Source organism: Ruegeria sp. SAZA006, from assembly GCF_059613465.1.
In genome coordinates this window covers 1-94491 of record NZ_JBXWSO010000008.1, presented here as the reverse complement: position 1 = coordinate 94491, position 94491 = coordinate 1, and the positions used below count along the sequence as shown (strand labels likewise).

109 protein-coding genes and 2 tRNA genes are annotated in these 94491 nt (G+C 60.0%); 61 read left to right on the top strand and 50 right to left on the bottom strand.

All coding sequences use genetic code 11. The annotated features are described in order from the left end of the window. The first annotated feature begins 60 nt into the window (after positions 1 to 60). The 13 genes from AC2FNZ_RS09050 (at position 61) to AC2FNZ_RS08990 (ending at position 8854) form a co-directional block, all read left to right on the top strand. The gene (locus tag AC2FNZ_RS09050) at positions 61 to 1149 is read left to right on the top strand and encodes an aldo/keto reductase (RefSeq protein WP_496840274.1); all 1089 of its coding nucleotides are present in this window, start codon (positions 61 to 63) and stop codon (positions 1147 to 1149) included. A 222-nt stretch (positions 1150 to 1371) separates the two neighbouring features. Beyond that, positions 1372 to 1686, top strand: coding sequence for a 30S ribosomal protein S10 (gene rpsJ, locus AC2FNZ_RS09045; RefSeq protein WP_008756422.1), 315 nt, complete (start codon positions 1372 to 1374; stop codon positions 1684 to 1686). Between the two features lie 18 nt (positions 1687 to 1704). Beyond that, on the top strand, positions 1705 to 2430 hold the full coding sequence (rplC, locus tag AC2FNZ_RS09040; RefSeq protein WP_170343454.1) for a 50S ribosomal protein L3: 726 nt from the start codon (positions 1705 to 1707) through the stop codon (positions 2428 to 2430). Beyond that, positions 2427 to 3044 (top strand): 50S ribosomal protein L4, encoded by a 618-nt coding sequence (rplD, locus tag AC2FNZ_RS09035; protein ID WP_093965339.1) that lies wholly within the window; start codon positions 2427 to 2429, stop codon positions 3042 to 3044. The genes rplC and rplD overlap by 4 nt, the downstream gene beginning before the upstream one ends. Then, positions 3041 to 3337, top strand: coding sequence for a 50S ribosomal protein L23 (locus AC2FNZ_RS09030; protein WP_093965341.1), 297 nt, complete (start codon positions 3041 to 3043; stop codon positions 3335 to 3337). Before rplD ends, AC2FNZ_RS09030 begins: the two co-directional genes overlap by 4 nt. Positions 3338 to 3480: 143 nt before the next feature. Next, on the top strand, positions 3481 to 4770 hold the full coding sequence (locus AC2FNZ_RS09025; RefSeq protein ID WP_496840273.1) for a hypothetical protein: 1290 nt from the start codon (positions 3481 to 3483) through the stop codon (positions 4768 to 4770). A 216-nt stretch (positions 4771 to 4986) separates the two neighbouring features. Next, complete coding sequence (gene rplB / locus AC2FNZ_RS09020) at positions 4987 to 5829, top strand: 50S ribosomal protein L2 (protein ID WP_093965344.1); 843 nt, start codon at positions 4987 to 4989, stop codon at positions 5827 to 5829. A 3-nt stretch (positions 5830 to 5832) separates the two neighbouring features. Continuing rightward, a complete protein-coding gene (gene rpsS, locus AC2FNZ_RS09015) occupies positions 5833 to 6111 on the top strand; it encodes a 30S ribosomal protein S19 (RefSeq protein ID WP_005980699.1) in 279 nt (92 codons plus the stop codon). Between the two features lie 3 nt (positions 6112 to 6114). Beyond that, on the top strand, positions 6115 to 6495 hold the full coding sequence (gene rplV, locus AC2FNZ_RS09010) for a 50S ribosomal protein L22 (protein ID WP_039538267.1): 381 nt from the start codon (positions 6115 to 6117) through the stop codon (positions 6493 to 6495). Next, the gene (gene rpsC / locus AC2FNZ_RS09005; RefSeq protein ID WP_093965346.1) at positions 6495 to 7205 is read left to right on the top strand and encodes a 30S ribosomal protein S3; all 711 of its coding nucleotides are present in this window, start codon (positions 6495 to 6497) and stop codon (positions 7203 to 7205) included. The genes rplV and rpsC overlap by 1 nt, the downstream gene beginning before the upstream one ends. A 12-nt stretch (positions 7206 to 7217) precedes the next feature. Beyond that, entirely contained in the window at positions 7218 to 7631 is a 414-nt protein-coding gene (gene rplP / locus AC2FNZ_RS09000; RefSeq protein WP_005980704.1) for a 50S ribosomal protein L16, read from the top strand. Positions 7632 to 7756: 125 nt separating this feature from the next. After that, a complete protein-coding gene (locus tag AC2FNZ_RS08995) occupies positions 7757 to 8158 on the top strand; it encodes a YybH family protein (protein ID WP_496840271.1) in 402 nt (133 codons plus the stop codon). Positions 8159 to 8233: 75 nt separating this feature from the next. Next, a complete protein-coding gene (locus AC2FNZ_RS08990; protein WP_170392161.1) occupies positions 8234 to 8854 on the top strand; it encodes a 2OG-Fe(II) oxygenase family protein in 621 nt (206 codons plus the stop codon). Positions 8855 to 8870: 16 nt separating this feature from the next. Here AC2FNZ_RS08990 and AC2FNZ_RS08985 read toward each other — a convergent pair whose 3' ends face one another. Further along, positions 8871 to 9278 (bottom strand): thermonuclease family protein, encoded by a 408-nt coding sequence (locus AC2FNZ_RS08985; RefSeq protein ID WP_496840270.1) that lies wholly within the window; start codon positions 9276 to 9278, stop codon positions 8871 to 8873. Positions 9279 to 9768: 490 nt separating this feature from the next. On the opposite strand from AC2FNZ_RS08985, the gene rpmC reads away from it, so the two are divergent. The 32 genes from rpmC to AC2FNZ_RS08825 all read left to right on the top strand — a co-directional run bounded on the left by rpmC (position 9769) and on the right by AC2FNZ_RS08825 (position 32863). Further along, entirely contained in the window at positions 9769 to 9975 is a 207-nt protein-coding gene (gene rpmC, locus AC2FNZ_RS08980) for a 50S ribosomal protein L29 (protein WP_093965352.1), read from the top strand. A gap of 4 nt (positions 9976 to 9979) precedes the next feature. Further along, positions 9980 to 10210 carry a 30S ribosomal protein S17 gene (gene rpsQ, locus AC2FNZ_RS08975; RefSeq protein WP_170342963.1) on the top strand — a complete coding sequence of 77 codons (231 nt, stop codon included), beginning with the start codon at positions 9980 to 9982 and terminating at the stop codon, positions 10208 to 10210. 76 nt (positions 10211 to 10286) lie between these two features. Then, a complete protein-coding gene (gene rplN, locus AC2FNZ_RS08970; RefSeq protein WP_005621870.1) occupies positions 10287 to 10655 on the top strand; it encodes a 50S ribosomal protein L14 in 369 nt (122 codons plus the stop codon). Between the two features lie 2 nt (positions 10656 to 10657). Next, the gene (gene rplX, locus AC2FNZ_RS08965; RefSeq protein WP_093965356.1) at positions 10658 to 10969 is read left to right on the top strand and encodes a 50S ribosomal protein L24; all 312 of its coding nucleotides are present in this window, start codon (positions 10658 to 10660) and stop codon (positions 10967 to 10969) included. Then, positions 10962 to 11522: a 50S ribosomal protein L5 gene (gene rplE / locus AC2FNZ_RS08960; protein WP_093965358.1), complete on the top strand. Its 561-nt coding sequence runs from the start codon at positions 10962 to 10964 to the stop codon at positions 11520 to 11522. The genes rplX and rplE overlap by 8 nt, the downstream gene beginning before the upstream one ends. 19 nt (positions 11523 to 11541) lie before the next feature. Next, positions 11542 to 11847 carry a 30S ribosomal protein S14 gene (gene rpsN, locus AC2FNZ_RS08955; RefSeq protein WP_093965360.1) on the top strand — a complete coding sequence of 102 codons (306 nt, stop codon included), beginning with the start codon at positions 11542 to 11544 and terminating at the stop codon, positions 11845 to 11847. 13 nt (positions 11848 to 11860) lie between these two features. Beyond that, a complete protein-coding gene (gene rpsH / locus AC2FNZ_RS08950) occupies positions 11861 to 12253 on the top strand; it encodes a 30S ribosomal protein S8 (RefSeq protein WP_093965361.1) in 393 nt (130 codons plus the stop codon). Positions 12254 to 12264: 11 nt separating this feature from the next. Further along, positions 12265 to 12798: a 50S ribosomal protein L6 gene (gene rplF / locus AC2FNZ_RS08945; RefSeq protein WP_093965363.1), complete on the top strand. Its 534-nt coding sequence runs from the start codon at positions 12265 to 12267 to the stop codon at positions 12796 to 12798. An 11-nt stretch (positions 12799 to 12809) separates the two neighbouring features. Next, positions 12810 to 13169, top strand: a complete 360-nt coding sequence (gene rplR, locus AC2FNZ_RS08940) for a 50S ribosomal protein L18 (RefSeq protein WP_010437103.1) — start codon at positions 12810 to 12812, stop codon at positions 13167 to 13169. A 114-nt stretch (positions 13170 to 13283) separates the two neighbouring features. Then, a complete protein-coding gene (rpsE, locus tag AC2FNZ_RS08935; protein ID WP_093965365.1) occupies positions 13284 to 13847 on the top strand; it encodes a 30S ribosomal protein S5 in 564 nt (187 codons plus the stop codon). Positions 13848 to 13859: 12 nt separating this feature from the next. Further along, complete coding sequence (rpmD, locus tag AC2FNZ_RS08930) at positions 13860 to 14048, top strand: 50S ribosomal protein L30 (RefSeq protein WP_093965366.1); 189 nt, start codon at positions 13860 to 13862, stop codon at positions 14046 to 14048. A gap of 235 nt (positions 14049 to 14283) precedes the next feature. Continuing rightward, positions 14284 to 14619, top strand: coding sequence for an ArsR/SmtB family transcription factor (locus tag AC2FNZ_RS08925; RefSeq protein ID WP_170342961.1), 336 nt, complete (start codon positions 14284 to 14286; stop codon positions 14617 to 14619). Further along, positions 14612 to 15067 carry an SRPBCC domain-containing protein gene (locus AC2FNZ_RS08920; protein ID WP_496832951.1) on the top strand — a complete coding sequence of 152 codons (456 nt, stop codon included), beginning with the start codon at positions 14612 to 14614 and terminating at the stop codon, positions 15065 to 15067. The genes AC2FNZ_RS08925 and AC2FNZ_RS08920 overlap by 8 nt, the downstream gene beginning before the upstream one ends. Before the next feature lie 150 nt (positions 15068 to 15217). Next, positions 15218 to 15433, top strand: a complete 216-nt coding sequence (locus AC2FNZ_RS08915) for a DUF1127 domain-containing protein (protein ID WP_170343462.1) — start codon at positions 15218 to 15220, stop codon at positions 15431 to 15433. Positions 15434 to 15617: 184 nt separating this feature from the next. Continuing rightward, on the top strand, positions 15618 to 16448 hold the full coding sequence (locus AC2FNZ_RS08910; RefSeq protein ID WP_254430829.1) for a hypothetical protein: 831 nt from the start codon (positions 15618 to 15620) through the stop codon (positions 16446 to 16448). A 149-nt stretch (positions 16449 to 16597) separates the two neighbouring features. Beyond that, positions 16598 to 17071, top strand: coding sequence for a 50S ribosomal protein L15 (rplO, locus tag AC2FNZ_RS08905; RefSeq protein WP_496840269.1), 474 nt, complete (start codon positions 16598 to 16600; stop codon positions 17069 to 17071). 109 nt (positions 17072 to 17180) lie between these two features. Further along, positions 17181 to 18545 carry a preprotein translocase subunit SecY gene (secY, locus tag AC2FNZ_RS08900; RefSeq protein ID WP_093965375.1) on the top strand — a complete coding sequence of 455 codons (1365 nt, stop codon included), beginning with the start codon at positions 17181 to 17183 and terminating at the stop codon, positions 18543 to 18545. After that, entirely contained in the window at positions 18542 to 19186 is a 645-nt protein-coding gene (locus AC2FNZ_RS08895) for an adenylate kinase (protein ID WP_093965377.1), read from the top strand. Before secY ends, AC2FNZ_RS08895 begins: the two co-directional genes overlap by 4 nt. 199 nt (positions 19187 to 19385) lie before the next feature. After that, complete coding sequence (gene rpsM / locus AC2FNZ_RS08890) at positions 19386 to 19754, top strand: 30S ribosomal protein S13 (RefSeq protein ID WP_093965378.1); 369 nt, start codon at positions 19386 to 19388, stop codon at positions 19752 to 19754. A 15-nt stretch (positions 19755 to 19769) separates the two neighbouring features. Continuing rightward, entirely contained in the window at positions 19770 to 20159 is a 390-nt protein-coding gene (gene rpsK, locus AC2FNZ_RS08885) for a 30S ribosomal protein S11 (protein WP_093965380.1), read from the top strand. A gap of 116 nt (positions 20160 to 20275) precedes the next feature. Next, entirely contained in the window at positions 20276 to 21292 is a 1017-nt protein-coding gene (locus tag AC2FNZ_RS08880; protein ID WP_496840268.1) for a DNA-directed RNA polymerase subunit alpha, read from the top strand. A gap of 118 nt (positions 21293 to 21410) precedes the next feature. Beyond that, complete coding sequence (rplQ, locus tag AC2FNZ_RS08875; RefSeq protein WP_093965383.1) at positions 21411 to 21836, top strand: 50S ribosomal protein L17; 426 nt, start codon at positions 21411 to 21413, stop codon at positions 21834 to 21836. Between the two features lie 171 nt (positions 21837 to 22007). Next, positions 22008 to 23393, top strand: a complete 1386-nt coding sequence (locus AC2FNZ_RS08870) for a trypsin-like peptidase domain-containing protein (protein ID WP_496840267.1) — start codon at positions 22008 to 22010, stop codon at positions 23391 to 23393. Between the two features lie 4 nt (positions 23394 to 23397). Further along, on the top strand, positions 23398 to 24711 hold the full coding sequence (locus AC2FNZ_RS08865; RefSeq protein WP_496840266.1) for a replication-associated recombination protein A: 1314 nt from the start codon (positions 23398 to 23400) through the stop codon (positions 24709 to 24711). 96 nt (positions 24712 to 24807) lie between these two features. Further along, entirely contained in the window at positions 24808 to 25614 is an 807-nt protein-coding gene (locus AC2FNZ_RS08860) for a crotonase/enoyl-CoA hydratase family protein (protein ID WP_496840265.1), read from the top strand. 133 nt (positions 25615 to 25747) lie between these two features. Next, positions 25748 to 26791, top strand: a complete 1044-nt coding sequence (locus AC2FNZ_RS08855) for an RluA family pseudouridine synthase (protein WP_496840264.1) — start codon at positions 25748 to 25750, stop codon at positions 26789 to 26791. Then, positions 26788 to 27459, top strand: a complete 672-nt coding sequence (locus AC2FNZ_RS08850) for an HAD-IA family hydrolase (protein ID WP_496840263.1) — start codon at positions 26788 to 26790, stop codon at positions 27457 to 27459. Before AC2FNZ_RS08855 ends, AC2FNZ_RS08850 begins: the two co-directional genes overlap by 4 nt. A 4-nt stretch (positions 27460 to 27463) precedes the next feature. After that, positions 27464 to 28171: an ATP12 family chaperone protein gene (locus tag AC2FNZ_RS08845; RefSeq protein ID WP_496840262.1), complete on the top strand. Its 708-nt coding sequence runs from the start codon at positions 27464 to 27466 to the stop codon at positions 28169 to 28171. A gap of 210 nt (positions 28172 to 28381) precedes the next feature. Further along, positions 28382 to 29398, top strand: coding sequence for an amino acid ABC transporter substrate-binding protein (locus AC2FNZ_RS08840; protein WP_093965393.1), 1017 nt, complete (start codon positions 28382 to 28384; stop codon positions 29396 to 29398). A gap of 126 nt (positions 29399 to 29524) precedes the next feature. Next, positions 29525 to 30757 carry an amino acid ABC transporter permease gene (locus tag AC2FNZ_RS08835; RefSeq protein ID WP_093965394.1) on the top strand — a complete coding sequence of 411 codons (1233 nt, stop codon included), beginning with the start codon at positions 29525 to 29527 and terminating at the stop codon, positions 30755 to 30757. Positions 30758 to 30760: 3 nt separating this feature from the next. After that, complete coding sequence (locus AC2FNZ_RS08830) at positions 30761 to 32059, top strand: amino acid ABC transporter permease (RefSeq protein ID WP_170342939.1); 1299 nt, start codon at positions 30761 to 30763, stop codon at positions 32057 to 32059. Positions 32060 to 32071: 12 nt separating this feature from the next. Beyond that, positions 32072 to 32863, top strand: a complete 792-nt coding sequence (locus tag AC2FNZ_RS08825) for an amino acid ABC transporter ATP-binding protein (protein ID WP_170342938.1) — start codon at positions 32072 to 32074, stop codon at positions 32861 to 32863. Between the two features lie 49 nt (positions 32864 to 32912). Here the strand turns inward: AC2FNZ_RS08825 and AC2FNZ_RS08820 are convergent, their stop codons facing one another. The 15 genes from AC2FNZ_RS08820 to rpmH form a co-directional block, all read right to left on the bottom strand. Next, positions 32913 to 33410, bottom strand: a complete 498-nt coding sequence (locus AC2FNZ_RS08820) for a SixA phosphatase family protein (RefSeq protein ID WP_093965399.1) — start codon at positions 33408 to 33410, stop codon at positions 32913 to 32915. Beyond that, a complete protein-coding gene (locus AC2FNZ_RS08815; RefSeq protein WP_496840279.1) occupies positions 33407 to 34060 on the bottom strand; it encodes a ferredoxin in 654 nt (217 codons plus the stop codon). Before AC2FNZ_RS08815 ends, AC2FNZ_RS08820 begins: the two co-directional genes overlap by 4 nt. Next, a complete protein-coding gene (locus AC2FNZ_RS08810) occupies positions 34057 to 34851 on the bottom strand; it encodes a sterol desaturase family protein (RefSeq protein ID WP_496840277.1) in 795 nt (264 codons plus the stop codon). Before AC2FNZ_RS08810 ends, AC2FNZ_RS08815 begins: the two co-directional genes overlap by 4 nt. A 52-nt stretch (positions 34852 to 34903) precedes the next feature. Continuing rightward, a complete protein-coding gene (gene argB, locus AC2FNZ_RS08805; RefSeq protein ID WP_496840261.1) occupies positions 34904 to 35767 on the bottom strand; it encodes an acetylglutamate kinase in 864 nt (287 codons plus the stop codon). Between the two features lie 156 nt (positions 35768 to 35923). Next, on the bottom strand, positions 35924 to 37327 hold the full coding sequence (locus AC2FNZ_RS08800; protein ID WP_093965405.1) for a PepSY-associated TM helix domain-containing protein: 1404 nt from the start codon (positions 37325 to 37327) through the stop codon (positions 35924 to 35926). 66 nt (positions 37328 to 37393) lie between these two features. Continuing rightward, positions 37394 to 37750 (bottom strand): DUF2946 family protein, encoded by a 357-nt coding sequence (locus AC2FNZ_RS08795; protein WP_496840260.1) that lies wholly within the window; start codon positions 37748 to 37750, stop codon positions 37394 to 37396. Between the two features lie 8 nt (positions 37751 to 37758). After that, complete coding sequence (gene yihA, locus AC2FNZ_RS08790; RefSeq protein ID WP_093965407.1) at positions 37759 to 38412, bottom strand: ribosome biogenesis GTP-binding protein YihA/YsxC; 654 nt, start codon at positions 38410 to 38412, stop codon at positions 37759 to 37761. Then, positions 38409 to 39146 (bottom strand): MOSC domain-containing protein, encoded by a 738-nt coding sequence (locus tag AC2FNZ_RS08785; protein ID WP_496840259.1) that lies wholly within the window; start codon positions 39144 to 39146, stop codon positions 38409 to 38411. The genes yihA and AC2FNZ_RS08785 overlap by 4 nt, the downstream gene beginning before the upstream one ends. Further along, entirely contained in the window at positions 39143 to 40969 is a 1827-nt protein-coding gene (gene yidC / locus AC2FNZ_RS08780; protein WP_496840258.1) for a membrane protein insertase YidC, read from the bottom strand. The genes AC2FNZ_RS08785 and yidC overlap by 4 nt, the downstream gene beginning before the upstream one ends. Positions 40970 to 41085: 116 nt before the next feature. Then, on the bottom strand, positions 41086 to 42636 hold the full coding sequence (locus AC2FNZ_RS08775) for a putative bifunctional diguanylate cyclase/phosphodiesterase (RefSeq protein WP_496840257.1): 1551 nt from the start codon (positions 42634 to 42636) through the stop codon (positions 41086 to 41088). A gap of 68 nt (positions 42637 to 42704) precedes the next feature. Continuing rightward, on the bottom strand, positions 42705 to 43598 hold the full coding sequence (gene ttcA / locus AC2FNZ_RS08770; protein ID WP_496840256.1) for a tRNA 2-thiocytidine(32) synthetase TtcA: 894 nt from the start codon (positions 43596 to 43598) through the stop codon (positions 42705 to 42707). A 42-nt stretch (positions 43599 to 43640) separates the two neighbouring features. Beyond that, entirely contained in the window at positions 43641 to 45263 is a 1623-nt protein-coding gene (locus AC2FNZ_RS08765) for an acyl-CoA dehydrogenase family protein (protein WP_496840255.1), read from the bottom strand. 78 nt (positions 45264 to 45341) lie between these two features. Next, the gene (gene yidD / locus AC2FNZ_RS08760) at positions 45342 to 45581 is read right to left on the bottom strand and encodes a membrane protein insertion efficiency factor YidD (RefSeq protein ID WP_005980817.1); all 240 of its coding nucleotides are present in this window, start codon (positions 45579 to 45581) and stop codon (positions 45342 to 45344) included. Next, complete coding sequence (gene rnpA / locus AC2FNZ_RS08755) at positions 45578 to 46000, bottom strand: ribonuclease P protein component (RefSeq protein WP_496840254.1); 423 nt, start codon at positions 45998 to 46000, stop codon at positions 45578 to 45580. Before rnpA ends, yidD begins: the two co-directional genes overlap by 4 nt. 26 nt (positions 46001 to 46026) lie before the next feature. Further along, complete coding sequence (rpmH, locus tag AC2FNZ_RS08750) at positions 46027 to 46161, bottom strand: 50S ribosomal protein L34 (RefSeq protein WP_005980833.1); 135 nt, start codon at positions 46159 to 46161, stop codon at positions 46027 to 46029. 295 nt (positions 46162 to 46456) lie between these two features. Between rpmH and AC2FNZ_RS08745 the strand changes: the two genes are divergently transcribed. From AC2FNZ_RS08745 to AC2FNZ_RS08730, 4 genes are all read left to right on the top strand, one after another. Further along, entirely contained in the window at positions 46457 to 47188 is a 732-nt protein-coding gene (locus AC2FNZ_RS08745) for a TVP38/TMEM64 family protein (protein ID WP_093965499.1), read from the top strand. Positions 47189 to 47191: 3 nt separating this feature from the next. Next, positions 47192 to 48610 carry a dihydrolipoyl dehydrogenase family protein gene (locus tag AC2FNZ_RS08740; RefSeq protein WP_496840253.1) on the top strand — a complete coding sequence of 473 codons (1419 nt, stop codon included), beginning with the start codon at positions 47192 to 47194 and terminating at the stop codon, positions 48608 to 48610. Between the two features lie 18 nt (positions 48611 to 48628). Beyond that, complete coding sequence (locus AC2FNZ_RS08735; RefSeq protein ID WP_496840252.1) at positions 48629 to 50011, top strand: sensor histidine kinase; 1383 nt, start codon at positions 48629 to 48631, stop codon at positions 50009 to 50011. Positions 50012 to 50075: 64 nt separating this feature from the next. Further along, positions 50076 to 50152: transfer RNA gene (locus AC2FNZ_RS08730), tRNA-Arg, on the top strand. Between the two features lie 111 nt (positions 50153 to 50263). Here AC2FNZ_RS08730 and AC2FNZ_RS08725 read toward each other — a convergent pair. The 11 genes from AC2FNZ_RS08725 to AC2FNZ_RS08675 all read right to left on the bottom strand — a co-directional run bounded on the left by AC2FNZ_RS08725 (position 50264) and on the right by AC2FNZ_RS08675 (position 61624). Continuing rightward, positions 50264 to 50641 (bottom strand): hypothetical protein, encoded by a 378-nt coding sequence (locus AC2FNZ_RS08725; RefSeq protein ID WP_496840250.1) that lies wholly within the window; start codon positions 50639 to 50641, stop codon positions 50264 to 50266. Between the two features lie 496 nt (positions 50642 to 51137). Further along, entirely contained in the window at positions 51138 to 52292 is a 1155-nt protein-coding gene (locus AC2FNZ_RS08720) for a Gfo/Idh/MocA family protein (RefSeq protein ID WP_093965424.1), read from the bottom strand. Then, positions 52292 to 53347, bottom strand: coding sequence for a sugar phosphate isomerase/epimerase family protein (locus AC2FNZ_RS08715; RefSeq protein WP_093965426.1), 1056 nt, complete (start codon positions 53345 to 53347; stop codon positions 52292 to 52294). Before AC2FNZ_RS08715 ends, AC2FNZ_RS08720 begins: the two co-directional genes overlap by 1 nt. Positions 53348 to 53373: 26 nt before the next feature. Then, positions 53374 to 54432 (bottom strand): LacI family DNA-binding transcriptional regulator, encoded by a 1059-nt coding sequence (locus tag AC2FNZ_RS08710; protein WP_496840249.1) that lies wholly within the window; start codon positions 54430 to 54432, stop codon positions 53374 to 53376. A 7-nt stretch (positions 54433 to 54439) separates the two neighbouring features. Beyond that, positions 54440 to 56062, bottom strand: coding sequence for a dihydroxyacetone kinase subunit DhaK (locus tag AC2FNZ_RS08705; protein ID WP_496840247.1), 1623 nt, complete (start codon positions 56060 to 56062; stop codon positions 54440 to 54442). Between the two features lie 10 nt (positions 56063 to 56072). Then, the gene (locus tag AC2FNZ_RS08700; protein ID WP_170366374.1) at positions 56073 to 57065 is read right to left on the bottom strand and encodes an ABC transporter ATP-binding protein; all 993 of its coding nucleotides are present in this window, start codon (positions 57063 to 57065) and stop codon (positions 56073 to 56075) included. Further along, positions 57058 to 58155 (bottom strand): ABC transporter ATP-binding protein, encoded by a 1098-nt coding sequence (locus AC2FNZ_RS08695; RefSeq protein WP_496840246.1) that lies wholly within the window; start codon positions 58153 to 58155, stop codon positions 57058 to 57060. Before AC2FNZ_RS08695 ends, AC2FNZ_RS08700 begins: the two co-directional genes overlap by 8 nt. Positions 58156 to 58157: 2 nt before the next feature. Continuing rightward, positions 58158 to 58346, bottom strand: a complete 189-nt coding sequence (locus AC2FNZ_RS08690) for a hypothetical protein (protein WP_093965435.1) — start codon at positions 58344 to 58346, stop codon at positions 58158 to 58160. Further along, positions 58343 to 59281 (bottom strand): carbohydrate ABC transporter permease, encoded by a 939-nt coding sequence (locus AC2FNZ_RS08685; protein ID WP_010442361.1) that lies wholly within the window; start codon positions 59279 to 59281, stop codon positions 58343 to 58345. The genes AC2FNZ_RS08690 and AC2FNZ_RS08685 overlap by 4 nt, the downstream gene beginning before the upstream one ends. Next, a complete protein-coding gene (locus AC2FNZ_RS08680; RefSeq protein ID WP_170342909.1) occupies positions 59278 to 60225 on the bottom strand; it encodes a carbohydrate ABC transporter permease in 948 nt (315 codons plus the stop codon). The genes AC2FNZ_RS08685 and AC2FNZ_RS08680 overlap by 4 nt, the downstream gene beginning before the upstream one ends. A 79-nt stretch (positions 60226 to 60304) precedes the next feature. Further along, positions 60305 to 61624 (bottom strand): ABC transporter substrate-binding protein, encoded by a 1320-nt coding sequence (locus AC2FNZ_RS08675; RefSeq protein ID WP_093965439.1) that lies wholly within the window; start codon positions 61622 to 61624, stop codon positions 60305 to 60307. Positions 61625 to 62022: 398 nt separating this feature from the next. Here AC2FNZ_RS08675 and AC2FNZ_RS08670 point away from each other — a divergent pair, with 398 nt between their 5' ends. After that, positions 62023 to 62802 (top strand): MOSC domain-containing protein, encoded by a 780-nt coding sequence (locus AC2FNZ_RS08670; RefSeq protein ID WP_496840245.1) that lies wholly within the window; start codon positions 62023 to 62025, stop codon positions 62800 to 62802. Positions 62803 to 62909: 107 nt separating this feature from the next. Here the strand turns inward: AC2FNZ_RS08670 and AC2FNZ_RS08665 are convergent, their stop codons facing one another. The 7 genes from AC2FNZ_RS08665 to AC2FNZ_RS08635 form a co-directional block, all read right to left on the bottom strand. Continuing rightward, positions 62910 to 63797 carry a sulfotransferase domain-containing protein gene (locus tag AC2FNZ_RS08665; protein ID WP_496840243.1) on the bottom strand — a complete coding sequence of 296 codons (888 nt, stop codon included), beginning with the start codon at positions 63795 to 63797 and terminating at the stop codon, positions 62910 to 62912. 345 nt (positions 63798 to 64142) lie between these two features. Continuing rightward, positions 64143 to 65690 (bottom strand): arylsulfatase, encoded by a 1548-nt coding sequence (locus tag AC2FNZ_RS08660; RefSeq protein ID WP_496840241.1) that lies wholly within the window; start codon positions 65688 to 65690, stop codon positions 64143 to 64145. A 570-nt stretch (positions 65691 to 66260) separates the two neighbouring features. Continuing rightward, positions 66261 to 67109, bottom strand: a complete 849-nt coding sequence (locus AC2FNZ_RS08655; RefSeq protein WP_496840240.1) for an enoyl-CoA hydratase/isomerase family protein — start codon at positions 67107 to 67109, stop codon at positions 66261 to 66263. A gap of 78 nt (positions 67110 to 67187) precedes the next feature. After that, positions 67188 to 67976 (bottom strand): SDR family NAD(P)-dependent oxidoreductase, encoded by a 789-nt coding sequence (locus tag AC2FNZ_RS08650; protein ID WP_496840238.1) that lies wholly within the window; start codon positions 67974 to 67976, stop codon positions 67188 to 67190. Positions 67977 to 67988: 12 nt separating this feature from the next. After that, positions 67989 to 68954 carry an LLM class oxidoreductase gene (locus AC2FNZ_RS08645; RefSeq protein ID WP_496840236.1) on the bottom strand — a complete coding sequence of 322 codons (966 nt, stop codon included), beginning with the start codon at positions 68952 to 68954 and terminating at the stop codon, positions 67989 to 67991. A 13-nt stretch (positions 68955 to 68967) separates the two neighbouring features. Next, positions 68968 to 69744: a CmcJ/NvfI family oxidoreductase gene (locus AC2FNZ_RS08640; RefSeq protein WP_496840235.1), complete on the bottom strand. Its 777-nt coding sequence runs from the start codon at positions 69742 to 69744 to the stop codon at positions 68968 to 68970. 54 nt (positions 69745 to 69798) lie between these two features. Beyond that, positions 69799 to 70494 (bottom strand): NAD(P)H-dependent oxidoreductase, encoded by a 696-nt coding sequence (locus AC2FNZ_RS08635; protein ID WP_496840234.1) that lies wholly within the window; start codon positions 70492 to 70494, stop codon positions 69799 to 69801. A 110-nt stretch (positions 70495 to 70604) separates the two neighbouring features. On the opposite strand from AC2FNZ_RS08635, the gene AC2FNZ_RS08630 reads away from it, so the two are divergent. Beyond that, positions 70605 to 71519, top strand: a complete 915-nt coding sequence (locus AC2FNZ_RS08630; protein ID WP_496840233.1) for a LysR family transcriptional regulator — start codon at positions 70605 to 70607, stop codon at positions 71517 to 71519. A gap of 44 nt (positions 71520 to 71563) precedes the next feature. Here the strand turns inward: AC2FNZ_RS08630 and AC2FNZ_RS08625 are convergent, their stop codons facing one another. The 6 genes from AC2FNZ_RS08625 to AC2FNZ_RS08600 form a co-directional block, all read right to left on the bottom strand. Beyond that, positions 71564 to 72646 (bottom strand): energy transducer TonB family protein, encoded by a 1083-nt coding sequence (locus tag AC2FNZ_RS08625; RefSeq protein WP_496840231.1) that lies wholly within the window; start codon positions 72644 to 72646, stop codon positions 71564 to 71566. Continuing rightward, a complete protein-coding gene (locus tag AC2FNZ_RS08620) occupies positions 72643 to 73020 on the bottom strand; it encodes an ExbD/TolR family protein (RefSeq protein WP_170343511.1) in 378 nt (125 codons plus the stop codon). Before AC2FNZ_RS08620 ends, AC2FNZ_RS08625 begins: the two co-directional genes overlap by 4 nt. A 4-nt stretch (positions 73021 to 73024) precedes the next feature. After that, the gene (locus tag AC2FNZ_RS08615) at positions 73025 to 73351 is read right to left on the bottom strand and encodes an ExbD/TolR family protein (protein WP_496840230.1); all 327 of its coding nucleotides are present in this window, start codon (positions 73349 to 73351) and stop codon (positions 73025 to 73027) included. A gap of 31 nt (positions 73352 to 73382) precedes the next feature. Next, positions 73383 to 74048 carry a MotA/TolQ/ExbB proton channel family protein gene (locus AC2FNZ_RS08610; protein WP_093965455.1) on the bottom strand — a complete coding sequence of 222 codons (666 nt, stop codon included), beginning with the start codon at positions 74046 to 74048 and terminating at the stop codon, positions 73383 to 73385. After that, positions 74045 to 74386, bottom strand: a complete 342-nt coding sequence (locus AC2FNZ_RS08605; protein WP_254445155.1) for a hypothetical protein — start codon at positions 74384 to 74386, stop codon at positions 74045 to 74047. Before AC2FNZ_RS08605 ends, AC2FNZ_RS08610 begins: the two co-directional genes overlap by 4 nt. A gap of 259 nt (positions 74387 to 74645) precedes the next feature. After that, the gene (locus AC2FNZ_RS08600) at positions 74646 to 75770 is read right to left on the bottom strand and encodes an ROK family transcriptional regulator (RefSeq protein WP_496840275.1); all 1125 of its coding nucleotides are present in this window, start codon (positions 75768 to 75770) and stop codon (positions 74646 to 74648) included. A gap of 306 nt (positions 75771 to 76076) precedes the next feature. Here AC2FNZ_RS08600 and AC2FNZ_RS08595 point away from each other — a divergent pair, with 306 nt between their 5' ends. The 4 genes from AC2FNZ_RS08595 (at position 76077) to AC2FNZ_RS08580 (ending at position 79645) form a co-directional block, all read left to right on the top strand. Then, positions 76077 to 77045: a sugar ABC transporter substrate-binding protein gene (locus AC2FNZ_RS08595; RefSeq protein WP_170366448.1), complete on the top strand. Its 969-nt coding sequence runs from the start codon at positions 76077 to 76079 to the stop codon at positions 77043 to 77045. Between the two features lie 115 nt (positions 77046 to 77160). Next, positions 77161 to 78234, top strand: a complete 1074-nt coding sequence (locus tag AC2FNZ_RS08590; RefSeq protein WP_093965462.1) for an ABC transporter permease — start codon at positions 77161 to 77163, stop codon at positions 78232 to 78234. Next, positions 78234 to 79010 carry an ATP-binding cassette domain-containing protein gene (locus AC2FNZ_RS08585; protein ID WP_496833013.1) on the top strand — a complete coding sequence of 259 codons (777 nt, stop codon included), beginning with the start codon at positions 78234 to 78236 and terminating at the stop codon, positions 79008 to 79010. The genes AC2FNZ_RS08590 and AC2FNZ_RS08585 overlap by 1 nt, the downstream gene beginning before the upstream one ends. After that, a complete protein-coding gene (locus AC2FNZ_RS08580) occupies positions 79007 to 79645 on the top strand; it encodes an AAA family ATPase (RefSeq protein WP_496840228.1) in 639 nt (212 codons plus the stop codon). Before AC2FNZ_RS08585 ends, AC2FNZ_RS08580 begins: the two co-directional genes overlap by 4 nt. Here AC2FNZ_RS08580 and AC2FNZ_RS08575 read toward each other — a convergent pair. The 6 genes from AC2FNZ_RS08575 to AC2FNZ_RS08550 all read right to left on the bottom strand — a co-directional run bounded on the left by AC2FNZ_RS08575 (position 79642) and on the right by AC2FNZ_RS08550 (position 83557). Beyond that, positions 79642 to 80160 carry a GNAT family N-acetyltransferase gene (locus AC2FNZ_RS08575; protein ID WP_496840227.1) on the bottom strand — a complete coding sequence of 173 codons (519 nt, stop codon included), beginning with the start codon at positions 80158 to 80160 and terminating at the stop codon, positions 79642 to 79644. The two genes, AC2FNZ_RS08580 and AC2FNZ_RS08575, sit on opposite strands and share 4 nt — an antisense overlap. Beyond that, entirely contained in the window at positions 80157 to 80711 is a 555-nt protein-coding gene (locus tag AC2FNZ_RS08570) for a helix-turn-helix domain-containing protein (protein WP_496840226.1), read from the bottom strand. The genes AC2FNZ_RS08575 and AC2FNZ_RS08570 overlap by 4 nt, the downstream gene beginning before the upstream one ends. Positions 80712 to 80819: 108 nt before the next feature. Beyond that, on the bottom strand, positions 80820 to 81833 hold the full coding sequence (locus tag AC2FNZ_RS08565) for a Fe(3+) ABC transporter substrate-binding protein (protein WP_496840225.1): 1014 nt from the start codon (positions 81831 to 81833) through the stop codon (positions 80820 to 80822). 151 nt (positions 81834 to 81984) lie between these two features. Continuing rightward, positions 81985 to 83148: a WD40/YVTN/BNR-like repeat-containing protein gene (locus AC2FNZ_RS08560; protein WP_496833018.1), complete on the bottom strand. Its 1164-nt coding sequence runs from the start codon at positions 83146 to 83148 to the stop codon at positions 81985 to 81987. Between the two features lie 115 nt (positions 83149 to 83263). Continuing rightward, a complete protein-coding gene (gene ykgO / locus AC2FNZ_RS08555) occupies positions 83264 to 83389 on the bottom strand; it encodes a type B 50S ribosomal protein L36 (RefSeq protein ID WP_005648635.1) in 126 nt (41 codons plus the stop codon). Between the two features lie 93 nt (positions 83390 to 83482). Then, positions 83483 to 83557, bottom strand: a tRNA-Val gene (locus AC2FNZ_RS08550). Between the two features lie 148 nt (positions 83558 to 83705). Here AC2FNZ_RS08550 and AC2FNZ_RS08545 point away from each other — a divergent pair. Beyond that, entirely contained in the window at positions 83706 to 84566 is an 861-nt protein-coding gene (locus AC2FNZ_RS08545) for an N-formylglutamate amidohydrolase (RefSeq protein WP_260063509.1), read from the top strand. 6 nt (positions 84567 to 84572) lie between these two features. Here the strand turns inward: AC2FNZ_RS08545 and AC2FNZ_RS08540 are convergent, their stop codons facing one another. Together AC2FNZ_RS08540 and pyrF are read right to left on the bottom strand one after the other, a co-directional pair. After that, positions 84573 to 85826 carry a DNA polymerase IV gene (locus tag AC2FNZ_RS08540; protein WP_496840224.1) on the bottom strand — a complete coding sequence of 418 codons (1254 nt, stop codon included), beginning with the start codon at positions 85824 to 85826 and terminating at the stop codon, positions 84573 to 84575. 373 nt (positions 85827 to 86199) lie between these two features. Next, positions 86200 to 86916, bottom strand: a complete 717-nt coding sequence (gene pyrF / locus AC2FNZ_RS08535; protein WP_496840223.1) for an orotidine-5'-phosphate decarboxylase — start codon at positions 86914 to 86916, stop codon at positions 86200 to 86202. An 87-nt stretch (positions 86917 to 87003) separates the two neighbouring features. Here pyrF and AC2FNZ_RS08530 point away from each other — a divergent pair, with 87 nt between their 5' ends. The 3 genes from AC2FNZ_RS08530 to clpB all read left to right on the top strand — a co-directional run bounded on the left by AC2FNZ_RS08530 (position 87004) and on the right by clpB (position 91419). Then, complete coding sequence (locus tag AC2FNZ_RS08530; protein WP_496840222.1) at positions 87004 to 88260, top strand: tetratricopeptide repeat protein; 1257 nt, start codon at positions 87004 to 87006, stop codon at positions 88258 to 88260. Positions 88261 to 88360: 100 nt separating this feature from the next. Next, the gene (locus tag AC2FNZ_RS08525) at positions 88361 to 88675 is read left to right on the top strand and encodes a hypothetical protein (protein WP_093965477.1); all 315 of its coding nucleotides are present in this window, start codon (positions 88361 to 88363) and stop codon (positions 88673 to 88675) included. Positions 88676 to 88800: 125 nt separating this feature from the next. Next, complete coding sequence (gene clpB, locus AC2FNZ_RS08520) at positions 88801 to 91419, top strand: ATP-dependent chaperone ClpB (RefSeq protein ID WP_496840220.1); 2619 nt, start codon at positions 88801 to 88803, stop codon at positions 91417 to 91419. A 63-nt stretch (positions 91420 to 91482) separates the two neighbouring features. Here clpB and AC2FNZ_RS08515 read toward each other — a convergent pair whose 3' ends face one another. Beyond that, the gene (locus AC2FNZ_RS08515; RefSeq protein ID WP_496840218.1) at positions 91483 to 92466 is read right to left on the bottom strand and encodes a hypothetical protein; all 984 of its coding nucleotides are present in this window, start codon (positions 92464 to 92466) and stop codon (positions 91483 to 91485) included. A 224-nt stretch (positions 92467 to 92690) separates the two neighbouring features. Between AC2FNZ_RS08515 and msrP the strand changes: the two genes are divergently transcribed. Both msrP and msrQ read left to right on the top strand, forming a co-directional pair. Further along, positions 92691 to 93593, top strand: coding sequence for a protein-methionine-sulfoxide reductase catalytic subunit MsrP (gene msrP / locus AC2FNZ_RS08510; protein ID WP_496840217.1), 903 nt, complete (start codon positions 92691 to 92693; stop codon positions 93591 to 93593). A 4-nt stretch (positions 93594 to 93597) separates the two neighbouring features. Then, positions 93598 to 94212 carry a protein-methionine-sulfoxide reductase heme-binding subunit MsrQ gene (gene msrQ, locus AC2FNZ_RS08505; RefSeq protein ID WP_496840216.1) on the top strand — a complete coding sequence of 205 codons (615 nt, stop codon included), beginning with the start codon at positions 93598 to 93600 and terminating at the stop codon, positions 94210 to 94212. A gap of 55 nt (positions 94213 to 94267) precedes the next feature. Here the strand turns inward: msrQ and AC2FNZ_RS08500 are convergent. Beyond that, positions 94268 to 94491: hypothetical protein (locus AC2FNZ_RS08500; RefSeq protein WP_496840215.1), on the bottom strand; the 224-nt coding region annotated here is incomplete at its 5' end.

Sequence of the window (94491 nt, the reverse complement as noted above, 5' to 3'; positions counted from 1 at the left end):
CGTCGTGTCCAAAATCATCGAGTAAGGCGCATCAGCGCATACTGATGGAAAGGGCGTCCCTTGGGGCGCCCTTTTTCGTTAAGTTCCCAAAACCATGGTTGCGCCGATCTTGGTGTTGCACGCGAATACGCCACGCTTGCGTTGAGCGGCACCCCTCGACACAATTGCAGTCAGAATTGTCCAGTAGGGGAGGATGGTGGGATGACCAAGCATGTTGAAATCGGCCGGACTGGAGTCAGCTTGCCGCAAATAGGGTTCGGTTCAACAGGGCTGGGAAGCATTCCACAGATATATGGATACGAAGTAGACGAAAGCCGTGCACTGGATACCATCAGGGCAATTCTACAGCGTCCGGATGGCTTCATTGATACAGCGCGCGGGTATGCGTTGGGCCGAAGCGAAGAACGTATCGGGCAAGTCATTCGTGAACTGGGCGGGTGGCCCGAGGGCCGGGTTCTGTCCACGAAACTGGACCGGGATTTGGAGAGTAACAGATTTGATGCGACACAAGCGCGAAGGTCGCTTGAAGCAAGCCTTGAAGCCCTTGGCGTTGATCACGTGGATATTCTTCACCTTCATGACCCTGAATACGCAGCAGATCTTTCCGAGGTGATCGGCAAGGGCGGCGCGCTTGATGAGCTGTTTCGGATGAAGGAAGAAGGCCTGGCCAAAGCTGTGGGGCTTGCCGGAGGTCGAATTGACGTCCTGATGCCAATGCTACGCGATCGTGAGTTCGACGTCCTTCTGACGCACAACAGGCATACAGTCGTCAACGTGAATTCCGCTCCGCTGATTGAACTCGCGCGTTCCAAGGGAGTGACCGTTCTGAATGCGGCGCCCTATTCCGGAGGAATATTGGCCAAGGGAAGCTCTGCTCATCATTTCTACGTCTATCAGCCAGCGACCGAAGCGGTTCTGGGCCCGGTTCATGCGGTCGAGAGTATCTGTTCCCGCTACGATGTCCCCTTGGGGGCACTTGCGTTGCAGTTCTCGGTCAAAAACACAGATATCGCTTCGACAATCTGCGGCGCGACATGGCCGCAGCACGTGGACCAGACATTCGAATGGGCCGGCTGGTCTATCCCGGATGCGGTCTGGACAGAGCTGGCGGAATTGGGGCAATCCCAAAACGATCCTGAAGCCGGGTAGGGTGTTCAAGATTCAGCGCGGCGGCCTATCACTCGTCAGACAATCCGCATTTGGGGCTTGGTGGCATTTCCCCCTTGCCAAACAGCGCCAACCCCTCTAAACCGCGCGAGTTCTCGGTGAGAACGTGAAGGCGGGGTGATTCCCGCCTTTTGGGTTCGATGAGGGTTGGCGATGAGCGCCCGTCCTCCTCTCAACTCCAACGCCTGAAAAAAGGCTGTTAATATGCAAAGCCAAAACATCCGTATTCGGCTGAAGGCATTTGACTATCGCGTCCTGGATGCCAGCACGCAAGAGATCGTCAACACTGCAAAGCGGACCGGCGCGAACGTGCGCGGCCCGATCCCGCTGCCGAACAAGATCGAGAAGTTCACGGTTCTCCGTGGTCCTCACGTTGACAAGAAATCCCGCGATCAGTTCGAGATCCGTACGCACAAGCGTCTCTTGGACATCGTAGATCCGACCCCCCAGACCGTGGACGCGCTGATGAAGCTCGACCTGGCCGCTGGTGTGGACGTCGAGATCAAGCTGCAGTCGTAAGATCGGAGGGTATTGATGATGCGCTCTGGTATTATCGCAAAAAAAGTCGGCATGACCCGCCTGTTCATGGAAGACGGCAAGCAGATCCCTGTGACCGTTCTTCACCTGGACAACCTGCAGGTCGTTGCACAGCGTACCGCTGACAAAGACGGCTACACCGCCGTTCAGCTGGGCGCCGGTGCTGCCAAGGCAAAACGCACCTCGAAGGCCATGCGCGGCCATTTCGCCGCCGCCAAGGTCGAGCCCAAGCGCAAGCTGGCCGAGTTCCGCGTGTCGGAAGACGCGCTGATCGAAGTGGGCGCCGAGATTTCGGCAGATCACTTCCTGGCTGGTCAGAAAGTTGACGTTTCGGGCACCTCGATCGGTAAAGGCTTTGCCGGTGCAATGAAGCGCCACAACTTCGGTGGTCTGCGCGCCTCGCACGGTGTTTCGATCAGCCACCGTTCGCACGGTTCGACCGGTCAGTGTCAGGACCCTGGCAAGGTGTTCAAAGGCAAGAAGATGGCCGGTCACATGGGTGCTGCCCGTGTTACCACCCAGAACCTCGAGGTCGTCAAAACCGACGCCGACCGTGGTCTGGTCTTCATCAAAGGCGCCGTTCCCGGACCAAAATCGGGCTGGGTCACCGTCAAGGACGCCGTCAAGAAGAAAGCACCGGAAGGCCTGCCTTTCCCGGCTGCTGTGAAATCGGCTGCAACCGAAGCACCTGCGGAAGAAGCACCCGCGGAAGGTGGTGAAGCATGAAACTTGATGTAATCAAACTGGACGGCAAGAAAGCCGGCAACATCGAGCTGGATGCGGACCTGTTCGGCCTGGAGCCGCGCGCGGACATCCTGCACCGTGTGGTCCGTTGGCAGCGCAACAACGCGCAGGCTGGCACCCACAAGGTGAAGACCCGCTCGGAAACCAGCTACTCGACCAAGAAGATCTATCGCCAGAAGGGCACCGGTGGCGCACGTCACGGTGACCGCAACGCGCCGATCTTCCGCAAGGGTGGCATCTACAAGGGTCCGACACCGCGTTCGCACGGCCACGATCTGCCGAAGAAGTTCCGCAAGCTGGGCCTGCGCCACGCACTGTCGGCCAAGGCCAAAGCCGGTGAGCTGGTCGTGATCGAAAGCGCCGAAGCCGAAGGCAAGACCGCCGCACTGGCCAAGCAGGTTGCAGACCTGGGCTGGAAGCGCGCTCTGGTCATCGACGGCGCCACCGTGAACGAAGGGTTCGCCCGCGCAGCCCGCAACATCGAAGGCCTGGATATCCTGCCGTCGATGGGCGCAAACGTCTATGACATCCTCAAGCGTGACACGCTGGTGCTCACCAAGGCGGGTGTCGAAGCACTGGAGGCTCGACTGAAATGAGCGCGAAGGCAGAACACTACGACGTGATCCGCAAGCCGATCATCACCGAGAAAACGACCATGGCGTCCGAAAACGGCGCGGTTGTCTTTGAAGTGGCGATCGACAGCAACAAGCCGCAGATCAAAGAGGCCGTCGAGGCGCTGTTTGGTGTGAAGGTCAAGGCGGTGAACACCACCGTGACCAAAGGCAAGGTCAAGCGGTTCCGCGGCCAGCTGGGCAAGCGGAAAGACGTCAAAAAGGCCTATGTGACCCTAGAAGAGGGCAACACCATCGACGTGACCACCGGTCTCTGATCGGACCCGTCTTTGGAGAGAGATGAAGGCCCCCGCCGAAAGGCGGGGGTTTTTTGTTTTTTCCTTCAATTTCATACATGCATAGTCCGCGGGTGTGCGTTACATCCATAACGTGTTCTGAATGCAAACGGAGGATCTTTAAGTTGTCTCGCTGGTCAATAGATTTTGAGAAACACCCTTTGCATGAAACGCTGCGTCAGTCCGTTGAGTGGTTGGATGTTGATACCGGAGATATAGATGCAGAATTTGAAGAAGAGCGGCGGCGTCTCAGGAAGATCCTGAGCAATTTGGAAGAAACACTTGCAGGTATCGATCCAGAATTTTTTCCTCTGGCGTTGTTGAACCAACTCAACCAACACTTGAGGCATGGGAATTTTTTCCAGCAGCTTCAGAATTATTCAAACTCGCCACAAACTGCCCCTCTGCGGGCTGCAAACGATCATATTTCGCAGTATTCTCCTCAGATCTATCACTTGGCAGCCATGTCTAGGCTTCCAGAATCTCAGAAAGTCATTCGTCATACTGAGAAAGCCTTTCATTCGCTCGCTGTCGTGATGAACGACTTTAAAAGTAAGACAAAAGAACAAATCGGGGAGAGCGTGGGGAAACTGTCGGAGCTGACCGGCAAAGCGGACGAGTTCCGCCAGCGGCTTGATCTTTTGTCATCAGAAACGGAAGCGAAACTCTCAGAGTGGCAATCAGAGTTTACAGAAAAGCAGACGGAGCGTGCTGAAGAGTTTTCCACGGTGCAAATTGATCGCGAAAAGAAATTTGAGAATCAGCTTTCCGAATGGAGGAAGTCCATTGATCGGCAGCACTCCGAGATAGGCGCAGAGCAGGCAAAAAAACTTGAAGAGCTTTTAGTACACTTCGCAAGTGAAGGCGAAGAAATAATGAAAGACGTGAGAGAAAAGCACCAATCTGTGTTGGAAATTCACAGGCTGGTAGGTCGAGATAGCGTTGCCGGAGGCTACCAAAGTAGCGCGGAGGAAGAAAAAATGCAGGCTGACCTTTGGCGCTGGATTTCTATGGCGTCGCTTGCTGCAGCGGTCTTTTGGTTGGGCTTCAAGTACTGGATGGGCTTTGATCCTACTGTTTCCGGCTCGCTGAATTGGGCGAGCATCGTAACGGCGACATCGCTTACTGCTATTTTGCTTGTCGCCGCTGGATACGCCTCCAAACAGTCGAAGATGCATCGCGACAATGAGAAGCAAATGCTATCGTTTGCGCTTGAAACTAAGGCGCTTGATCCTTTCATGGCCGACCTAGAAGCGACAGAGCAACAAAAGATAAAAGCGGAACTAATCAAGCGCATGTTCGGTCAGCAGCACAACCAAACGGTTGCCTCTTCTGCCAGCGTAGACGAGGGAACTGTAAAATCGGTTGCAGCGATTTTGGCGCAGGCGTTTTCGAAAGCGGTGGACAAGGCTTAAAGGCGGTTCGAGAATAACTACTTGAGAAGGCGTTCTAGCTATTGCCCCCCACCCCCAACCCTGCTACACGCTCCAAATCTTGCGGCCTCGGATTCGTTCCGGGGCCTGTGATATTTGCAACCGGGGACCTTCGGGGCCCTATAACCTGGGCACCTACGGGGGCCTCTCACATAGCGGGGATTGATCCTCGCGCTTGCTAAACGGAAGACAGAAAGCATGGCACTCAAGTCGTACAAACCGACGACGCCGGGCCAGCGCGGGCTGGTGCTGATCGACCGTTCGGAGCTTTGGAAAGGACGTCCGGTCAAGTCTCTCACTGAGGGTTTGACCAAATCGGGCGGCCGGAACAACACCGGACGGATCACTTCACGCCGCCGTGGCGGTGGCGCAAAGCGTCTCTACCGGATCGTTGACTTCAAACGGAACAAACTGGATGTAGCGGCAACCGTCGAGCGGATCGAATATGACCCGAACCGGACCGCGTTCATCGCACTGATCAAATATGACGACGGCGAGCAGGCCTATATCCTGGCGCCGCAGCGTCTGGCGGTTGGCGACAAGGTCATCGCTTCGGCCAAGGCCGACATCAAGCCCGGCAACGCGATGCCGTTCTCGGGCATGCCGATCGGTACCATCGTGCACAACATCGAGATGAAGCCCGGCAAGGGCGGTCAGATCGCACGTGCGGCGGGCACCTACGCCCAGTTCGTCGGCCGCGATGGCGGCTATGCTCAGATCCGTCTGAGCTCGGGCGAGCTGCGCATGGTACGCCAGGAATGCATGGCCACCGTCGGTGCCGTGTCGAACCCCGACAACAGCAACCAGAACCTCGGCAAAGCCGGTCGTATGCGCCACAAGGGCGTGCGTCCGTCGGTCCGTGGTGTTGCCATGAACCCGATCGACCACCCGCACGGTGGTGGTGAAGGCCGGACCTCGGGTGGCCGTACGCCGGTTACGCCTTGGGGTAAAGACACCAAGGGTAAGCGTACCCGCAACAAGAACAAAGCGTCCCAGAAGCTGATCATCCGCTCGCGGCACGCCAAGAAGAAAGGGCGTTAAGACATGTCTCGCTCTGTTTGGAAGGGTCCTTTCGTCGACGCTTACGTGCTGAAAAAAGCCGAAGCTGCGCGCGAGTCGGGCCGCAACGAAGTCATCAAGATCTGGTCGCGTCGTTCCACCATTCTGCCCCAGTTCGTGGGTCTGACCTTTGGTGTGTACAACGGCCAGAAGCATATCCCGGTAAACGTCTCGGAAGACATGATCGGTCAGAAGTTCGGTGAATACTCGCCGACCCGGACCTATTATGGCCATGCTGCAGACAAAAAAGCGAAGCGGAAGTAAGTCATGGGCAAGGAAAAGAACCCCCGCCGCGTGGCTGAAAACGAAGCAATGGCAAAAACCCGTATGCTTCGCACCAGCCCGCAGAAACTGAACCTGGTTGCGCAAATGATCCGCGGCAAGAAAGTCGAGAAGGCTCTGACCGACCTGACTTTCTCGAACAAGCGTGTCGCGCAGGACGTCAAAAAGTGCCTGCAGTCCGCAATCGCGAACGCCGAAAACAACCACAACCTGGACGTGGACGAGCTGATCGTCGCCGAAGCATGGGTTGGCAAGAACCTGGTCATGAAGCGCGGTCGTCCGCGTGCCCGTGGCCGTTTCGGCAAGATCATGAAGCCGTTCTCGGAGATCACCATCAAGGTGCGTCAAGTTGAGGAGCAAGCCTAATGGGACATAAAGTCAATCCGATCGGCATGCGCCTTCAGGTCAACCGCACCTGGGACAGCCGTTGGTACGCAGATACCAAGGACTACGGTGATCTTCTGCTGGAAGACCTCAAGATCCGTGAGTTCATCAAGAAAGAGTGCAAGCAGGCCGGCATCGCCCGTGTGATCATCGAACGTCCGCACAAGAAGTGCCGCGTCACGATCCACACTGCGCGTCCCGGTGTCATCATCGGCAAGAAAGGCGCGGACATCGAAGTTCTGCGCAAGAAGATCGCGCAGATGACCGACAGCGAACTGCACCTGAACATCGTCGAAGTGCGCAAGCCGGAACTCGACGCGCAGCTGGTTGCCGAGTCGATCGCTCAGCAGCTGGAGCGCCGCGTTTCGTTCCGCCGCGCGATGAAGCGGTCGGTTCAGAACGCCATGCGTATGGGCGCCCTGGGTATCCGGGTGAACGTCGCTGGCCGTCTGGGCGGCGCCGAAATCGCACGGACCGAATGGTACCGCGAAGGCCGCGTGCCTCTGCACACCCTGCGTGCCGACATCGATTACGCACATGCCGAAGCGATGACCCCCTACGGGATCATCGGGATCAAGGTCTGGATCTTCAAAGGTGAGATCATGGAGCACGATCCGCAGGCACGTGACCGTAAAGCACAGGAACTCCAGGACGGCCCTGCACCTCGTGGTGCTGGTGGCGGTCGTCGCTAAGGAGGGAAAGATATGCTTCAACCAAAGCGTACAAAATTCCGCAAGATGCACAAAGGCCGGATCAAGGGCGAAGCCAAAGGCGGCTCTGATCTGAACTTTGGCACCTACGGTCTGAAAGCCCTGCAGCCCGAGCGCGTCACCGCACGCCAGATCGAAGCTGCTCGTCGTGCCATGACCCGTCACATGAAACGTCAAGGTCGCGTCTGGATCCGGATCTTCCCGGATACTCCCGTGACCTCGAAGCCGACCGAAGTCCGTATGGGTAAAGGTAAAGGCTCGGTCGACTATTGGGCAGCCAAAGTGAAGCCCGGTCGCGTGATGTTCGAGATTGACGGCGTCAACGATGAAATCGCGCGCGAGGCCCTGCGCCTGGCTGCGATGAAGCTGCCGATCAAGACCCGCGTGGTGGTCCGCGAGGACTGGTAAGCCGGTCTTTCTAACACTTCAGAAAACCCCGCCGTTCCGGCGGGGTTTTTTGTTTTACGGATGGCTTGGGTTAGGCTCAGCTTCAGCTTTTGATATTTCGGAAAAGCCTAAAACAGGGGCCCCAAATGACTTTGAAGTCAGAGATTGAAAAGATTGACGACGGCTTCTTTGCCGCACTGAACGCTATGTTCGAGGGTGACGTTGCACCAATGGAGGCGCTGTGGTCGCACGCAGACGACGTCATCTATATGGGGCCATCACCCGATCTGTTCCACATCGGGTGGAAGGTCACGGATCAGGATTGGGTCGCGCAGGGTCGGGCGCATCTGGGCGGGTCGATCAAAGTGCTGAACCGGCATGTTGTGCTAGGGGATACGCTTGCCACCGTGCATCACGTCGCCGAGGCATCGGGGCAGGGCGATGGGTCCGGTATCCGGATGCGCGGCACGAATGTCTATCGCCATGAAGGTGGAGCGTGGAAGCTGATCGCGCACCACAGCGACCCGTTGCCCTATATTGACTTGTGACAGCTGCAGCGGTTTTCCCGAATCGAAGAAAGTTCCTCTATCGCGCCTTGGCGTCGAATGGGGTAATGGACGCCCATGGCACAGATTGAATCACTCTTCGTTACCCGTCTCTACCGCGCCGCTCTGTCTGAGTTCGATCCAAGGATTGATCCGGAGGAGCTGGAGAACTCGTGTCTTGTCATCGCTGAGGATGACGAGGCCGGGCAGGAGTGGTGCGAAAAGAACGGCTATCCAGGTTACACCAGTTATGCCTCGTTGACTGATCTGCCTTGGCGGTTTCCGATCTTTCAGGATTTGGTGAAGACTTTGGATCAGCACGTGGCTGCATTCGCAAAAGACCTTGAGTTCGATCTCGATGACCGGGAATTGAAGCTGGAGGATCTTTGGATCAACATCCTGCCCGAGGGTGGAATGCATGCCAGCCACATCCATCCGCACAGTGTGATTTCTGGAACGACCTATGTGTCAATGCCGGAAGGCGCCAGCGCGCTTAAGCTTGAAGACCCCCGCTCGGGCCGCATGATGGCCGCGCCGGTGCGCCGCAAGGGCGCCCGACGCGAATTGCAGCCCTTCATTTATATGAAGCCGAAGGTCGGCGACGTTCTGCTGTGGGAAAGCTGGCTGCGCCACGAGGTGCCGATGAACATGGCCGAGGAAGAGCGGATTTCGGTAAGTTTTAACTATAAGTGGGAGTGAACCCCTAGGGGCGTATTCAACTGCCCGCATTGCGCCGGTTTGATCTGCGCCCATAGGCGACGACTGTCGTCGTCCTGCGAACCGAAATTGATGCGTGGCCGAATGCCCCATTCCGCAGCCGTTCTCTGGCGCCGGTCGGTTCGAGATGCCTATACCTTCCCTTTGAAAAGAAAGGCAGGTCCAGCGCAAGCCCCCTTTTGACCAGCTCCGCGCCGATGTCCTGCCCATTGGGTAGGTATCCAATTCCAACTAGCCGGTCGTAAGATGTTTCGCCGTTCAGCTTGACGGTAATCTCCTGACCTTTGCAGATTTCGACCATCGTCCACTTTGCCTTTAGACCCCATGGCATGTCCAGCTCGGGCGCATCAATGCCGGCTAGACGGATCTTTGTTCCACGGACAATGATTGTGTCGCCATCGATCACATAAGCGCGCCCCGTCAGAACGCGGTTGGAGAGAGCAACACTAGGCTGTTGTCGCGGGATTGCTCGTTTCCGTGTGGAGGCTTGCGTAGGTTTTTGAAGGCCTCTATGACGGGCGACAAAGCGTGGCTTTCTTGATATTAAAACAACTAGAAGTGCCGCGAACCCAATTAGGACAACCAGTTCCATTTTTTCCACCGTTCCTAAGTCAGCGGGATAAAGATACTTCAAGGGTTTCACGTGTCTTTTGAGTTTCGGCCAAACCCGTTTCCACAAAAGACAACGCGCAAGTGGTAAGGTTCTGACGTGACCCGTTGGTTGCCCGGTTCTGGCTGCAAAACTTTCCCTTGCCACCCACCCATCAAACCCTTATACGGCGGCATCCTGCGGTCTCCCGGCGTTGTCGGGCGATTCGCATGTCTATCATTCATCCACCAGGTCCAAGGTGACCCGTGTACGGGGCCTTCTGGTGTTTTGAGCAAAGGAAAAGGCGATGAACGCCCAAGAACTGCGTGAAAAGACCCCGGACCAGCTCCGCGAGGAACTGGCCAACCTGAAGAAAGAAAGCTTCAACCTGCGCTTTCAACAGGCCACCGGTCAGCTGGAAAACACTGCTGGTATCAAAGCGGCTCGCCGCAATGCTGCCCGCGTCAAAACCATCCTGAACGAAAAGGCCGCTGCCGCGGCATCCGAGGAGTAATCAGATGCCCAAGCGTATCCTGCAAGGCACCGTGACCAGCGACGCCAACGAACAGACCATCACCGTTCTGGTCGAGCGCCGTTTCAAGCACCCCCTGCTGCAGAAAACCGTTCGTAAGTCCAAGAAATACCGGGCTCACGACGAAAAGAACGCCTTCAAGGTCGGCGACACCGTACGCATCATCGAATGCGCGCCGAAATCGAAGACGAAACGTTGGGAGGTTCTGGAGGCCTAAGCCTCCGGGATTTTTCCATTTGTCGAAACCCTGGGGGATTTAACAAGACCAGCCCCCACAGGTCGGGAGAAACCACATGATCCAGATGCAGACCAATCTGGATGTCGCTGACAACTCCGGCGCCCGCCGAGTTCAGTGCATCAAGGTCCTGGGTGGTTCCAAGCGTAAATACGCCTCCGTCGGCGACATCATTGTCGTCTCGGTGAAGGAAGCCATCCCGCGCGGCCGCGTGAAGAAAGGTGACGTCCGCAAGGCCGTCGTCGTGCGCACCGCCAAAGAAGTCCGTCGCGAAGACGGCACCGCGATCCGCTTCGATCGCAACGCCGCCGTCATCCTGAACAACAACAACGAGCCCGTCGGTACCCGTATCTTCGGCCCCGTTGTTCGTGAACTGCGCGCGAAGAACTTCATGAAGATCATCTCGCTGGCTCCGGAGGTGCTGTAATCATGGCTGCTAAACTCCGCAAAGGCGACAAGGTCGTCGTGCTGGCCGGCAAGGACAAGGGCAAAGAGGGGACTATCACCTCGGTCGACCCCAAAGCCGGCAAAGCTGTCGTTGATGGCGTGAACATCGCCATCCGCCACACCCGCCAGTCGCAAACGTCGCAAGGTGGCCGCCTGCCCAAGGCTCTGCCGATCGACCTGTCGAACCTGGCCCTGCTGGACAAGAACGGCAAGGCAACCCGGGTCGGCTTCCGCATGGAAGGTGACAAGAAGGTTCGTTACGCTAAGACCACGGGGGACGTGATCGATGCTTGATGCTGCAACCTACACCCCGCGTCTGAAAGCTCAGTACGCTGAAACCATCCGTGCCGCTCTGAAAGAAGAGTTTGGCTACAAGAACGATATGCAGATCCCCAAGCTGGAGAAGATCGTTCTGAACATCGGCTGTGGTGCCGAGGCGGTGAAGGACTCGAAGAAGGCGAAAGCCGCGGTCGAAGATCTGACGGCGATTGCCGGTCAGAAGGCCGTTTCGACCAAGGCGAAGAAGTCGATCGCGGGTTTCCGCGTCCGTGAAGACATGCCGCTGGGCGCCAAGGTGACCCTGCGCGGCGACCGGATGTACGAATTCCTGGACCGTCTGATCACAATCGCGATGCCTCGCGTACGTGACTTCCGCGGTGTGAAACCGTCCTTCGATGGCCGTGGCAACTTTGCCATGGGCATGAAAGAGCACATCGTGTTCCCGGAAATCGACTTCGACAAGGTCGACGAGGTCTGGGGCATGGACATCGTAATTGCCACCACAGCGAAAACCGACGCTGAAGCAAAGGCACTGTTGAAAGCTTTCAACATGCCGTTCAACGCGTAAGCGCCGGGAGGATTGAGACATGGCTAAAAAAGCAATGATCGAACGCGAGAAGAAGCGCGCACGCCTGGTGGCACAGTATGCCGAAAAGCGTGCGGCTCTGAAAGAGATCGCGAATGACGAGAGCAAGCCGATGGAAGAGCGTTTCAAAGCGCGTCTGAAACTGGCGAAACTGCCGCGCAACAGCTCGGCTACCCGTCTGCACAACCGTTGTCAGCTGACCGGTCGTCCCCACGCTTACTACCGTAAGCTGAAGGTCAGCCGTATCGCGCTGCGCGAGCTGGGTTCTGCTGGTCAGATCCCCGGCATGGTGAAATCGAGCTGGTAAGGGAGAGACAGATATGAACGATCCTATCGGCGATATGCTCACCCGCATCCGCAACGCGCAAATGCGCGGCAAGTCCACCGTGATCACTCCGGCGTCGAAACTGCGCGCCTGGGTGCTGGACGTGCTGGCGGACGAAGGCTATATCCGCGGCTATGAAAAGACGACCGGTGAAAACGGTCATCCGGCTCTGGAAATCAGCCTGAAATACTACGAAGGCACCCCTGTCATTCGCGAACTGAAGCGGGTCTCGAAGCCCGGCCGTCGCGTATACATGGGCGTCAATGACATCCCGCAGGTTCGTCAGGGCCTGGGCGTGTCGATTGTCAGCACTCCGAAAGGTGTGATGTCGGACGCAAACGCTCGCTCCAACAACGTTGGTGGCGAAGTGCTCTGCACCGTCTTCTAAGGAGGTCTGCAATGTCTCGTATTGGTAAGAAACCGGTCGAGCTGCCCAGCGGCGTTACCGCCTCTGTGTCGGGTCAGACCATCGAAGTCAAAGGTCCGAAAGGCACCCGCAGCTTCACCGCAACCGACGACGTCACCCTGACGGTCGAAGACAACGTGGTCAAAATCGACCCGCGTGGTTCGTCCAAGCGTGCGCGTCAGCAGTGGGGCATGAGCCGCACCATGGTCGCCAACCTGGTGACCGGTGTGACCGAAGGCTTCAAGAAGGAACTGGAAATCCAGGGTGTGGGTTACCGCGCTCAGATGCAGGGCAACACCCTGAAGCTGAACCTGGGCTACAGCCACGATGTTGATTTCGTTGCTCCGGAAGGTGTCACCATCACCGCGCCGAAGCAGACCGAGATCGTTGTGGAAGGCATTGACCAGCAGCTGGTGGGCGAAACCGCGGCGAAAATCCGCGAGTGGCGCCGTCCCGAGCCTTACAAAGGCAAAGGTATCCGCTACAAGGGCGAGTTCATCTTCCGCAAGGAAGGCAAGAAGAAGTAAGGACGAACACAATGGCAAACAGCAAAAGAACCCTGTTTCTGAAGCGCCGCCTGCGCGTTCGGAACAAACTTCGCAAGGTCAACGCGGGTCGTCCGCGTCTGTCCGTACACCGTTCGAACAAGAACATCTCCGTTCAGCTGATCGACGACGTACGTGGCGTGACCCTGGCCTCGGCCTCGACCCTGGAAAAGGATCTGGGTGTTGTTGGCAAGAACAACGTCGAAGCGGCCACCAAAGTGGGCGCAGCCATCGCCGAGCGGGCCAAGAAGGCCGGCGTCGAAGAGGCTTATTTCGATCGTGGTGGCTTCCTGTTCCACGGCAAGGTGAAGGCAGTTGCCGACGCCGCGCGTGAAGGCGGCCTGAAAATCTAAGACCTGTGGGCGGGTTTCGATCCGCCCCGATGATCCGGGGGCCTCGGCGTCAGTCGAGGCTCACTTGGATTGAAGAAAACGGCGCCAAGCGCCACATGAGAAAAGGGATGCCAAATGGCAGAACGTGAAAACCGTCGGGGCCGTGGCCGCGACCGTGAAGAAGCACCGGAATTTGCCGATCGTCTGGTCGCAATCAACCGCGTGTCGAAAACCGTAAAAGGTGGTAAGCGCTTTGGCTTCGCCGCTCTGGTGGTTGTTGGCGATCAGAAAGGCCGCGTGGGCTTTGGCAAAGGTAAAGCGAAAGAAGTACCTGAAGCCATCCGTAAGGCGACCGAGCAAGCCAAGCGTCAGATGATCCGCGTGCAACTGCGCGAAGGTCGGACTCTGCACCACGACATCGAGGGCCGTCACGGCGCTGGTAAAGTGGTCATGCGCACCGCACCGGAAGGTACCGGTATCATCGCCGGTGGTCCGATGCGTGCCGTGTTCGAAATGCTGGGCGTGAAGGATGTTGTGTCCAAATCGCTGGGCTCGCAGAACCCGTACAACATGATCCGCGCCACCATCGACGGCCTTAAGAAAGAACAGAGCCCGCGTTCGGTTGCCGCGCGTCGTGGCAAAAAGGTCGCCGATATCCTGCCCAAGCGGGATGAAGCACCGGCTGAAGCCGAAGCGTAAGGAGAGCGAGCAATGGCAAAAACCATCGTCGTCAAGCAGATCGGTTCCCCGATCCGTCGCCCCGCCGAACAGCGCGCAACCCTGATCGGTCTGGGCCTGAACAAGATGCACAAGACCCGCGAATTGGAAGACACTCCGTCGATCCGCGGCATGGTCAACAAGATCCCGCATCTGGTTGAGATCATCGAAGAGCGCGGCTGAGCGCCAGCTTCGAAAGCCTAATGAACGCCTCCGATCTGATCGGGGGCGTTTTCTTTTTTAGCCGTCGCCTGTGCGGAATGTCGGAAGGCCGCCTTTTGCGGTGAACTAGGCCACGGCCTGGCCAGGAACTCGCAGATAGACACCTTTTTGCCCTCTGTCCTGACCTAAAAATCAAAACATAGCCAAACGGCTAACTTTTTATTGACGTAAGCGTTGCATTGAAATACTTAGCCTTATGGCTAACAAACTCGATACATTTTTTTCTGCGCTGGCCGATCCGACCCGGCGTGCCGTGATCGAACGGCTGATCACTGGCCCAGCGGCCGTGTCAGAGCTGCACGAAGCGCACGACATGGCGCTGCCATCGTTTCTGAAGCATCTCGGCAAGCTGGAATCCGCTGGAATGATCCGTTCGGAGAAGATCGGTCGGGTTCGCATGTTGCATATCGAAGCCGCCCCGATCGCCGAGGCGGAAGGTTGGTTGAAACAACAACGTCACCTCTGGGAAGGCCGGCTGGATCGCCTGTCCGCACTTGCCGAGCAAATAGAAAAGGAATCCGATGATGGCTGATTACGAAACTTTGATCCTGGAACGCGAGATTGCCTGCGCTCCCGACCGGCTGTTTCAGGTGTTGACCGACCGCGAGATGCGCCAGAAATGGGCCGCACCAGACGATGAAAGCGTAGTTTTGATCGATGTTTTCGACTGTCGACCCGGAGGCCGTGAGGAAACGCGATGTGGACCGAAAGAAGCGCCCGAGTTCAATACGACCAGCCTGTTCCACGTAGTCTCGCCGGAGTTTCTTTCATTGACCGAAACGCTGGTCATTCAGGGAGAGTTGGTCTCGGTCTCGCTGTGCGGCCACGAAATCATGCCGAATGGCCGTGGCAGTACGCTGCGCGTCACGTTGCAGATCACAAGCCTGGCCGGGCCAGAACTGTTTCAGGACTACAAAGGTGGCTGGTCTGCTGCTTTGGACAACCTGTCCCGGCTTGCGGCCAGTAGCGGTCACTCCTGATTTGTGCCGCCATGCCAAAAATGCATAGCGGCCAGTCCAAAACCATCGTTGTTAGCGGTAATTGAAGTGCCTATCTCAACCCTGTCCAAGACAGGAACCAAGTAAGTGACATCGGGGAATACGCCCCGACATTCGAAAGGAAATGAGATAATGGCACACACAGCGACCCTGACACATGGCGGCTTCAACCTGACCGCCCGTATCGCAAACCTGATCGAGCGCGTGAAAGAAAACCGCGCCCGGGCCAGCGAGTACACCCGCACGTATACCGAGTTGCAGCGTCTGAGCGACCGCGAGTTGAACGACATCGGCATCCGCCGGTGCGACATCGCCGACATCGCTCGCGAGCATGCCTACTGCTCGTAAAAAACGGGACGACAACAGAAGAAGCAGAGGCGCCCAAGTGGCGCCTCTTTTGTGTTTACGGATCCCACGCAGGCAGGAAAATAGTTGTCACCACAACTGCGACGTTGCGCGGCGCCGGGAATTGGGTCACTCCAATGCAGGCAAGCCGTCAGGGCACGAACACATTGGGCAGAGAGGGCAGAACATGGCACGGGACTTCCAGATTGCAATGCTGTGGGTCGAGGGGCCGCTCAGCTTTTTGGAACTGCTGTGCATCCAGTCTTACTTGGATATGGGCCACAGCGTGCGGCTATATACCTATAGCAATGTGACGAACATCCCTGAGGGTGTCGAGCACCGTGATGCCCGCGAGATTCTGCCGGATTCCGAATTTATCACTCATGAGCGCACCAACAGCCCCGCGCCGCATTCCGACAAGTTCCGGTACCGAATGCTGGCACAGGAGCCCGACCTGATTTGGGCAGACACCGATGCCTATTGCCTGAAACCCTATTCAACGGCGAATGGTCATTACTATGGGTATCTTGAGGGTGAGGTGGCGATCGGGGTTCTGGGTCTGCCGCAGGACAGTGAAACTCTGGCCAAGCTGATCGAGTACACGAATGATCCCTACCGTGTCCCGCCCTGGCTGCCCCCGCGCCACCGCCGGCCGTTGGAAGAGGCGCGCGACGCTGGAAACCCGACCAACGTTCCCGAGGCGTTGTGGGGCGTTTGGGGACCAAAGGCATTCACCTGGGCGCTGAAGGAAACAGGCGAGATAAAATACGCCCTGCCAGAGCATGTTTTTTACCCGATCAACTTTTCGCGGCGTCGGGCCCTTGCCCGGCCGAACGAAAATCTTGACCGGTTTTTCCACGAGGATACCGTCTCGATCCATTTGTACGGGCGCCGGATGCGGGCGATCATGCGAAAGAACCATGGCGGAATACCACATCCTGACAGCCTGGTCGGGCGACTTGTGGCCAAACATGGAATTGTGCCCCAAGATGCGCCCATCGCTGGCCGCGACGACTGAGCCGCTGCTGCAAGGCAATCAAAACTTGCAACTCGGGGCCCGAGGCTGTACTGCGCTCCGGTGGCGTGTTTGCCACGAGAATCAAAACCAAGAAATGCCGTGTTTGACCCATCACGCTTCGGGGTCAATTCCGGCGAAGGAGAAGCGACATGAAACTGCACGAATTGCGCGACAATCCCGGCGCGGTCAAGAAACGGACCCGCGTTGGCCGTGGTCCTGGCTCGGGCAAAGGTAAAATGGGTGGCCGTGGTATCAAAGGCCAGAAATCCCGTTCGGGTGTGGCCATCAATGGCTACGAAGGCGGCCAGATGCCTCTGTATCAGCGCCTGCCCAAGCGCGGCTTCAACAATCCGAACCGCAAGGAATTCGCCGTCATCAACCTGGGCCTGATCCAGAAATTCGTCGATGCCGGCAAGCTGGACGTTAAATCGGCCATCACCGAGGACGCACTGGTTGCCTCGGGTCTGGTGCGCCGCAAGCTGGACGGTATCCGCGTTCTGGCCAAGGGCGAAATCAGCGCCAAGCTGAACCTCGAAGTGACCGGCGCCTCTAAGGCGGCGATCGAAGCCGTGGAAAAAGCGGGCGGTTCACTGAAGGTCACAAAAGCCGCTGCGGCAGAGTAAGCGCTTGTGAGCGGGCGCCGACCCGCTTACATAGACCTCAGAGTTTTCCAAGACGCCGCCCGAGCCGGAAAACGGTTCCGGGCGGCGTTTTCATAAGAGAGACCGATTTATGGTATCAGCAGCAGAACAAATGGCAGCCAACACAAGCTGGGCTGCTCTGGGCAAGGCCACCGATCTGCGCAACCGCATCCTGTTCACGCTGGGTTTGCTGATCGTCTATCGTCTGGGCACCTTTATTCCGGTGCCGGGGATCGACGGTCAGGCGCTGCGCGAGTTCATGGAGCAGGCGGGGCAGGGCATCGGTGGGATGGTTTCGATGTTCACCGGCGGGGCGCTGGGGCGGATGGGTATCTTTGCCCTCGGCATCATGCCCTATATCTCGGCATCGATCATCGTACAGCTGCTGACCTCGATGGTGCCCGCGCTCGAACAACTCAAGAAAGAGGGCGAGCAGGGCCGCAAGAAAATCAACCAGTACACCCGTTTCGGCACCGTGGCGCTGGCCACCGTGCAGGCCTATGGCCTTGCGGTTTCGCTGGAATCGGGCGATTTGGCGACCGATCCGGGCCTGTATTTCCGCCTGTCCACGATGATCACGCTGGTCGGCGGCACCATGTTCCTGATGTGGCTGGGTGAACAGATCACCGCGCGCGGTATCGGCAACGGCATCTCGCTGATCATCTTCGTCGGCATCATCGCCGAGGTTCCGGCCGCACTGGCCCAGTTCCTGGCCTCGGGCCGTTCGGGCGCGATCAGCCCTGCCGTGATCGTCGGCGTGATCGTGATGGTGATCGCCGTTATCACCTTCGTGGTGTTCATGGAGCGCGCGCTCCGCAAGATCCACATCCAGTACCCGCGCCGCAATGTCGGCATGAAGGTCTACGAGGGCGGCTCGAGCCATCTGCCGGTCAAAGTCAACCCGGCCGGCGTTATTCCGGCGATCTTCGCCAGCTCGCTGCTGCTGCTGCCGGTCACGATCTCGACCTTCTCGTCGGGCGCTGCAAACGGACCGATCATGTCGTGGCTGCTGGCCAATTTCGGACCGGGACAGCCGCTGTACCTGCTGTTCTTCGCTTCGATGATCGTGTTCTTTGCCTATTTCTACACGTTCAACGTGTCGTTCAAGCCGGATGACGTGGCGGACAACCTGAAAAAGCAGAACGGCTTTGTGCCTGGCATCCGTCCCGGAAAGAAGACCGCCGAGTATCTGGAATACGTGGTCAACCGCGTACTGGTTCTGGGCTCGGCCTATCTGGCGGCGGTCTGCCTGCTGCCTGAAATTCTGCGCGGCCAGTTCGCCATCCCATTCTATTTCGGCGGTACCTCGGTTCTGATCATCGTCTCTGTGACCATGGACACGATCCAACAGGTTCAGAGCCACCTGCTGGCGCATCAATACGAAGGGCTGATCGAAAAGTCCCAGTTGCGCGGCAAAGGCAAGAAACGCGGCAGGAAGGGACCCGCTCGTCGATGAATATCATTCTTCTGGGCCCCCCGGGGGCAGGCAAGGGTACGCAGGCACGTCACCTGGTTGAAACGCGGGGCATGATCCAGCTCAGCACCGGTGACATGCTGCGCGAGGCCCGCAGCTCGGGAACCGAGATGGGCAAGAAGGTGGCCGCGATCATGGACGCGGGCAAGCTTGTCACCGACGAGATCGTGATTGGCCTGATCGAAGAGAAACTGACCACCGAAAAGGGCGCAGGCTTCATCTTCGACGGCTTTCCACGCACCTTGGCCCAGGCTGACGCCTTGTCGGCCCTTCTGACCAAGCTGGGCCAGTCGCTGCACACCGTGATCGAAATGCGCGTGGATGACGAGGCTCTGGTTGAACGGATCACTGCCCGGTCGACCTGTGGCGGTTGCGGCGAGGTCTACAATGACAAGACCAAACCGATCCCAGCCGATGGCAAATGTACCAATTGCGGCAAGGAAAACGATTTCGTCCGTCGTGCCGACGACAACGAGGAAAGCCTGCGCACCCGGCTTATGGAATATTACAAGAAGACCTCACCGTTGATTGGCTATTACTACGCCAAGGGCGATCTTCGACCGGTGAACGGGCTGGCGGACATCAAGGAAGTCCGGGCCTCGATCGCAGCCATATTGGGTTAAGCTTGCAAAGGGCTTGACGCCAAGCCCAAAAGCCCATATCGACCCCCATCCCTTTGGGGAATCAATCGCGCATGCGGGATTCGTTCCGCATGTATAGACCACCTCGAATAATGCTGAACCCTCTGGCCACACTGCCACGGTTAGGCGTTGTGAAAAAAGGTTCTGGAACTACGGAACCGCAACGAAAGGAAAGTGACACGTGGCACGTATTGCCGGCGTAAACATCCCGACTGCAAAGCGGGTACCAATCGCCCTCACATATATCACCGGTATCGGCAACACCTCGGCCAAAGCGATCTGCGAAGCCGTTGGCATCGACACGACTCGTCGCGTCAATGAATTGTCGGATGCCGAAGTTCTGGCCATCCGCGAATACATCGACGCCAACTTCACCGTCGAAGGTGACCTGCGTCGCGAAGTTCAGATGAACATCAAGCGTCTGATGGACCTGGGCTGCTATCGCGGTCTGCGTCACCGCCGCAACCTGCCGGTTCGCGGTCAGCGTACCCACACCAACGCTCGTACCCGCAAAGGCCCCGCAAAGGCCATCGCTGGTAAGAAGAAATAAGGGAGGGTCTGACTGATGGCACGTGACAAGACTCGCGTTAAGCGCAAAGAGCGTAAGAACATCGCATCGGGCGTCGCCCATGTGAACTCGACCTTCAACAACACCAAGATCCTGATCTCGGACGTGCAGGGCAACGCCATCGCTTGGTCGTCGGCCGGCACCATGGGCTTCAAGGGATCGCGGAAATCGACCCCCTACGCCGCTCAGATGGCTGCAGAAGACGCAGGCAAGAAGGCGCAGGAACATGGCGTCAAGACGCTGGAAGTCGAAGTTCAGGGCCCCGGTTCGGGTCGTGAATCGGCTCTGCGCGCGCTGGCTGCCGTGGGCTTCAATATCACGTCGATCCGCGACGTGACCCCGATTGCCCACAATGGCTGCCGCCCACCGAAGCGCCGCCGCGTCTAACCGATCGAATTACCAGGCTGGGGCCGTGTTTTTACACGGCCCCGGTTCGCCGTTTTGAAACCTCGGGCGTCTGCACCTGATTGGTCATGGGGCGCAGACAGGAATGGAGGGATTACATGATCCACAAGAATTGGGCAGAATTGATCAAGCCGACCCAGCTGGAAGGCAAGCCGGGCAACGATCCCGCGCGGCAGGCAACCCTGGTTGCGGAGCCGCTTGAGCGTGGCTTTGGTCTGACCCTGGGCAACGCGCTGCGCCGTGTTCTGATGAGCTCGCTGCAAGGCGCGGCCATCACCAGCGTCCAGATCGACAACGTCCTGCACGAGTTCAGCTCGGTCGCAGGCGTTCGTGAAGACGTTACTGACATCATCCTGAACCTCAAGCAGGTTGCTCTGCGCATGGAAGTCGAAGGGCCCAAGCGCCTGTCGATCAATGCCAAAGGCCCCGCAGTTGTCACCGCCGGTGATATCAGCGAAAGCGCCGGCATCGAGGTTCTGAACCGTGATCACGTCATCTGCCACCTGGACGATGGCGCCGAGCTGTTCATGGAACTGACCGTCAACACCGGCAAAGGCTATGTCTCGGCCGAGAAGAACAAGCCCGAAGATGCGCCCATCGGCCTGATCCCGATCGACGCGATCTACTCGCCGGTCAAGAAGGTCGCCTATGACGTTCAGCCGACCCGTGAAGGCCAGGTTCTGGACTATGACAAGCTGACCCTGAAGATCGAAACCGACGGCTCGATCACACCCGAGGACGCGCTGGCCTTTGCCGCGCGCATCCTGCAGGATCAGCTGTCGATCTTCGTCAACTTCGACGAACCGGAATCGGCTGGTCGCCAGGACGAGGACGATGGTCTGGAGTTCAACCCGCTGCTGCTGAAGAAAGTGGACGAGCTGGAACTGTCGGTCCGTTCGGCAAACTGCCTGAAGAACGACAACATCGTCTATATCGGCGATCTGATCCAGAAGACCGAAGCCGAGATGCTGCGCACTCCGAACTTCGGCCGAAAGTCGCTGAACGAGATCAAGGAAGTGCTGTCCGGCATGGGTCTGCACCTCGGCATGGATGTCGAGGATTGGCCGCCCGACAACATCGAAGATCTGGCGAAGAAATTCGAAGACGCGTTCTAAGCGCGTCTTCGCCAATGCCCGGGCTGCCGGGGACCGTATGGGCATTTCCGCCCCAAGGAGAGCCGGTGACACGCATCGCCGGCCAGACAAAGCAAAACGCGAAAGAAGGAATTAAAAAATGCGTCACGCACGTGGTTACCGCCGCCTGAACCGTACTCATGAGCACCGCAAGGCCCTGTTCTCGAACATGGCCGGCTCGCTGATCGAGCACGAACAGATCAAGACGACCCTGCCCAAGGCAAAAGAACTGCGCCCGATCGTTGAAAAACTGATCACGCTGGGCAAGCGCGGCGACTTGCACGCCCGCCGTCAGGCCGCAGCTCAGCTGAAGGAAGACAAGGACGTCGCCAAGCTGTTCGAGGTTCTGGGCCCGCGCTACAAGGACCGTCAGGGCGGTTATGTCCGCATCCTGAAAGCCGGCTTCCGCTATGGCGACATGGCTCCGATGGCGATCATCGAATTCGTTGATCGTGACATCGACGCCAAAGGCGCAGCTGACAAGGCCCGCGTTGCCGCTGAAGAAGTGGACGTTGACGAAGAATAAGAACCGGCTACATTGCCGTTTCATGGCCCCTGTCCGGACATCCCGGGCAGGGGCTTTTTCTTATGGATCGCCTCGGTCGCGGCGGACATGGCAGCGGCAAGGTTTCGCGTGCTCTATTGCATTCGCGTGCCGACCTCCGCATATCTTCGGCGGATGATGAACGGAGCTGTCATGATACGCACGATCCTGGCCTTATGCCTGATGACACTGGCCACCCATGCCGGTGCCGAGACGCGGGTTCCTCAGTCACAGGTCGAGATTTCGATGGGTTTTGCCCCGGTGGTCAAAAAGGCGGCCCCGGCGGTGGTGAACATCTATGCCAAGATCGTCCGGCCCGGGCGCAGCAGCCCGATTTTCACGGATCCGTTCTTTCGCGACTTTTTCGGTGGTGGGTTCGGTGCCCCGCGGCCGCGGGTGCAAAACTCGCTGGGGTCGGGCGTCATCCTGACCGAGGACGGCTATGTTGTCTCGAACTATCACGTTGTTGGCACCGCGACCGAGATCCGGGTCGTGACCACGGATCGTCGCGAGTTCCAAGCCGAGGTCGTTCTGGGCGACGAGGAAAGCGACATCGCCATCCTGCGCCTGCAGGACGCGCAGGGACTGCCGTTTCTGCGTCTGCGGGATTCTGACCATGTCGAGGTGGGGGAGTTGGCTCTGGCCATTGGCAACCCGTTCGGCGTCGGGCAGACCGTTTCGTCCGGCATCATTTCGGGGCTGGCGCGGTCTGGCACCGCCACGGGCAATGCGCGGGGCTATTTCATTCAGACCGATGCGCCGATCAACCCGGGCAATTCCGGTGGCGCCCTGATCGACGTGAATGGTGACCTGATCGGCATCAACACCTCGATCCTGACGCGGTCGGGTGGATCCAATGGGATTGGCTTCGCCATTCCGGCCAATCTGGTCGCAGAGTTTCTGCGGCAGGCCCAGGAAGGAAACGACGGTTTCGTCAGCCCTTGGGCGGGTATGGCCGGACAGACCATGAGCGCGGACATTGCCGAATCCCTTGGGCTTTCGCTGCCGCAGGGCGTTGTGATCTCGGATCTCCATCCGCTTAGCCCGTTGGCCGAAGCCGGCTTGCGGGTCGGCGACATCGTCACGCATGTGGACGGCGAAGAGGTGAATTCTCCGGCTGAGATGAAGTTCCGCATGTCTGTGGCGGGTGTTGGCGGGACATCCGTTCTGACCCGGCTCCGCGGCAGCGAGCGTGCTGAGGTCAGCGTCGATCTGGTGCCCGCGCCCGAGACGCCTCCGGCCGAGGAAACCACTCTGGACGATCGCACGGTTCTGCCGGGTATGACGGTTGCGCGCATCAACCCGGCGATGATTGCCAAGATGGGCCTGCTTCTTTCGCAGACCGGTGTGGTCGTGGTCGACCCCGGCCCATATGGTGCTCGGGCCGGCTTGCGGCCCGGCGATGTCATTAATGCCGTGAACGGGCGACATGCTGAACGCCCGCGCGACATCGTTCGGGCGCTGCGCGACCCGGGGCGGCGGGTGCAGATCGATCTGGTGCGCGGTGGCAAGCCTGTGTCGTTGCGGTTCAGGCTCTGACGGCATGAGTGACCTGTTCGACACCGAAGACCAGGGCTCCGAGCCGGCCCCGAACCGCCCGCTGGCCGACCGGCTGCGGCCCCAGGCGTTGTCCGAGGTGATCGGGCAGCAACAGGTTCTGGGCCCCGAGGCGCCGCTGGGGGTGATGCTGGCGTCGGGCAGCCTGTCCAGCCTGATCTTCTGGGGGCCGCCTGGGGTGGGCAAGACCACCATCGCGCGGTTGCTGGCCAAGGAAACCGACCTTCATTTCGAACAGATCAGCGCGATCTTCACCGGCGTTCCCGACCTCAAGAAGGTGTTCGAGGCCGCCAAGTTGCGGCGGCGGAACGGTAAGGGGACACTGTTGTTCGTGGACGAGATCCATCGCTTCAACAAGGCCCAACAGGACGGGTTCCTGCCGCATATGGAGGACGGGACGATCCTTCTGGTGGGCGCGACCACGGAAAACCCTTCGTTCGAGTTGAATGCCGCCGTGCTCAGCCGCGCGCAGGTTCTGGTGCTGGAACGGCTGGACCTGACCGATCTGGAACGCCTGACTCAGCGTGCCGAAAAAGAGCTGGGCAAGGCTCTGCCCCTGGCACCCGCAGCCCGCGATGCGCTGCAGGAAATGGCGGATGGAGACGGTCGGGCGCTGTTGAACCTGATCGAACAGATCGCGGCCTGGTCGGTGGACGCGCCGCTGGACCCCGACGCGTTGGCCAAGCGCCTGATGCGCCGCGCCGCGAAATACGACAAGTCGGGGGACGAGCACTACAACCTGATCTCGGCGCTGCACAAATCGGTGCGCGGGTCCGACCCGGATGCGGCGCTGTACTGGTTCGCCCGGATGCTGACCGGGGGCGAGGATCCGCGCTATCTGGCCCGCCGCATCACCCGAATGGCGGTCGAGGATATCGGTCTGGCCGATCCGCAGGCCCAGTCGATCTGCCTGCATGCCTGGGAAGTGTACGAGCGGCTCGGGTCGCCCGAGGGTGAGTTGGCGCTGGCGCAGGCGGTCGTCTATCTGGCGCTGGCGCCCAAATCCAACGGGGCCTATGTGGGCTACAAGGCCGCGATGCGTCTGGCCAAACAGTCGGGCAGCGAGCCGCCGCCCAAACACATCCTGAATGCGCCGACCGGATTGATGAAGGATCAGGGCTACGGCGCGGGCTATGCCTATGACCATGATGCCGAGGACGGGTTCTCGGGGCAGAACTACTTTCCCGAGACCATGAAGCGGCCGGTTCTGTACCAACCGGTCGAACGCGGATTCGAGCGCGAGTTGAAAAAGCGTCTGGACTACTTTTCGAAACTGCGCAGCCAACGCAACGGGTCGTGACGTAAGGTCAGATCAGACCGTGCCGTCGCGTTCTGCGCGACACCCAAGGCGCGCCCGGGTTTCCCTGGGGTAACATGCCGCCAGGGAGGAGCGCAGATGACCGTTTCCATCGACAAGAGAGACGACGTGTGGACCATCATCCACGACCGGCCCCAGGCCAGAAACGCCGTAGATGCCGAACACGCGGCAGCCCTGGCCGAGGCCTTCATCGCCTTCGAGGACAGCACGGCCAAGGCCGCCGTGTTCTGGGGCAAGGGCGGCAATTTCTGCGCGGGCTGGGACCTAAAGATGGCAGCCACGCTGTCCGACCCGGACCTGCGCGAGCCCTATTTCGACAGGCACGCCTTTCCGATCGGGGCGGCGCCGTCGCTGCTGGGCCCTATGGGCCCATCGCGGCTGGAGCAGTCAAAGCCGGTCATCGGCGCGATCGAAGGTGCCGCTGTTGCCGGCGGCATGGAACTGGCCCTGTGGTGCGACATCCGGGTGATGGCCGAGGACGCCTATATGGGCGTCTATTGCCGCCGCTGGGGGATCACTCTGATGGATGGCGGTTCGGTGCGGCTGCCGCGGCTGGTCGGGCAGGGCAAGGCGCTTGAGATCGCGCTGACAGGGCGCAAGGTCGAAGCTGACGAGTGCGAACGGATCGGGCTGGCCGAGAAAATCGTGCCGCAGGGTGAAGCACGCACGGCGGCCGAAGCGATGGCGCACGAGATTGCCCGGTTCCCGCAGGAGGCCGTCCGCGCCGACCGCCGCTCGATCATCGAAACCAGGGGGATGCCGATGCGCGAGGCTTTGAAGGTCGAGTGGGCCAACGGGCTGGACGCCATCCGCCGCGAGGGCACGTCCGGCGCGGCTCGGTTCCGCGATGGGACCGGGCGGCACGGGGATTTCACCGATATCTGAACGGCCTTGGCCCGCGAACCCGTGAGCCTGCTTGACTCTTGCCTTGCGGCGCGCGACAGACGCGGATGTTTTCTGAGGCACTGACACGGGCGATTTTCCGGGCGCGCAGCATCCGGTCGCAAGGGGTATTGGCATGAGCGGCGTACAGATGATCACGGTCGAGCCGGGCGACGGCGACCAACGGTTGGACCGCTGGTTGCGGCGCCTGTTCCCGCATGTGAGCCAAGGCCGGATCGAAAAGATGTGCCGCAAGGGCGAACTGCGCGTGGACGGCGGGCGGGTCAAGGGCGCGACGCGGTTGCAGGCGGGGCAGGTGGTGCGCGTGCCGCCCCTGCCGGACCCGGATCACAAACCGGCCCCGGCCCGCCCCCGCGTGACCGATGCCGATGCGAAAATGATCCAGTCCTGCGTGATCTATCGCGACGACCATGTCCTGGCACTGAACAAGCCCCACGGCCTGCCCGTTCAGGGCGGCAGCGGTCAGGCCCGGCATGTGGATGGCCTCGCCGAGGCACTGCGCTTTGGCTATGACGAGAGCCCGCGGCTGGTGCACCGGCTCGACAAGGACACCTCGGGCGTGCTGCTGATGGCGCGTACGCGCGAAGCGGCCAAGGGCCTGACCGCGGCCTTCCGGCATCGCAACACGCGCAAGATCTACTGGGCGCTGGTGGCTGGCGTGCCGACCCCGTATCTGGGCGAGATCAAGACCGGGCTGGTCAAGGCCCCCGGTCATGGCAAGCAGGGGGAGGGCGAAAAGATGATCGCCGTCCACCTGAACGAGATCGACAGTACACCGGGTGCCAAACGAGCCCATACACTTTATGCCACGCTGTATCGGGTGGCGGGGCGTGCATCTTGGGTCGCGATGGAGCCCGTCACCGGCCGCACGCACCAGCTGCGCGCGCACATGGCGGCCATCGGGCACCCGATTATCGGCGATGGGAAATATGGCGGCTCGGGTCAGGAAAACCTAGGCGATGGCTGGGGCGCGCAGCTGGGCGGGGTCATCAGCAAAAAGCTGCACCTGCACGCCCGAACCGCGTCGTTCAAGCATCCGATGACCGGCAAGCAGGTCACGATCAACGCTCCGCTGCCGCCTCACATGAAGGACAGCTGGGATACTTTGGGCTGGACCGAAGATCTGGCCGCTGCAGATCCGTTCGAGGAGTTGCAATGACCGCGCCTCTGCGCCTGGTTCTGTTCGATGTCGACGGGACGCTGGTGGACAGCCAGGCCAGCATCGTGTCGGCCATGACCGCCAGTTTCCAGGCTCTGTCCCTTCCGGTGCCGGATCGCGCGGCGATCCTGTCGATCGTGGGGCTGTCCTTGCCGATTGCCATCGCACGCCTCGCGCCGGATCAGTCACAGGCAACTCAAAGCCGGTTGGTCGAAGGCTACAAAGAGGCGTATCACGCTCATCGGCTTGAGATGGGGGCGGCAAGTTCACCGCTCTATCCCGGCGCGCGCGAGATTATCGGATCGTTGCAGGCCGTGCCCGAGATCCTTCTGGGCGTGGCGACGGGTAAATCGCAGCGGGGGTTGGATGCCTTGCTCGAGGCGCACGGGTTGGATTCTGTCTTCGTCACCCGTCAGGTGGCGGACCATCATCCATCCAAGCCGCATCCCTCGATGATCGAAACGGCGCTTTTTGAAACAGGGGTGTCGGCCGGTGATGCGGTGATGATCGGCGACACCAGCTTTGACATGGAAATGGCGCGGGCCGCCGGGGTTGCGGGGATCGGCGTGGGCTGGGGCTATCATGATCGGTCGCAGCTAGGTGCGGCGTCCGCGGTGATCGACCGGTTCGAGCAGCTGCCCGGCGTCCTGACCGCAGTCTGGGGATAACGACATGAGTGAGTGGAAACCGAAACGCTTTTGGACAGGCAGTGCCGTGGTCGCGACCGATGGCGGCTATACTGTCGAATTGGACGGCCGCCGCGTGCGGACACCGGCCAAGGCTGCTCTGGTCCTGCCCACCCGGGCCATGGCCGAGGCGGTGGCCCGCGAATGGGACGCGCAGGAAAAGGAAATCGATCCGGCGACGATGCCCTTCACCCGTTCGGCCAACGCGGCAATCGACAAGGTGCAGCATCAGCACACGGAAGTCGCCGACATGTTGTCGGACTATGGCGATTCGGACCTGCTGTGCTATCGCGCAACGCACCCCGAAGCCCTGATCGAACGTCAGCGCCACGAATGGGATCCCGCGCTGGACTGGGCCGCGGAAACGCTGGGCGCCAGGCTGATCCCAGTTGAAGGCGTACGGCATCAGCCTCAAGCCCCCGAGGCACTGGACAGGCTGCGTCGGCAGGTTCACGGCCTGGACGCGTTCCGTCTGGCGGCGTTTCACGACCTTGTGAGCCTGTCGGGTTCGTTGATTCTGGGTTTTGCCGCTGCCCAAAACTGGCGCAAACCGGACGAGATATGGCGCATTTCTCGGCTGGATGAATCTTGGCAGGCCGAGCAATGGGGGGATGACGACGAGGCGGTCCAAGCCGCCGAACTCAAGAAGATTGCCTTTTTGCATGCGAAAACCTTCTACGATCTATCGGTTTGAGCCTTTCTGGTCCTGATTTGAGAGGCTTGGGCGGCTGCCTTGCCGGGAACATATCGTTTTCACTGATCCGACCCTTGACGTTTGTTTATGAATGCGCCCAAACTCGGGCGCACTAAAGGGGAGACACCTTTGGGGTAACCTATCCGGCTACCTTTGTGTGTCGGACAAGATCCGTCCCGGGATGGGGCGGGAAATCAGGAAGAGGTAAAAATGAAAAAATCCGTAATCTTGGGCGCGGCGACGATTGCCGGTCTTGCTGCCGGCGCGGCCGCGGCAGGAACCATGGACGACGTCAAAGCGCGCGGCAAGCTGAACTGCGGTGTGACCACCGGTCTGGTTGGCTTTGCTGCACCTGACGCGAATGGCGAATGGCAGGGCTTTGACGTTGCTGTATGCCGCGCAGTAGCCGCCGCCGTTCTGGGTGACGCGAACGCTGTTGAATTCGTTCCCACCACCGGCAAAACCCGCTTCACCGCTCTGGCTTCGGGCGAAGTTGACATGCTGGCCCGTAACACCACCTGGACCTTCAGCCGCGACGTCGACCTGAAGTTCGAATTCGTGGGTGTGAACTACTACGACGGTCAGGGCTTCATGGTTCCCAAGGCACTGGGCGTCAGCTCGGCCAAGGAACTGGATGGCGCAACCGTCTGCATCCAGACCGGCACCACTACCGAGCTGAACCTGGCGGACTTCTTCCGCTCGAACAACATCAGCTACGAGCCGGTTCCGATCGAAACCAACGCCGAAGCGCAGCAGCAGTACCTGGCAGGTGCCTGTGACGTTTACACCACCGACGCCTCGGGCCTGGCCGCAACCCGCGCCACGTTCGAAAACCCCGGTGATCACGTTCTGCTGCCCGAAATCATCTCGAAAGAGCCGCTGGGCCCGCTGGTCCGTCACGGCGACAACGAGTGGGGCGACATCGTTCGCTGGACCCTGAACGCGCTGATCTCGGCCGAAGAGCTGGGCATCACCTCGGCGAACATCGACGAGATGGCTGCAGGTACCGAGAACCCGGAAATCAACCGTCTGCTGGGTAGCGAAGGCACCCTGGGCGAGATGCTGGGCCTGGACGCACAGTGGGCCATGCGCGCCGTCAAGGCGGGTGGTAACTACGGCGAAGTGTTTGCCAAGAACATCGGTGAGGAAACCCCGATCGGTCTGGCACGCGGTCTGAACGCACAGTGGACCGATGGTGGCCTGCTGTACTCGCCGCCGTTCCGCTAAAATCCACGGAAAAGGGCGCAGGGCAACCTGCGCCCTTTTTTGCAAAACAGAATGCTACGGGCTGCTCGGGAGCGGGGAAAACCCTGCCGGGAAGGAAGCGTCCGAAAAGCACGGGGATCCCAAAATATGTCGACTATGACTGACCCACCGAAGGCTGACTTTCGGTTGTCGATGCTCATAAACGATACACGCTATCGCTCTCTTACATTTCAGGTGATCGCGGCAATCGTTATTGCGCTCAGCATCTGGTATCTTGGTAACAACCTGATCCAGAACCTTAGGGCCGCAGGGCTCAATATTTCCTATTCTTTCCTGGGCGATCCGTCCGGGTATGACATCAACCAGCGTTTGATCGAATATGACAGTCAGTCCTCGCATGGGCGTGCGGCTGTCGTCGGTATTCTCAACACGCTTTTGGTTGCAGTCCTGGCTTGTATCACTGCGACGGTGTTTGGCGTGATCGCAGGCGTTTTGCGCCTGTCAAACAACTGGCTTGTATCCAAGCTGATGGCGGTCTACGTGGAAATCTTCCGGAATATTCCGGTTCTGATCTGGATCATCATCATCTTCACGATCATGACCGCCGTGCTGCCGGGACCGAGGGAGTTCCGGGGGGATAACCCAACATCCAGCATGCTGTTTGATCTGTTCGCCTTTACCAACCGCGGCGTCTATGTCCCGCGCCCCGAGTTTGCGAATGGGCTGTTCGGTTCGACCTTTCTGAATTGGCTGCTGGTCATCGCGGTTTTGGTCGCTTCGTGGTTTGCGTCTCGTGAAATTGAGAAACGCGCCACGCTCAAACAGGAACAGACGGGCGAGCGTCCAAAGACCGGCCTTGTGAAGCTTGCAGTTTGGCTTGTGCCTTTTGCGCTGCTGATGATTTTGATGGGCCTGACCTGGGATGTCCCTGCTCTGAAAGGTTTTAACTTCAGCGGTGGTATCAAGGTCGGCGGTCCGCTGATCGCATTGTGGTTCGCTTTGTCAATCTATACCGGCGCCTTCATCGCAGAAAACGTACGTGCGGGTATTCAAGCGATTTCAAAAGGCCAGACCGAGGCTGCGGCCGCGTTGGGCCTGCGTCCCGGTCGGATCATGAATCTTGTGATCCTGCCTCAGGCGCTGCGGGTCATCATCCCGCCGTTGATCTCGCAATACCTGAACATCACCAAGAACTCGTCGCTTGCGATTGCAGTCGGCTATGCGGATATCACCGCAACACTGGGTGGCATCACGCTGAACCAAACCGGTCGCGCGATCGAGTGCGTCTTGTTGCTGATGCTGTTCTATCTGACAGCCTCGCTGCTGATTTCGATGGCGATGAACATCTACAACGCATCCGTCAAGTTGAAGGAGCGCTGAGCCATGGCTGATCAAACAACAAATCCGATCGCATTTGTGGCCGACGGAACCATTCCTCCGTCGCCTCCGCCGGCAAACCAGACGGGTATCGTCAAATGGCTGCGTGAGAACCTTTTCTCGGGTGTCACAAACACGATCCTTACTCTTCTGTCGATTCTGCTGATCTATGTGCTTCTCAAGAACACCTTGCCGTGGATTTTGAACGGCGTTTGGAATGCGGACTCGCTCGCGCAATGCCGCGAGATTCTGGACGGCAAGACCGGGGCCTGTTTCGCAGTTCTGACCGAACGCTGGCATCAACTGATCTACGGGTTCAAATATCCAGTAGAAGCGTATTGGCGCCCGAACTTGGCGTTTGTGCTGATGTTGGTGGCTGTGGCACCTGTTCTGTTCTTCGACCTGCCTCGTAAGCTGCTGCTGTTTACGGCGCTCTACCCGTTTATCGCTTTCTGGCTGATTTGGGGTGGAACCATCATGGTGCCCATCGTGGCCCTGCTGGGCTGTGTCGCGGCAGGCGTGGTATTCCAGAAATTTGGCCGCAACAGCTTTGCAGCCGGGTTCTTTGGGGCCATTGTCGTGGCGCTGGTCGTGTGGAATGTCGGCGGGGCGCTAATTCCCGAAGACGCCAACGAAGGTGCGCTGCTGACTGCGGTGCCCAGCCGTGACCTGGGTGGTTTTATGCTGAACCTGATGTTGGGTGTGACCTGTGTGTCACTGTCTTTGCCCCTGGGTATTGCACTGGCTCTGGGTCGTCAGTCCGATATGCCGCTGATCAAGTGGGTTTGCGTCATCTTCATCGAATTCATCCGTGGCGTGCCTTTGATCACGCTGCTGTTCGTGGCTTCGGTGATGCTGGCCTATTTCTTCCCGCCTGACAGCACGGTCGACCTGTTTCTGCGCGTTGTGATCATGATCACCATGTTCTCTGCCGCCTATATCGCCGAGGTGATCCGCGGCGGTCTGGCTGCGCTTCCGCGCGGTCAGTATGAGGCAGCAGACAGTTTGGGTCTGGACTACCCGCAGGCGATGCGTCTGATCATCCTGCCACAGGCCTTGAAGATCTCAATCCCTGGTATCGTAAACGTGGCCGTTGGCCTGTTCAAAGATACCACGCTGGTTTCGGTCATCTCGATGTTCGATCTGGTGGGCATGATCCGGGGTCCCATCCTGGCGTCGACCGAATGGAACGGCGTCTATTGGGAGCTTCTGGGCTTTGCCGCGCTTCTGTTCTTCGTCGTCTGTTACGGCATCTCTCAATATTCCCAGTGGCTCGAGCGTCGCCTTGCCACGGATCATCACTAAGGAGTTCAACACATGTCTGAACTTGCAATCGACCGCGAAATTGACCGCTCTAAAATGCAGGTGAGCGACGAGGTCGCCATCGAAATCACCAACATGAACAAGTGGTACGGGTCCTTCCACGTGCTGCGCGACATCAATCTGACCGTCAATCAGGGCGAGCGGATCGTGATCGCGGGGCCGTCGGGGTCGGGCAAATCCACTCTGATCCGCTGCCTGAACGCGCTGGAAGAACACCAGCAGGGCAAGATCGTGGTGGATGGAACCGAGTTGTCGAACGATCTGAAGAACATCGACAAGATCCGGTCCGAGGTTGGCATGGTGTTCCAGCACTTCAACCTGTTTCCGCATCTGACGATTCTGGAAAACTGCACGCTGGCCCCGATCTGGGTGCGCAAAACGCCCAAGAAAGAGGCCGAAGAAACAGCGATGCACTTTCTCGAAAAGGTCAAGATCCCCGAGCAGGCCAACAAGTATCCCGGCCAATTGTCGGGTGGTCAGCAGCAGCGTGTGGCCATCGCCCGCAGCCTGTGCATGCGTCCGCGCATCATGCTGTTCGACGAGCCGACCTCCGCTCTGGACCCCGAGATGATCAAAGAGGTGCTCGACACGATGATCGAGCTGGCCGAGGAAGGCATGACCATGCTCTGCGTAACGCACGAGATGGGCTTTGCCCGCCAGGTGGCGAACCGGGTGATCTTCATGGATGCCGGTCAGATCGTTGAGCAGAACGAGCCGGAAGAGTTCTTCAACAACCCGCAAAGCGAACGGACCAAGCTGTTCCTCAGCCAGATTCTGGGTCACTGACTCGGGTTGAATACGACGTTGGAAAGGGCGGGGTGATCCCGCCCTTTTTTCATTCCAGCAACGCGCGCGGCGTGACGAATTCGATCACCTGGCCGTCGTGCCAACCGATTCTGGACCAGTCCGCCATATCAAATTGAAGAACCGTGGTCGCACAGGTCGGATAATCGAGGAACCGCGGGTGCTCCGGTGCAGACTGAGCAATACGTTCCGCAAACTCCGCGATCCCCGGATTGTGGCCCAGCAGCAGGACCGTTTGGCCCGTCGCGCTGGACAGCGCCTGCCGGATCTGGTCGGGCGAGGCATGATAGAGTTCGGGGAGGAACCGGATGTTGCGCGCGCTCAGCCCCATCCGAAGCCAGGTCTCGCGCGTGCGCTCGGATGAAGAACTGAGGACCTCGTCGGGCCTATAACCCTTGCGTCGCAGCCAATCGCCGATGGCGGAGGCCGAAGCTCGCCCGCGCTTGTTCAGTGGTCGGTCATGATCGGGCAGGCCGGGATGGTCCCAACTGGATTTTGCGTGGCGGGTCAGGATAAGCGTGCGGGTCATTCCGGGTGAAAGGCTCTCATGTGATGGGCGGATTGCTCGGCCCGACGTCCGGCCCCCGCGCTGAGCGGACAGGCCAGCCGGGCTGCGCATCCCTGTGTCATGCAGGCCTGACCGGGCGGAGTTCTCAGGTAGCCGTGGCAGGCGTCGACGTCATAGAACGTTTTGGCGTTCAAGGCCCCGACCGGGCAGGCCGATGCACAGGGCGCAGGGCAATTGATACATGGCGACGGGTCGTCTGCGACGGGAATGTCGAACTCGTGATCAAAGTGCAGGGCTCCACGCAATGAAATCATCATTCCCACCGTGTCGTGCACCAGCGCGCCCACCGGGCTTTGAAACGCACGTCCCGATTTCAACGCCCAATCTATGAATGGCGCATACGGGGGGCCGCCGAATGGATACCGCGCCTGGGCGCCCAGGTTTTCCGCAAGGGTGCCGACCACTCGGAGCGACCAACGGTCGACCGGGTCTGGCTTGCCGTCCAACCACTCGGCCGAAGCGGTGAGGACCGGCCAAAAGCTGCTGCCTGCCCCGAGCAGAATAAGCGTGCCGCGATCCAACTGTTTGGCGCCACTCACCCGCGGGTGTTGTGCGCCCATGACGATCAGGCCCGCTGCCTCGGATGTGGACACCACTTGATCATAGGTCACTTGCGTCGAAACGGCAGAGCGAGGCTCCACCCCAGCTTCGTCGGTCGATCGTCCTGCCATTCCAGCCCCACCGTCATGTCATCGTGGCCGGCCTCGGGCTGTGCCACATATGTCCCCATCAAACGATCCCAGATGGATAATGCAAAGCCATAATTGCTGTCATGTTCCCTGCGCAGCACCGAATGGTGGACCCGGTGCATGTCCGGTGTGACCAGTATTTGGCGCATGGCGGCATCCACGACGGCGGGCAGACGGATGTTCGAATGGTTGAACAAAGCCGTGCCGTTCAGCAGGATTTCGAACAAGATGACCGCCAGCGCGCTGGGTCCCAGCAGGTAGACGAGACCGATCTTCAGACCCGTCGACAAGGCGATCTCGATCGGATGAAAGCGAACGGCCGTGGTGACATCCATGTCCCGGTCGGCATGGTGCACACGATGAAGACGCCACAGGACCGGCACCTTGTGGGTGATCAGATGTTGCACCCAGATGGCGAAATCCAGCACCAGGACACAAAGGGTGACCTCTACCCATTTGGGCCAGTCCAGAGTGTTAAAAACTCCGACGCCCAACCGGCCGGCATCCAGGGCAGCCCCGACCGCCAGCAAAGGGAACCCGATCGCCATGGCCCGCAGTGTCAGCGTGTTCAGAAGGGTGACCGACAGGTTGGTCAGCCAGCGGCGCGATCGAGGCACGCGTAGCGGGCGGCGCGGGGCAAGCCTTTCGGCCAACGCGAAGGCCAGAAACAGCGTCAGAAAGATGCCCAAGCGGATGATGAGTTCACGCTCCATGCATTCAAATTTAAGCATGTGAATGCGAACTGCAAGGGCGGGTTTGCACGCGTCAGTCGGGGCGGATCAGAGACCCCGCACCATGTTCGGTGAACAGTTCCAGCAGCACGGCATTGGGGGCACGGCCGTCCAGAATGACCACGGCGCGCACGCCGCTGTGCAGCGCGTCCAGCGCGGTTTCGGTTTTGGGGATCATACCGCCTGCAATGGTGCCCTCGCGGGTCATTTCGCGGATCTGGCCGGCCTTCAACTCGGTCACGACCTCTCCGGCGGCGTTCTTGACGCCGGACACGTCCGTCAGCAGCAGCAAGCGATCGGCCTTCAGCGCCGAGGCAATCGCGCCGGCGGCGGTATCGCCATTCACGTTGAACGTCTCGCCATTGCGCCCGGCCCCCAGCGGAGCGATCACCGGGATTACGTCATGCGAAAACAGATCATGCAGGATCTTGGGGTTCATTTCGGCGGGCGTGCCGACATAGCCCAGCGACGCGTCGGTCTGGTCACAGCTCATCAGGTTGGCATCCTTGCCCGACAGGCCGACGGCCGTTCCGCCCTGAGCATTGATGGCCTGCACGATGCGCTTGTTCACCACGCCGGACAGCACCATTTCGACCACTTCCACCGTGGCGGCATCGGTGACGCGCTTGCCGTTAACGAAGTCCGACTGGATGTCGAGCTTGTCTAGCATCGCGTTGATCATCGGCCCGCCGCCATGCACGACAACCGGGTTCACGCCGACCTGACGCATCAGCACCACGTCGCGGGCAAAGCTCTCCATCGCTTCGTCGCTGCCCATGGCGTGCCCGCCCAGCTTGATCACGACGATCGCCCCGTCATAGCGCTGCAGATAGGGCAGGGCGCTGTTGAGCGTGGCGGCGGTGGCTATCCAATCCCGGTTCATATCCTGTTTCTTCATGGCTGTCGTCCCTCTGGCCTTCCCTGTTAGGGCCTTTGGCCGGACCTGCCAAGCCCGGAACGGGCAGGCTGCAGGTTTTGTTGCGTGGCGCGCCAAAAGGGGGACGCTGTCGCGCCACGCAGCCGGACGGCGCCACAGTGGTACCGCCCGAACCGATCAGCTGAATGCGCGCCGAACCGCGGGGATGTTGCTGACCACCAGCAGGTCGACGGTCAGCACCGCAAGCAGCGTCAATCCGACCAGCGGAAAGGCCACGGCCGTGAACAGCCCGATCAGCACCGCGCCCTTCCACAGGGGCATCTCAGCCGGCATCGGCGGCGCCGCCAGACGGCTGGCCCCGGACGGCCGCCGCTTGATCCACATGACCACGCCGGACGCGCAGACAAAGATCACCGACAGGCAGAACACCACGTTCAGGACAAAGTTCCACAGACCCGCCAGACCCATATGCAGCGGGATACCCACCGCCATGGCCTTGCCCATCAGCGAGTAGTCCTGAAACCGCACGTCAGCCAGAATCTTGCCGGTGTACTGGTCGACATGGACGGTGCGGTCCTCGGTGGCGTCGGTCGAATCGCCGCTCATGCTGTCGCGGTTCAGGGTCCACACGCCCGTGTCACCGCTGGGGTAGGCGACGCGGAACCGGTTCTGCATGCCCAGGGACTCACCCAGCGCAACCATCGCATCGATATCGACCGGAACACCCGTCGGCACCCCGGCAATGCCCGCTTCCGAACCCGAGGCCGGCATCGGTGTCTGTTCCAGCGCCCACGGCACGTCGTTCTGGCTGCCGTGGTTCATGCTGGCATGCAGCTCGTCCGACAGTGGGACGTTGTCCCATTTCTCGGCCGGAAAGCTGCTCCAGGCCTGCACGAACTTGCCGCCCCAGATCCCGGTCCACGACATGCCCGAGATTAGGAACCCGACCAGCAGAACCGACATCCAGAACCCGGTGACCGCGTGCAGCGATTTCCACAGGGCCCGGCCCCGCGCCCGCAGGTCAGGCACCAGGGCCGCCACAACGTTTCCGCGCGGCCACCACATGTAAAGGCCGGTGAACACCAGCAGCAGCGCCATCCCGGCCGCGATTTCCAGAATGCGGTCGCCGGTATCGCCCATCAGCAGGGTCGAGTGGATGTTGTCGGCCAGATCGTACCACCCCGCGCGACGGTCCCAGACCTGGATCACCTCGCCGGAATACTGGTCGATCGCCACCATGCGCTGGCCTGTTTCGGCCTTGACGCGGAACACGGTTGCCAGATCCGGCGCCTTGGGGCCGATCCATTCGACCACGCGGCCCGGTACGCGGGCCTGCACCAGATCGGCCAGTTCGGATGCGGGCATCGCCTGGCCCGTGATCTCGACCGCGATCTTTTCTCCGTCGCGGCCATCGGTTTGGGTAATGAACATCATCATCAGGCCGGTCACCGCCAGGATGAGCAGGAAGGGGACAACAAAAAGCCCCGCATAGAAGTGCCACCGCCAGGCGGCCCTATAGAATTTTTGCGCGTGCTCGCGCCGGGCCGCCTGCGCACCCCCGGTTTGGCTGTCTTGTGCCATTTCAGTCTCCAGAAATTCGGAACATCCCCGCCCGGGCGGCCGAGGTTTCAAGTCTTGTTCTCGGTCTCAGGAAAGGTGGGGCGGACCCCGGGCATCGTACCGGGCGTGGAACCCTGCGCTGCGATGGGTGAAATCCACATGCGCCCAACGTGCGGCAATCGGCCAGTTGGCGGGCAGCACCGCGCTGACTTGAGGCAATTGGCCTGCCAGTACCATCCGGCCATAGGGGCAGGCGCTGCGTTCGTCGGTTTCGTCGTGGTCCGGGGCGTCCTCGCCCGGATCGATCCAGCGCTCGACCGGGCCGTCGCCGGTACAGATCACCATCAGAATCGCCCCGTCCGAGTTGCGCGTGGGCATCCAGCCCATCGGGATTGCACCGGCTACCATCACGGCAACCAGCGTCAGCACCGAAATGACGCGCATCAGCAGCATCATTCCAGATTGGCGATGATCGAACGTAGGGTTGGGATGCCGTCGCCTTTTTCGGACGAGGTCAGCACGATCTCCGGATAGGCGGCGGGGTGTTTGGACAGGGCACCGCGCACCTGTTCCAGAACCTTTTCTCGGTCCTTGGCCTTGACCTTGTCGGCCTTGGTCATCACGCATTGAAAGGTTACGGCGCTGGTGTCCAGCAGCTTCATGATCTCGTCATCCACGGGTTTCACGCCGTGGCGGGAATCGATCAGCACGAAGGCCCGGCGCAGGGTCTGCCGCCCGCTCAGGTACTGTTTCAGAAGGCGTTGCCACTTCTCGACCACCTTGACCGGCGCATTGGCATAGCCATAGCCGGGCAGGTCAACCAGATACAGCTCGGGGCCTTGAGTGAAGAAGTTGATCTCTTGCGTGCGACCCGGCGTGTTCGAGGCCCGGGCCAACCCCTTGGTGCCGGTCAGAGCGTTGATCAGGCTGGACTTGCCCACGTTCGAGCGGCCGGCGAAACAGACCTCAAGCCGGTCGGGGGCGGGCAGACCGTTCATTGCCACGACGCCTTTGACGAATTCGGACGGCCCGGCAAACAGCTTGCGGCCGGCCTCTTTTGCATGGTCGTCGGGATCGGCCGCCAGGGGAAATGGCAGAGCTTTCATAGAACCTGCACCTTGTCTCGGGGGCGGATTGTGCCTTGGCGAATGACTTCGGCGTATACTCCGAAATCCTGATGGTCCCAGCTGCGCAGAGCACCTAGCGTATCTGCGTCCCGCACTCCGGTGTCGGGGTTCGCGGTAGTTGCCATGCAGCGCGTAATCCGTTCGCGTACGTGAAATACGGCCTCGCCGATCTGCACATCCTTATCAAGCCAATCAAATTCTTCCCAAAGAGGAAGGCCATCGAACCAGATGTTGCCACGCCAGCGGCAGATCGACAGCTCGCGGCCCAGACGCTGCTCGACCGCCCGATGCGAGGCCATGTTGCATAGGCTGACCGAGGGATAGTCACTGTCGGTCATGCCACGGCCAGGAACCCGGACGATCCGTGCCGATGCCGCGCGGTCGGCGGGCATCAGCGGGCGGACCCACTCCAGAAACAGGTCTTGTTCTGTGTCCGGGTGGAAGGTCAGATCGGGACGATTCGGGTGGCTGAGGGTCACGCGATCCCCGTCCAGAACGGCCGATATCGCCATCAGTTGGGGCGCCTTCGAGCCGCGGCTGAAATTGGCGCAGGGCGCCCACTCAGACCCGTCGGCCTTGGACATTTCATGCGCCACCGCCCAAACGCGATCCCCGGGCATGGTCTGCCCGGGGATAACGGTGACTTCCTGCAGGGGTTCCCTGCCATGGCTTTTGATCGGATGGCGCCAGATCTGCGTGACTTGTCCGGTCATTTCTTGTCCGTCTTGGGGGTTTTCTTGAACCCCGACTTGATGTTGCCAAACACATCCGGCGTATAGCCTTGACTGCGCATGATCAGGTATTGCTGGGTGAACGTGATGGTGTTGTTCGCGATCCAGTAAACGACCAGCCCGCTGGCAAAGCTGCCGAGCATGAACATGAATACCCATGGCATCCAGGCAAAGATCATGGCCTGAGTCGCGTCGGTGGGCGCCGGGTTCAGCTTTTGCTGCAGCCACATCGAGATCCCCAGCAGCAGCGGCAGGATGCCGATGAAAATCGTTGCCATCAGCGTGCCAGGCTCAGGTCCGGCCCACGGCAGCCAGCCGAAGAAGTTGATGATCGACGTCGGATCCGGCGCACTCAGGTCCCGGAAAGGACCGAACCAGGGGGCTTGCCGAAGTTCGATGGTGACGAAGATCACCTTGTAGAGAGAAAAGAAGATCGGGATCTGCATCAGGATCGGCAGACAGCCGGCGGCCGGGTTGACCTTTTCCTTTTTGTACAACTCCATCATGCCCTGCTGCATCTTCTGGCGGTCGTCGCCAGCTGCTTCTTTCAGGGCTTCCATCTGTGGCTGCAGTTCCTTCATCTTCGCCATCGAGACGTAGGATTTGAACGCCAGCGGGAACAGGATTGCCTTGATGATCAGGGTCAGCCCGATGATCGACCAACCCATGTTGCCGATCAGGGCGTTGATGTTGTGCAGCAGCCAGAAAATCGGCTTGGTCAGGAAGAAGAACCAACCCCAGTCAATGCTGTCGATGAATTTCTGAACGCCCTGCGCCTGATATTCGCGGATGGTCTCCCATTCCTTGGCGCCGGCAAACAGTCGGGTGGTAACCTCGGCGGATTCGCCGGGGGCAACCGTCATCGTCGGCAACACCGTTTCCGCCTGGTAGATCTTGCGACGCGCGTCATATTTCGCGGCCGCCTTGAAAGCCGACCCCGGATCGGGGATCAGCGTGGTCATCCAATAGTGGTCGGTAAAGCCGATCCAGCCGTTTTCCTTGACCTGATAGACCTCGGCCTGCGCCCGTTCGTTGGGGTCGATGTCGAAATCGCGGACATCGCCATAATCGACCTCGGACAGGGTCCCGTCGGCCATGCCGATCACACCTTCATGCAGGATGAAGAAGTTCTTCAACCCCGGCAGATCGCCATCCTCGCCTATGCCGTGGCGTGCCAGAATGCCGTACGGGGCCATTCCGACCTCGGCTCCAGTGCCGTTTTCGACGGATTGGGTCACGGTGAACATGTAATCCGCATCCACACCAATCGTGCGGCGGAATGTCAGGCCCGCGCCATTCTCCCATGTCAGGGTTATGGGGCTGTCTACCGACAGGGTCTCGCCCTGTTCCAGCGTCCAGATCGTATTCGGGCCCGGCACGTCCGAGCCAGCCAAACCGGCACCGGGCGCCCACCCGTAGAGGGCGTAGTAGGCCGAGGTGGACCCAACCGGCGACAGCAGTTCGACGATCGGCGCGCCTTCGTCGATCGAGACCTTGTAGTCTTTCAGAAACAGTTCGTCGATACGTCCACCCGAAAGCGACAGGCTGCCCGACAGACGCGGCGTGTCGATTTGGATCCGTGGCGCGGTGGCTTCCGGCAGGGTTTCCTCTGCGGTGGCGGTTGCCTCGCCGACAGTCGTGCTTCCGGCGCTTGGCGTCTGAACCTCGTTCCCCTCCGAGGCGCTGATCTCGGCCTGCTCAGGCGTTGTGGTCGGTTCTGGCGGAGGGAACAGCACAAACCAGACCAGGATCACAAGGAAACTAAGCGCGGTTGCAAGGATGAGATTCTTGTTCTGATCGTCCATCTGGGACAGCCACCTTGAGCAGTGAAAGACACCGCAGGGTTCAACAGAGTGCAGCCCAAAAGGTCAAGCGGAATCGCCCCGGAAATCGTGAGTGTGGGGCAATCCAGTCTCCGAAATCAGGATTTCCGGCCCATTTCGCGGCCAATCCGCGGTGCGCCTCCCAGTTTCGAGCGGCGGTCCTTGATCCAGTCGAGCGTATGCTCGACCGGCATCGGCTTGCCGATCCCAAACCCTTGGACATGGTGACACCCCAATTGCGCCATCAGCGCGTGCTCGCCGGGGGTTTCCACCCCCTCGGCCAGGGTTTCAAGGTTCAACCTCTCGGCCATCATCAGAATGGCGCTGACCATTTGCTGCTGGGACGGATCCCGATCCGCATTGGACACGAAAGACCGGTCGATCTTGATGCGGGCGACATCGAACCGTTTGATCGACGAAAATGATGCGTGACCAGTGCCGAAATCGTCCAGATCGATGCAACAGCCGAGCTTGGACAACTGGGTCACGTTGCGGGTGATGACATCATCGGGTCGGCGCGAAAAAACGGTTTCAAGGATTTCCACGGCCAGCCGGTCCGGCGAAAGGTCGAACTGGTCCAACTCCCATCGCACCCGGTCAACAAGTGAGGGGTCCCGCAATTCGTCCGATGAAAAGTTGATGCCGATCCGAGGAATAACGGCGCCGGCGCAGTCCCAGTCGCGCATCGCGCGAAAGGCGTGGTGGCGGATCGTCTGGCCCAGCTTGTCCATCAGCTTGGCCTGTTCGGCAAAAGGCAGAAACACCTGCGGCCCGACAACTCCCTTGGAAGGGTGCTCCCATCGAGCAAGGGCCTCAAACCCGGTGATGTCGCCGGTGTCCGTTGAAACCTGTGGCTGAAACCAAGGGCGGATCTGACCGGTTTCCAAAGCGGTCTCCAACTCCTTGCGGAAATTGATATGGACGACTGATCTGCGTCGCGTGGCCTCGGAGTAGGCGCGGATCGTGGAAGGCCCGTTCCGCTGTGCTTCGGCAAGCGCGGCCCGAGCGGCCTCGATCCATCCGTCCGGCGCTTCGTCGGCAACGGCAGAGTGCAGGCAAAATCCGGCAGAGCAGGACAGATAGAGGCTGGCATTGTCCAGCGGGATCGGTTCTTCCACCGTGCTTTGTATGCGGCCCGAGGTTTGGATGCAGCTTTCCAAGTCCAGATGCCGTGAGGGGCGCAACCCGATCAGGAACGTGTTTCTCGACAGGCGTGTTGCAATATCCTCGCTCCGGATCACCGCCAGGATGCGGTCGCAGAAGCGCCCTGCCACATAGTCGGCTGCCGCGGTGCCGTGCAGCTCTTCGACATCGTCGAAATCATCTAGAGACACAACGATGCAGGCTGAATCCTCTCCGGTTGCCCGCGATGTGCTGTGCAGATACTCCATCTCGGCGCAGAAAATATCACGTGGCAACAGTCCCTTGGGCCGCATGTGCGTCGCCAAAGCAGGACCGGCGCCCGGTTGCAGCCGTTGGGCGGCCGAAAACAACAAGGGCAGCCCCAGGGCGACAACGACCAACGCCGTGTCGCCGCCCAGCCAGAAAGCAGCCAGGCACAATGCAGGTACGAACGCCAAAACCTGCGGCATTGCCAGAACGGTCAGCAGGGCATTCCGAAAACTCTGGAGTGAGAACCTTTTTAGCATCGATTCCGGCCTTCCAATTGGGAGAACTGAGTCCAATCGGAGGCTAGGAAATCAATCTGAGTCAGACGTTAACGCAGAAGCGGAATTTCTTCCGGATTTTCGCCGTTTTTGTCGGGGTTCAGCGTCAGTCCGGCAAAATCGAACAGCTTCGAATCCAGAAGGTGCGAGGGCCGGGCATTGGTCAGTGCGCGGAACATCACCTGCCGCCGGCCAGGGCTGTTCTTTTCCCATTGGTCCAGAATCTGTTTGACCTGCTGGCGTTGCAGGCCGTCCTGACTGCCGCACAGATCACAGGGGATGATCGGATAGTTCATCGCTTTTGCGAATTTCTCGCAATCAGCCTCGGCCACATGGGCCAGCGGGCGATAGACGAACAGGTCGCTTTCTTCGTTCACCAGTTTCGGAGGCATGGTCGCCAGACGGCCGCCGTGGAACAGGTTCATGAAGAAGGTTTCCAGGATGTCATCGCGGTGATGCCCCAGAACCACGGCCGAGCACCCTTCCTCGCGCGCGATCCGGTACAGGTTACCGCGGCGCAGGCGCGAGCACAGCGCGCAATAGGTGCGGCCCTGCGGCACCTTGTTGACCACGATGGAATAGGTGTCCTGATACTCGATCCGGTGCGGCACGCCCATGCGTTCCAGAAACTCGGGCAGCACGGTGGCCGGAAAGCCCGGCTGCCCCTGATCCAGATTGCAGGCCAGCAGGTCCACGGGCAGCAGGCCGCGCCACTTCAGCTCGTACAGAACGGCCAGCAGGGTATAGCTGTCCTTGCCGCCCGACAGGCAGACCAGCCAGCGCGGCGGCTTGCCGTCCTTGTCGTGGGCCGACGGGTCAACCATGCCGTATTGCTCGATCGCTTCGCGCGTCTGGCGCACGATGCGTTTGCGCAGCTTCTTGAACTCGGTGGTCGAGGGCGCTCCGGCAAACAGCGGATGGATATCGTCGGCTTCGTCGAACATGCGCAGCCCCTACCGCAGATGCGCCGACCGGGCAAGGCCCGCCTAGCCGGACAGCCGGCCCAGCAGGACGTCGGTGTCCAGCCCCGAGACCGATCCGGGTATGCGCCCGCTTTCGCCCAGAACCCGCGTGGCAATATATCCATCGGCCACCGCACCGGGCGCATGGCGCAGCAGCAGCGCGGCGGTCAGCAGATGCGCGGTGGCCTCGGCGAACCAGCGGGCCTCGGCCTCGGGGGGCAGGGTGGGCCAGCGGTCGCGATGCGCCTTCAGGGCGGCGTCATAACGGCGGTCGGCTCCGGTTGCCGCGTCCAGTTCGGCCTGCAAGGTCTGGGCGGCCAGCGGGTCGCGCGCAAGGCTGCGCAGAATGTCCAGGCAGATCACGTTGCCCGACCCCTCCCAAATGCCGTTCAGGGGCGCTTCGCGATAGATCATCGGCATCGGCGTGTCTTCGACATAGCCCATGCCTCCCAGCACCTCCATCGCCTCGACCGCCACGACCGGGCAGCGTTTGTTCGACACGAACTTGGCCAGCGCCACCCCGATCCGGGCAAAGGCGCGGTCTTCGGCGGTGTCCCCGTCAAAGGCGCGGGCCACGCGCAGGCCCAAGGTCAGCGCGCCTTCCCAGTCCAGCACCAGATCGGCCAGAACGGCGCGCATCAACGGCTGGTCAATCAGGCGGCGCTGAAAGGCGCTGCGGTGGCTGACCCAGTGATGCGCTTCGGACAGGGCTGCGCGCATCAGGCCGGCGGGGGCCATCGCGGTGTCGAGCCGGGTGTGATGAACCATCTCGATGATCGTGCGCACGCCGGCCCCCTCGTCGCCCAGCTGATAGGCCAGCGCGTCATGGAACTCGACTTCGGACGAGGCATTGGCGCGGTTGCCCAGCTTGTCCTTGAGGCGCATCAGGTGGATGGCGTTGCGCTCGCCTTCCAGCCAGCGGGGCAGTAGAAAGCAGGTCAGCCCGCCCGGAGCCTGCGCCAGCGTCAGGAACCCGTCGGACATCGGGGCCGAGCAGAACCATTTGTGGCCGCGCAGCCGCCAGGCATCGCCGTCACGGTTGGCGGTGGTGGTATTGGCACGCACGTCCGAGCCGCCCTGTTTCTCGGTCATCGCCATGCCCAAGGTCGCCGAGCGTTTTTCTCTGATCGGGCGGGGGGCTGGGTCATAAGTGTCGGCGGTCAGTTTCGGGCGCCAGATTTCGGCCAGTTCGGGGTTGGCGGCCAGCGCCGGCACGGCGGCATAGGTCATGGTCAACGGACAGCAATGGCCCGGCTCGACCTGGCTGGCCAGATAGACCATCGCGGCATGGGTGGCGTGACCGCCCGGCGCTCCGTCCCAGGCGAGCGCGGCATAGCCTGCCGATTGGCTCAGATCCATCATGTGATGATAGGTCGGGTGGAACCGCACCTCGTCCAGGCGGCGGCCACCCCGGTCGAAGAGGCAGAGTTCGGGCGGGTGCAGGTTGGCGTCGCGCCCGGCCTCGCGCGTTTCGGCCCGGCCCAAAGCGGCCCCGTAGGCGGCCAGCGGGGCCGCCCGTGCCCCGGCGCGCGTGGCGCAATCGCGCAGAACCAGATCAGAGGCCCACAGGTCAACGTCCCCTTGCTCGGGCGGTTGGTTCGTCACCTCATGCGTGGGCAGGGTCTTGCGGGCGTGGGATCTGGACATGGTTGCCTCGGGCGGTTGTTGGTGAAACCGATGTTCAGCGGCGCAGCCCCCTTGGGTCAAGCGTGACGGAGTGTCAGATCAGGGCGCATCGGGCGTGTCGTCGGGCACCGGGTCATAGCCGTCACCCCCCCAGGGGTGGCAGCGCCCGATACGGCGCGCGGCCAGCCAAGCGCCCTTGATCGGACCGTGCTTTTCCAGCGCTTCCAGCGCATAGGCCGAGCAGGTCGGTTGATAGCGGCAATTGAACCCCACCCACGGGCTGAAGATCAGCCGGTAGGCCCGGATTGGCAGCGCGAGGATATGGGCAAGAGGGGTCATTTGCGCGGGCTGTGGATCTTGCGCAGGGCCTGGCGCAGATCATCCAGCAGAGCGTCAAAGGTGCGGGCAGCGGTCACCTCGGCCCGTCCGATCAGGACGTAATCCCATCCGTCCCGGCCGTGGTCCGGCAGAACGGCGCGGGCCGCCTCGCGCAGCCGGCGCTTGGCCCGGTTGCGGGCCACGGCATTGCCGACCTTCTTCGAGCAGGTGAACCCGACACGAATGCCGTCGGCCTCATCCGGTGCGCGCTTGCGGGCTTGCACCATCATAGAAGGCGTGCCCTGTCTGCGCGCCCGAGCGGCCCTGAGGAAATCGCTGCGCTTGCGCAGCACCGACAGGGGAGGTGCGCAAACGGACGCCGCCGGGGGCATATCCCCGGGGTGGTCAGTGCCATCCACAGGGGCCTCCGGCGGCGTCATGTTCAAAACCTGAAAGGTCGCGCGGTTTATGCGCTCAGCGACTTGCGGCCACGGGCACGGCGTGCGTTCAGGATCTTGCGGCCGGCCTTGGTGGCCATGCGCGCGCGGAAACCGTGGCGGCGTTTGCGAACCAGGTTCGAAGGCTGATAGGTGCGTTTCATCGCTCCGTCTCCAATCTTTGGCGGTCGGGTGCGGCGCGGATTCGCCTGCCCGTGGTGTTCGAAGCCCGTCCTCTACTGGCAACCGGCGGGCAAGTCAAACCCCATCGCAACGGTTTTCGTGCCTTTTGCAACAATTCTGTCGGGCGACCGGGCAAAAGTTTCAGAATCAGCCCGTGGATGGCGGATTTCTCACATTGAACCGGTGCGTGTTCAACCCGGCGTGAGGACCCTGTTGCACAGAAGGCCAAGCGCGCATCTTGTGGGGCAGATGAAGCATTCGAACCCGGACGACAAGATGACCGAAACCACCCAGGTGCCGCGCAGCGGGCTGGCGCGACATATTCCTCTGATCGTGATCCTGACGGTTGCCGTCATTGGCTTCTTTGCGCTGGGCGACTACCTGACCTTTGAAACCCTGCGCGACAATCGCGAGGCGCTGTTGGCCTGGCGCGACGCCAACTACTGGTCGTTGGCGGGCGTTTTCATCCTCGTTTATGTCCTGATCGTCACCTTTTCTTTGCCCGGTGCGGCCGTGGCCTCGATGACGGGCGGGTTCCTGTTCGGGCTGTTCGCGGGCACCGTGTTCAACGTCTTCTCTGCAACCGTGGGGGCTTCGGCGATCTTTCTGGCGGCCCGCTGGGGGTTGGGCGAGGCGTTGACGGCGCGGCTGGAGGCCTCGGAAGGCACCGTCAAGCGAATCAAGGACGGGTTGCGCGAGAACGAGATCCCGGTGCTGTTCCTGATGCGGCTGGTGCCGGTGGTGCCGTTCTTCGTCGCCAACCTGGTGCCAGCGCTGGTGGGGGTGAAGTTCCGGAACTTTCTGCTGACCACGGCGCTGGGTATCATTCCGGGCGGCATCGTCTATACCTGGATCGGCGTCGGCCTGGGCGGCGTGTTCGACCGGGGCGAGACGCCGGACTTGTCGCTGCTGACCGAGCCTTTCGTGATCGGCCCGATCCTGGGTCTGTGCGCGCTGGCGGCTCTGCCGATTTTCCTCAAACTCATTCGCGGCCGAAGGGGCCTTTGATCCATGCAAGAACTCAAGACCGACATCCTGGTGATCGGGGCCGGGTCGGGTGGCCTGTCGGTGGCCGCTGGGGCCAGTCAGATGGGCGCCGACGTGATCCTGCTGGAAGGGCACAAGATGGGTGGCGACTGTCTGAATTATGGCTGCGTCCCGTCCAAGGCGCTGCTGGCCAGTGCCAAGCTGGCCCATGCGCAGAGCCATGCCGAGCCGTTCGGCGTTGCCGACCGCGCGCCACAGGTGGACTATGCCGCCGCCAAAAACCATGTGCGGGACGTGATCGCCCAGATTGAGCCCATGGACAGCCAGGAACGGTTCGAAGGGTTCGGCGTGCGCGTCATTCGCGACTGGGGGACCTTTCTGTCGCCCACACAGGTTCAGGCCGGCAATTTCGTCATCACCGCCCGCCGCGTGGTGCTGGCCACGGGCTCGTCCCCGCTGGTGCCGCCGATCCCGGGGCTGGATGAGTTGCCGTTTGAGACCAACGAGACCATTTTCGAGTTGCGCGACAAGCCCGACCACCTGCTGATCATCGGCGGGGGCCCCATCGGCATGGAGATGGCGCAGGCGCATGTGCGACTGGGCTGCAAGGTAACGGTGATCGAAGGCGCGCGGGCGCTGGGCAAAGATGACCCCGAGGCAGCCGCAGTGGTATTGGAGGCCCTGCGCGCCGAAGGGGTCGAAGTTCTGGAACATGCGATGGTGGCCCGGGTGCGCGGGAAGGCCGGCGCGGTCGAGGTCGTCACCGAGGATGGCGCGGTCCATGCGGGCTCGCACCTGCTGCTGGCGGTAGGACGCAAGGCCAACACCGACCGCCTGAACCTGCAGGCTGCCGGGATCGACCGGACGCACACGGGCATCAATGTGGATGACAGCCTGCGCACCACCAACCGGCGGGTCTATGCGGTTGGCGACGTCGCGGGCGGGATGCAGTTCACCCATGTGGCTGGATATCATGCCGGGGTCATCATCCGTTCGGCCCTGTTCGGGCTGCGGTCCAAGGCCAAGACGGCGCATATCCCCTGGGCAACCTATACCGACCCCGAACTGGCCCAGGTCGGCCTGACCGAGGCGCAGGCGCGCGACCGCCATGGCGACAAGGTCGAGATCGCCCGGTTCGACTATGCCCACAACGATCGCGCCGTGGCCGAACGCAAAACGACTGGGTTCATCAAGGTCATGGTCGTAAAGGGGCGTCCGGTGGGGGCCACAATCGTGGGGCATCAGGCCGGCGAACTGATCAACTTGTGGTCTCTGGCGCTGGCCAATAACCTGAAGATGAGCCAGATCGCGGCGATGGTGTCGCCCTATCCCACGATCGGAGAGCTTAACAAACGGGTGGCGGGCGCCTATTTCTCGCCAAGACTGTTTGAGAATCAGATGGTTGAACGAGTGGTCAGGCTGGTCCAGCGCTGGATCCCCTGATCGGGAAAGGAGCGCCACTTGAACTCGCTGTCGGGTCGTTTCCTGATCTTGACGACGGTCTTCGTGATGTTGGCCGAGGTGCTGATCTTCGTGCCGTCGATCGCGCGCTTCCGCGAGGATTTCCTTCTGAACCGGCTGGAACGCGCCCAGATCGCCTCGCTGGCGCTGCTGGCAGACGACATGCTGGCAGACGAGCTGGAGGCCGAGCTTCTGGCCAATGCCGGGGTCTACAACGTGGTGCTACGCCGGGACGAGGTGCGCCAGCTGATGCTGTCTTCCCCTATCCCAGACCAGGTCGCCAAGACCTATGATTTGCGAGGCGCCGGGCCTTGGGTTCTCATTCGGGACGCGATGATCCGTTTCTTCACGCCCGAGAACCAGGTCATTCGCGTCATCGGGCAGCCTGTGCGGGATGCGGGTTTGCTTATCGAGGTTACCATGGACAGCGCGCCGCTGCGTATGGCGATGATCGATTATGGCCTGCGCATCCTCGGCCTGTCCTTTGTTATCTCGATCATCACCGCGTTTTTTCTGTTTCTTGCGGTGCGGGTGGTTCTGGTGCGCCCGATCAAAAGCGTGGTGGGCTACATGCAGCGTTACGCCCGTGCGCCCGAGGATGCGCGCGGCATCATCTCTCCCCAATCCAAGGTGACCGAACTGCGCGAGGCTGAAGAAGCCCTGCAGATGCTGCAGACCGACCTGACCCAGGCCCTGAAACAGCGCGAGAGGCTGGCACAACTGGGTGGCGCGGTGGCCAAGGTCAGCCACGATCTGCGCAACATCCTGGCCTCGGCCCAGCTGTTCACTGACCGGATCGAGGCCAGTGACGACCCGCTGGTCAGACGGATGGCGCCCAAGTTGGTCAACTCGATCACCCGGGCGGTGTCCCTGTGCGAAAGTACGCTGGCGTTCGGGCGGGCCGAAGAGCCCGCGCCCACCCTGACCATGGTGCGGTTGCGCGATATCGCTGCCGACGTAGCATCCAGCGAGGCTCTGGCCGTAGACGGCGGCTGTATTGAATTTGCCAACGACGTTCCCGAAGACCTGGTCGTTCGGGCCGATCCGGAACAGATGTTCCGGGTCATCATGAACCTTGTGCGCAACGCACGCCAAGCACTGATGACATCCGGCCAACCAGGAAAAATCACGATCTCGGCCTGCGAAGATCAGGACGCATGGGTCATCGAGGTTCGGGATACCGGCCCCGGTTTGCCGCCACGAGCGCAGGAGAATCTGTTCACGCCGTTTCAGGGTGGTGTGCGCAAAGGTGGCTCGGGACTGGGTCTGGCGATTTCGCAGGAACTGGTGCGCGGCCACGGGGGAGAATTGGTGCTGACCAGCACCGGCCCCGAGGGCACGGTCTTTGAAATAAGGCTCCCACGGGGGGAGATGGGTTTTTGAATTATTTTTGAAGAATCGGGTTGCACGTCCCGAACGCCGGGTCTAAATACCGCCTCACCAACGCGGACCGATAGCTCAGCTGGATAGAGTACTTGACTACGAATCAAGGGGTCGGGGGTTCGAATCCTCCTCGGTCCGCCACTGGTAACTCCCGAAAAACAGTGGTTTTGGCAGTGTGGCCCATGTAGTGAACCCGAGGTGTTTTGTCTCAAGGCAACTCCGAGGCAACCGCGTTGGGTTAAACAGGGTGTTTCACCCCATTCCATATGGTCCGCCTTCCTGTAGTTCGCCGAATGCCGCCCAAACCTCGTGGCAGGCGCGTTCGAACGCCACATCATCTTTTGGGATGCTGGCCTTGAAATTGGGGTAAGACATGTGGTTGCCCAAGTTCATCAGCACGGTCACGAGGTGGTTGCGCGGTATGAATGCCCGGTAACGGTAATCGCCGCCCGGTGTTTCGATCACCTGACCGTCCATGTCATAGTCGCGCAGCAATTCGGCGTCCTGTGCGCGGCGAAACCGCAGGCAGACGCGGGATCCCATGTGCGGCCCGCTGGTGTTGCCGTCCTCATCCTTGGCAACGGCTGAGAAAAAGCCCGAACCCTCGGGCGTCGAGAATGCTACCCACATCTGCAGGTCCTCCTATTTTTGGGAAAGGGCGCGCTATCTATCAGAAAAAATACAGGGTCGTCAAATCGAGGGGGCTTGCGCGCTCGGTTGTTTGGCCTAGAGGCGTAAACCGAGACCTCAAAATCCGGCAGCGGATACGTGATGGTTGGAGACTATTCGTGCCCATACAGTTTTGCCTTGATCGCCTTCCGTTGCGGCGATCTTTCTGAAAAGCGGTCGCTGATATCTTTGAGCTGCTGTGCTGGATTGACGCTCTTGCCGATGGTTCCTTTGTGGGCCGGTTCGGGCCATTTTTACTTGCCGGCCGCGTTGGCGGCTTCGTCCGCAGAGCGGCCATCGGTGGATGATGCGGCGAAGGGTTGCTTCGCCGGCGGGCCGTGGTTTTGGCGGCCACAGAGTTTCAATACTGCGGCGAACTGGTGGTCGGACGAGCCGAGTGGCAGGGAAGGGTTGTCTGGCTCAGTATCCGGTGCCTACCCTATGCCCACAGCCAGACTTACTCCAACTTGACCCAAGCCGCGTTTCTGGACGAGCTTTGCACACAAGCGGCTACAAATTTAACACCGTCTAGCCCGTCATGCACGGTTGGGTAAACAACGCCCACCTCAAGTGAAATCCCATTTCGGAAAGCCTGGATCGCCTCAGCAGCCTCTCCGTAAATATTGGCGAACCCTTCAAGATATCCCTCGGGATGGCCCGGAGGAACTCTGCTCAAGCGATTGGCAGCGTCACCAGCTCCAGCGCCATTGCGAGTGATCAGACGCTTTGGTTCGTTGTAGGGCGTGAACCAGAGATAGTTCGGGTCTTCCTGAGCCCACTCCAGCCCACCTTTTTCACCGTAGACCCGCAACCGAAGTGCGTTTTCATTGCCAGGAGCCACCTGAGAGGACCACAGCATACCCCGCGCTCCGCCTTCGAAGCGAAGCAAGACATGTGCGTTGTCATCGACTTGGCGCCCAGGCACAAAGGCCTGCAGATCCGCCGCAAGGCTTTCCGCCCTCAGCCCGGTCACAAAACAAGCGAGGTTGTAGGCATGGGTTCCGATGTCACCGGTTGATCCGCCCGCGCCCGAGCGTTCGGGATCGGTTCGCCACTCCGCCTGTTTGAAATCCTGCTGCTCGGTCAGCCAATCCTGCGGGTACTCAACCTGGACGACGCGGATCTTGCCAATATCGCCGTTGGCAACCATTTCACGCGCCTGCCGAACCATCGGATAACCCGTGTAGTTGTGGGTCAAAATGAACAGGGCATTCGCGCTTTCCGCCGCTTTGACCAGTTTTTTTGCATCGGCAAGGGTCGAGGTGAGTGGCTTGTCACAAATGACGTGAATCCCGCGTTTCAGGAATTCACGCGCGGCGGCATAGTGGACGTGATTTGGCGTGACGATTGAGACCGCTTCAATCCCGGATTTGAGCCGGGCTTCCCGGATCGCCATTTGTTTGAAGTCTTCATAGACCCGTTCGAGACCCAATGCCCGGCCGCTTTCAATGGATTTTTCGGGCGTCGAAGACAAAGCGCCGGCAACCAGCTCGAACCTGTCGTCCAATCGCGCTGCTATGCGATGAACGCCGCCTATGAAGGCGTCATTTCCACCGCCGACCATGCCAAGCCGAATGCGACCCGAGGCTTCTTCACTGCGTCCTGTAACCATTATTCGATCCCCAGCATCTTGCGATTGGCGGCTTCGTCAGCGCCACCGTCCGCGAAATCATCAAAGGCTTTCTCGGTCACACGGATGATGTGATCCGACACAAACTGAGCGCCTTCACGCGCTCCATCCTCGGGGTGTTTGAGGCAGCATTCCCATTCGACCACAGCCCAGCCATCAAAGTCGTTCGCCGCCATTTTTGAGAAGACCGCCCCGAAATCCACCTGGCCATCACCAAGCGACCGGAACCGGCCGGCACGATCGACCCAGCTTTGGTATCCTGAATAAACCCCTTGCCGCCCGGTCGGGTTGAACTCGGCATCTTTGACATGGAACATCCGGATCCGATCCTTGTAGATGTCGATATTGTCCAGATAGTCGAGGCATTGCAGCACGTAGTGCGATGGGTCGTACAACATGCAGGCCCGTGGGTGATTGCCTGTCCGTTCGAGGAACATCTCGTAGGTCACGCCGTCGTGGAGGTCCTCTCCGGGGTGAATTTCGTAGCAGACATCGACGCCGCATTCCTCGGCGTGGTCAAGGATCGGCACCCAGCGGCGGGCGAGTTCATCAAATGCCGTTTCAATCAAGCCGGCAGGGCGCTGCGGCCAGGGATAGACGTAGGGCCATGCCAACGCGCCCGAGAATGTCGCATGGGCCGAAATGCCCAAGTTCTTCGAAGCGGACAATGCTTTTTTGACCTGGTCTACGGCCCATTCTTGCCGGGCTTTCGGGTTTCCTCTGACGCTCTCGGCGGCAAAGCCATCAAAGGCGCTGTCATAGGCCGGGTGAACGGCCACAAGCTGACCCTGAAGGTGCGTTGACAGTTCAGTGACTTCGACGCCATTTTCCCTGGCTTTGCCTTTGAAGTCATCGCAATAACCGGTGCTGGACGCGGCCTGTTCAAGGTCGAACAACCGGCCATCCCAACTGGGAACCTGGACGCCCTTGTATCCACAGTCAGCCGCCCATTTGGTAATCGCGTCCCACGAATTGAACGGCGCTTCGTCCCCTGCGAATTGTGCAAGAAATAGTGCTGGACCTTTGATCGTTTTCATAAGTTTCCTCCCCAAAACCTAAGCCGCTATGGCGGTAAATTTTCCCTCAGATAGATGTCGATACGGATACGTTCCTGCGCTTTGTTGAATGGGACTTTGTCTGAAGTCGCACGCAGAAGGCGGACGGCGGAACGAACAATGTGCCCGGTGTCTTGCGAGATCAGGGCGTCAAACGTGCCAAGCCTCAGAGCCTCTCGACTAAGCGGAGTCAGTTCATGCGCTATGATCACCAGATCCTTGCTGAGCTTGTTTTCCGAAAGGAATTGAATAAGGCCGGCATTGCCCGCTGCTGACGAGTATATTCCGACCAGATCCGGGTAGGTTTCGAAGATTTCGGGCATCATCTTGTAAATCAGATCCGGGTCATCCCGGCCCTCAACAGACGCCACGACCTCGAGATGCGGAAACTCCTCGGCCACAACAAGATCAAAGCCCTGGCGACGCTCCAGGTGGTCACGTGCCAAACGAGAGCCAGTCAGAACCAGGACCTTGCCTTCCCGATGCACGAACCGCCCCATCAATTGACCGGCGGTTCGTCCTGCGGAAACGTTGTCAATTCCTACAAAGTGGTCTCGCTCGGAACTCGGCAAATCAGACACCAAGGCAACCACCGGAACCCCTTTGTCCTTGAGCCGTCTCACCGCATCGCGAACAGAAGGCGTTTCGGGTCCGAAAACGGCAACTCCATCAACGTCCAAACTGTCGACAGCATCCAGAATGTCGACGATATCCTGCGGTTCGAACGGAGCGACCCTTTTGATCGTGATGCGAGTCCGCTCGATAAACTGGTCACGGGATTGCTCTGCGATCTGGTTGCTGATCGCTTTGACAAATTCGTTGTCGGTGTCCGGCAGAACAAAGAGGAAATTGTAAACCCGGTTTCGTGCGAGGTTGGCCGCGGCGGTGTCGCGCACATACCCCAGCTCATCAATTGCCTTTTGTACTTTCTGAACGGTCACTGCGCGCACGCCGGGGCGCCTGTTCAAGACCCGGTCCACAGTGGCCAGGCTGACACCCGCAACCCGCGCGATGTCATTGACGGTTGGCTTCTTCACCAATTCTAGTTTTTGTTTTTGGTCTGCCACGTGTTCTTCAGCCCTCAAGCTCCCGCGCCAAGCCCTCGAACAACAAGGCAACGGCCTCAGCGCCGGGATCGTTATGTCCAACTAGGTTGTCTTCGGGAACATAGGCTGCTCGGCCCGCCTTCGCACGACGAATTTTGGCTGTATTGTTTGCACCTTCGCGGGCGGCATTTGCGGCATGGGTCAACCCCGACGGGAGAGCGGCAAGCGCGGGTGCCAAGGCGTCAATCATAGTTCTGTCGCCGACCTTGGCGCCTCCAACTTGGCTGACGCGTTTCAGGCCTTCTTCCAGGGATTTGGCTACGGTTGCCCCATTGGCACATGCGTCACCAGCTGCGTTGAAGAAAATTGCAAGTATCACGCCGGAGGAGCCACCCATGGTTTGGCTCAGTTCATTGCCCAACGCCGGAAACAGCTGAGTCAAATCAGCGAGCGGCATGCGGTCAAGGCTGCCTTGCAGCGCTCTTGCGGCCGTCGCCAATGTGCTTCCTGTATCGCCATCACCGGATTTCGCGTCCAGTTCGTTCAGGTTCTTCTCAGCGTTGATGAGGAGTTCGGACAAGCGCGAGATCGTTTCCCTTGTGGTGGGATTGTTCGAAGGAATTGGATCGATCGGCGTCAGGCCGTCAGGCAATGGTGCCACTTTGATCGGGTCGATGGAATTGACCCCGGGCCACGCGGCCAGATCAACAGGTGCTTCAAGAGCTGACAAATCGGCCTGATCCACGGGTAGAATGGAAACAGAAAACCCGTGCATATCCAGCGATGTCATCATGGGGGCCGGGCCGATGATATGGTGGGCAATACCGGTTTCGGACAAGGCGTGCGTGAGGACGGCCATTTCCAGCGGAGTCGTGGAACCGAGGTTGTTGACCAACGCCACACATTCCCCGGCCCCAAGCCGTTGCCTCAGCTTCTCCACCACTGTGGACATGGCCGATACGGCATTTGAGAACTCGACTTGCTGCACACCCGGCTCGCCATGGATGCCCAAGCCAAGTTCCGCCTTGCCGGGTGCGATCCTGTCTTCTTTCGGAGATCCCGGAACGGTACAGGTGTCCAGGCTCATACCGATGCTGACAACCTTCTCGATGGTGCTTCTGGCTGCTTTGGCAACGGTGTCCAGGTCAGCACCGTTTTCCGCAAGCGCTCCGGAGATTTTGTGCACGAACAACGTGCCTGCCACGCCACGTGGCTGCGGCAGGTCAGGCAGGGCGATGTCGTCGTCGACGACCACCATCTCAACCTTGCGGCCCAATGCACGGGCGCGTTCAGCGGCCAGCCCAAAGTTCAGCCGGTCACCGGTATAATTCTTGACGATCAGCAAGCACCCTGCCTCACCCGTGACTGCAAGAATGCCCGCCAGAACCGCCTCGACCGACGGGGATGCAAACACTTCGCCGCAGACTGCGGCCGTCAGCATACCGGCGCCGACAAAGCCCGCGTGGGCGGGTTCGTGACCTGACCCTCCACCGGACACCAACGCCACCTTCGACTTGTCCCAATCCGACCTGTAGACAACTTTGATATGCGGGTAGCCGTCCAGCCGGGTCAGCCTCCCTCCAGAGGAGGCCAGAAGACCGTCTATGGCATCTGTTACCAGAGTTTCTTTTGTGTTGAGGAACTGGGCCATGCTTTGCTCCTTAATTCACCCGCGCGCCGGACGCGTCAAAATACAATGGGTTGTGGGGGCGGATTTTAATAATTTTTCCAGATGGATAGTCCTGGTGGACATCTATCAACGTCACGACCGGGTGACCGTTTAGGTCCAGGTGCAGCCGTGTTTGATCGCCCAGATGCTCGGCGCGTATCACGCGCGCCTCGCTGCCTTCACCTTCAATGATGTTTTCCGGGCGAAGACCAATCTGCGGACCCTTGTGGTCGCCTCCGAACAACTCGGACGGCAGGATGTTAATCCGTGGCAGACCCAACCTGCTGGCCACGTAAACGCTGCCGGGATTTTCGTAGATATCGCGAGGGGTACCGTACTGAACCAGCCTGCCGTTCTCCAAAACGCCGATATGCGTGGCCATTGTCATGGCTTCCACCTGATCATGGGTCACATAAAGCAAGGTTGATCCCAGGTCGGCCTGAATTCTTTTCAGTTCGACCCGCAAATCCGCCCGAAGCTTGGCGTCCAAAGAGCTGAGCGGTTCGTCCATCAGGAAGATCTGGGGGTCGCGCACCAGCGCCCGTCCGATCGACACACGCTGCATTTCGCCGCCGGACAGTTCGGTGGCTTTGTTGTCCAGCTTGTGCGGGATCTGCAGGATCTCCGACACTTCGGTGACCTTCCTCGCGATCTCATCCTCTGGCGTCTTCAGGATCGGCGACCGCAGAGGGAAAGACAGGTTTTCACGCACTGTCATATGCGGGTACAGCGAGTATTGCTGGAAAACCATCGCCACATCGCGCTGGGCGGGTGTATCCATCCCGACGTCGCGCCCGGCAATGCGAACTGTGCCTGAATCCAGTTTCTCAAGCCCGGATATCAATCTCAGCGTCGTTGTCTTTCCCGCACCCGTCGGACCCAACAACACCACAAAGGCGCCGTTGGGGATCGTCATTGAGATATCATCCACCGCTTTGATGTCGCCGAATGACTTCGAAATGTTTTCCAGAACGACTTCAGCCATTGCTCAGTACCTCGTCGTTCAGTGCGGACCTCAGCGCGCGTCCAGTAGATTTTTCGAAAAGGGTCACTGCGGATGAGCGGAATTCCAATCCGACCGTCTCGCCGGGATTGACGGTTTCGCGAGCATCAATCCGGGCTTTCAGCTCTCCGTTCGGGCTTTGCAGCGTCACGATCTGGGTGGTTCCAAGATACTCTGCGGCCAGGACCTTGGCTCGGTAGGCGCTGGCATCTGACAGAAAAACATGCTCGGGTCGAACGCCGAAAACCAAGTCACCTTCCGCACCTTCCATCAGTTTGGGTACGGCTTCGTCATGACCATTCAGTCGAACCAATTCCGAGCCAGGTGCGACCTTTCCCTGAAAAGGCAGGAAGTTCATCGAAGGAGACCCGATAAAATCCGCAACGAACATTGTGGCCGGTTTGTCGTAGATTTCCTGAGGCGTGCCGAATTGCTCGATCACAGCGTTATTCATCACAACGATCTTGTCGCCCATTTGCATGGCTTCCAGTTGGTCATGTGTGACGTAAACAGTGGTTGCGCCCATGCGATCGTGGAGCGCGCGCAATTCTTCGGCCATGTGCTCACGAAACTCGGCATCCAAAGCACCAAGAGGTTCGTCCATCATGAACGCCTTGGGTTCGCGAACAATCGCGCGCCCCAGCGCCACGCGTTGCCTGTCGCCACCTGAAAGACCGCCTACCGGGCTATCGAGGATGTCCTTGATCCCTAGTATTCCCGCGACTTCCTCTACTTTGGCTTTGACAGCAGCGCGCGGCATGCCCTGCGATATCAGGGGGTAGCTGATGTTCTTGCGCACGTTCATGTGGGGATACAGCGCGAACATCTGGAACACGAAGGCAATGTCCCGCTCTGATGGCGGCCGCTGGCTGATCTCTTCGCCGTCCAGATAGATTTCGCCCGACGTTGGAAGCTCCAATCCCGCGATCATCCGCAGCGTCGTCGTTTTCCCGCAACCGGATGGCCCCAGCAGCATGAAAAACTCGCCGTCTTCAATCGTGAACGAACTTTCGCGGACAGCCGTGAAATCGCCGAACATCTTCTTTACGTTTTTGACTACGATCTGGGCCATTTCTACTCCGGGAAATGGCTGACGATGATGAACATGACGGTTCCGATCAGCGTGACGATGAAGGAATAAGTGAAGGCCCAAAGGACAAACGGCTGCATCAGCATGAAGACACCCAGTGCAATCAGGATGGTTGCCACCATCTCCCATGGGCCGCGGCGGAGCCGCATCAATCCGGAAAGAAACTCGCTCATTTGCGTACGGCTCCGAATGTAATCCCGCGCAGCAAGTGTTTGCGCATCAGGATGGTGAAAATCATGACCGGGATCAGGAAGATCGTCGCGCCGGCCGCAACGGCAGGCCAGTCCAGGCCGCCAATACCGATGATGGTCGGGATGAACGGCGGTGCGGTCTGTGCATTTGCAGATGTCAGCAGCACGGCAAACGCGTACTCATTCCAGGCGAAGATCAGGCAGAAGATCGCAGTTGACGCGATGCCCGTGGCGGCTTGCGGCAGCACCACTTTGTAGAAAGCCTGAAACCTCGTGTAGCCATCGATAAGGGCGGCTTCCTCGTACTCTCTTGGGATTTCGTCGATGAACCCTTTCAGCAACCAAACCGCCAGAGAGATATTTACCCCTGTATAGAGCAGGATCATTCCCAGATGCGTATCGCTCAGCCCAAGGTTTCTGAACATCAGGAAGATCGGGATGGCGACAGCGACCGGAGGCATCATCCTTGTACTCAGGATGAAGAACAGAAGGTCGTCCTTGAGCGGGACCTTAAATCGGCTGAACGCATAGGCAGCCAACGTGCCGAGGAAGATACTCAAGAACGTCGAGCCAAATCCGATGATGACCGAATTCATGAAGCGCTCGCCGAACTTGGAGGGCCCAACGATCACCATGTCGTATTGGCGGACGATCTCATCGGCCCAGTTCTGCGGCGGGTTGGCTTCCAGAAACTCCTGTGTCTGCCTGGTGCGCGTGGTGAAAAGATTGACGTAGCCTTCAAGCGTTGGGTCAAAGACCACTTTGGGCGGGTAGCTGATCGCGTCGGCGGGCGATTTGAAACCGGTCAGCAAGATCCAGACCAGCGGGATCATCGTGATCAGCGCATAAGTGATGACCAGGAAGCCTGCGATCCATTTGGACCGGTTCGAAGGTTCAGTGACGGAAAAACTGCTCATCTCTGTTTCACCTTGTTCAGGGCTTTGACGTAGATCGACGCAAGGCCGAACACGGTGACGAACAAGATGATCGCATAGGCCGAGGCGTAGCCCGTCCGCCACTTCTCAAACGCCTCTCGCTTGAGATTGATTGAGGTGAGTTCCGTTACAGATCCCGGTCCACCGCCGGTCAGCTGAACAACCAGGTCGAACATCTTGAAGTTCTCGATCCCTCGAAACAGCACCGCGAGCATCAGGAACGGCAGCACCATCGGGATGGTAATCGTAAAGAACTGCCGCAGCTTGCTGGCCCGGTCGATCTCAGCCGCCTCGTAGATGTAGTCGGGAATGCTGCGCAAGCCTGCCAGACAGATCAGCATCACGAAGGGGGTCCACATCCAGGTGTCAACAATCACGATCGCCCAAGGGGCCAAAGTAACCGAACCCAGCATTTCAAAGCTTGAGGGTTCCTTGCCCGTGAACCATGACACGATGTAGTTGAACAGGCCGATTTGAGGCTGATACAGGAATTTCCAGAAGTTCCCGACAACGGCCGGGGACAGCATCATCGGCAAGACGATGATCGTGGTCCATAGATCGTTACCCTTGAATTTCTTGTTGATCAGCCAAGCCAGCGTGAACCCGATCAGGACCTGGAAAAAAATCGTCCAGAACAGGAAATGCGCCGTCGCCTGCATGTTCAGCCAGGTATCCGAGTCTGTCAGGATACGCTCGTAATTCCTGAGACCGACATCTTTGACTTCACGCCCGATCCGGTTGGCCTTGTAGTTGGTAAAGCTCAGTTGGATGGTCCAGATCAACGGAAAAATGTTGATCGCCAGCAATAGAAAAATCGTTGGGGAGATGAATATCCAGGCGATCGCGCGGTCGGATAATCCTCGGATTTTTCGCGCAACTCGCTCGGGCGTTGCCTCCGCAACGCGATCTACGGTCCTGTCAGACATCTCTTTGCCAGCTCTTGTTGGTTTAGGACTCACGGGTGAAGGTGGAGCGGGATTTCACCCGCTCCTGCCTGTGTCCGGGCTACAGCTTGCCTTCGTCTTCGAAGACTTCGGTCCAGTCTTGGATCAGAAGATCAAGCGCTTCTTGAGCAGTGCCCTGATCCGCAACCACGTAGTCGTGGATGCGTTTCTGCATCGCCAGCAACAGTTCCGCATAAGCAGGCTCCTGCCAGAAATCCTGCACCCCGGCCATTGCTTCCAGGAAGTCACCGGCAAACGGCTGGCTGTCAACGAAACCCGGATCTTCCAGTACGGAGTTATGGGCCGAGTAGCCGCCAAGCTCCCACCATTTGGCCTGGACGTCCGGCTGTGCGAACCACTTGATGTACTCAAGTGCGGCGTCCTGTTTGTCAGAGTAGCTGACAACCGAGATACCTTGTCCGCCCAGTGTCGAACCTGCCTGATTTTGTGGTGGGTTCACGAAGAAGTCGATCTTGTCACCGCCGGTATTGGGATCGGCGTAAAGACCCGGGAAGAACGCAAACCAGTTCATCGCCATGGCGACCTGACCGGACTTAAATGCGTCCAGACTCTCACCCATGTAAGAGTTGGTGTATCCCGGAGGCGTCGCCGTTTCGTAGAATTCCTTGTAGAATTCCAGAGCTTCGACCGCTTCGGGCGAGTTCACGGCGCCTTCCATGTCATAGGAACCCGGCGTGTTTTCGTATTTGAAACCCCAAGGATACAGCGCTCCTGTCACACCCATGGTGATCCCTTCCGAGCCGCGCTCGGTAAAGATGGCTGCGCCATAGACAGTCTTGCCGTCGATCTCACGACCTTGGAAGAACTGCGCGATCTGCAGGAGTTCTTTTTGCGATTGAGGCTCGCGAAGGTCCTGACCCGTCGCCTCTTTGTAAGCGGCTTGGATGTCGGGGTTTTCGAACCAGTCCTTGCGGTAGAACCAGCCATTCGCATCGCCCATCGCTGGCAGCGCATAGTAGTTCGGCGTGCCCTTGGGCCAGGTCGAGTAGGCATATACGGTGGCCGGCGCGAAATCGTCCATGCTGATGCCTTCAGCATCGAAGAAGTCGTTCAGTTTGACATAGTGGCCATTCTCAGCGCCCCCGCCGATCCACTGGCTGTCACCGATCAACAAGTCGCAGAGCTTGCCCCCGGAGTTCAGCTCGTTCAGCATCCGATCCGCAAAATTCGGCCAGGGAACAAACTCGAAGTTCATCGTATGCCCGGATTCAGCTTCGAATTCCTTTGATAGCTCGACAAGCGCGTTGGCCGGGTCCCATGCAGCCCAACAAAGCGTCAGATCTTCAGCATTCGCCTTGGTGGAAAGAGTAGTAGCGGCAAGGACTATTGCGCTGGCCGAGGCCAGTTTTGTGTAAGTCATCCATTCCTCCCTTTTTTCGCCGTCAATCGAGGATGTGCGAATCGCGGCATACCTCCAAGGCTATTTGAGGTACGCACATCAAGTCTAGATATTTTTGAGGTTCGTACCTCAAGCGGACGGCGGTTTACGACTAGTGCTCCTATTAACCACTGATTTCATGTAATTTTATTCGATTTCGTCGGTGTGCATGTATTTTCAGCAGTGAGGCATTTAAGGGCCGTACCCGCCAAAATTGACCCAGCTCACAATCACGGCCATCAAGCGGCCAACCGGTTTTTGGCACCCGCTTGTGAAGCTCTGGCGGATTATTCGGTCGATACCTTTGAGGATTGGAGATAGCGTCAAACGGCACGGGTCACTCTGGATCGTGCATGACTCGTATGATCAGGGGCAGACGTATGAACACGCTCTCTATCGTCAGATTGAACCGGTACCCAATCAAAGGCTTGAGTGCCGAGCCGATGCAAACCGTGACACTGCGGGCAGAGGAGGGGATCCCGGGTGATCGCCTGTTCGGATTTGCGCGCTACAACTCAGGATTCGACGCACAGAACCCTCAGCCACTGCCGAAAGATCGCTTTGTTGTTCTGTTGAATGAGGCAGCGCTGGCAGGCGTCGAGACGAGGTTTGATATTGAGAGCCAAGATCTTGAGATCAAAGCGAACGGCAAAACACAAAGCTTCAATATGCGAACACCAGAAGACCGGATGAATGCGGCGAGTTTCTTGTCTTCAGAGATCGACTTGAAAGATCCCGAACTGCCGGTATTCGTCTCGTCTGCTCCTCATCGGTTTACGGATGTGTCCGTCGTCTCACCAAAAATGATGAACGCGATATCCGTTCTTAATCGCGCGTCGGTGAGAGAGTTGGGTGAAAAACTGAACGCAGAGATCCAGCCAGCGCGCTTCCGCGCGAATATCGAGATAGACGGCTTGCCTTCGTTTTCCGAGTTGGACGCAGTTGGATCGGTTCTGAGATTTGGCGATGTTGAGTTGAAGATACTATCGCGAACGAAAAGGTGTGCGGCCACTGAAGTGAACCCGGATACGGCCGAGCGTGACTTGAAGATACCATATCTTATCAGGCAGTTGATGGGGCACATGGACATGGGGGTCTATGTCGAGGTGACCAAAGGCGGAACCCTAAGTGTCGGCCAAGCTGGGGAATTGCTTGCCTGAATGCCGCCCCTTTAGATTAGCAACCCCGGGAAACCTCTGTTCTATATTCCATTGCGAACCGGGTTTACTATTTTCGGTATTCGCTGGTTCGACCGGGGTAGCAATATCTAGGCAGCGACGTTTCCCCGAGAGCCATATTCCAACCATTCTCGGTCTTTGGGATCCAGGTGTGCGTCCATCATCGCGTCGTAGCCTGCCAGTTCTTCCGCCGTCAGTTTCCCATGCCACTTGCCACTCGTTCCGCTGTGGAAAAACTCGGCATCCGACCTGAAGAACCCCTTGCCACCTGAGGGGGCATAGCGTTCTGCTTTGTCCTTCATGTTGTCGAAGGTCGCAGCTTGAACCAATTGATCCATGACCACCTCTGAATGGGTCGTGCCCAAGATGTCAGCCAGCCTGAAGATCGTTCCTCTCGAGTCTCGGGTCATGTCTGCGTAGTGGAAAAGCGATACGTTCGGCCGGTCGGAAACTGCCGCAGCAGCTTTGTAATGCCGAATGATATGTGCCAGTGGCATCGCATCGGTATCGAACCCTTCCGCCCCGCCGTCCAGAAAACGACGGAATGTGATACCTTCTTCATCGTTCTCGGGATACCAGGTGTCAAACCAGGTCATTGGAATGTTTCTGACGTGCTTGCGAAACGAGAAATGCGCATCGAGGGGATGACGAAAAACACAGATGTACTGTGCTTGATCATCCAGAGGTAACCCATCCATAGGTGTGTGGCTTTTCATGCTGCGCCGATGCTGCATGGCTTCGAGCCGCTCTGCGACTTCAGGCATTTCTCGGATTCGGATGTCTACCCAAGGCATCTTCACGGACAACTCCGTTTCAACTTCGGGATCACCAGAAAACAACAGCGATACGATGGTTTGCATCCAGGTCGTGCCGCATTTCGGAGGTGTTACCACGAACACATCGTCGGGGCGGATGCGAACCATATCCCAGCGTCTATTGTCCGTCAGGGGGCCAAGGTAGAGCTTTCGGTTTTTCACGTCTGAAAACTCCTCCGCGCGAATTGGTTCAGGAAAAGTGGAATGAAAGTGAAAGGCGACTGGTTTTCATTGCAGAAAGCCCAAAAAGCCAGTTGCTGCCTTGTTGAGTTAGGCCGGCAACAGAATGACAGCGGAGCAGCGCCAATACGTTATTCCAACGACCGCTCAGGGGTCTGTCCAGAAAGCAGCGCTCAATGCCCGCAAAACGGAACCAAGTCGCCGTTCATCCTTTCCCTTGGACTGCGCCGGTCTTCAGTCCAAGGGGATGACTTACCAGTCTGAATTCGACAAACAGTTGTCCGTGAATTCAGACTGGCGAACACAGCTCACGGCGTCCCGTTGGTGCTATTGGTTCCCGGCGCGGCTCGTGAGTTCCTCCATAACGTTGTCGAGGTTGAAACTGCCGGGTTTTTGCCTTGGCGGAAATTCCTCGAAGCTTTGAAGCCATTGCCCAACGTAGGCGGCGGCTGGCGCTATCGCGAACATATGCTCGAGGAACCAGCGCTGGTATCCCATGGCGTTCTCTTCTTCGGCTCGCTCGAACGGATCGCTGCGGAGGTTTGCCAGCATCGGTGCGCGCAAGACTTCAAACGGTGAGAGCCATACATCAAGCCCATGAGCATTCTGCTTCAGGAATGTTACCTTGTACTGTTCGTATCGCAGGGCGGCGACGCTGCCATCATCGGTCCAATAGATGAACTCACTGCGCGGCCACTCATCCGTTTCACCCGAGAGCGACGGTAGAAGATTGTAGCCGTCCAGATGGGCCTTGTATTGGCGGCCGATGGCTTCAACGCCACCATCGAGCAACCGTTCTTTGATGTCTGGCTCACCGACCGCAGCCAGAATGGTAGGCAACATATCCGTATGCGATACTACGCCATTGACCTTCGATCCCGGCTCGATAACACCCGGCCACTTGATGACCGTTGGGACGCGATAGCCACCTTCCCATTGTGTGTTCTTCTCACCGCGGAAGGGTGTCGTGCCGCCATCCGGCCACGTGAACGTCTCCGCTCCGTTGTCGGTTGAATACATTACGACGGTGTTTTCGGCGATTCCGAGCTCATCAAGTTTATCAAGCAGTACACCGACATGCCCATCATGCTCGACCATGCCGTCGGGATAAACTCCAAGTCCCGTCACTCCCTCGGATTCTTCCTTCAGATGCGTGAAAATGTGCATGCGGGTGGAATTCCACCAAAGGAAGAAAGGCTTGTCCTGTTCAACAGCTCTATCCATGAAATCGAGCGCGCTGGCCGTGACTTCTTCGTCAACGGTTTCCATGCGCTTTTTCGTAAGCGGCCCCGTATCCTCGATCGAGCCATCAGCGGTCGACTTGATCACCCCGCGCGGGCCGAAGTTTTCCCTGAAGGCTTCATCCTTGGGGTAGTCAGGGTTTTCCGGCTCTTCTTCTGCGTTGAGATGGTAAAGGTTTCCGAAAAACTCGTCGAAACCATGGTTTGTGGGTAGGTGCTCGTCACGGTCACCCAAATGGTTTTTGCCGAACTGGCCAGTCATGTAACCGTGGTTTTTGAGCAGCCCGGCGATGGTTGGGTCTTCGACGGGCATGCCCTCGGGCGCGCCTGGAAGGCCGACCTTGGTCAGGCCCGTGCGGATGGGAGATTGTCCTGTGATAAAGGCCGCTCGCCCTGCGGTGCAGGACTGCTCTCCGTACCAATCAGTAAACAACGCGCCTTCTTTGGCTATGCGGTCGATGTTGGGTGTCTGATACCCCATCATGCCATGGTTGTAGGCACTGATATTCCAAAATCCAATGTCATCTCCCCAAATAATCAGGAAGTTCATGGGGGGATCATCTTGTGCGGAAACGGTTGTGGCAGCTGCAGCAAACAAGGCCGCCATTATTGTTGATCTTGTTTTGTATTTCATTTTCGTCCTCCCAAAATTTCTTGTTAATACCGAGTAACCTACCACAAAATCGGCGGTATTGTCGGCGCACTTGGGGTTTTCAGGATTTCGGGCGGAAATGCGCAAGTGATCCAAGACACTCAATCGACTTCGATGGCTTTGCTTTATGAGCCGGCCGGAATTTTTCTCCGCGCTTCAAGGCGTGGTTGATCAAGACGAGTTGCGTCGAACCTCGGAGCCACGCCAATGCGGTTTCTGGAGCACTTCTTCTGCTTTTGGCGCAAAGAAGGGCCTGCTGAACGTTTTTGGGGTGTGTGTTCAGTAAGTCTGCCGGTCGTTCCGGCACATTCGATCCCGTGCGTTGGCGACCGAAAAGCGCCGCGCACCGTTGATCAGCCCGGCCGCCTCGGACGTCGGTGCTGCTGCCGTCTATCCTTTGGCTAACCGCCGGCTTCGGAATATGGGCGTTTGGGTTCCTTGACAGACGCAGTATGGCGACCTGCGTGCCTCCGCCCCCTTGCAGTCGGAACGCCCAAACCTGCTGCGGGATATGATCCGCCGAAACCGATTTCAGCGGATCAAGTGCAGTCGTCAGCTGGTGATTTCTTGCACCTTCATGACCAGTTCGTTCCAGTTTCGCTGGTTCTCGATATCATGCTCGAGCCCTTGTACATCGGCAATTCGAAAGCGCTTGACCGCCGGCGTCTTGCTTGTCGCCTGGTACAGCCAATAGGCCTCGGCTCTCAACGCTTCGGAAATAGGTTTGTCGATGGATTCGTAGACCATCTGCTTGCACGCGTTGATGGATTCGGCGGGGAATTGGGCAATGCGCCTGGCCAGAGCATCGACATAGGGACCGATCTCGTCGGGATCCAGCGCCTTGTTGATGGTGCCCATGCGCTCGGCATCGTCGGCATCGTAATCCTGTGCGCTCAGGATTATTTCCAATGCCCGGCCAAGTCCGGTTTGGCGCGCCATGCGAGAAGCTCCGCCGCCGCAGGGCAGGATGCCCATGCCAACTTCCATCTGCATGAACTTGAACTTCCCGCGTGCCGCAAAACGCATGTCCAGCGCGAGTGCGAGTTCGTGTCCGCCGCCACGGGCGAAGCCTTCAAGCTTTGCGATTGTTGCCTGCGGGACCTTGCTCAGCCGTTCGCAAACGGACTGCAGGTCCAGCAGCTGGGCGTCTTCACGCGAGACGGCTTCGGTCGAAAGATCCTTGAGCAACTCGGTATCGTAGTGACAGACCCAGATTTCGGGGTTCGCAGACTGGAAGATCACCACTTTGGTTTGCCGGTCCCGCTCCAGCCGCATCGCAAGGCTGTTGAGGTCGGCCAGCATCTCTTGGCCCTGAACATTGACCGCTCCGAAGCTGAACGTCACGGTGGCGATTGCATTCTCGACCGCGACGTCGAAGGTCTGGAAGTTTTCGTATTTCATTGGACAGTCCTCTCCTGTCCTCGTCATCAAAGATGCGAGGGTTCGCGTGAATTGGCAGGGCGCGGGAGTGCGCCCGGCTTAGCCGTATTGGCGGGTAGTGTCTTGAATGGCCTTCATGACGTCGGCTGCGTGTTCGGACTTCAGCGCCGCGGGGTGCGGGTCTGCAAATGTACCGCCGTCATTGTCGAAATAGGCGCCCGACGCCTGCGCGAACCGATCGCTCAGCGTGGCGTCGATCAGGATGTCGGCGCCGATGTTGAGGTCGTTGCCGGCGACTCCGAAGCCGTCCTTGACCATTTTGGACGCCAGCAATGAACCCGGATTGACCGCGATCAACGCCGGTCCATCGGGCAGGGCGCGGGCCTGTTCGCGCGTCCATATCGTGATTGCCAACTTGCTTTGCGCATAGGCGCCCATATCGGCCAACCGCGTTTTGCCGGTCAAAGCATCCACATCCACAGGGGCCTGGGCGGCCGAGGACAGGTTCACGACGCGGCCAGTCTTGGGAATGATCGGAAGCAGAAGTTCGGTCAGCAGATAAGGCGCGAGCGTGTTGACGACGAAGCGGATATCGAGACCATTTTCGAGAGTGGTCTGCGGAGCCTTCAGGACGCCGGCGTTGTTGATCAGCACATCCAGCCGGTCGTGATTGGACCGGATGGCCTCCGCCAACGACCTCACGGCTGATAGGTCGGACAGATCGGCGCTGTAGGTTTCCGGCTGCCCTCCAACCTCCAGGGCGGCTGCCTCCAACTTTGTAGTGTTCCGCCCGTGCAACAGAACACGGTGACCGTCAGCCGCCAGCTTCTTGGCGGTGAGCAGTCCGATACCGTCGGTAGCGCCTGTGATCAGAATGGTTTTGGTCATGTGATCAGTTCCTTATGAAAATTCCGGCAGGATCGTATCTGCCAGGCGTTTGAGTGTCGGTTCGATGGCAGCCTCGTTGAAACGCAGGTTCAGGGCGACGTGATTCATCCCCAGGTCACGGATTTCAGCCAAGTAGCGGCGCAGGAAATTCGAACCTGACTGGAACCCCAGATGTATGGGACGTGCGGGGGCATTTGGGTCTTCCAGCAAGTCGACATAGAGCGATTGCATCACCGGTTTGTCCGGTTGCCCCAGTGCTTTCAGATGGTTCCGGTAATCGGCCAACACGCGCCCTTGCGATGCCGCATCGCGCGGATAGGTCATCCACCCATCGCCGTTTTCAGCCACCCAATCCGGGGATTGCCGACTGCCGCCCGTGATCAACAAAGGCAGGCGCGTTCCCGAGGGTTTCGGCAGGAGGTCAATGTCGCCGGGCAGATGTCCCTGCAGGCTTTCATGCTTGGGATAGGGTGTTGCCGTTGCACGGATATAGTCGACACTGTCGCGGAACCGCTCACCGCGATCGGGGAAGGATTGACGCATTGCCGGATATTCTTCCGGTCGATCGCCGGACGCCACACCCAAAAGCAGACGGCCATCGGACAATACGTCCGCCGACGCGGCTGCCTTTGCCACATGGGCCGGATGGCGCAGGGGCAAAACGATGCTGGCGGTCCCCAGGGCAATGCGATCCGTCGCGGGCGCCAGTGCACCCAGATAGACGAACGGGTCAAAGATCTGGCCGGGGTCCCCGAAACTTGGAACATTGAACGGCACGTCGCGCAGCCACAGCGCGGCAAAGCCCAGAGCCTCGGCCAATTGCGCGGCTTTTATGTGGCCCTTCATCGTGGGCTCGGATCCCACCGGGTAGGCCTCGAGCGGCAATACCAGCCCTAGCGTCAGCTGATCTGGCCGAAAAACCTGACCGTAGGCCTTGTTGATCGGGGCAAAGGACAGGTTTTGTTTTTTGTCCAACATGATGGTTCCTTGCTCAGTACCGCACCAAAGTGCGGGTCTCGATGCTCTTCCGGATGGTGTTGACGGTCGGGTCCTCGACCATATCGAGCGCGCTGTGCGCGACGGAAGGCAACCCCTGATTGTCGTAGATGTTGAAAACAGCGATTTCATCCAGGCTCATTCGAGACAGATAGACCCAGTCATGGCTTGCATTCCCGACAAGCCCCATGATCTGCCCTTTGCGGTCAGGATAGATCAGGTCAAGCAGGATCCAGTCTTTGGGGTCGACGGACGAAGGGCGGACGAACCCCAGCGGCGCGCTGTTGATCGGGTGATCGACCGGCCGCCAGAGATTGACAAAGGCATAGTGCCCTTTGCTCCACTCGGCCGCCCGCTCGGCGCCAAGCAAATCCTCCAGCCGTTGCCGAGCACCGTCCGCGCTGTAATCGCTGTGGACATTGCGCGCGGGCTTGCGCGTCGCCTTTGGGTCGTCCACGCGCAAGGTATGGTCAAAGATCACGACCTCGCGAACGCCGATCTTTGCGGTCAGCAGTTGAGCCAGCTCGTGTTCGTAGGTCCGTTTCCACTGATCCCCGGAAAAATCGCGGATGGCACTGGGCGCATTCAGAAACTCGACGCCGTCGGGGTCAAAGCGCAGGGGCCGCCCGGATGTCCGCATATCAGTCAGGTTCACCTGTGTCGGCAATAGTTCGGGCGAAATCAGGTTGCCGACAATGCCGCCGGCGTCCAGTTGGAACGCCTGCCGTTCAGGTTTGTGAACGTGATAGTTTACGATACCGGTTCGTTGCATCTGTACCCTCACTGAATTGCGGATGACGCAGCCCCTGGCTTTATCGACGTTGGCTCAGAACCAGTTCACGGTTTCGGCCATCGGGCGGCGGGTCTTGGGGAATTGCGGATCACTGGCGCGATACCCAAAGGCAAACATCACCGCGGGTTTCCATTTCGAGGTATCTACCCCGAAATGATCGGCCAGAGTCTGGGTGGTGAGTTCCATGTCAAACCCTTCGATGGGGCAGGAATCGATACCCATCAAAGCAGCGGTCGTCATCATGTTGGCCAGAACGATATAGGCCTGTTTGCCGGACCAGTCGGTGATCTCGCGTTCAGTGGTGATGCGATGGTCGGTTGACTGGAACTTTCCATAAGCACCGTTGAACAATTCGATGACGTCCTCGGGCAGTTGTTTGACCTTGCGATAGTGGTCCTGCAGATAATCAGACCCAGCGGTCATGGTTGCCGCAGTGCTGGCCAGAATGATGCCAAAATGGCTGGCTGTCCCCAGCTGGCCGGAGCTGCCGTTCATCATGCCATTGGCGCCCCAGGAAAACTCGCGCAAAAGCTCGCGTTTTTCGGGCGATTGGATGACAAGAATTTTGAACGGCTCGTGCCCGAAAGAGGTGGGCGACAGGCGGCCAGCTTCAAGAATGGTTTCGAAATCGGCGTCGCTGATCTTTCGGTCAGGATCAAAGACCTTTGTCGCGTGCCGGAAATTGAAGGCTTCGAGGATCTGTGACTGAACGTTCGGGCGAACGGACATTGGTGGCTCCATTTGGTTTGTCTTCCGTGGAGCCAGAAATATCACTTGCAGAATCCGATGAAACAGCGGATATCAGGTTTCAGTTTTCGGTTTTTGCGTATAATAGGCTAATGGACACACAAGCGCTTCGTCTTTTTGTGCTTGCAGCGGACAAGCTGAACATATCAGCCGCCGGGCGCGAACTGGGGTTGGTGCCTGCAGTCTCAAGCGCCCGACTTGCCAAGCTGGAGCATCAGCTGGGTGTCGAGTTGCTTCACCGCTCGACCCGGAAAGTATCGTTGTCTCTGGAGGGCGCTGAGTTTCTACCTTATGCGCGCGAGATTCTGGCGCAGGAGACTGCGGCCTTGGCCGCTTTGGGGCAGGGGTCGGCCCAAGCCACCGGCACACTCCGGTTTACTGCGCCCAGCACATTTGCCCAGCTCTACATTGCTCCAATCCTTGCAAAGTTCCAGGAACAGCATCCGGGTGTGACCCTGGACCTGCGTCTGTCGGATGCGCAGTTTGATCTGATCGAAGGCAGCTATGATCTTGCTTTGCGGAACGCACCGCTGATCGATACCAGCCTCAAGGGGCGCAAGCTGGCGGATGACAAACGCATCCTCTGCGCGGCACCGAATTACCTGTCGGCCCACGGAGAGCCCGAGACGCCGGATGATCTGGTGCATCATCGGCTGATCGCATTTCGCCACACCCGGGCCCGGGCGCTGAAATCTGCCCGGGGAGCCGTCGCAAGCTTCGATCCCGGAGCCACGAAATGTCCATTGATCATGGATGACGGGCTCAGCCAGAAGCTGGCCACCGTGGCAGGGGCGGGGATCTCGATGAACTCACTGTGGAGCGTTCAGGAGGAGCTTGCCTCGGGCAAGTTGCGTCATGTCCTTCCCGAATATGAGGCGGCGGAAGACAACGTGCTGTGGCTGATCTATCCCAAGTCGAACGTATTGTCGCCAAAGGTGCGGGTCTTCATGGATTTTCTGATCACCGAGATCGGCGTAAAGCCTCCGTGGGAAAGATCATTGGACTGACTGATTGCGTTCAGTTGCTTCGGGCTGGCGCAGCAAAGGCCCGATTAGCCGTTCTGAAAGTAGAACGACAGCTTCCGGCTGACCCCGCCCGGAGGTTTCGGGAAGGGCGATGCGCGGCGGACCTGTTCCTTGGCGGCCCTGTCGACCTCGGTCGAGCCGGAACTGTCGATGATATCGACCCAGGCCAGTGTTCCGTCCGGATTGATTTCAAAGAAGACTTTCGCAAAGCCGCGAACCGAGACATAGACCGGCGGAGTTCTGTTGAGGTGGACAAGAACCTGCCCGGCGTAATTGGTGACATTCGAGTTGCCCGGGCCTCGACCGCCGGACTGATTGGAGTTGCTCCCTCGGGTAAAGGCATCGACCCCCTGTCGGCGATAGGTCGTCAGCGGTGAGTCGATCTGCTTGTTGGGAAATCGCAGGTTGTCAAAACTGTCCAGCCGGCTGGCCCTTTGGTCGGGTACAGGGGCCGGAGCAGGGGTCCGGTCCGGAAGGCGCGGGCGGATCGATGTTGCAACCGCCAGATCCGAGACGCCGTCTTCGGTGTCGCTTTCGACCGGTTGCTGCTCCTCCGCCGGCACTGAGGGGTCCGGGATCGGCGAGGGGGCTGGCAGGGCAGCTAGTTGCTCTGGTTCCGAAACCGGGGCCTCTATGGGTTCGACCGGTGCTTCGGGCGCCGCTGCGGACTGCCTTTCGGCTTGGACGGGCGGTGTTTCGTCGACCTCATCGGCGGCCTGCCGATCACCTTCGGCCGAGTCCGCCGGCTCAACGATTTCCGGAACGGGCTGATCAGGCTGCACCGGGTTGGTTTGTCCGATATCAGGCGAGTTGACCTTTTCCGGGTCCGACGAGGCGACCAGTGTTTCGCTGACGGGTATTTCGGCCCGGTCCGGCTCTGTCGGTTGTTCGACATCGGGCTCGGGCTCTTCTGCGGGGGTTGGCGGCTCGGGCGGGGTCGCGGTTTCCGCCAGATCTTCGAACGCGTTGCCCAAGGCAATCGTGTCCGGTTGCGGTCCGGCCGTCGCAGGTTCCGCAGGGTCCCGCGCGGCTGGCAGCAGCAGGAAAAGGTGGAGCAGCACCGAAAGCACAACGGCCAGCGCCGCGACAAACAGCGATTCCCGGATCATTCGAGCGCCCGTTCGGTCACTGCAAAGACTGCTGTGGCGCCGAGACGGCGCAAGGCGCCGGTGACTTCGATCAGGCGTGCCCCGGAAACGTTCCGGTCAGGCACGATCCGCACGGGTTCTTCCCCGCGACCGGTCATGTAGGTCTGCGGATCCGTCGGTGTTCCGCGAAAGCTGAGCGTCCCGTCAGCGTGGAGAACCAGTGCGTCGGGTGGTTCGCGGCCGTCCAGATCGGATGTGTTGACCAGTTCCAAGTCCGGGTCCAACGGTTGAGCTACGGTTCCGGCGATCAAAAAGAAGATCAGCATCAGAAAGACCACGTTGATCAACGGAATGGTCGAGTCGCGCTTGCGGCTTGGGCGGTCGTGGCGGATCATGGCGTCACTCCAGAACCGTTACCGACAGACCGTCGAGGCCGCGCAGTTTCACCAGAAAGTCAACAAGCCGTTGGGCGGTGACGTCGCCGTCAAGACTGACCAGCACCTGCCCGGGCTGCAGTGCCTGTGCCAATTCATCCAGCGAGAGCGGTGCTCCGTTCAGCACCACGCGGTTCGCCCCCAATTGCACAAAAGCGCGATCCGACGGGGCGCTGGACTCTGATGGGCCCGCGGCTGCGCTGCTGAGTTGAATTTCTCCGAATGTCGAAAAGGTCGACGTCAGCATGAAGAACAGCAAAAGCAGAAAAATCACGTCGATGAGCGGTGTCATCGACATGGCGCGCCGAACAAATGGGGCCGCGTTACGCATGTCCCGGCGCGGCGACAAACGCGGTGCTTGTCGCTGCTGTAGGCAGCGCCTGGGTCGGTACGAGGATCGTGCGCAAGGCCTTGTCCGCGAATACCCGCTCGCGCGCGGTGCGGCTTTCGAACCAGGACAGGACCATGGATGTGGGCATCGCAACCGCCAGACCCACCGCCGTCGTCACCAGCGCAACCCAGATCCCACCTGCCAGCAGCGACGGATCCACACCGGCCCCGGCCGTCTGCAGGCTTTGGAAGGCTTCGATCATGCCCAGAACCGTGCCGAACAACCCCAGCAAGGGGGCCAACTGCGCGACTGTATCCAAAAGCCGGAACCCACGCTCGAGCCCGGCCAACGCTAAGCCGGCTTCGGCGTCCAGCCGTTCGTCCAGCCCAGCAGTATCCGGGGCGTTCATTGCCGCACCCACGATCGGGGCAAGGTAACTGCTGCTGGCGGCCAGACGCTCGCGCGCAGTGTCGTGGTCTCCGGCATCCCAGGCCGCCAATGCCTGGGACAGCACCCGATGGCGGCCGACGCCACAGGCCGCAAACTGCCAGAGCTTGTAGATCGAAACCGCCACGGTCAGGATCGACATCACAAGAAGGATCGCCACTACTGGCCCGCCCAGTGCAAGGATCTGGCCAAGCGCGTTGAAGATGTTCATCCCAAAAGCTCCATTTCCAAGCGGCTGGTCACCGAAAGGGTCGAATTGCAAAGATCACTCTCGGAACCGCCGGTTACGCAGGAACTGGCTCCGTTTATCAGAACGCGCCCCACCGTTGCGCATGGTCTGTCAGGCAAGTCGAACTGGCGTACACGCGGGCGGTCCTGCGGCAAATCCCTAAAATCGAACAATGACAGTTTGATCACCGAACCCTGCGTATCGAAGATCACGGTTTCGAAAACGGCTTTGTCGATCGCCCGTCCGGTTTCGTTGGTGATCAGGAATGACAGCCGACAGGCCTGCCCCACATCCTGCGCCGCGTTGAGTTCCAGCGACAACCTGGCGCCATCGGCGTCAGACGATTGCGCACCGGCCGCAAAGGGGAGGGCTGACCATGCGATAAGGGCGGGTAAAAGGTGACGCAGTTTCAATGATAGAACCTCATTCTGAACATGTGGTACCTGCAGCCCGCCAAGCAGTGCTGGCGCCGTGCCTGTAATAACTTAGACCGGCAGTACGGGGAAGGGTTGGTGGGGGCTTTGTGATCGTTCGTCAGGCGAAACCTAGCCAATACTTTTGCAGGTCCGCGAGGGTCGCTCAGGTTTCGACAAGGTATCTGTCCGACAGAGGCAGGCTGGCTGCCCCCAGGGCGCGGGCATCCGGACCAACTGACCCGGCCAGAACCGACGGCTGCTCGAGCCCGGTAAAGTTCAGCCGGGAGAGATGCGTCTCGACGCGTTCGATCAAGCGCGCGGTAACGCTCTCGGGCAACCAGCCATCGATTTTCACCGTTTCAAAGTCGATCAGGCTGCAGGAAGACAGGATCGCATAGGCCAGACCTTTCGCGGCCTCGTCCATCCATGCTTCGAGAAGCGTGTCCGGCATGTCCCAATGGTCCGGGGTCTCCCACATGTGGAAGGGATCCAGCCCTGCGGCGACAAGCTTCTGCTCAAGCACGCACAGGCTGGCGACATCGATCAGGGGTTTGACTGCGCCCGAGCCGACGGGAACCGGCAACGGACCCAAGGCGCCTGCATTCCCGCGCCCGGAAAAAATGACGCCGTTGAGGACGACACCCCCGCCAATGAAGTAGCCCATGTAGAAATACAGAAAGTTCCGCGGTCTTTCGGACGGCCCGAAGACCAACTCTGCCCCGCAAGCCGCGGTGGCGTCATTCTGCAAATAGACCGGGATATTTCGCGCTAGGGAAAGGCTGGCCTGCAGATCGGCCGAGCGCCATGGATCCATCTTTTCTTGTGGGACATTCAGGGTCTGCGCCCAGTCCCAGAGATAGAAGGGCATCGCAATGCCCAACCCGGCCACCCGGTCACGCGACGCTGTCGGCATCTGGTGTATCATCCGGTCCAATGTGCCGGTGGCGAAATCCAATGTCGCACCGGGGGTGGGATAGTCGTAGGTCTCCCGCGCGCGATCCCGTACTTTGCCGAGGAAATCGGTCAATACCAGCTCGGTGCTGCGGCGGCCGACCTTCAGCCCTAGGAAATAGGCCCCATCCGGATTCAGGCGCATTGGCACCGAGGGTTGCCCAACCTTGCCACGTTGTGGCTCGCCCCGCAGCAGCAACCCATCGCTTTCCAGTTGGCGCATGATCACCGAGACAGTCTGCGCCGACAATCCGGTCATGCGGGCCAGCTCCGATTTGGCGAGCGCCTGGTGCCGGCGGACCAGTGACAGCACCAGTCGTTCGTTGTGGGCGCGCATGCCACTTTGGTTCGTCCCGCGCACGGTCGAAACGCGCTCGGGCGGATTGCTCTGCGCTGATTGTTCCTCGGGCACGGGCCGCTCCTCCTACGATCAAGAATGTGGATGCGCCTACCCAGTGTCAATAATAAATAAGAGTGATTTATTTATTGACAGAACCCGAGAATCACCGGATGGTTTTACACATGGGAGCCGGCAGAATTCCGTCCGGACTCCTTAGATGCCCATCGGGTATCGGAGATATTGGGAGGAAAAGCCTTGAAGATTTCAGCATTTGCTGGCGCGACCGCGCTGGCCTTTACAGCCATGGCAGGCGCTGCCGCCGCGCAGGACACGGTCTGCCTGATCACCAAAACCGACACCAACCCCTTCTTCGTGAAGATGAAAGAGGGTGCCACAGCCAAGGCCGAAGAGCTGGGCATGACGCTCAAGGCGTTCGCCGGCAAGATCGACGGCGACCATGAAACTCAGGTGCAGGCGATCGAGACCTGCATTCTGGACGGCGCCAAGGGTATCCTGTTGACCGCATCCGATACATCGTCGATCGTTCCGGCCGTTCAGCAGGCACGCGACGCGGGTGTGCTGGTCATCGCGCTGGATACACCGCTCGAACCGATCGACTCGGCGGATGCGACTTTTGCAACCGACAACTTTCTGGCGGGCGAGCTGATCGGCAAATGGGCCGCAGCCACGCTGGGAGACGAAGCCCAGAACGCGAAGATCGCGATGTTGGATCTCGCAGTCAGCCAGCCCTCGGTCGGGGTGCTGCGCGACCAGGGATTCCTGCAGGGCTTCGGCATTGACTTGGGCGACCCGAACAAATGGGGCGACGAGACCGACCCGCGCATCGTAGGCCATGACGTCACCGCCGGGAACGAAGAGGGTGGCCGCAAGGCCATGGAGAACCTTCTGGCCAAGGATCCGATGGTCAACGTGGTCTATACGATCAACGAACCGGCTGCCGCCGGTGCGTATGAGGCGCTCAAGGCCATCGGCCGCGAAAACGATGTGCTGATCGTTTCGGTCGACGGCGGCTGCCCCGGTGTGCAGAACGTGGCCGACGGTGTGATTGGCGCAACCTCGCAGCAATACCCGCTGCTGATGGCGTCGCTTGGCGTCGAGGCGGTCAAGAAATGGGCCGACGAGGGCGTGAAGCCCGAGAACACGCCCGGCAAGGACTTCTATGACACCGGTGTTGCGCTGGTGACGGACAAGCCGGCCGAAGGCGTTGAGTCGATCTCGGTCAAAGAGGGCATGGACCTCTGCTGGGGTTGATCTGATCCCTTCAAGGGGCCGCAGCGCGCGGCCCCTGAATTGAACCACGACCTCACCCGAAATTTTGCTAGAGTCGCCCCAAGACGGGAGCTTGACGCATGGGGGAACCTCACTGATGTCCGACACATCTAGACAGTCCGACGACTTCGAAGCCGCGGCCAAAGGCAGCCCGGAACAAGTTGCCGAATTCGAAGATCACCACCGCGGGTTCATGGGGACGGTCCAACACTTTCTGCATGTGAACCCTTCGCTGGTGCCGCTGATCGTTTTGGTCGCGGCGATCCTGATTTTCGGCGCCTTGCTGGGCGCCAAGTTCTTTTCGCCATTCGCACTGACCCTGATCCTGCAGCAGGTACAGATCGTCGGCATCGTGGCCGCCGCCCAGAGTCTTGTGATCCTGACCGCCGGGATCGACCTGAGCGTGGGCGCGATCATGGTCATGTCCTCGGTGGTGATGGGCCAGTTCACCTTCCGCTATGGGCTTCCGCCCACGGTGGCGATCCTGTGCGGTCTGGCCATCGGGACCGCCATCGGCGCGGTGAATGGGTTCCTGGTCAGCCGGGTCAAGCTGCCGCCCTTCATCGTGACGCTGGGCATGTGGCAGATCGTTCTGGCAGCCAACTTCCTGTATTCACAGAATGAAACCATCCGGTCGCAGGAAATCGAGGCCAACGCCCCGATCCTTCAGCTGTTCGGCGCCAAGTTCAATGTCGGCGGGGCTGTGTTCACGGTCGGGGTGATCTTCATGCTGGTGCTGATCCTGGTGCTGGCCTATGCGCTGCGGCATACCGCGTGGGGGCGCCATGTCTATGCCGTGGGCGACGACCCCGAGGCCGCCGAGCTGTCGGGCGTCAACGTGCATCGCACGCTGATGTCGGTCTACATGCTGTCGGGGCTGATCTGCGCCTTTGCCGGCTGGGCGCTGATCGGGCGCATCGGCTCGGTCTCGCCCACCTCGGGGCAGTTGGCCAACATCGAAAGCATCACCGCCGTCGTGATCGGAGGCATTTCTTTGTTCGGGGGGCGCGGGTCGATCCTGGGCTCGTTGTTCGGGGCGCTGATCGTCGGCGTGTTTACCCTGGGCCTGCGGTTGTTGGGCGCGGATGCGCAGTGGACCTTCCTTCTTATCGGTATGCTGATCATCGCCGCCGTGGCCGTGGACCAGTGGATCAGAAAGGTAGCAGCGTGATGGAACCCATTCTCAAAGGGCGCGATTTGGTCAAACGCTATGGCAAGGTCACGGCGCTGGATCACTGCGATTTCGACCTTATGCCGGGCGAAATCTTGGCCGTGATCGGCGACAACGGCGCGGGTAAATCGACCTTGATCAAGGCGGTTTCCGGTGCCGTCGCCCCGGATGAGGGCGAGATCTGGCTGGAAGGGCGCAAGGTCGATTTCCACTCGCCCATCGACGCGCGCGAAGCCGGGATCGAAACGGTCTATCAGACGTTGGCCATGTCGCCCGCCCTGTCGATCACCGACAACATGTTCATGGGGCGCGAGATCCGGCGCAAGGGGCCTTTGGGCTCAGTATTCCGGATGCTCGACCGCCCTGCGATGGAGAAGTTCGCCCGCGACAAGCTGAACGAACTGGGGCTGATGACGATCCAGAACATCAACCAGGCGGTCGAGACCCTGTCCGGGGGACAACGTCAGGGCGTGGCCGTGGCCCGTGCGGCGGCGTTCGGGTCCAAAGTCATCATCCTTGATGAACCCACCGCGGCGCTTGGCGTTAAGGAAAGCCGGCGGGTTCTGGAACTGATCCAGGACGTGAAATCCCGTGGCATTCCGATCATTCTGATCAGCCACAACATGCCCCATGTGTTCGAAGTGGCCGACCGCATCCATGTGCATCGACTTGGCAAGCGGCTTTGCGTGATCGACCCCAAAGACTACACCATGTCCGATGCCGTGGCCTTCATGACGGGCGCCAAAGAACCGCCGGAACAGGATCGCGCGGCATGACGACCGAAGGGTCATCGCCGCAGGCGCTGGCCGAGCGGATCGCCGAAGCCGTGGCCGGGCTGGCGGGCGGTGAAACCCGCCAGCTTGTCGCCGTGGCCGGGCCGCCGGGCGCGGGGAAATCCACGGTGGCCGCGCTTGCACAACAGGCGCTGCAGGTGCGCGGCATTCCGACCGGTCTGCTGTCGATGGATGGTTTCCACTATGACAACCAGATCCTGACGGCACGCGATCTGCTTCCGCGCAAGGGCGCGCCCGAGACATTCGACCTGCCGGGCTTTCACGCCTTGTTGCGCCGTCTTCAGGCCGAAGACGAGGTCGCCGTGCCCGAGTTCGACCGCGTGCTCGACAAGTCCATCGCAGCCTGTTCGTTCGTGACCCGCGACCAGCGGGTGGTGATCGTCGAGGGAAACTATCTGCTGCTGGGCGAACCGGGATGGGACGATCTGCGCGACCACTGGGCGCTGACCGTGTTTCTGGACGTGCCCCTGCCGACGCTCGAGGCGCGCTTGCTGGACCGTTGGATCGGGCTGGGCCTGTCTCGCGATGAAGCCGAGCGCCGAGCCTTCGCCAATGACATTCCCAACGCCCGGCGCGTGGTGCAGAACTCGGGCGCAGCCGATCTGGTGCTGCGTTAGCCCAGCGCCTTGTACATGTAGGTGGTGGGTTCGAACACAGGTTCGAACGGGTTGCGACAATAGCCGGGAATCTCTCCGGCGGTTTCGAATCCCAGGCTTTGGTACAGGATGCGCGACGGGTCGGTGCTGCGCGTGTCCAGCACCAACAGGGTTCGGCCCAGTTCGGTGGCGCGCTCCTGCAGGGCGCCCATCAAGGCGCGGCCCAGTCCGCGCCGCCGTGCGTCGGGATGCACCAGCAGCTTGGCCACATCGGCGCGGTGCGGCTGGTTGGGCATCGCAGCCGGAATCAGCTGAACCGTCCCTTGGATGCGTCCGTCGCCATAGGCCACGAAAAGATCCACGTCTCCGGCTGACAGCCCGGGGCGCACGCGCTCCTGCCAATAGGCGCGCGCGGCGTCACGGGAAAACGGCAGAATGAACCCGATGCTGGCGCCGGTATGCACGCAGCAATGCAGGATTTCCGCCAGGTCCTCCACCGCTTGGTCAAAAGTCGTTTCGGTCAGGCGTGTAATCATATCAGCACCAGAATGTAGCGGGCGCCGCGGGACGCCTCGGTTTCAAAGCGGGTTGCGCCTGACAGATGATAGCGCAGGCAATCACCCCCGTTCAGCACATGGGACGTGCCATCAACGGTCAGGGTCAGCGCGCCATCCAGCACGATCAAGTGATGTTCCTGCCCGGGACGTGGTGGTGCGTCATAGGTAATCGTGGTGCCGGGCGGGAGGTGACATTCCAGAACCTCGCCCGTCAGCCCCGCCGAGGGGGGCGAAACCGACCGCCGTGTGAACCCGGTTTCGGGGTCGCGCCATTCGATCTGCCGTTCGTAAGGAACCTTGGGGTCGAAGCTGTCCTCGACCATCATCAACAGGCGCGACATAGGCAGCCCGTAGGCTGCGCACAAGCGGCCAAGATTCTCGGCCGTCGGGCTGACTTCGGCCTTCTCCATGCGCGACAGGGTGGCCCGACTGACACCGCTGGCCTGCGCGAGTTGTTCAAGTGACCAGTCCCGACTGCGGCGCAGGTCGCTCAGGTGGCGCGCGAGGCGGCTGGACAGGTTGTCTAGCATTTCTCATATCCGAGAATCAGTTTCGATAATGAGAAAATTAGCAGAAATAGATAAAATAAAAAGGGGCGCCTGTTCCGCGCCCCTTCAACTGCTCGATATGATGGCGGCTTACTTCCAGCCAACCTCGTTGAAGATCTTCTGGGCCTCGGGGATGTTCTTGGCGACTTCAGACAGGTTCACTTCATCAGCCTTGAATTCACCCAGAGCGGCCACGTTCTCGGCCAGCTCAACACCTTGGACGGCCGGGAATTCATCGTTGCCGTTCGAGAAGTAGACCTGTGCCTGATCGCTGGCGAGGTATTCCAGGAACTTGACCGCATTGTCCTTGTTCGGGGCATGGGCCGCGACGCCCGCACCCGACAGGTTCATGTGTGCGCCTTCGGCATCCTGCGCGGGGAATTTAATACCGATCATGTCGACGCTGTCAGACAGGCCCTTGACGTCTTTGCGCAGGGCACGTGCAAAGTAGTACGAGTTCGACACGGCGATTTCGCATTCACCGGACACGACTCCACGCAGCTGATCGGTGTCGCCGCCCTGAGGTTCACGCGCCATGTTGGCCACGACGCCCTCGGCCCATTCTTTGGCCTTTTCTGCGCCGTGATGGGTGATGATCGAGGCCAGCAGGGTCTGGTTGTAGGTGTTGCTGGACGACCGGATGCAAACCAGCCCTTTGTATTCAGGGTCGGCCAGATCCAGGTAGGTGGCCGGAGGGTTGGTCACGTCATTCTTGTCATAGAAGATGATGCGCGCGCGCTGCGAGAAGCCGAACCACTGGTTGTCTTCGTCCTGCAGGTTGGCGGGGATGCGCTCTTCCAGAACTTCGCTGTCGACCGCCTGCAGCAGGCCCGCGTTCTTGGCCCGCGCCAGGCGCGAGGTGTCAACGGTCAGCAGGATGTCGGCGGGCGAGTTCGCGCCTTCGGCTTCCATCCGCGCGATCAGCTCGTCGGCCTTGCCTTCGATGCGGTTGATCTTGATGCCGGTGGCCTCTTCGAAATCGGTGTAGAGACGCTCGTCGGTGTCGTAGTGGCGCGAGGAGTACAGGTTCAGCTCGCCATCGGCGGCGGCCGATCCGGCGATCAGGGCCGACAGGGCGGCGGCGATAAAGCTCGTGGTTTTCATCTGTGGATGTCCCGGTTGTCGAATCTCATGAGCGGGGTATTTCCCGACTGATTTGCTCAATTAAACGATTTCGGGCGGGATGCAAGAAAATCCGACAAAATTACTTGGTCTAATTTGCCGCAGCGTGTTTGGGTGCGCCGGCCAGGGTTGGCTAGCGCGGGCGTTGAATTGTCTCGACCGACAAAATGGTCGGCAGATGCCTGGCGATCTCGGTCCAGGTTTCGCCTTCGTCGGCGCTTGCAAACACCGAGCCGCTGTTGGTTCCGAAATAAACACCCGCAGGGTTGCAACAATCTCCTGCCATCGCCTGGCGCAGAACCGTGAAAAAGCAGCTGGTCTGCGGCAGCCCTTCGCGACAAGCGGTCCAGCTTTGGCCACCATCGGTCGATTTCCAGACCGCCGCCGCTGCATTCGGCGGATACCGTCCGATGCTGTCTCCATTCAGGGGAATGGTCCAGATCGTATTGGGATCGTGGGGATGGACGTGGATTGGGAATCCAAAGGTCGACGGCAACCCGCCCGAAATATCGTCCCAGCTGCGCCCGCCATCGGACGAACGCCAGACACCATGATGGTTCTGTTGATACAGCAGCTCTTTGGTGTCGGGCGCCCGGACCATGTTGTGCACGCAATGACCGATTTGACCGTCCCGCGGCGCTGCCGGATGGTCGTGCTGCCCGCAACTCTCGGCGTTCGACAGCCGGTTGCGCCGCTCCCACGTAGTGCCGCCGTCTTCCGAGGCGAATACTCCGGCCGCCGATATGCCCACCCAAAGCTTTTCCGCATCGTCTGGATCGGAAACGATCGTGTGCAGCACCAAGCCTGCGGCCCCCGGTGACCATTCTTCGGCCGAGGGGTGATCGGTCAGGCCATTGACCGTTTCCCAGGTCTGCCCAGCATCCGAACTGACCAACAGCCGCGCCGGTTTTGTTCCCGCGTACAATGCGCCGCCTGAACAATGCAGCGACCAGATCTGCGAGAACTCGTCGCCGAACGGTGCTGCTTCACCGGTCCAACCGATCAACTCGGCAAAGTCGGGATCGTTTGCGGCCCACTCGTCCTGCTGCCCCTGTGTGAGCTTGGTGACCTCCCAGCTCTGGCCCCCATCCTCGGAGCGCCAGACGCCGGCTCCGTGCCAGTCGCCGCCGCCGCCGGCCCAGAGTGTCCCGGTTTCGTCATCTCCGACGACGTGGTTGATGGGCCAGCCGCCGCAATGCGGACCCGTAACGCGCCAAGATGCGCGATCCGAGTCTCCGATGATCACGAAGGCACCCTTGGTGGTGCCCACCAGTATGTCGATGCAAGAGTGTTTCATTCGTTTCGCGCTCCCGGCTGTTTTGGACAGCCTAACACGAACGGTCCGTCTCAGCGCGCGGCACAAAAAAACCGCGCCCGGAGGCGCGGTTCTTTGAAACAGCGATTTGCCGCTCTCAGCCCTGACGAGCTTTGAACTTGCGCTGCGTCTTGTTGATCACATAGACGCGGCCTTTGCGACGCACAACCCGGCAGTCGCGGTGCCGGTTCTTGAGCGAGCGGAGCGAGTTCTTGACCTTCATGGTCTCTCTCCAATTCTGCGGCGCCTTCATCAAGGACGTGGCCAGCGCCTGGGTTAGCGGGTGCCCCGGGTCAGACCCGAAACAGTGAAAAGATGGTGGGCGGTACAAGGATCGAACTTGTGACCCCTTCGATGTCAACGAAGTGCTCTACCGCTGAGCTAACCGCCCACTTTCCCTTTGCGTATCCTGCCCCATAACGAAACGGGGCGCGGATCTCCGCGCCGGTGGAGGGGTCTATAAAAGGAGTCGCGAAGGGGTTCAAGGGGTTTGGTCCAACAATTTTCCGGTCTATGTTATCGGCAAAGAAGGAGAGGCCATGCACAGCGCCGCATACGCTTTGGAAATGCCCGCAGAACGCACGTCGTGCGTTGTTTTTTCTTCGCCACATAGCGGCCGGAACTATTTGCCGGGCTTTCTGGATCGTTCGGTTCTGAACCGCAATGTGATTCGCTCTTCCGAAGATGCCTTTGTCGATCAACTGTTCGCTTCCGCCTCGATCCATGGCGCACCGTTGATTGCGGCGCAGATGCCGCGCGCGTTCCTTGACCTCAACCGCAGCGCCGAGGAACTGGATCCTGCGTTGATTCTCGGCGCGCGCCGTCAGGGACACAACCCGCGCGTGGTATCGGGGTTGGGCGTGATCCCCCGTGTCGTGTCCAACGGTCGCGCAATCTACAGCGGCAAACTTACGATGGACGAAGCGCGCCTGCGCATCGACACCTATTGGCGTCCCTATCACGCCCGCTTGAAGTCTCTTTTGGCCGAATCGATCGACATGTTCGGACAGGCCATCCTGATCGACTGCCACTCGATGCCGCACGAGGCCGTTGCCATGGCAGGGAACCCCAAGGGGCGCCGTCCCGAGATCGTGCTGGGGGATCGGTTTGGTGCCTCGGCATCGGGCGTCATTGTTGATCAGATCGAAGCGGCCTTTTCGTCCGCCGGTCTGACAGTGGCCCGGAACACGCCCTTTGCAGGGGCTTACGTGACCCAGACCTACGGTCGTCCCGCCCGTCATCAGCATGCGATTCAGATCGAGATCGACCGGGCGCTCTATATGAATGAGAACACGATCGAGCCCAACGCCAATTTCCTGGCGTTCAGGGATATTCTGGAAGAAGTCATCGCGGAGATCGCCCGAATTGGTTCTCAGCCGGCACGGCTGGCCGCCGAATAGGAAGAGTCACCGCAGCGCTCGGCCCTTCACGATTGCATCAGTTCCATATTTTCGGCGGATCTCGTCGGTCGCACGCTCTGCTTTCGAGCGTTGCGTGGCCCCGGGGTCCAGCAGGTCGCCGGATATGTCGGCCTTATCTTCGGCGCACAGATCTGACAATCCGCAGCCCAGCAGACGATAGGGGCCCTGATCGCCGACCTGATCGAACAGCCCGCGGGCGGTGCGGTAGACGCGGTCGGCCATCTGTGTCGCATCCCGCAACGAGACCCGGCGGGTCAGCAGTTTGTGGTTGGCCTTCTTGAGCTTCAGCGTCACGACCCGCCCGGCCAGCCCCTTGGCCTTCGCACGGTCGGCCACCTTTTCGGCCATGCGCCAAAGGTGACCGTCCAGAATGTCGGGGTTGGCGGTGTCTTCGAAAAACGTTGTTTCATTGCTGATCGACTTCATCGGCTCGTGGGCCGAAACGCGCCGTTTGTCCTGCCCTCTGGCCAGGTGCCACAGCCGATAGCCCATCGAGCCGAAGCGCGCCGTGAGGGCCTCTTGATCCCATCGCAGCAAGTCCGAGAACGTGCGTATGCCGGCCCGCTCCAGTGACTCCTGCGCAGCCGGTCCGATGCCCCAGATCAACCGCACCGGCTTGCCGTTCAGAAACTCGGCGGTTTCCGCCTTGCCGATCACGGAAAACCCGCGCGGTTTGTCCAGGTCGGACGCCACCTTGGCCAGAAACTTGTTGTGCGAAAGCCCGATCGAGCCAGTCAGGCCCAGTTCGTCTTTCATGCGTTTGACCAGCCGTGCCAGCATCACCGCGGGCGGCGCACCATGCAGCCGCTGGGTGCCTGACAGGTCCATGAATGCCTCGTCCAGTGACAGGGGTTCGATATCCGGTGTCAGTTCGTCCATCATCCCGCGGATCTGTCGTGAGACCTCGACATAGACGGACATGCGCGGTTTGATCACCACTGCATCGGGGCATAGTTTCAGCGCCTGAAACATTGGCATGGCCGAGCGCACGCCGCGAATACGCGCCACATAGCAGGCCGTTGACACCACGCCACGCCGTCCCCCGCCAATGATCACGGGCTTGTCCGCAAGTTCGGGGTTGTCGCGCTTTTCGACCGAGGCATAGAACGCGTCGCAATCCATATGGGCGATGGTCAGGTCGAACAGCTCTGGATGTCGCAGTACCCGCGGGCTGCCGCAGGAGGGGCAGCGCCGTTCGTCGTGAAGACTGGCAAGGCAATCGCGACAGAGAGCGGGCATCATTTCCTTTCCACGGGCACCGCGAATGAGCGGTCTGGCCGAGGTGCCAAAACTACAACACCGCACGCTGCAGCGCAAAGCGATTGAACGAAAAGGTGGGGCCGACAAGAAGACCCCCCGCAGTTTCGCGGGGGGAGGTAACGGGCCTCAGGAAGACGCGGCCCGTTGGGGAGTGTCTCTTGATCAGAATCGCCCAAAAATGTCGATTTCGATAGGCTTACGAAGCAGGTCCCAAAACTCGTGTTTTTCATGTGTGTTTTGGGGCACAGAGGCAATTTGGCGCGGCCACGGCTAAAAGTGACGCAAGGTCAACCGCTTGCGCGCCAAATCTTGCTTCCGGAACGGGGATTTGCCGCGACTTGTCCTCGAAAGGTCACACCGAACGCAACTCGGCCAGAACGGCGTCGGCTGCAGCTTTGGGGTCGGCGGCCTGATAAATCGGCCGCCCGACCACGATGTGATCGGCCCCGTCATTGATTGCGGCGGCGGGTGTCGCCACGCGTTTCTGATCGCCAAGGTCCGACCCGGACGGCCGCACGCCGGGGGTGACGATAAGCCGGCCGTTGGCCTGAGGCAAGGCGCGGATCAGGGCCGCCTCTTGCGGGCTGGCGATCACGCCGTCGGCGCCGGCCTCGAATGCGCGGGTCGCGCGTTCCAGAACCATGTCCTGCATGTCGCCGGACTTCATCAAACCTGCATCCAGATCGTCACGGTTCAGCGAGGTCAGGATGGTCACCGCGAGGATCTTCAGATCCTTGCCTGCTGCGCCTTCCTTGGCAGCACGCACCACATGTGGGTCTCCGTGCACGGTGAGGAAATCCAGATCGAACTGCGCCAGCCCCCGCACGGCGTTTTCCACCGTGTTGCCGATGTCGAACAGCTTCATGTCCAGAAAGATGCGCTTGCCGTGCTCCTGCTTCAACTCGTTTGCCAAGGCCAACCCGCCACCGGTCAGCATGCCCAGCCCGATCTTGTAGAACGATACCGCGTCGCCCAGCGTCTCGGCCATTTTCAGCCCCTCCAGCGCGTTGGGCACGTCGAGGGCGACGATCAGGCGGTCATCTGCGGTTTGGGGCAGGGCTTCGGGCATTGTTTCGACCTTTCAGGCTTGACGGGATCGGCGCTTCTGTAGAGCGTGTGGCGCAATCAGACAAGAAAAGACGCAGGGAACTACAGGATGATACGGTTGGGTGTGGTGGCTTCGGCAGCTGTTTTGGCCGGGGCGGGCGCTGTCTGGGCCGGTGAAACGGATTGCGGCGAGGCCCGACTGGTCTGGGCGGACGTCAAGGACAGCGGGTCGGCGGCAGCCATCCAAAGCTTTGCCGAGGTCTACGCGGAGTGCCCGATCTACTCTCAGCTTGCACGCGAGCAACTGGCCGAATTCAATGGAGGCCCTCCTGAACCGGAGGAGGTCAGCGCCCCCAAAGAAGAGACGCGACGCCTGCTTGTCACCGACCTGCGAACCCGGCCTGAACCAGACCCCGACGATCCGCCATACGAGCCCGACTATTCGGACGGAGAATATGAGTGCCTGATGGCCGCTGCCGCTCCTGGCCAGTCGCCCTATTTCGACGGGGTGGAATGGGCGGATGTGGACGCCGAGAATGCGATGGCGATCTGTGCCGATCTACTGCTGAAAGACCAGAATGTCGACGCCGAGGTCGTCGCCGCGTTCGGCCGGGCGCTGATGAAAGGCGGCAAGCTGGAAATGGCGCTCGAGTTTTCGGAGCTGGCGGCAATGGAAGGCAGCGGGCTGGCGATGAACACGCTCGCTTCGCTCTATAACGAGGGTGAGATCGTTCCCGAAAACGATGAAACGGCGTTCGGGTGGTACATGGCGGCCGCCGATGCCGGCCTGTCCATGGGGATGCATAACGTGGCATACGGCTATGAGCACGGGGATGGTGTCGCGCCCGACATCGACAAGGCGCTCGAGTATTATGAACGGGCCGCGTATCATGGGTATGGTCCCTCAATGGTCCGCCTGGGCATCTTTCATCGCGACGGCACGCATGTCGCACAGGATATGGACCGCGCGGTCGACTATCTGGAGCGGGCCGCCGATCACGGGAACGTCGATGCCGCGGTGCATCTGGGCTTGATCTACGAAACCGGCCAGAACGGATATCCCAAGGATATCGAAAAGGCGGTGGAGTATTATTTCCAGGCCGCCGAAGAGGATGACGTCGTGGCGCTGCATAATCTGGGGTCGCTGACCTATCACGGGCGGGACGGCGTGCCCCAGGACACGCAGGCGGCGTTTGTCCTCTGGGGCAGGGCGGCCGAGCTTGGCCATATGGCCTCGCAGCGCAAGTTTGGCCGGCTGCTGCACGAGGCGGGCGAGATCGAAGGCGCGTTGAAGTATTACCGTCTTGCGGCCGAGCAGGGCGACGACGTTGCAAAAAAGCTGATCCGGGAAATCGAAGGCGATTGACCCCCACGGCTGGGCGGGGAGACCCTCGTTTCCCCGCTGTGGTCTAACTGTGCTATGGTGCCGCCATTCAGAAACAAAAATTGCACCAAAGGGACAGAACATGAAGCACCTATTTCCGCTGGCCGCCGTGGCCGCGCTCGCCGCTTGTGACGACACCCCTCCACAGCCCGAGACGGGCGCTGCACCGCCGCCCACCAACGACGATTTGTACCTGGTCGGCGGCTATCGGTCGGAAGATGACTGGTGCCAGTTGACCGGCGAAACCGCCTTTACCGTCAATTTCCTTGACCACACGGCCGACCTTGTCTCGTGCCCCACCGGCAGCGCTGCCGCGCAGTCGCTTGTCGAGATGCAGAATGCTCAGCAGGTGGCCGAAACCGGCGGCTATACTGTCTATACGATTCCCCGCGGCTGAGCGTTTTTCACCCGCTACCCTCTTGAAGCAGCGGGGACATTTCCCAAATTGATCCATGAGGCCCGGACCACTGCGTGCTGCCAAGCAGGCGCAAATCTAACGGGCGCTTGGAAAAGGAGAATGCCATGGACTTGAACAAGTTCACCGAGCGTGCACGAGGTTTCGTGCAGGCGGCGCAAACCATTGCGCTGCGCGAGGGACACCAGAGATTGGCTCCCGAACATATTCTGAAAGCGCTGATGGATGATGACCAGGGGCTGGCCAGCAACCTGATCAAACGTGCGGGCGGCGCGCCCGAGCGCGTGGTCGAGGCGCTGGATGTTGCCCTGACCAAGATCCCGAAGGTCAGCGGCGACGCGGGCCAGGTCTATCTGGACGGTCAGACCGCCAAGGTTCTGGACGAGGCCGAGAAGATCGCCAAAAAGGCTGGCGACAGCTTCGTACCGGTCGAGCGCGTGCTGATGGCGCTGTGCATCGTCAAATCCAAGGCCAAGGAGGCCCTGGAAGCCGGTGCCGTGTCCGCCCAGAAGCTGAACGAGGCGATCAATGACATCCGCAAGGGCCGTACGGCCGACAGCGCCAATGCCGAAGAGGGCTATGACGCGCTGAAGAAATATGCCCGCGACCTGACCGAGGCCGCCCGAGAGGGCAAGATCGACCCGATCATCGGCCGCGACGAGGAAATCCGCCGCGCCATGCAGGTGCTGTCGCGCCGGACCAAGAACAACCCGGTTCTGATCGGTGAGCCCGGTGTGGGTAAGACCGCCATCGCCGAAGGTCTGGCTCTGCGCATCGTGAACGGCGACGTTCCGGAATCGCTGAAGGACAAGAAGCTGCTGGCGCTGGACATGGGTGCCCTGATCGCCGGTGCGAAATACCGCGGTGAGTTCGAGGAACGCCTGAAAGCCGTTCTGAACGAAGTCACCGCGGCCGCCGGCGAGATCGTTCTGTTCATCGACGAGATGCACACGCTGGTGGGTGCCGGCAAATCCGACGGTGCGATGGATGCGGCCAACCTGATCAAGCCCGCGCTGGCGCGGGGCGAGCTGCACTGCATCGGCGCCACCACGCTGGACGAGTACCGCAAATACGTCGAGAAGGACGCGGCCCTTGCCCGCCGGTTCCAGCCCGTCTTCGTGCAGGAACCCACGGTCGAGGACACGATCAGTATCCTGCGCGGCATCAAGGAAAAATACGAGCTGCACCACGGCGTGCGCATTTCGGATTCGGCGCTTGTGTCGGCCGCGACCCTGTCGCACCGCTACATCACCGACCGTTTCCTGCCCGACAAGGCGATCGACCTCGTGGACGAGGCCGCCTCGCGTCTGCGCATGGAGGTGGACAGCAAGCCCGAAGAGCTGGACCAGCTGGATCGCCAGATCCTGCAGCTCCAGATCGAGGAAGAGGCGCTGAAGCTTGAAGATGACGCGGCTTCGAAAGACCGGCTTGAGGCCTTGCAGAAGGAGCTGGCCGAGCTCAAGGAGAAATCCGCAGAGCTGACCGCCCAGTGGCAGGCCGAGCGTGACAAGCTGGCCAGCGCCCGCGAGCTGAAGGAACAGCTGGACAAGGCGCGCGCCGAGCTGGAGATCGCCAAGCGCGAGGGCAACCTGGCCAAGGCCGGTGAGCTGTCCTATGGCGTGATCCCCGAGCTGGAGCGCAAGCTGGCCGAGGCCGAAAGCCAGGAAAGCAACGCGGTCATGGCCAAGGAAACGGTGCGTCCCGAACAGATCGCGGCCGTGGTCGAGCGCTGGACGGGTATCCCGACCTCGAAGATGCTGGAAGGCGAGCGCGAAAAGCTGCTGCGCATGGAAGAAGCGCTGCATGCCCGCGTGGTCGGCCAGGACGAGGCCGTGCGCGCCGTGGCCAACGCCGTGCGCCGGGCCCGGGCCGGTCTGAACGACGAGAACCGCCCGTTGGGCTCGTTCCTGTTCCTCGGCCCGACTGGTGTGGGTAAGACCGAGCTGACCAAGGCCGTCGCCGAATACCTGTTCGACGACGAACACGCGATGGTGCGGATCGACATGTCCGAATTCATGGAGAAACACGCCGTCGCCCGCCTGATCGGTGCTCCGCCGGGCTATGTCGGCTATGAGGAAGGCGGCGTTCTGACCGAAGCCGTCCGTCGCCGGCCGTACCAGGTGGTTCTGTTCGACGAGGTCGAAAAGGCGCATCCGGACGTGTTCAACGTGCTGTTGCAGGTGCTGGATGACGGTGTCCTGACCGATGGCCAGGGCCGCACGGTCGACTTCAAGCAGACGCTGATCGTGCTCACCTCGAACCTTGGGTCGCAGGCGCTGAGCCAGTTGCCCGAAGGGGCCGACACGGCGCAGGCCAAGCGCGACGTGATGGACGCGGTCCGGGCACATTTCCGGCCCGAGTTCCTGAACCGCCTGGATGAGACCATCATCTTCGACCGGCTTCAGCGGTCGGACATGGATGCAATCGTCGACATCCAGCTGTCCCGCCTGCGGAAGAGGCTTGTAGGGCGCAAGATCGATCTTGTGCTGGACGATGCTGCCAAGGAGTGGCTGGCCAACGAAGGCTACGATCCGGTCTTCGGGGCCCGTCCGCTCAAGCGCGTGATCCAGCGTGCCCTGCAGAACCCGCTGGCCGAGGCTTTGCTGGCCGGCGACATCCGAGATGGCGACACCGTGCCGGTAACTGCCGGACCCGATGGTCTGATCATCGGCGACCGGTTGGGTACCAGCGACCGCCCACGCCCGGACGAAGCCGTGGTCCACTAAGCTGCGGCTTGGCTGAAACAGGAAAGGCCCGCCAGAGACGGCGGGCCTTTTTCATGTGCACCATCAGTCGTGGTTCTGACGGCTTTTGCGCAATGCGCGCAAGTCGTTGGCACTCAGGCGCGGACCAGAATCGGGCGATGGTGGTGGTGCCAGTGGGGCCATGCGCTGGGCCGGATCCACCATATGGCGGCTGGGACGCCCGCCCTGCAGCTTCAGATAGGCCAACACCGCGCCCGCGGATTGCAGGCTCAGCCCCCAAAGCCCGACCAGGATAAAGCTGAGAAACAAGGCCACTGCAGGCCAGATCGGGTTTTCGATGGCGCCACCGCGGAACAGGCCTTCGATTTCGGTAACGGACGTTGCCAACGCCGGTAGCCCCGCCACGAATGCCACGGCCAGAAAGGCGAGGACATAAAGCACCATCATCGACACATAGCTGATGGCTACCAAAGCAAAGAGCGGCCAAAAGGAGGCACCCAGATTGCGGAAGGGCGTATAGGGTCGGTCGTCCGGATCACTGCCTAAGGCTGCGGCGGCCAGGGGAACCAGCAGACTGGCCCGCGCAGCCGAGGCTACCGTGAATACCGCAACCGTGACGACGAGGCCCGCCACAGAAACCGACGCGCCGGCCGAGGTCAGCCAGTCCAGTGCCGGTGTTTCGGGGGTCTTGGTCAGATCAACCAGATTCGGCGCGACCTGAACAAAGGCCAACCCGACCACTGGTGCAAGGATCAGGCCGATCGCCAGGGACTCTGCCCCGCCATAGGCAATGGCGGGCACGATCAGCTTGCGATAGCCCACACCGGGTCGGATCAGCTTTGACTGGAACCCGAACCGGGCGCCGACCATGATCGGGATCACGCCGGATGAGGCGCTGATCAGGAAGGTTGCGATGAACAGTGTTCCGGGCAGGATCAACCCGATGACGAACCCGATCACACCACCCAACGCACCGTACAGAAAAAGGCCAATGAGCAGGATCGGGAACGTCACCGCAAAGCGCCACAGGATCGAAAGGGACAAAGGAATGGTTTTGGTCAGTAACACGGGGCGGCCTTCACGCAGTCTCTGGTTGTTTCGGCGATACCTTATCGGGTGTGCAGCTTCCATCCCGTTGGTGCCGTTCCAAACAGGTGTTCGTCTGTGCGCGACGGGAATGCAACGCAGGCTTCGTTACAGTGCCGTCTCTCAATCGTGACGCAAGTTGCGTTGGTCCGGTGCTAAAACGGGGCTAATTCAAGGCTGATTTTTGTAAGTGAACGGAGAACGGAATGGCGCACCGCTGGATCAATACCCTGAAACATGCCGATACGACCCCGCGGACGGCGTTCCTGAACCGCCGACAGATCATGGCGGGACTCGCCGGATCGGGACTGGCGATGATCGCGGGCCGTGCTGGTGCTGAAGATGCGCTGGAGCAGAACACGTGGGAAGAGATCACCTCCTACAACAACTACTATGAGTTCGGGACCCGCAAGGACGACCCTGCGAAATACGCCCATACCCTCAAGACCGAACCATGGAGCGTCACGATCGAGGGGTTGGTTGACAGCCCGGGAGAGTACGATTTCCATCACATCATGTCCGAAATGACGATCGAAGAACGCATCTACCGGTTTCGCTGTGTCGAGGCCTGGTCGATGGTCGTGCCGTGGAACGGGTTCGAGCTGGCCGACCTGCTGAATATGGCCGGCGTGCAGGAGGGGGCGAAATACGTGGCGTTCGAAACCGCGCTGCGTCCGGATGAGATGCCGGGCGTTGCATATCCGGTTCTGGACTGGCCTTATCGGGAAGGTCTCCGGCTGGACGAAGCCATGCACCCGTTGACGATCATGGCGACGGGTATCTATGGCCGCCCGATCCCCAACCAGAACGGCGCTCCGCTGCGCCTGGTGGTTCCGTGGAAATATGGCTTCAAGTCGATCAAATCGATCGTACGCATCACTCTGACAGAGGAAGAGCCGCCAACCAGCTGGAACATGGCCAACCCGCGTGAATACGGGTTCTACAGCAACGTGAACCCGACCGTGGATCATCCGCGGTGGTCGCAGGCCTCGGAGCGCCGCATCGGCGGCGGGTTGTTTGCCAAGCGACAACCGACACTGATGTTCAACGGTTACGAAGAAGAGGTCGCAGGGCTTTATGACGGCATGGATCTCAGGGAATACTACTGAGGCCATGCACAAGCTGAACCAGATACTGCGCCGCGTTCCTGTCTGGGCCGTCTACATTGCCGGATTGGTTCCGGTGCCCTGGTTGTTCTACCAAGGCATGACCGGAGGCCTCGGGGTCGAACCGATCGAGGCTTTGGAACATGAATATGGAGAACTGGCGCTTCAGTTGTTGATCCTGGGCTTGGCGGTCACGCCGCTGAGGCGGCTTACCGGCTTGAACCTTATGAAGTTCAGGCGGGCCTTCGGCATTTTAACCCTGTCCTATGTGGCGTGCCACCTTTTGGTTTGGCTGGTTCTGGACGTGCAAGACCCAAGTCAAATCTGGGCAGACATCATAAAGCGACCCTACATCACAGTTGGCATGGCGGCATTCGTTCTGATGCTGCCGCTTGGGATCACGTCGAACAATGCCTCGGTCCGGTGGCTGGGGGCGGCTTGGCGGCGCCTGCACAAGCTGGTCTACCCGGCAGCCATTCTTGCGGGGCTGCACTACGTCATGCTGGCGAAGGGCTTTCAGGTCGAACCCCTGATCTACCTGTTCGTGATTCTTGCCCTGTTGCTGCTGCGCCTGCCCAAACCGGCTCTCAATACGGCGTCCCGGCGCGCCGATTCCGCGTGACTCGGGTGCTGGGCTGTGGGTAACCATGTGGGCAAGTCAGGCAGTGAGTGGTTTCTCACTGCGAGGCCTCAGCGAAAACTGAGCTCTGGGGAGATGTGGCGGCTTCAATATGCTGAAAATAAACAAATATTTTCGTTATCGCGATTTTTTCCCAATTCCTGTCATTTTCTGCTTGCGGTGATTTGTAGTTATCCTTAGAACGCCCTTCACCGGCGCTGCTGAGGCGGTGCTGACGGGTCGGAGAGACGGCCTGACGGACTGGAAAGACGGTTGAGACGC

What these genes read in the sequence shown, in the direction of transcription:
- rplF (WP_093965363.1), top strand. Translation starts at nt 12,265, where the DNA reads ATGTCTCGTATTGGTAAGAAACCGGTCGAGCTGCCCAGCGGCGTTACC.
- AC2FNZ_RS08575 (WP_496840227.1), bottom strand. Translation starts at nt 80,160, where the DNA reads ATGATTACACGCCTGACCGAAACGACTTTTGACCAAGCGGTGGAGGAC.
- rpsN (WP_093965360.1), top strand. Translation starts at nt 11,542, where the DNA reads ATGGCTAAAAAAGCAATGATCGAACGCGAGAAGAAGCGCGCACGCCTG.
- AC2FNZ_RS08640 (WP_496840235.1), bottom strand. Translation starts at nt 69,744, where the DNA reads ATGCAACGAACCGGTATCGTAAACTATCACGTTCACAAACCTGAACGG.
- AC2FNZ_RS08525 (WP_093965477.1), top strand. Translation starts at nt 88,361, where the DNA reads ATGAAGCACCTATTTCCGCTGGCCGCCGTGGCCGCGCTCGCCGCTTGT.
- AC2FNZ_RS08715 (WP_093965426.1), bottom strand. Translation starts at nt 53,347, where the DNA reads ATGAAAACGATCAAAGGTCCAGCACTATTTCTTGCACAATTCGCAGGG.
- AC2FNZ_RS08860 (WP_496840265.1), top strand. Translation starts at nt 24,808, where the DNA reads ATGACCGTTTCCATCGACAAGAGAGACGACGTGTGGACCATCATCCAC.
- AC2FNZ_RS08565 (WP_496840225.1), bottom strand. Translation starts at nt 81,833, where the DNA reads ATGAAAACCACGAGCTTTATCGCCGCCGCCCTGTCGGCCCTGATCGCC.
- rplC (WP_170343454.1), top strand. Translation starts at nt 1,705, where the DNA reads ATGCGCTCTGGTATTATCGCAAAAAAAGTCGGCATGACCCGCCTGTTC.
- yidC (WP_496840258.1), bottom strand. Translation starts at nt 40,969, where the DNA reads ATGGACGATCAGAACAAGAATCTCATCCTTGCAACCGCGCTTAGTTTC.
- AC2FNZ_RS08825 (WP_170342938.1), top strand. Translation starts at nt 32,072, where the DNA reads ATGTCTGAACTTGCAATCGACCGCGAAATTGACCGCTCTAAAATGCAG.
- secY (WP_093965375.1), top strand. Translation starts at nt 17,181, where the DNA reads ATGGTATCAGCAGCAGAACAAATGGCAGCCAACACAAGCTGGGCTGCT.
- AC2FNZ_RS08800 (WP_093965405.1), bottom strand. Translation starts at nt 37,327, where the DNA reads ATGGCACAAGACAGCCAAACCGGGGGTGCGCAGGCGGCCCGGCGCGAG.
- msrP (WP_496840217.1), top strand. Translation starts at nt 92,691, where the DNA reads ATGGCGCACCGCTGGATCAATACCCTGAAACATGCCGATACGACCCCG.
- AC2FNZ_RS08610 (WP_093965455.1), bottom strand. Translation starts at nt 74,048, where the DNA reads ATGAACATCTTCAACGCGCTTGGCCAGATCCTTGCACTGGGCGGGCCA.
- AC2FNZ_RS08925 (WP_170342961.1), top strand. Translation starts at nt 14,284, where the DNA reads ATGGCTAACAAACTCGATACATTTTTTTCTGCGCTGGCCGATCCGACC.
- rpsK (WP_093965380.1), top strand. Translation starts at nt 19,770, where the DNA reads ATGGCACGTGACAAGACTCGCGTTAAGCGCAAAGAGCGTAAGAACATC.
- AC2FNZ_RS08870 (WP_496840267.1), top strand. Translation starts at nt 22,008, where the DNA reads ATGATACGCACGATCCTGGCCTTATGCCTGATGACACTGGCCACCCAT.
- AC2FNZ_RS08810 (WP_496840277.1), bottom strand. Translation starts at nt 34,851, where the DNA reads ATGGAGCGTGAACTCATCATCCGCTTGGGCATCTTTCTGACGCTGTTT.
- AC2FNZ_RS09030 (WP_093965341.1), top strand. Translation starts at nt 3,041, where the DNA reads ATGAGCGCGAAGGCAGAACACTACGACGTGATCCGCAAGCCGATCATC.
- msrQ (WP_496840216.1), top strand. Translation starts at nt 93,598, where the DNA reads ATGCACAAGCTGAACCAGATACTGCGCCGCGTTCCTGTCTGGGCCGTC.
- AC2FNZ_RS08530 (WP_496840222.1), top strand. Translation starts at nt 87,004, where the DNA reads ATGATACGGTTGGGTGTGGTGGCTTCGGCAGCTGTTTTGGCCGGGGCG.
- AC2FNZ_RS08595 (WP_170366448.1), top strand. Translation starts at nt 76,077, where the DNA reads ATGGCAGGCGCTGCCGCCGCGCAGGACACGGTCTGCCTGATCACCAAA.
- rpmC (WP_093965352.1), top strand. Translation starts at nt 9,769, where the DNA reads ATGAACGCCCAAGAACTGCGTGAAAAGACCCCGGACCAGCTCCGCGAG.
- AC2FNZ_RS08795 (WP_496840260.1), bottom strand. Translation starts at nt 37,750, where the DNA reads ATGCGCGTCATTTCGGTGCTGACGCTGGTTGCCGTGATGGTAGCCGGT.
- rpmD (WP_093965366.1), top strand. Translation starts at nt 13,860, where the DNA reads ATGGCAAAAACCATCGTCGTCAAGCAGATCGGTTCCCCGATCCGTCGC.
- rplV (WP_039538267.1), top strand. Translation starts at nt 6,115, where the DNA reads ATGGGCAAGGAAAAGAACCCCCGCCGCGTGGCTGAAAACGAAGCAATG.
- rpsJ (WP_008756422.1), top strand. Translation starts at nt 1,372, where the DNA reads ATGCAAAGCCAAAACATCCGTATTCGGCTGAAGGCATTTGACTATCGC.
- AC2FNZ_RS08570 (WP_496840226.1), bottom strand. Translation starts at nt 80,711, where the DNA reads ATGCTAGACAACCTGTCCAGCCGCCTCGCGCGCCACCTGAGCGACCTG.
- AC2FNZ_RS08585 (WP_496833013.1), top strand. Translation starts at nt 78,234, where the DNA reads ATGGAACCCATTCTCAAAGGGCGCGATTTGGTCAAACGCTATGGCAAG.
- AC2FNZ_RS08835 (WP_093965394.1), top strand. Translation starts at nt 29,525, where the DNA reads ATGTCGACTATGACTGACCCACCGAAGGCTGACTTTCGGTTGTCGATG.
- clpB (WP_496840220.1), top strand. Translation starts at nt 88,801, where the DNA reads ATGGACTTGAACAAGTTCACCGAGCGTGCACGAGGTTTCGTGCAGGCG.
- AC2FNZ_RS08615 (WP_496840230.1), bottom strand. Translation starts at nt 73,351, where the DNA reads ATGACACCGCTCATCGACGTGATTTTTCTGCTTTTGCTGTTCTTCATG.
- ttcA (WP_496840256.1), bottom strand. Translation starts at nt 43,598, where the DNA reads ATGTTCGACGAAGCCGACGATATCCATCCGCTGTTTGCCGGAGCGCCC.
- AC2FNZ_RS08765 (WP_496840255.1), bottom strand. Translation starts at nt 45,263, where the DNA reads ATGTCCAGATCCCACGCCCGCAAGACCCTGCCCACGCATGAGGTGACG.
- AC2FNZ_RS08830 (WP_170342939.1), top strand. Translation starts at nt 30,761, where the DNA reads ATGGCTGATCAAACAACAAATCCGATCGCATTTGTGGCCGACGGAACC.
- AC2FNZ_RS08895 (WP_093965377.1), top strand. Translation starts at nt 18,542, where the DNA reads ATGAATATCATTCTTCTGGGCCCCCCGGGGGCAGGCAAGGGTACGCAG.
- AC2FNZ_RS08775 (WP_496840257.1), bottom strand. Translation starts at nt 42,636, where the DNA reads ATGCTAAAAAGGTTCTCACTCCAGAGTTTTCGGAATGCCCTGCTGACC.
- AC2FNZ_RS08740 (WP_496840253.1), top strand. Translation starts at nt 47,192, where the DNA reads ATGCAAGAACTCAAGACCGACATCCTGGTGATCGGGGCCGGGTCGGGT.
- rpsQ (WP_170342963.1), top strand. Translation starts at nt 9,980, where the DNA reads ATGCCCAAGCGTATCCTGCAAGGCACCGTGACCAGCGACGCCAACGAA.
- argB (WP_496840261.1), bottom strand. Translation starts at nt 35,767, where the DNA reads ATGAAGAAACAGGATATGAACCGGGATTGGATAGCCACCGCCGCCACG.
- AC2FNZ_RS08560 (WP_496833018.1), bottom strand. Translation starts at nt 83,148, where the DNA reads ATGAAACACTCTTGCATCGACATACTGGTGGGCACCACCAAGGGTGCC.
- AC2FNZ_RS08880 (WP_496840268.1), top strand. Translation starts at nt 20,276, where the DNA reads ATGATCCACAAGAATTGGGCAGAATTGATCAAGCCGACCCAGCTGGAA.
- rpsS (WP_005980699.1), top strand. Translation starts at nt 5,833, where the DNA reads ATGTCTCGCTCTGTTTGGAAGGGTCCTTTCGTCGACGCTTACGTGCTG.
- AC2FNZ_RS08680 (WP_170342909.1), bottom strand. Translation starts at nt 60,225, where the DNA reads ATGTCTGACAGGACCGTAGATCGCGTTGCGGAGGCAACGCCCGAGCGA.
- AC2FNZ_RS08990 (WP_170392161.1), top strand. Translation starts at nt 8,234, where the DNA reads ATGGCACAGATTGAATCACTCTTCGTTACCCGTCTCTACCGCGCCGCT.
- AC2FNZ_RS08635 (WP_496840234.1), bottom strand. Translation starts at nt 70,494, where the DNA reads ATGTCCGTTCGCCCGAACGTTCAGTCACAGATCCTCGAAGCCTTCAAT.
- ykgO (WP_005648635.1), bottom strand. Translation starts at nt 83,389, where the DNA reads ATGAAGGTCAAGAACTCGCTCCGCTCGCTCAAGAACCGGCACCGCGAC.
- AC2FNZ_RS08850 (WP_496840263.1), top strand. Translation starts at nt 26,788, where the DNA reads ATGACCGCGCCTCTGCGCCTGGTTCTGTTCGATGTCGACGGGACGCTG.
- AC2FNZ_RS08820 (WP_093965399.1), bottom strand. Translation starts at nt 33,410, where the DNA reads ATGACCCGCACGCTTATCCTGACCCGCCACGCAAAATCCAGTTGGGAC.
- rplR (WP_010437103.1), top strand. Translation starts at nt 12,810, where the DNA reads ATGGCAAACAGCAAAAGAACCCTGTTTCTGAAGCGCCGCCTGCGCGTT.
- AC2FNZ_RS08690 (WP_093965435.1), bottom strand. Translation starts at nt 58,346, where the DNA reads ATGAGCGAGTTTCTTTCCGGATTGATGCGGCTCCGCCGCGGCCCATGG.
- rplD (WP_093965339.1), top strand. Translation starts at nt 2,427, where the DNA reads ATGAAACTTGATGTAATCAAACTGGACGGCAAGAAAGCCGGCAACATC.
- AC2FNZ_RS08545 (WP_260063509.1), top strand. Translation starts at nt 83,706, where the DNA reads ATGCACAGCGCCGCATACGCTTTGGAAATGCCCGCAGAACGCACGTCG.
- rnpA (WP_496840254.1), bottom strand. Translation starts at nt 46,000, where the DNA reads ATGACGCCGCCGGAGGCCCCTGTGGATGGCACTGACCACCCCGGGGAT.
- rplP (WP_005980704.1), top strand. Translation starts at nt 7,218, where the DNA reads ATGCTTCAACCAAAGCGTACAAAATTCCGCAAGATGCACAAAGGCCGG.
- yihA (WP_093965407.1), bottom strand. Translation starts at nt 38,412, where the DNA reads ATGAAAGCTCTGCCATTTCCCCTGGCGGCCGATCCCGACGACCATGCA.
- rpsC (WP_093965346.1), top strand. Translation starts at nt 6,495, where the DNA reads ATGGGACATAAAGTCAATCCGATCGGCATGCGCCTTCAGGTCAACCGC.
- AC2FNZ_RS08590 (WP_093965462.1), top strand. Translation starts at nt 77,161, where the DNA reads ATGTCCGACACATCTAGACAGTCCGACGACTTCGAAGCCGCGGCCAAA.
- AC2FNZ_RS08600 (WP_496840275.1), bottom strand. Translation starts at nt 75,770, where the DNA reads ATGCGCGCCCACAACGAACGACTGGTGCTGTCACTGGTCCGCCGGCAC.
- yidD (WP_005980817.1), bottom strand. Translation starts at nt 45,581, where the DNA reads ATGACCCCTCTTGCCCATATCCTCGCGCTGCCAATCCGGGCCTACCGG.
- AC2FNZ_RS08675 (WP_093965439.1), bottom strand. Translation starts at nt 61,624, where the DNA reads ATGACTTACACAAAACTGGCCTCGGCCAGCGCAATAGTCCTTGCCGCT.
- rplB (WP_093965344.1), top strand. Translation starts at nt 4,987, where the DNA reads ATGGCACTCAAGTCGTACAAACCGACGACGCCGGGCCAGCGCGGGCTG.
- AC2FNZ_RS08650 (WP_496840238.1), bottom strand. Translation starts at nt 67,976, where the DNA reads ATGACCAAAACCATTCTGATCACAGGCGCTACCGACGGTATCGGACTG.
- rplO (WP_496840269.1), top strand. Translation starts at nt 16,598, where the DNA reads ATGAAACTGCACGAATTGCGCGACAATCCCGGCGCGGTCAAGAAACGG.
- pyrF (WP_496840223.1), bottom strand. Translation starts at nt 86,916, where the DNA reads ATGCCCGAAGCCCTGCCCCAAACCGCAGATGACCGCCTGATCGTCGCC.
- rplN (WP_005621870.1), top strand. Translation starts at nt 10,287, where the DNA reads ATGATCCAGATGCAGACCAATCTGGATGTCGCTGACAACTCCGGCGCC.
- AC2FNZ_RS08840 (WP_093965393.1), top strand. Translation starts at nt 28,382, where the DNA reads ATGAAAAAATCCGTAATCTTGGGCGCGGCGACGATTGCCGGTCTTGCT.
- AC2FNZ_RS08645 (WP_496840236.1), bottom strand. Translation starts at nt 68,954, where the DNA reads ATGTTGGACAAAAAACAAAACCTGTCCTTTGCCCCGATCAACAAGGCC.
- AC2FNZ_RS08915 (WP_170343462.1), top strand. Translation starts at nt 15,218, where the DNA reads ATGGCACACACAGCGACCCTGACACATGGCGGCTTCAACCTGACCGCC.
- AC2FNZ_RS08685 (WP_010442361.1), bottom strand. Translation starts at nt 59,281, where the DNA reads ATGAGCAGTTTTTCCGTCACTGAACCTTCGAACCGGTCCAAATGGATC.
- rpmH (WP_005980833.1), bottom strand. Translation starts at nt 46,161, where the DNA reads ATGAAACGCACCTATCAGCCTTCGAACCTGGTTCGCAAACGCCGCCAC.
- AC2FNZ_RS08705 (WP_496840247.1), bottom strand. Translation starts at nt 56,062, where the DNA reads ATGGCCCAGTTCCTCAACACAAAAGAAACTCTGGTAACAGATGCCATA.
- AC2FNZ_RS08670 (WP_496840245.1), top strand. Translation starts at nt 62,023, where the DNA reads ATGAACACGCTCTCTATCGTCAGATTGAACCGGTACCCAATCAAAGGC.
- AC2FNZ_RS08785 (WP_496840259.1), bottom strand. Translation starts at nt 39,146, where the DNA reads ATGACCGGACAAGTCACGCAGATCTGGCGCCATCCGATCAAAAGCCAT.
- AC2FNZ_RS08910 (WP_254430829.1), top strand. Translation starts at nt 15,618, where the DNA reads ATGGCACGGGACTTCCAGATTGCAATGCTGTGGGTCGAGGGGCCGCTC.
- rplE (WP_093965358.1), top strand. Translation starts at nt 10,962, where the DNA reads ATGCTTGATGCTGCAACCTACACCCCGCGTCTGAAAGCTCAGTACGCT.
- AC2FNZ_RS08845 (WP_496840262.1), top strand. Translation starts at nt 27,464, where the DNA reads ATGAGTGAGTGGAAACCGAAACGCTTTTGGACAGGCAGTGCCGTGGTC.
- AC2FNZ_RS08855 (WP_496840264.1), top strand. Translation starts at nt 25,748, where the DNA reads ATGAGCGGCGTACAGATGATCACGGTCGAGCCGGGCGACGGCGACCAA.
- rpsE (WP_093965365.1), top strand. Translation starts at nt 13,284, where the DNA reads ATGGCAGAACGTGAAAACCGTCGGGGCCGTGGCCGCGACCGTGAAGAA.
- AC2FNZ_RS08625 (WP_496840231.1), bottom strand. Translation starts at nt 72,646, where the DNA reads ATGATCCGGGAATCGCTGTTTGTCGCGGCGCTGGCCGTTGTGCTTTCG.
- AC2FNZ_RS08695 (WP_496840246.1), bottom strand. Translation starts at nt 58,155, where the DNA reads ATGGCCCAGATCGTAGTCAAAAACGTAAAGAAGATGTTCGGCGATTTC.
- AC2FNZ_RS08700 (WP_170366374.1), bottom strand. Translation starts at nt 57,065, where the DNA reads ATGGCTGAAGTCGTTCTGGAAAACATTTCGAAGTCATTCGGCGACATC.
- AC2FNZ_RS08540 (WP_496840224.1), bottom strand. Translation starts at nt 85,826, where the DNA reads ATGCCCGCTCTCTGTCGCGATTGCCTTGCCAGTCTTCACGACGAACGG.
- rplQ (WP_093965383.1), top strand. Translation starts at nt 21,411, where the DNA reads ATGCGTCACGCACGTGGTTACCGCCGCCTGAACCGTACTCATGAGCAC.
- AC2FNZ_RS08620 (WP_170343511.1), bottom strand. Translation starts at nt 73,020, where the DNA reads ATGATCCGCCACGACCGCCCAAGCCGCAAGCGCGACTCGACCATTCCG.
- rpsH (WP_093965361.1), top strand. Translation starts at nt 11,861, where the DNA reads ATGAACGATCCTATCGGCGATATGCTCACCCGCATCCGCAACGCGCAA.
- AC2FNZ_RS08660 (WP_496840241.1), bottom strand. Translation starts at nt 65,690, where the DNA reads ATGAAATACAAAACAAGATCAACAATAATGGCGGCCTTGTTTGCTGCA.
- AC2FNZ_RS08655 (WP_496840240.1), bottom strand. Translation starts at nt 67,109, where the DNA reads ATGAAATACGAAAACTTCCAGACCTTCGACGTCGCGGTCGAGAATGCA.
- rplX (WP_093965356.1), top strand. Translation starts at nt 10,658, where the DNA reads ATGGCTGCTAAACTCCGCAAAGGCGACAAGGTCGTCGTGCTGGCCGGC.
- AC2FNZ_RS08725 (WP_496840250.1), bottom strand. Translation starts at nt 50,641, where the DNA reads ATGTGGGTAGCATTCTCGACGCCCGAGGGTTCGGGCTTTTTCTCAGCC.
- AC2FNZ_RS08720 (WP_093965424.1), bottom strand. Translation starts at nt 52,292, where the DNA reads ATGGTTACAGGACGCAGTGAAGAAGCCTCGGGTCGCATTCGGCTTGGC.
- AC2FNZ_RS08995 (WP_496840271.1), top strand. Translation starts at nt 7,757, where the DNA reads ATGACTTTGAAGTCAGAGATTGAAAAGATTGACGACGGCTTCTTTGCC.
- AC2FNZ_RS08630 (WP_496840233.1), top strand. Translation starts at nt 70,605, where the DNA reads ATGGACACACAAGCGCTTCGTCTTTTTGTGCTTGCAGCGGACAAGCTG.
- AC2FNZ_RS08745 (WP_093965499.1), top strand. Translation starts at nt 46,457, where the DNA reads ATGACCGAAACCACCCAGGTGCCGCGCAGCGGGCTGGCGCGACATATT.
- AC2FNZ_RS08920 (WP_496832951.1), top strand. Translation starts at nt 14,612, where the DNA reads ATGGCTGATTACGAAACTTTGATCCTGGAACGCGAGATTGCCTGCGCT.
- AC2FNZ_RS08865 (WP_496840266.1), top strand. Translation starts at nt 23,398, where the DNA reads ATGAGTGACCTGTTCGACACCGAAGACCAGGGCTCCGAGCCGGCCCCG.
- AC2FNZ_RS08580 (WP_496840228.1), top strand. Translation starts at nt 79,007, where the DNA reads ATGACGACCGAAGGGTCATCGCCGCAGGCGCTGGCCGAGCGGATCGCC.